Genomic DNA, 115,343 nt, shown 5'->3' with positions numbered 1-115,343 from the left:
GCGTTGCCCGCCGTCACCGTGCCGCCGAGCTTGAACGCCGGCTTCAGCTTGCCGAGCGTCTCAAGCGTCGTATCGGCGCGGACGCCTTCGTCTTCCTCGAAGACGAACGTCCGGCTTCTCACCCTGCCGCCGTCGTCGACCTGTTGGAACTTGACCTGCACAGGCACGATCTCGTCGCGAAACTTGCCTTCGCGCAGCGCAGCCGCGGCCTTCGCATGAGAACGGGCGGCGAAGCGGTCCTGATCCTCGCGGCTCACGCCGAAGCGGTCGGCGACATGCTCGGCCGTATGGCCCATGCCGATGTACACCTGCGGCATTTGCTCCACGATCTTAGGGTTCGGCGACACCTTGAACCCGGTCATCGGCACGTGGCTCATGCTCTCCACGCCTCCGGCGATCAGCACATCCGCAGCGCCTACCATGATGCGCTCCGCCGCGAACGCGATCGACTGCAAGCCGGACGAGCAAAACCGGTTGACCGTCAACGCCGGCACCGTCGCCGGGAACCCGGCGTACAGCGACATGATGCGGGCGAAGTTGAGCCCCTGCTCGCCTTCCGGCATGGCGCAGCCGATGATGATGTCCTCGACGTCCTCCTTCTTCAGCCCGGGGGTCCGCTCCACGACGGCTTGCAGCACCGCCTTGCCCATATCTTCCGCGCGCGTCTGGGCGAAGCTGCCTTTCTTCGCCTTGCCGATCGCGGTTCGGGCGATCGATACGATTACCGCTTCTTTCATTCGCCTTCCCTCCTCTGTCGAATAGTCAGTTCCGCAGCGCTTTGCCCTTGGCCAGCATGTGCTGCATCCGGGCTTGCGTCTTCGGCTCGCCGCACAAGCTCAAGAACGCTTCGCGCTCCAGATCGAGCATGTATTGCTCCGTGACGAGCGAACCGGCCGGCACATCGCCGCCGGCAAGCACGTGAGCGAGCTTGTTCGCAATCTTCAAGTCGTGATCGCTGATGTAGCCTCCCTGCTTCATCCCGTAAGCGCCGAGCTGGAGAACGGCTTTGCCCTCTGCGCCGACGACGCGGATTTTCTCCTCCCGGATCGGCTCATAGCCGCCGCGCGCGAGGCCCAGCACGGACCGCTTCGCTTCGTAAATCAGATGCTCCTGATTCACGACGATACGGTCGGTCGGCTTGAACAAGCCGAGCTTCAACGCGTCATGGCCGCTCGTCGATACTTTCGCCATGCCGATCGTTTCGAACGCCTGGTTGATATACGGCTGCATATCCGCATCGGGATGCGTAACACGCTGGCTCGTGCGCAGCGCCAGCTCCTTGCAGCCGCCGCCGGCCGGAATCAGGCCCACGCCCGCCTCCACGAGGCCGAAATACGTCTCGGCCGCAGCCACGATCCGGTCCGCCGGCATGCAGGCTTCGACCCCGCCGCCGAGCGTCATCCGGTGCGGCGCCGCGACGACCGGCTTTTCGAACCGTTTCACCTTATACATCGTGTTCTGGAACAGGCGGATGATACCGTCGATTTCGTCCCATTCCTCGTCCTGGGCTTCCATGAGCAGAATCATAATATTCGCGCCTACGCAAAAGTTCCGTCCCTGATTGGCGATGACGAGGCCGTCGTAATTGCGTCGAACCTCCTCCAAACTCTGCTGGATCATCACCAAAATATCCGCGCCGATCGCATTGTTCGGCGAATGGAACTCCAGGCACGCCACCCCGTCGCCAAGATCGATCAGGCTTGCGCCGCTGTTCGACTTCACGACTTTGTTATGCTCCTTCAGCCGCTTCAACGAAATCTCTTCCGCAGGCGTTTCCAGCTGCTTATATTCGCCCCGGCTCACATAGAACGTCGCGCCTTCCTGCTTGCGGTAAAACGACGTGTGGCCTGCCGCCACCCAGTCCTTCACCCAAGCGGGCACCGCCGTTCCTTCCGCTTCCATGCGCTGCACCGACTTCGGCAATCCGATGGCATCCCACGTCTCAAACGGCCCAAGCTCCCAATTGAAGCCCCACTTCATCGCCTCGTCGATTTCCCGGACGGTATCCGCAATTTCGCCGAGCTTCTCGGCCGAATACACGAGCACCTTCTTGAGAATGTTCCACGCCAGCTCTGAGTAGCGATCGCCTGCGCCGATCAGCGCCTTCGTCTTCTCCTTCGCGCCTTTAGCGAGCTTCGCCGCTTCGAGCGAAGCGGAGGACGGCTTCTTCTGCGGCTCGTATTCCATCGCAGCTACGTTCAAAGAGAGAATTTCACTGCCGTTCGGACCCTTCTGCTTCAAATAAAAGCCTTGACCCGACTTCTCCCCGAGCCATCCCTTCTCCACCATGCCGCGCAGCGCCGCCGGGACGGCAAATACAGCTTTCTCCGCTTCGTCCTGCGTCGATTCGTATACGTTGTTCGCGACATGCACGAACGTATCGATTCCGACCAGATCGAGCGTGCGGAAGGTGGCGCTTTTCGGCCGGCCCATCGCAGGCCCGGTGACGGCATCCACCTCTTCGACGGCGAAGCCTTTGTCCAGCATTTCCTGCAGCGTCACGAGCAGCCCGTAGGTGCCGATCCGGTTGGCGATGAAATTCGGCGTATCCTTCGCCAATACGACGCCTTTGCCAAGGCGCTTTTCGCAAAATTCCCGCATCCCGCTGACGATGTCAGGTTCCGTGAGCTCGCCCGGAATCAGTTCAAGCAGCTTCATATACCGCGGCGGGTTGAAAAAGTGGGTGCCGAGGAAATGCCGCCTGAAAGATTCGCTGCAATCCGCCGACATGGCCTCGATCGAGATGCCCGACGTGTTTGAGCTGACAACCGTGCCGGGCTTCCAATGGGCTTCGACCCGGGACAACAGCCGCTGCTTGACCTCCAGATTTTCAACGACGACCTCAATGACCCAATCGACATCGGCGATTAACGCCAGATGATCGTCCAGATTGCCCGGCGTAATGCGGTCTGCGAACGCGTCGTCATACAGCGGCGAAGGCTTCGTCTTGCGAAGCTTCTCCACCGCCTGTGCGGCAAGCCGGCTGCGCACGGCCGCGTGCTCCAGCGTAAGCCCTTTGGCCGTCTCCTCATCCGTCGGCTGCTTCGGCACGATGTCCAGCAGCAAGCAGGGAATACCGGCGTTCGCCAAGTGGGCGGCAATGCCCGAACCCATCACACCGGACCCGATTACCGCCGCTTTACGTATCGATCTCATCATCATGGACCTACCTCCGTCTCAATGCGTAGTGGGAATTTGGGCATTTCCGGAGCCGAATACGGCTTGCTCCAGCAGCTCCGCGATATCTCTGGCTTTCACTCGGGATTCGACCTCCTTCATCTTCGTCCCGTCCTCCATCATCGTTAAGCAGTACGGACACGCGCTGCTGATGACCGTCGGGTTCGTGCGAAGCGCCTGCTCCGTCCGGGCCGCGTTGACACGCTTGCCGGACGTCTCTTCCATCCACATCATCCCGCCGCCGGCGCCGCAGCACATCCCGTTCTCACGGGTGCGCTCCATCTCGACGAGCTCCACCCCGGGAATCGCCCGCAGTACGCTGCGCGGCTGATCGTACACGTTGTTGTAGCGCCCAAGGTAACACGAATCGTGGTAGGTGACGCGCTCCTTCAGCTCATGCTGCGGCTTCAGCCGGCCGGTGCGGACCAGTTCGTCGAGCAGCTCCGAATGATGCTGCACCTCCACGCCCTCCAGGCCGAAGTCCGGATACTCGTGCTTGAGCGTGTTGAACGTATGCGGACAGGCGGTGACGATTCTCTTGACGCCGTATTTCTCGAATGCTGCGATATTTTCAGCGCACAGCTGCTGGAACAACATTTCGTTGCCGAGTCTGCGCGGCGTGTCGCCGGAGTTTTTCTCTTCATTGCCGAGAATCGCGAAGCTGACGCCAGCCTCATGCAGCAGCCGGACGAAGGCGCGGGAAACTTTACGGCTGCGCAGGTCGTACGAACCCATCGACCCGACGAAGAACAAATAGTCGAAGGCCGGGTTTTCCTTCACCGTCGGCACCGCCAGCCCTTCGATTTCGCCAGTCCATTTGCTCCGGTCGCTGCGGCTGAGACCCCACGGATTGCCTTGGCGTTCAATGTTTTGCATCGCGCGCTGCCCTTCATGCGGCATGCTGCCCTGCATCAGGACCAGGTGCCTGCGCAGGTCGACGATCTTGTCGACATGCTCGTTGCCGACCGGGCATTGGTCCTCGCAGTTGCGGCACGTCGTACAGGACCAAATTTCGTCCTCCGTCATCACATCGCCGATCAGCTCCACTTCCGTCGCCGATTTCCCGGTTTGCGTCTTCCACGAAGCCTGCTGCCACTGCAGTGTAGGGCGAATATCGGTTACAACGTCGTCACCCGCTCTCCAGCCGACGCCTTGATCGTCCATCGCAGTCATCATATGAGCGCCCGCGGACGAGCCAGCTGGCCCGGTAAAGGCGAATTCCGGCACCCAGGGCGACTTGGACGTCACGGCCGCGCCCTTCTCTACGAGATGGTCCCGCAGCTTCACGATCAGATGCATCGGCGACAGCGTCTTGCCGGTGTTCGACGCCGGGCATACGTTCGTACAGCGTCCGCATTCGACGCATGCATAGAAGTCAAGCATCTGCTTCTGCGTGAAATCTTCGATCCTGCCGACGCCGAACGATTCGGCCTCCTCGTTCTCGAGATCCAGCTTCTTCAAGCGGCCGACCGGCTCCTGGCGCCGGAACCAGATGTTGACCGGGGCCGTCATGATATGAAAGTGCTTCGATTGCGGCACATAGACCAGAAAGGCGAGCAGAATGAGCAGGTGAAGCCACCAGCCGGCGTAAAAGGCGGCCTTCGCCGCACCGGCGGACAAGCCGACGAACGATGCGGCGATCGCGGACGAAATCGGAGCGTAGGCGCTTGCCGTATGCCCGAGCCATACGCGTTCGAACGCAAGCGACAGCAGCACCGAGAGCATCAGGCCGAGGATGAAGAAGAGGACGAGGCTCGGCTTCCATCCCTTTTTCAACCGGGGCAGCTTCTCGGCATACCGGCGGAACGCCGCATACCCCATCGCGATCAGGATCGAGAAGACAGTCGCCTCCTGCAGCAGGCTGAACGCGTCGTAGCCCGGGATCGGCAGATTCTTTCCCCCGGTCAGTCCCTTAAAGATCAGATCCAAAGCCCCGAATTGCAGGATGATGAAGCCGTAGAAGATGACGAGATGCATGACGCCGCTTTTCCTGTCTTTCAGCAGCTTGGTTTGCCCGAAAATCTCGGCCATGAACGCCCCGGGCTTCTCGCGGCCCTGCCTTCTGAAATCGGCAGGCTGCCCGAGCTTCATATACAAATAACGGCGGTACACGGCTTTGCCGAACAAAAGGACGCCGTATCCGGTTACGGCCACAAACAACAGCGCGTTCACGATCTGCCACATCATCTCGCCCGACCTTCCTTTCAACTGATTTGGAAGCGGTTACAAACAGGTTTCATAAAAATCTTACGAGTGAAATACGTTGACAATAAGTACCGTTTCTCATAAGATTAGGATAATGAATGAGTATTCATTCAGTTATTTGAATCTTAACATCGGGGTGCCCGAAATGACAAGTAGGAAAAAAGAAAAATATCATTTTATTTTGGACGCCGCCTTGAAAGTGATTGCCGAGAACGGGTACCACAACGCACAAGTATCGCGGATCGCCAAGGAAGCCGGGGTCGCAGACGGGACGATTTATTTGTACTTCAAAAATAAGGAGGACATCCTTATTTCGCTGTTCCGGGACCGGCTCGGAGACCTCGTACAGCTGTTTCACGACAGTATTCAGGAAACCGATTCCGCGGATGAAGCGCTTCGCAAAATATGCGAAATTCACTTCACCCAGCTGGAGACGAACGTCAACCTGGCCTACGTGACCCAAATCGAGCTCCGGCAAAGTTCGATTGAGCTGCGCAAGGCGATCGGCGAAGTCGTGAAGACGTACATCGAGCTCATTGAGAAGGTGCTGCGGCAGGGCATCGACGCCGGCTTGTTCCGTGCCGATCTGGATGTGAAGCTGACCCGGCTGCTGGTGTTCGGAGCCATGGACGAGGTCGTCACGTCCTGGCTCATCTCCGGCCGCAAATATACGCTCGCGTCGCAGGTCGACAAAACCGTCGATTTTTTCATCAGAGGCTTGAAAGCATAGGTTCTCTATATTGTATGGGGAGGGGCAGTACACATGAACATTTATGTGCTGATGAAGCAGACGTTTGACACGGAGGAAAAGATCGTGATCGCGAACGGCGCCGTATCCGAGGACGGCGCGAAGTTTATCATCAACCCTTACGACGAGTACGCAGTGGAGGAAGCGATCCGCCAGAAGGAACGGCACGGCGGCGTCATTACGGTCGTCTCCGCAGGACCGGAGCGGACCGCCGAAGCGCTGCGGACCGCCTTGGCGATGGGCGCGGACGAAGCCGTGCTCATCACGGACGACCGGCTCTCCGGGGACGAGTATGCCGTATCCAGGGCGCTGGCCGCTTATCTCGGGCAGCAGCCCGCAGACCTCGTGCTCGGCGGCAACTTCTCGGTCGATACGGGCGCCGGTCAAGTCGCGGTTCGCGTCGCCCGGCTGCTGAACCTCGCGCATACGTCCTCGATCACGAAGCTGGACATCGCAGACGGGCGCGCCACCGTACTGCGCGACGCCGAGGGCGATACCGAGACGCTCGAAGTGACCCTCCCCGCCCTGTTTACCGCGCAGCAAGGCTTGAACGAACCGCGGTATCCGTCCCTGCCCGGCATCATGAAGGCAAAGAAGAAGCCGTTCCGGCAGCTGACTCTGGACGATCTCGGTTTGAGCGAGGCGGACATCGCGCCCCGGACGGTGCGCGAGTCGCTCTCGCTGCCGCCGGCGCGCCAGGCGGGTCAGCTGCTGTCCGGCGATCCGCAGCAGCAAGCCGCCCAACTCGTGCATCTGCTTCGTACGGAGGCGAAGGCGCTTTAATCGAAGCGCCCGACATTACGCATACCAAGGAGGGTTCACCCTATGAGCCAAACGTATATGATCGTCGCGGAAGTACGAGGCGGCAAGCTTCGTCAAGTCTCATTGGAAACGCTTCACGCCGCCGCTCTGGCCAAAAGCGAGGGCGACCGCATCACAGCCGTCCTGATCGGCCATCAGCTAGCCGAATTCGCGCAGGAGCTGTCCGGATACGGCGTCGATCAGGTCGTGACCGCGGATCACGCCGGGCTCGCGCACTACAACCCGGACACGTATTTCGCGGCTTTATCGGAGATGATCGACGCCGTTCAGCCGTGCGCCGTCTTCTTCGGGCATACCTCGACAGGCCGGGATTTGGCTCCGCAAGTCGCCGCCCTGCTCGGCGCCGGACAAATATCAGATGTGATCGCCCTGGAGAAGGACAGCTCCGGGCTGGTGTTCACACGGCCCCTGTATGCAGGCAAGGCGTTCGAGAAGAAGCGGTTCACGCAAGGACCGTTCGTCGTCACGATCCGGCCCAACAACATCTCCGCCGCCGCAGCTGTGCCCGGCTCGCAGGCCGAAATCGTGCAGACCGCTTACGTCCCTGCCGCCGATCTTCGCTCCGTCGTGAAGGACGTGGTGCATAAAGCTTCGGGCAAGGTCGATTTGACCGAAGCGAAAATCGTCGTCTCCGGCGGCCGCGGCGTCAAAAGCCAGGACGGCTTCAAGCCGCTCGAGCAGCTGGCTGAAGTGCTGAACGCCGCCGTTGGCGCTTCCCGCGGCGCATGCGACGCGGGATACTGCGACTATGCGCTGCAGATCGGCCAAACCGGCAAAGTGGTGACCCCGGAAATTTACATCGCCTGCGGCATCAGCGGCGCCATCCAGCATTTGGCCGGCATGAGCCAATCGCGCATCATCATTGCCATTAACAAAGATCCCGACGCACCGATCTTCCAAGTGGCCGATTACGGTATCGTCGGCGACCTGTTCGAGGTCGTGCCGCTCCTGACCGAGGAGTTCAAGAAAGCTTTGGCCTGACATCAACAAGAGCACCCTGACCATACGAGGTCAGGGTGCTCCACGAAACTTTCAACTCTTATGCGGTTACCACAACTCCGCCCTGCTGGTGGATACGGCAATCGCGCCGGCCTGGAATAAGGTGGCTACGTCCTCTTTCTTCTCAACGAACCCGCCAAGAATAATATCCACACCCGTTTCTTTCTTTACGGTTTCCAGCTTCGGATAAGAGAAGCTGGGGAGGATTTCAATATAGTCCGGCTTCACTTGCGCCGCAGCATGAATAATCGTTCTTATGGAATGAGAATCGATCAGAAAGCCCCGCTGAATGGCGCTCAACCCGTATTTCTTCGCATGAATCAAGGAAGAGGTTCTCGTACTGATCACGCCATCGATCTTGATCACTTTGGACAGAAAATGAATGGATGCCTCATCTTCCTTGATGCCTTTGACCATATCCAGATGGAGATAAATTTTCTTTTTCGCTCTTTTGACGCTTTCGACGATGCCTTGCAGCTGGATGAGCTCGCCTTCAAGCAGGAAAATCACATCTTGCGGCGCAGCGAGCGCCATTTCCAGCTCTTTAAAATTTCTTACGGCCGGTATAACCATATTTTTGATCATAACGCGTCCTCCACGTCCAGCTTATCTTCCTGACGTATGGATGGTGTCACTCTTCGTCCTTCTCCCATTCCATCGTTCGTTTCACGGCTTTCTTCCAGCCTTTGTACAGTTTCGTGCGGACTTCTTCCTCCATATTCGGCACGAACGTCGCATCCCCGCTCGCACGCTTCGCAATATCTCCTTTGTCCCAGAAGCCGACAGCGATCCCAGCCATATACGCCGCTCCGAGTGCCGTCGTTTCCGTCACCTGAGGCCTTTGTACGTTCACCCCCAGAAGGTCTGCCTGGAACTGCATCAGCAAATTGTTCGCCGTAGCTCCGCCGTCCACCCGCAGGGACTGCAGCTTCAATCCGGAGTCGCTTTCCATCGCGCTCAGGACGTCCTTCGTCTGGTAAGCCAGCGAGTTCAGCGTAGCTCTTATAATATGCTCCTTTTTGGTTCCCCGCGTTAAGCCGAACATGGCGCCTCTCGCGTACATATCCCAGTAGGGTGCGCCTAAACCGGCAAAAGCAGGCACAACGTACACGCCGTCGGTATCTTTGACTTTGCCGGCGTAAAACTCGGAGTCCGCCGCCGAATCGATCATTTTCAACCCGTCGCGAAGCCATTGCAGCGCTGCTCCGGCAATAAATATACTTCCTTCCAGCGCATACTCGACTTTGCCTTCCATGCCCCATGCGATCGTCGTCAACAGCCCGGACTTGGAGGCAACTGCCCGGTTTCCCGTATTCATCAGCATAAAGCAGCCTGTGCCGTACGTATTTTTGGCCATGCCCGATTCGAAGCAGGCTTGCCCGAACAGCGCCGCCTGCTGATCGCCCGCAACCCCGGCGATCGGAATTTCGGAGCCCCCGAATGTTTGCGGATCGGTGACCCCATAGAGGCCCGCGGACGGTTTGACTTCAGGCAGCATCGAGAATGGAATCCCAAGCTCCTTGAGCAGCTTTTCATCCCAGCACAGCTCTTTGATATTATACAGCATCGTACGGGCGGCGTTGGAATAGTCCGTGGCATGTATCTGCCCCCGCGTTAATTTCCAGATCAGCCATGTATCCACGGTGCCGAATAACAAATCGCCCCGCTGCGCTTTTTCCTTGGCTCCCTCGACGTTGTCCAGGATCCATTTGATCTTGGTGCCCGAGAAATAGGCATCGACGACAAGTCCCGTGTTGTCCCGAATGTAAGGCTCCAGACCTCTTTCCTTCAGCTCGTCGCAAATCCCCGCCGTTCTCCGGTCCTGCCATACGATTGCGTTGTATACGGGTTTTCCGTTATGTTTATCCCAGACGACCGTCGTTTCCCTCTGGTTCGTAATCCCGATCGATGCGACCTCCTGCGGGCGTATGCCGACGGTTTCCAGAACTTCCCGTGCTACCCCGCTTTGCGTTCCCCAAATTTCCATCGCATCGTGCTCGACCCAGCCGGCTTTCGGATACAACTGGGTGAACTCCTTTTGAGCCATGCCTACGATCGTTCCCGCTTTATCGAAGAGAATCGCCCGGGAGCTGGTCGTACCTTGGTCAAGGGCGAGTACATATTTCTTGTCCACACAAAAACCTCCTACTTATGTCTTGCTCCTGTCAAAGCACCCGTCATTTGCACGGCGTTGCATCCGGGAACCTGACTCCAGAAGAAATTCTCCGCACCGGCTGGCGCAATCGTCCCTTATCCATTCCGGCTAAATGGCTTTGGAGTAGTTCCGCTTGGTCTCATCGCGAGGCGTGACCGCATCCTGCATCTCTTGTTCCAATTCGCTCGCGTACCTTGCGGCGGTCTCTTCGTCCCACCCGAACATCATCTTCATGCAATGAACGACCTGGTCCTTATATGCCTTGGCCAGACCCATATGAAACAGGACGGCCCCTGACCGCCGAATCAGGAAATCGACCGGTTTTACCGACATTTCCTCCTGTACGGCATACATCAAGCTGAGATACAGGTCGAGAGGCAAACCATACTTCTCCGCCTCGGCCTTGCCATTTCCCGATTTTGCGATCTCCAAAATTTTATCGATATTAGAACCGTATAGCTGCGCCAATTTCCGGCCGCTCTCCAAGCTTAGCCCATATTGAAGCGCAAGTGTAGCCTTTTCTTCAACAAAATGCGCAAAATTCGAAGATCCGCCTACATCGCCGCCGGAGATAGGCAGCGTTTTGGTCCTGCAGGGTTGAAAGGTAAGCTGATATTCGTGATGAAGGTGCTCCGCAACCAGGTCGACGACCATCTCGGCCATCTTCCGGTAGCCGGTCAGCTTGCCGCCGGCGATCGTGATCAGCCCGGAGTCCGATTCCCAAATTTCATCTTTCCGTGAAATTTCAGAAGGGTCCTTGCCTTCCTCATAGATTAAAGGCCTTAAGCCGGCCCAGCTCGATTCAATGTCTTGCTCACGAATGCGCACATCAGGGAACATGTCATTGATGGCCTTGATCAAATAGCTTCGATCTTCCGTGGACATCTTCGGATGTGCGATATCCCCTTCATAAAAAGTATCCGTCGTCCCCACATAGGTTTTGCCGTTCCGGGGAATGGCAAAGACCATCCGCTTATCGGGAGTGTCAAAGTATATAGCCTGCTTCAACGGAAACCGGCTTTGATCAATGACGATATGCACGCCCTTCGTCAAGCGCAGCTGCTTCCCTTTTTTGGAATTGTCCTTCTCGCGCACCGTATCTACCCACGGCCCTGTTGCGTTTACAATCTTTTTGGCAAACAGCTGTATCGTTCTTCCCGACAACCGATCGATAACCTGGGCTCCGATTGCCTTGCCGTCCTCATACAAGAACTGCTCGACTTTCGCATAGTTCACAGCGAAAGCGCCAAAATCTACCGCGCGTTTAAGGACTTCGATCGTCAGTCTGGCATCGTCCGTCCGATACTCGACATAATAGCCGCTGCCTTTCAAGCCTTTCTTCTGGAGCAAGGGCTCCCTTTGGAGCGTCTCGCTGACATTCAGCATCTTGCGCCGCTCGTTCGGCTTCACGGCGGCTAAGTAATCATAAACCATTAAACCGATCGAGGTTGAAAAAGTGCCGAACGTTCCGCCTTTGTAGATCGGCAGCAGCATCCACTCCGGCTTCGTCACGTGCGGTCCGTTCTCGTACACGACGGCCCGTTCCTTGCCCACTTCCGCCACCATTTTGACTTCGAAGTTTTTCAAATAACGCAGTCCGCCATGAACCAGCTTCGTGGAGCGGCTGGATGTTCCCGCGGCGTAATCCTGCATCTCTACCAATGCGACCTTCATCCCCCGGTTAGCGGCGTCTAAGGCAATACCGCTGCCTGTAATTCCGCCGCCTATCACTAATAAATCCACATGCATACCGTTTATTTGGTCTAATAAGGCGTCACGATCGAGCCCTGAAAATTTGGATGGCATCTGCTAAAACTCCCTCGCCGTTTGATTTACATGGTTGACGGAAACACAAAAATCCACACCCATTCGTATCCTTATTATGCCTAAGGATACCAAAAAGTGTGGATCTCAACATTCTCCGTCACATTGTATTTACTTGATACTAATCATAGTATTAGATGCAGCCGCTGTCAAGGGAAATGATCAGGGGCGTGCCTGGATTCGCCTTTCGTCAAGCGGGCGCTACGGCTTGCTCAACCTGCGGACCCATTCCGACAAGCGCTCTTTGCCGTTCACATAAATACGCTTCAGCTCCAGAGGCGGCTGCGCCGAAGTGGTCCAGCCTTGCCGGATTGTAAAGGCGTAACGGAACCCGGCTTCCTCCAGCACGGACAACGTGGTCTTGTTGAATTCGCCGTACGGGTAACAGAAGACGTCGGCCTTCGTCCCGAGCTTCTCCTCAATGAGCCGGCGCGCTTCCGTAATTTCCTCCTTCTGCTTCTCGGGAGAAAGCTTGGGCAGATGCGGGTGCGTCATGCCGTGCGGCTGAATATCCCAGCCCGACTCGTGCATTTGCTTCACCTGCTCCCAGTTCAGGTAACCGTCCTGACCTGCGACGCCGGGGGACATGAACAGCGTTGCGGGAAATTGATGCTTCTGCAGCACAGGCATCGCGTGCTCGAAGTTGTCTTCGTAACCGTCATCGAACGTCAGCAGCACGGGCTTCGGGGGAGCCGGCTTCTTTTTCTCAAGGATCAGGATAAATTCGGTTAAGGAGAGCGGCGTAAATCCGTGCTCGGCCAAATACGACATTTGAGCGGCGAACTTGTCCGGAGCAAGCACCAGCGAATTGCCCGGATCGTGACCGATGCTGTGGTAGTTGAGCACGGGCATGGATACCGTCTTCTTGTCTAGCGCAGCGGGGAAGGCTTCCGCCTCCGCGTTCGCGGAGGACCCGGCGTACACGACGGCCGTTACAGCCTCACGGCCTTCCGCAGCCGCTTCCGCCGGGGCTTGGGAGGCCGCCGCGGACGCAGCCGTCTCGTTGACGCCGGGCGATGGCGCCGGGGCTTCGGGCGGCGACGTTGCCGCAGGCGGCGCATCGCCGGCAGCGCCAGCGTCTGCGGCGTCCGTGTCCGCCGCGGACGCAAGCGCCGCTGCTGCAGAAGGCGGCACAGCCGCATCCGGTTCCGCAGGCGGCAACGTCTCCTGCCGGGCACCGCCGCAGTGAGGGGCGCTTCCCGCCCCGGCGGCGAGCCGGCTGAGGAAGTGCAGCCGGCGGCCCATAAACCGACGCCGGCCAGGACAGATAGCGATAGAGCGGAAGCCAGCTTACTTTTCATACGAATCCTCCCGCGCAAGAGTAATAAGCGAAGCCGGCAGCCTGTTTGCATGCTGGACATTCATGTCATTTTGATCCTCTTAGGTAAGGCTATACGACTCATTCTTACAATATGTATGCGGGCTGTCCGTGTTATTATTTCTCCATCGTCGAATAAATTCCTTTGCCCGCTTCGAAATCATGAGCTGCTCGGATGACGAACGGCAGCACTTGCGCGCTCACGGCCAAAAAGCGGAACGCCGTGCGCCGCAGCGCCCGAACATTCCGCTTCTGACCAGCCTGCCGCATCTAGTTCGCATGAGCTCTGCCCGTCACCCAGTTCCCTTGCCGGAACAACGGCTCTCGCTTGCCGTCCGGCAGCTCTCCGTCAATATCGAGCTCGGCCGATCCGACCATAAAGTCGACATGCGTCAGACTGACATTCGCGCCCTTCGCCAGCAGCTCCTCCTGCGTCATTCGCGTACCGCCCTCCAGCGTAAAAGGATACGCGCTGCCGATGGCAAAATGGCACGAGGCGTTCTCGTCGATCCCGGTGTTGTAAAACACCCGGTTCAAATTCGATATCGGCGAGTCGTGCGGAACAAGCGCGACTTCCCCCAGATAACGGGCTCCCTCGTCGGTTTCCAGCAGTGCGGTTAAATAGTCCAAACCCGCTTCCGCCGAATAATCGACGATCCGGCCGTTCTCAAAGGTGAGCGAAAAGCCTTCCACCAGCCGGCCATTCAAATTGAGCGGCTTCGTACTCGTCACCGTCCCGTGGACTCCCAGGCGATGAGGCAGCGTATACACTTCTTCGGTAGGCAGATTGGCTACGAAATAAACGCCCTGATCGTCGGTTGTGCCGCCGCCATGCCAAATATGGCCCTCCGGCAGCTCTACGGACAAGTCGGTGCCCGGTGCCCGGTAATGCAGCTTTTTATATTTCTTCGCATTCAAATCGTCTTTCGCCGTCTTCAGCCGGTCGATATGCTCTTGCCACGCCGCGATCGGATCCTCCCGATCCACCCGGTTCATCTTGAAAATGGTGTCCCACATCGCCTGAATCCGCTCATCCTCCGGCAGATCGGCAAATACTTTGGCCGCCCATGCGCGGGTCGGAGCTTTCACCAAGCACCAGCTGAACTTTTTATTGCGTACATAGCCTTGAAACTTTTGGCGCGCCACAGCGGCCGCTTTCGTGGCAGCCGTTACTTTATGCGAGTCAACGCCCTTGTATAATTCGGGGTCGGGCACTTTGATGTTCAGCAGCGCTCCCCCGCCTTCTGCGAGCTGTTCCATCATTTGCGCAGTCCACGCCGGGTAATAAGAAAACGACTCGTCCGGCGCATAAGCGAAACGGGTTTTCGTCACTTCCTCGTCGTCCCACTGCACCTGAACATATTTGGCTCCCGCTTGATACGCTTTTTGCACCACCTTGCGGGTAAACCCGGCGGCTTCGAGCGGCGATTCCACCAGCAGCACCTGACCCGGTTGAATGTTGACGCCGACGCGTACGACGAGCTCCGCATATTTTTCCAGATGTTGTTCAAATTCGTTGCTAGCCATCTGCCTTACCTCCTCGTCCGAAAGTTCAAAATGTATATCCGTTAGTATACGCCAAAATGATGAATGAGCCCAAAGTCAGTTCAATATACGGAGCAGCACGCGCTCGTACAAGTTCCATGGCAGCAGCGCTTTCGCCCGCAGCGCGATTTTGGCGCCCCTGCCAAGCGGGTACCGCAAACTCGGGTTGGACAAAGCAACCACCCCGGCGATCCGATCGGCCACTTCCCGGGGGTCGGGCGCCGCTTGCGCGGCCTGCCGCGAATAACGCAGGACGCGCGCGAGCGGCTCGCGGTAGGGAGACGTGGCTGACGTGCAGATCGTATCAAAGCCTTTCTGCCAAATCGCAGTGCGGTAAGCGCCCGGCTCGATCAGGACGACGCGTACGCCGTACGGTCTCATCTCCAATCGCAGCGATTCGCTGAACCCTTCGACCGCGAACTTGGACGCGGCATAAGCCGAGTATCCCGGGAAAGCCGAACGGCCGCTGATGCTGCTTACATTGACGATACAGCCGGAACGGCGCTCTCGCATATGCGGCAGCACCGCTTTCGTGACGGCGACCAAACCGAAGAAGTTCGTCTCCAGCTGCTCGCGGAACCGCTCCATCGGCACATCCTCGACGAACCCGCCGACGGCCATGCCGGCGTTGTTCACCAGCGCGTCGATCCGCCCGTACCGCTCCGTTACGGCAGCGACGGCCAGCTCAATCGATTCCGGCTTGGTCACGTCAAGCGGCATCGTTTCGATCAGCTCCCCTACGCCGTCCCGCACCGCCCGTTCCAGCAGATGTTCGCGGGCTGCCACGTTACGCATCGTGGCGACGACCCGATATCCCCGGCGCGCCAGCGTCACCGAAACGAGCAGGCCGAACCCGCTGGAAGCCCCTGTGACGAGCGCTACGGGCCGTTTGGCATCAAGGTTCTCCTTGCCCATCTTCATGACCTCCTCCGTTTCAACCAGCAGATGTTCATTAACGGCATCCCGTCTGCTCTCATCATACTTGGGATGGGCTGAGGGGACAAGCGAGGGGACAAGCGCAGCCCCCTGCCGATCCGCATTTTCCCGGGCCAACCGCCTGCGGGCGGGTGTCCTTCCCGCTGCTTTCAAGCGCGTATTCGTCGGACTTCACATCCAAACAATATTTATCGATACGACATTAACTGACATATTTTTCAACTATCTCGATATATAATATAACAGGTAACCCATATTATGGAATAAATGAACAGGAGTAAAGACAAGAATGAGTAACAATGTGATGGACGCCATACTGGAATCTCAAGAACGCTGTAAACAAATCGGATTAAATCCTGCTCTTATTCCATCCCCTTCCAAGAAACTGTCAGCTCGTGAACTATATAACCGACGCATGAAATATGACGAGCTGCTGTCCGTCATGAGCCTCTTTGCCGGGCGGGTCATCCACTTGTTGTCGCACACCCCGATCCTTCTCGTTCTAACCGACGAGCAAGGATTTATTCTTGAAATGTACGGCGACCAGTTAATTAAGAAAACCGTCATGGATCTCGGCATCATCAAGGGCATTCAATACAGCGAAGAAGATATGGGCACGAATTCGGTACATCTTGCCTTACAGGTCGACGCGCCGGTGGCCATTATCGGGGAAGAGCACTACCATCAGGCGCTTCATCAATCGGCTTGTTACAGCGTCCCGTTTCATTTCTGCAGCATATTCCCGCTTTCGGGAACGATTTCGTTATTGACTACTCTGGAGCAGAACAACCCGATTTATTTGACGCTGCTCAGCAACATTGTCGATTCGATCGAACGGGAGATCCTGCTGATCAAAAATAATCGTCAGCTCGACCTGCTCAACCGCATATTAATCGAAAATATGCGCTACGGGATCATCATTACCGACGTTTACGGCCGCATTACGGAATCCAGCCCGTTCATCGAACAAATTACGCAAAGCGCGAAGGCCGATCTGATCGGCTGCTCCGTGTTCGACATCGATCCGTTCGGCCGATATATGTTTGAAGTGCTGCAGCACGGCAAATCCTTTGAAAATGTGGAAATTACGTTCGGCAATCCGCTGAACGGCGGACTCGTCTGCCAATTCGACAGTTATATCATTTATGACGAGCACCGCCGGACCAAAGGCATGTGCGCGCAGTTTCGCGACATTACCGAGCGCCATATGCTCGAGAAGCAAATTATCGCCGCCGAGAAATATTCCGCCATCGGCAAGCTGGCGGCCGGACTCGCCCACGAAATCCGCAATCCGCTCACGTCCATTATCGGATTTATCAAGATGTTCAAATCAGGCGCTGTCCCCCCGGAGAAAGAAAAGCTGTATATCGATATGGTGTACAGCGAGCTGCTCGGATTAAACGACCTCGTTTCGCAATTTGTGCTGATGGCCAAGCCCAGCGTACCCGACCGCAAGCAGATCGATATTCAATCCCTCGTCGAAGATACGCTGCATTTCATGGAAAGCCAGTTTATTATGAAAAACGCTTACGTTCAATACCCCCTAAGCGGTCAACCGATCTACCTGCATGCCGACCCCGCGCAAATCAAACAAGTGCTCATTAATATATTGCAAAATGCCCTGGAAGCTTTACACGAGAAAGGTACGATCCAAGTCAGCATCGAACGCGACGATAAGCATGTGCGGATTCGAATCGAAGATAACGGTATCGGGTTAACCGAGAACGAGCTGAAGCAAATATTGCATCCTTTCTTTTCCACCAAGGAGAACGGGCTTGGGCTCGGGCTGTCCGTCAGCTACCGCATTATCGAAAACCATGGCGGCACGATCGATATCACCTCTACGAAATATGTCGGGACGACGATGACCGTCGTGCTTCCGCTGCCCTCAGCGCAGCCGCCGTACAGCAAGTAAAGCTGCATAGGTTACGCACGCTTGTATACGCCAAGAAGAACCGTCCGCTCTGAACTGGTCAAGTTTTTGTAGACAGAGATATTAAAGCCGCTAAGCGCACTCCTTCCTGTAGGGAATGGGTGCGTTGTTTTTTAATCTAGATTGAGGCCTTTCGTTATTGTGAAAGAGCGCATGAACATACACAGCCTCCCGTAGTTCCTCTGGACTCCCAGGGCGGTAGTCTACGTACAGCTCATTCTTAAACCAACCAAAGAAGCTTTCGACGGGGAGGCGGTTCACTCCATCCGACCAAGCTTTAGCTACAGGCGTGTCACGGATCGACTTCGCAAGGATGGCTGGTGGACAAGTAAATAACGTGTACTCAAGGCCATGCAGCGGCTAGGAATTCAGGCAAGGCTTCGAAAAAAGCAAAACCACAGAGTAGGAACGGAGCATCATTCCGTCGGTAATGTCCTGAATCGGAACTTTACTGCTACACGCCCCATGGAAAAGATCGTTACCGATGTTACATACTTGTATAGTCGCGGTACCGTTCAATACTTGTCTGTCTTCGTTGATCTCTACAACAATGAGATTTTGGAACTTGAAGTCAGCGACAGGAACGATCTTGAGCTTGTCATACGTCCACTCCAAAGACTGCTTTCCACCAAAAAGAGCGATTTTGGAGCTTTTTTAATTGTGCGATCTCCAATTTTAGTTTCGCGTTCTCGTACTGTAATCGTTCCATCTCGGAAGTGAAGGTCGTTTTAGGTCTGCCAATAGCAGGCGTTCCCTTAGGTCTGCCCTTCGCTTTAGGCTGTAAGCCGCTCGCACCATGCTCGATATAGATTGTCCTCCAACTACGGATAAGCCTTGGTTCTAATTGGTGCTGGACAGCCAGTATTTCTATGGATATGCCTTCTTTAAGATGCTGTTCCACAAGCCTTACTTTAAACTCCTGCGAATGTTTACGATGGATGGATCCTTTTTTGGACATGAAAAAACAACCCCCTAGGTAGACTTTTTCGGCTTTTTAATGCCATGTCTACATAGAGGGTAGCAGTTCAAACACGGACGGTTCTTCTTGGCTGCACTCCGCAGGTTACGCGCGCGCTTCCGTTTCCACACTCACGCCCCGCTCTTGATAAATCCTCATGACGACCTGCAGCGCGCCGATCGCTTTCGGGAACCCCACGTAAGCGGAGCAATGCATGAGAAGCTCCACGATGTCCACCGGCCGTACCCCGACGTTCAACGCCGCATGGACATGAAAGTCCAGCTGATCGACCGCGCCTTGCGTAACGAGCGACGATAGCGTAATCAGCTCCCGCTGCTTCTCGTCCAGCGCAGGTCTCGTATAGATGTCGCCGAAACCGTTCATGACAATGAGCTCCTCGAACGCCGGGTAAAAGCCGCGAATCGCTTCAAGCGGCGGAAACTGTTCCAGTCCGGTAAGCTTGGACATGACTTGTTTGCCTTGTAAATAACGATCTTCGCTCATAGACAGCTCCTCCTTGATGGCATGCATTAGTCTAACGTTAACAATCGGGTTAAAATCGGCGGAATTTCCAACGGATCGACCATGATCTCGATAACCGTCGGTCCGTTATGCCGCAAAGCTACGGTAACAGCCGTTCGCACCTGATCGGCGTCGAAGCACCGGTGGCCGGCCGCTCCCAAGGACTGCGCAAACATCACCGCATCAAGCGGCGCCGTATAAATCGCCCCCACGCTGCGACCGGTATTGTAAGACATCCCTTTATCGACCATGTCCAGCCTTCCGTTGTTCAGTACGACGAAGATAACGGGGAGCCGGTGATTGGCTGCCGTAGACACTTCGGTGCCGTGCATCATGATGCAGCCGTCCCCCGTTAAACACACGACGGTGCGGTCCGGAGCAGCCGCTTTCGCGCCGATCGCATAACCGATCGCATGGCCCATCGCGCCGAACACGTCATCGAACACAAAGGTCCCGGCTTGCTCGACAGCGAAATGCTGAAGCGCGTAGAACGTATGGCTGCCGTCGTCGCCAAAAACGATAGCATCGGAGGGCAAAGCGTCGCGCAACGCACGAACGGCGTCAACCGCCGACAACACGCCGGCCTCCGCATCGCTTAGAGGCGTTTCCTCGACCTCTCCGGCCGTTGCCGCGGCTGCCGCTTGCGCCGCCGTATGCTCCAGCTCGATGAATCCGGCGCCTTTCTTCAACCGCGCGTTCATACGCTGCAAGTTTTCCTTGGCGTCACCCAGCACAAGGCACGTCTTGACCGGCAGCGCCTTGCCGACGAAGGTCGCATCGCAATCGAAGTGGATCACCTGCTGCGGCATCATCTCCGGGGTGAACCCGGACAAGGTCATATCGCTCAATTTGCTGCCGACGACGATCATCAGATCCACACCCGATTTCAAATACTGCCGCGCGGCTTCCGTACCGCCTAAACCGAAGTTGCCGAGGCAAAGCGGGTGCGAGGTCGGGAACGCTCCTTTGCCGCCCGGACTTAAGATGACCGGGAGCCGGAAGCTTTCGGCCAGCGTGCGCACCTCCTCATACGCGTTCGCCGCCATGACGCCTTTGCCAAGCAGGAGAACCGGCTTCCGCGCGTTTCCGATGAGCTCGATCGCATCATCGAGATTCGGCGAGATCAGCTTCGGGATGTGCGTCGGCAAGGGAATGGAGAACGGTTCGATGGACGCTGTCAAGATGTCGAAAGGAATGCACAAATGCGCGGGACCTTTTATGCCGGAGCAAGCTTTCTCAATCGCATGCTGCACATACCGCTGCACCAAATCCGCACGCTCCACTCGTGCGCTGAAAAGCGTGACGGGTTCGAACATTTTCACCAGATCCGTACCGAATAGACTCGAGTCTTGTCCCATCGCCTTTCCCGAGTCTTCCGCCGAAGGTTGTCCGGTCAGGATCAACAAGGGGACATGATACGCCTTCGCTTGTCCGGCCGCCGTCAATAAATTCGTTCCGCCCGGCCCTGACGTGCCGACGGCCACACCCAACGTCCGATTCATCATGGCGTAGCCGGATGCCGCGAACCCCGCTCCCGACTCGTGCCGGGTCAAGACGAACTCGATGCCTTCCGCATCAAAATCCAACATAATCGGGGATATGGGTTTACCAGGAATGCCGAAAATATGGTCGACTCCCCATTTTTTAAAATTTGCCGCCAGTACTTGAGTAACTCGCATCGCTCTCTTCTCCTCTGTCTCTATAATGCCTTACTGGGGAAATGCAGGCAGGCTTAAATTCGGAAGCCGGAATAGGCGGGCAGGCGCTCGCTCTGCCTGCATCCATGCGCGACTCATGCTTGTGGTCCGCCGGGCTGAGCGACCCCGGGAGGAACGGATGCATAGCGGCTTACACCGTTTGACATCCTATTCGGTCAAGCTTGATTTCCCTGCGCTTGACCCCAATCGTATGCGACCCAAGTAGGAAAGCCTATGCGATTGGCAGCTTTGATTAGCATTTAATTCCACATTTAGGATAAAAATCCCTTCTTTTTTTCGATAATTTTCCAAATTTTATGCATGTTTCCACATTTATCATGTAGAAATCCGATTTTTCGCCAAATCATGAGCTCCATCGTGAATGGAAAAGCCGGAAGGGCCCCCGCTTCGTTTCGACATATAAAAATACCCTTCGCCGCCTTAGATGAAGGCGCGAAGGGCACTGTTTACTTCTTCCATTCGTTATATGCGCCGGCGGACGGCAAAAGGATTTGACTTTCGGACACCGGCTAGTCATCTTCGTTCGGACACCCCGCGCCGCTTCTCCAATGGCCGGAACGCGCCACTTTGGTTTGCAAATATTTTTCGTTATACGGCGAAATGTCACCCCACAACGGAATTCGGTCTTCGACGTTCATGCCCGAAGCCTTGAGCGCTTCCAGCTTCTTCGGGTTGTTCGTGATCAATGTCACCGGCTTTTGCCGCAAAAATCGAAGGATGCTGATCGCGTCGTCATAATTGCGCGCATCGTCCTTGAAGCCGAGCTCCAGGTTGGCTTCCACGGTATCAAGTCCTTTCTCCTGCAAAATGTAGGCCATCGCCTTGCTGAATAAGCCGATGCCCCGCCCCTCATGATTAGCCAAGTAACATAGCGCGCCCGTTCCGTGCCGTACGATCATCTTCATCGATTCATGCAATTGAAACCCGCAATCGCAGCGCTTGCTGCCAAAAATGTCACCGGTGTGACAAATGCTGTGCATGCGGATGAGCGCCCGCTCGGCGCCGGCAAAATCACCGTACACCAGCACGCTGGACTGCTGCTTCTCCGCCAAGTTAAAGGAAGAGAGACGTCCGATCAATTGCTCCGTATCCGCCTGTTCCCGGCATATTCGGGCTGCCGCCGGATCATGAACCGGAAGCCAGCAGTACCACTGAAACAGGACCGTTTCCCCGTCCAACTCGACCGGCAGCCGTATCGGTCCGACCAAAATATTCGTCGTATTCGAGCCTGCCACCGTTTGAATACTATCGTCCAGCATGGCGGCGATATCGTGAGCGATCAATCGTATTCCACCTTCCTCGGACCGGGTCCGAACATGTTATACTAACAATTTGTCCCTGGGCTTGAAAAATATGCGCGCCGCGTTGAAGCCCCGCCCGAACGCAGCCGCACGGCGAGCCCCCCGCCAGCGCCCCCACTCACAAAATCTTCTCCCCGAACAACGCGCCGATGAGCTCAACCGCGGCCAGAGCCGTCCGGTTCTGCCGATCGAGCAGCGGGTTCACCTCGACGAACTCGGCGCTTCGGAGCACGCCCGCGTCGGCCAGCAGTTCCATCGCAAGCAAACTCTCGCGCAAGCGGATTCCGCCGGGGACAGGCGTACCGACACCCGGAGCTTCGCACGGGTCGAGCCCGTCGAGGTCAAGGCTCAGATGAAGGCCGTCCGTACCGTCCGCTGCCCGGTCCATCGCCCGCTTCATGACCTCTTCAATGCCGAGCCGCTCGATATCGCGCATCGTAAACACAAGGATGCCCCGCTTCTTGAGAAATTCACGTTCGCCGGGGTCGAGCGATCGCGCGCCGACCAGCACCGTATGCTCCGGCTGCACCTTCTCCGTCTTGCCGCCAATCCCGGTTAATCGGGGATGCCCGCAGCCGAGCGCAACCGCCAGGGACATCCCGTGGATGTTGCCGGAGGGCGTAGTCTCGGCGGTATTCACGTCGCCATGGGCGTCGAACCAGATGAGACCCAGCTTGTCGACGCGGCTGGACATCCCGGCCACCGTGCCGATGGCGATGCTGTGATCGCCGCCGAGCACAAGCGGCAGGCGGCCGTCTCCCGCCGCCTTCGCCACCGCCTCGCACAGACGTTCGTTGACTGCCGCGATTTCGTCCAGATGGCGCAGGGAGCTTGCCGTCCCCGGGACGGATAAGGAGCTGCACCGTTTCACGACCAAGTCTCCTTCATCCTTAACGCTGTGCCCAAGCTGCTCCAATCGGCTGACCAGACCGGCGTTGCGAATCGCGGTCGGTCCCATGTCCGCGCCGCACCGGCTTGCTCCCAAGTCCATAGGCACCCCGATAATGGACAGCGTCCTGCCCGTTAGCTTCGTCATGCTGCTCACCTCTGTCCTGCATAATCGGATGAAGACCGGAACAAATGCTTGGCCACGAACCAGAAATTCGCCGGCCGCTCGGCGATGCGCCGCGTAAAGTAAGGGTACCAATGACGGCCGAACGGCGTGTAAACCCGCACGGCATAACCGGCATCCGCCAGGCTCCGCTGCAAATCGACGGCAATCCCGTATAGCATCTGAAATTCGAACCGATGCCGGGGAACGGCCAGTCGTTCGGTCAGCTCAAGCACGCTGCCGATCATCCGCGGGTCATGCGTCGCCACCGCCGCGTACCCGCCCTGCTCCAGGTGGGCGCGAACGAGACGGACGTAGGCCGCATCCACCTCCCGCTTACGGCGATACGCGACATCGGGCGGTTCGCGGTAAGCGCCTTTGACAATGCGCAGGTTCGTCCCTTGCGTTCCGATCTCCCGGACGTCCTGCTCGCTCCGGAACAGGTACGATTGCAGAACGAGTCCGATCCGTTCCGGACCGAAACCGCTGCGCAGCTGGCGAAACAAATCCACCGTCGCCTGCGTGACCGAAGAGTCCTCCATATCGATCCGCACGAAATTCCGGCAAGCGGCCGCCTCGCTTGCGATGCGTTCCATGAGCTTCAAGCATAGTCGAGGATCCGTCTTCAACCCGAGCTGCGTCAGTTTGACGGATACGTTCGCGCGCAGCCCATGCCGTTCGATGACCGGGAACAGCTCCGCAATGGCGGCGGCGGTTTGCTCGGCCTGACGAGCATCCGATACGTTCTCGCCCAGCAGATCGAGCGTAGCCAGCAGTCCGCGCTCGTTCAGCCTTTTCACTTGGGCGAGCGCCTCGGGCAGCGATTCTCCGGCAATGAATCGATCGACGCCGAACTTCATGCCGTGTTTCTCAAAGAGCCACCGGACCGGAGCAAGCTCCGCCACGGTCAGTACGCTTCGTCGAAGCATCGGATCCAGCATACGGGCGCCTCCCTTACCAGCATTCGGAAATGAGCTTAAGCGGCGTCAACCTTGACAAGCCCTTACGGGAGTAAGGATTCACGCCGTCAGCTCCTTTCCGTCAATACGTCTTCTACGCAATCTGCCGCCCAATCAAGCTCATCCTCCCGAATCGTCAGCGGCGGGGCTATCCGGATGACGCGATCGTGCGTTTCTTTACAGAGCAATCCGGCTTCCATCAAGCGCTCGCAGTACGGTCTGGCCGGCCCCTGAAGCTCTATCCCGATCAGCAGTCCTTGACCGCGGACGTCCCGAATCAGGGGCGAGCGGATCTGCTTGAGCCGTTCCAGCAGCCAAACGCCTGACGTCCGGGCGCGTTCGGCCAGATTCTCGTCCTCCAGCACCTGCAGCGCGGCCAGCGAAACGGCGCAGGCCAGCGGATTGCCGCCGAATGTCGAGCCGTGCGAGCCCGGATTGAAGACGCCGAGCACTTCACGGTCCCCGGCAACGGCGGATACCGGGAGCACGCCGCCGCCAAGCGCTTTACCGAGCACGTAAACGTCAGGCTGCACGTCTTCCCAGTCGCAGGCGAACTTCTTCCCTGTCCGGCCGAGCCCCGTCTGAATTTCGTCCGCGATCGTCAACACCCCGTGACTGCGGCATAAAGCGGCGGCCTCGCGCAAATAACCGGCAGGCGGAATGATGATCCCGGCTTCGCCTTGTATCGGCTCGAACAGGAAAGCAGCCGTTCGCTCGTTTATCGCTTGCCGCAGCGCTTCGGCGTCGCCGAACGGCACCGTGACGAAGCCTGGCGTGAACGGACCGAAGCCCGCCCGGTATGCGGGCTCGGTGGAGGCGGAGGTCACGGCAATCGTGCGCCCGTGGAAGTTGTTCCGGCACACGATGATTTCCGCCTGCGAATCAGGAATGCCTTTGACCTCGTACGCCCAACGCCGTGCCGCCTTGATCGCCGTTTCGACCGCCTCCGCCCCGGTGTTCATCGGAAGCACGGTCGTTTTGCCCGTCCAGCGGCATACCGCTTCGTACCAGTCTCCGGCCAGGTCGTGGTGAAACGCCCGCGACGTTAACGTGACCCGTCCGGCCTGCTCCGTCAACGCCTGAATAATTTTCGGATGCCGGTGCCCCTGATTCACAGCCGAGTAGGCGCTCAGCATATCCAAGTAACGCCTGCCGTCCGCATCCTCCAGCCAAACGCCTTCGGCGCGTGTGATGACGATCGGCAGCGGATGGTAATTGGCGGCTCCGTACAGCTCCGCCTTGCGAATGAACGGTTCGGAACGGTTCATGCCGTCCCCTCCTCTCTTCCTCTTGGCTTTAGAGCATCAATTCGTCCGCCGCCTCCTCCAGCTTCAGGAAGCCCAAATAAACGGAGCGGAACAACCTCGATACATCCGCGTCGCTTAACAGCTCAGGCTTGAGATCGTCCATGTACGCTTGACCCTTCCAACGTCTCAACCATTCCAACTGCTCCTGCCGCGAACGGGGAAAAGACAGCGGCACCGACAAGTCAGCCATCACGTTCACCTACTCCTTCAGGATGATGGAATACCGTTTTTCGCGATTAATGAAATGTTGGAATTTTCAGACTTTATTACATCATATGATCGACATTTCCGCTTCGTGATGTTTTTATGCTCGTGCCCCTGAAGTGCCAAGCCTGTTCCAGCACAGGTATGTAGCGACAGAAAAAAGGCGCAGCCGCCTGACGTATCGATGTTTTGTTTGGCCACAAACAAACACGATATCCCAGGAAGTACCCCTCTATCAGGTATTGTATTCACTAGGCCGAGCTGTCTTTCCTCCCCCGGTCTCCCCGGCTTAATACGGCACACGGACCGGGACGCAGCCCCTTGCATACGAATAGCCCGCTTCCCCGGCAGGAAAGCAGGCGGTTCGACAGTACGTATTCGCGGCTGGTCCGGCGTCCGCCCATTTGCATGTCGCTCTTCAACCGAAGTATAATGAGAACACACGTTCCTTGAGGAAAAACATACCTATTTACGCACATTATAAGGACAACAGGTGATCGAATACGATGGATCCGAACCGCTTTTATGAGGAAATCCGAATCAAGTACCAAGGCGAAGATCGCGCCAAGTTGGTCATGCAGCAGCTCAGAACGTATCAAGAAAGCAAAAAGCACCGCAAATGGTGGCAGAAGCTGCGCATCCTCAGGAAAACAAAAACGCAGCCCAAACCTTGGGATTGAAGCCGTTCATGGATGCCGCGGGATCACTGGCCATGGCATCCGGGCGATCGTACACCCGGATTCGCAATTCCAGCCAGGCGGCCCAGGTTGACCGCCGCCTGGCTACACGCCTCCAAGCATCCGCAGCACGTCCTCGTTCCCCGGCAGCGAAGATACGGCGCCTTTACGCGTCGTTGCGATCGCGCCCGCCGCATTCGCGTAAGCCAGCATCTCATGGATGACGCCCGGTTCGAGACCGTTCACCGGTAATTCGCGCGTATGCAATTGATACAGCAGCGCCCCGATGAAGGCGTCTCCCGCGCCGGTCGTGTCCGCCACGGTAACGGAGTGCCCCGGGACGGCGACCCGTTCGTCCGCCGTATACCAGACGGCGCCGGCTGCGCCTTTCGTATACACCACGTGCCGGACGTCGCCCGTGAACAACGAGGCGATCGCTTGTTCCTCGTCCTCCAGCCCGGTGACGAAGGCTAGCTCCTCATCGCTGATCTTCACGATGTGCGCTTTCGGAAGAAACGCCAGAATCGTCCGCCGGCACGCCTCCGGACTGCTCCACAACGGCAGCCGCACATTCGGATCGAAGCTGACGATGCCGCCCATGGCTTTCACCGCTTCAATCGCTTGAAGGTGCGCATATTTCACCGGCGCTTCGATCAAATCGACCGAGCAAAAATGCAGAATGTCGCCGTTCCCGAACGGAATCCCTCCGATCTCGTCCGCGGCGAGCAGCATGTCCGCGCTCGGATTGCGGTAGAAGGAGAAATCCCGGTTCCCGTCGCTGCTCAAGCTGACGAAGGCAAGTCCCGTCTTGGCTTCGCCGGTTCGAAGCACATGACGCACATCCACGCCTATGCCGCTCATCGTCTCGACGAGGAAATCCCCGAACGCGTCGCGGCCCAATTTGCCGATAAACGAGCTTGAGCCGCCGAGCTTCGCAACCGCGCACGCCACATTGAACGGAGCCCCGCCGGCAGCCCGTTCGAACCCGCTCACATCCTTCAGCCCGATGCCCTTTTCCGTTGGAATAAAATCAATCAGCGCTTCCCCAATCGTATACACGATAGACAATGAACGTCCCTCCTAAATATTAACCGATATCCCATTTCGTCAACGAAACGACCCTGCACTCGCCTTCGGAGAATAACGCAATTCCGCGCGCCTGTTCGTTCGGATAAATACGGCCGGTCATCACCTTATGCCCCTTCCCGAGGAACACCTCTACAGAGGAGACGTCGACGAAGATTCGCAAACTAAGCTTGCCGTCCTCCAGCTCGATGGACGTTTTTCTTTCCCCTTTCGGTCCTATCCCTGAACGATCGCGGTTGAAGCGGAACTGCCGCTCCTCCGCATGATAGGACAGCACGGTTTCCTCCCGACCGGACGTACGCAGCTTGATTCCGAACGCCGACGCACCCTTGGCCTCGATCACAACCTTCAGCTCATAACGGTCTCCTTGCGTCTCCAGAACCCGCTCCCCCTTCAGTATAACATCTGAAAGTTCGTAAGGGGCTTGCCGATACGCTTCGATCTCGTCCACCGGCTTGAACACCAGACGGTCGCCGTCCGTCAGCACCTCGCGCGGAACGGTCATCGCCCCCGCCCAGTGATGTCCTTGCTGCGTCGGCATCAACGATTCCCACATATCCATCCAGGCGATCATAACACGGCGGCCTTGTGCGTCAATCGTCGTTTGCGGGGCGTAGAAATCGAAGCCGTAATCGATCGGATAATACGCGTCATAATGAAAGCGGCCATCGTCCGTATCCAAGTGCCCGACCATATACGTCGTGGAATGCAAATTGCAATAATCGTCCCCTTGCGCGGGCACCCGCTGAGGCGACATCATCAGCACGTCCTTCGAGCCGAGCGCGAACACATCCGGACATTCCCAGTTATCGCCCAGCGTTCCATCGCTCTTCGCGATGACGTTCACATACTCCCAGTGTACCAGATCCGCCGATCGATACAGCAAAATCAACCCGTGTCCTGCGCCGTCATTCGATCCGAGCACGGCATAATACGCGTCTCCGCGCTTGAACACCTTCGGATCGCGGAAATCTTGGCGGCTCACGCCCAGCGGAATCGCCCCGGCAGCAATGACAGGATTATCCTTCCATTTCACGAAGGTCACCCCGTCCTCCGACACGGCGATCGCCTGCTCTTGCCGGTAGTCCCGGTCCTTATCCGGTCCGGTCTCGACATGCCCGGTATACATCAAGTACAGACGTCCCTCATGCTCGATCGCGCTGCCGGAGAAGCAGCCTCCCTGATCATAAGCTTCATCGGGCGCGAGAGCGACCGGCAGGTGCTCCCACCGGATCAGATCGCCGCTCACCGCATGGCCCCAATGCATCGGCCCCCATTTGGCCTCGTACGGATGATATTGATAGAACAAATGATACGTTCCGTTATAATGGATAAACCCGTTCGGATCGTTCATCCAGCCGTATTCGCTCATGAAATGGTAATGCAGCCTGAAGTCCGAACGCAGCTGATGTTTGTTTTCCCGAATAAAGCGGTTTGCTTTCTCTACGGTATAGGTCATTATGCATCCTTTCCGATCGCGCTGCGTCTTATATTTATTTAAGGAGCCCTGCACATTGAACAAGGGGAATATAAGGGCCATTATAGATGTCAAAGGTTTGACATGTCAATCGTTTGACATCATACGGTTTACGAAACTGCGAAGCATCAATGCCCCGTAGTCCCGTTCTTAGCGCAGTCGTCTAGTCTTCATTCCGGTTACGTAGACTCCCGTTCGATCAATTCGACCGGAAGAATGTTGTGATAGTCGAATTCGGATTCGTCCAATTGCCGCTGAATAAGGTCAATCGCCAATCGGCTCATCTCTTCAATCGGCTGTCTTATGGTAGATAAGGAGGGGAACATCCAGGAAGCCGCGTTGACGTCGTCATATCCGACGACCCGTACGTCGCGCGGCACGTCTTTCCCGAGACGCCGGCATATTTGCACCACGAAAGCCGCAATGATATCGCTGGTCGCAAACACGCCGTCGATGTCGGGATGCTGCTGCAGCAGCTCTTCAATAATACGCTCGTACTGGCTTTGGTCGAACACGTTCATATCCGTTTGGATCATGACATGATCGGTCCCGCTCTGGTTGACGACGTTCTTAAACGCTTCGCTCCTTTGATTCGCAAGCAAATTAAGCTCTAAATTTCCGCAAATATGCGCGATCTTCTTGCAGCCCTTCCCGACCAACAATTTCGTCGCCAGCTCGCCGCCGCGGTAATTGTCCGAAGCGACAAATGGAATGTTGTCGCCGATCCGCCGATCCATGGTCACGATAGGCCGGTTTATATGCTTGTATTCCCCGACTTCCAACGTATGGCTGCCCATAATGATGCCGTCGACCCGGTTTCGTTTCATCATGTCGATATATTCGCGCTCTTTATTCGGGTCAAGCAAGGAGTTGCACAACAGCAGCTTAAATCCGTATTGATGCGCGTAGTACTCCAGATGCGTCGCCAGCTCACCGAAGAACGGATGGGACACGCTCGGCAGAATCAGCCCGATCAGGTTCGATTGCTTCTTCAATAACGAGCGCGCGATTTCATTGGGGCGATAGCCAAGCTCGTCCATGCATTCGTATACTTTACGCCGCGTCGCTTCGCTAATATAACCCCGATTGTTCAATACGCGCGAAACCGTCGTTACCGAAACCCCTGCCTTTAACGCTACATCATTAATGGTTGCCATACGCCGTACGTGTCTCCTCTTCTCCTCAAAAAATGGCTTATGCCAAACATACCTGAAAATGATCCTTGGGTAAAGGACAAGCTGGCCTCATATGCCGCCGTTATTGGCAAGGCACAGGCTTACGAACCTTCCCTCCCGGCTAGCCGCCCAGGTTATTGACGGCATTCACGGTAACCCCGTTCATAAACGATCGGACGTTGTCGACCGCCGTTGCCATTAATCGGGCTCTCGCTTCTTGAGTGGCCCAGGCAATGTGAGGGGTAATGATGCAGTTCGGCGCGGTAAGCAGCGGGTGTTCGGCCGGCGGCGGCTCGACCGCCAACACATCGAGCGCAGCGCCCGCGATACGTCCGGCGTGCAGAGCCTGAGCCAACGCCTGCTCATCAATAAGCGCGCCGCGCGAAGTATTGATGAGGAAGGCGGAGCGCTTCATTAATTCAATGCGCTCGGCATTGATCATGCGCTCGGTAGCCGGCGTTAACGGGCAGTGCAAGCTGACGACGTCCGATTCGGCCAGCAGCCGCTCCAGCGGCACCCACTCGACGTCTTCATGCGGCGGCGGAGTCGTCCGGCCGCTGCCTGCGGCAAGCACGCGCATGTCCAGCGCCCGGGCGATCCGGGCCGTTTGACCGCCGATCCGGCCCAGCCCGACCAGCCCCATCGTCTTCCCGGACAATTCGACCAGCGTCGACCGGGTGAAACAGAAGTCCTGACTGCGCGACCACTCGCCCTGCTTCACCGCCTCGTCATGCCGCCCCACCTGCGAACTGAGCTCCAGCAGGAGAGCGAATACGAATTGGGCGACCGATTGCGTGCCATACGTCGGCACATTCGTTACGGGAATTCCCCTCTGACGGGCAGCCTCCGTATCGATAACATTGTACCCCGTCGCCAATACGCCGATATACTTAAGCTTGGGAAGGCGGGCCAGGGTATCCGCCGAAAGCGGCGTTTTGTTCGTAATCAAGATCTCCGCTTCATAAGCGCGATCCACAATCTCCTCCGGAGAGGTGCGGTCGTATACAACCAAGCGCCCCAGCTTCTCCCATTCACTCCAACTCAAATCCCCCGGATTTAAGGTATAACCGTCCAGTACCACGATGTTCATCAACGTTTTCTCCTCCCTGAAGCTCCTGTTCTTTCTTGAACTACCATCCCTTATACGGTTTATTTATAAGGCCTGGTTTAACAAATACAAGTCTTCTTCTTGATTCCGGTCTTTCCCAGCGCTTCTACTTTGCGGATGTATGCCGTGGCGAGCGGCACCTTGCAAGCGGTTTCACCTACATCCACATGGACCTTGCCGATTTGTTCCGCCACTTAGCGGCAATCGAGGTGCCTGCCACGATAACGAAGCCGTTCATCGTGTAACGCACGCGGTTACGCTCTTCATGAATCGTCTCCCGCACCCGCTTCAGCAGACCGCGGATTTCCGCGATATCCAGCTGCTCGTCCGGTGTTATCGAGATGTAGTTCGCATACGTGCTCCAGCCGCACGCAGCGATCAGCTCCTGGTCCGAATCGAGCCATTCCCTCGCCAGATCGAGCGCGAACGGACTTTCCGCCGCTACGCCCGCCACCGTATACTCGGCAAGCATATGCCAGTATGCCTGCCTGGCCCAAGTCTGAAGCTGTTCCTTCCCCATCTGTTTCGGATTTACCGACAGCCCGGCCAAATACATCGCGTCATGATTACCGGAATCGTATAACGCCAGCGCTAACGCCTGATCCTTGCGAACCTGCTTCACCAACGTTTTTAAATCTCCGATCTTCACACCGAAGCAAGGTTCTTTGGCCCCGTGACGAAAAAACGTTTTTTTCGTTTGTTCCGTTCCCATGGCTTCAAGCTTGCTCATAACCTCTTCCAAAGTCAACTTAACCACTTCCTTATAAGGCGCAGTTTAGTTATATCCTATCACACTCCCGGCCATCTCCCAAGTATCCAAATCATATAAAAGAGCCACTTTCGTGGCTCCCGCTCCATCGCCTCAGAAGAACAGGCAGCTTGCGAATGAAACCCGGTCTCTCCGCTTGCCGCCCAGCAGCTTGTAGACCGGCACGTTCAGCTTTTGCCCATCCTCTCGAGACAAGCGAATTCAATGCTGGCCAGGAGCTGTTTTCACTCCCCGGCTAAAACCAATACCATAATCCCGCGGGATCAGCACCTTCTACAACCGTCCCTCTCCCTGCCGCCGAAATGAAGGGTCGTTATGCTCCCCGACGGATCGCGTCACCTGATCGAGACAACGGAGAAGCCGTCCCGCCAGTTCACGGGTTAGCTTGCCCGAATCCACCAAATCGCGGATTTCCTCCCGTAGAGCGCGGACCGCTTCCAGCCAATGCTTCGGCTGATACAAGCTGAACAAGCCCGAGATGAACGATCCCATGTCGCGGACGGAGGGCGCGGACGGAAAGGGCGTCCCTGGTGTCAACAGCAATTCCAACTGATTCAGCAGCTCTTCAAACTTATAAGCCGTCTCCCGGGAAATGCGTTCGTTCTGAAATAAGCTGCCCGCCTCCTCGCGCTCTGCCTGAATGCCGATAAGCCGGATTTCCGACTCCCGAAGCACTTTGCGCTCCCGTTCTTCGGAGATGACCGATAGCGCAGCCGCTTCGCTGCAAACCGACAGTTCCTCGCGGATCAGACGGATCGTCGCCTGGAGGATGCGAATGCCGCCCGCTTGTCCGATCTCCTCTTGCTCCGCTTCGGCAGCGTCGTCTTCTGTCTTCATGAGCACCGGCAGCACGAAGCTTGCGGTTACCATCGTGAATACGATAACCCCGGCCGCCATAAAAATAATCAAGTCGCGTTGGGGAAAGGGCGACCCGTCCTGCAGCGTATAAGGAATGGAGAACGCTGCGGCCAGCGTGATCGCGCCCCGGACGCCGGATAAAGCGGTCAGCAGAGCCGGCTTCAGCTGCGGCTTGGTTATCTTATTACGGCTGCCGAGCAGCCAGGCTCCCGTCCAGCCTGCATAAATCCACAGAAACCGGAGCGCAAACAGCCCGGAGGAAAGGACTGCCACATACAAGAGCACCCGACTGATGTCGAAAGCCCCGCTCTCAACAATAACAGCGGTGACGCCGGGGATGTGCAGGCCGAGCATGATGAATACCAGTCCGTTCAGCATCAATAAAATAACCGACCAGGTGCTGGCCGATACGATTTGCAGCTTGAGCATGGAGGATTCGGCGCGTTCCTGCTCGATCGCATGCACGATGCCGCCCGCGACGACAGCCAAAATGCCGGATACGTGCAGTTCCTCTGCGGTCAAGTAAATGAAGAACGGCGTAACGATTTGGAGCAGTGTTTGTAGCGTCGCTTCTTCCACGCCCAGACGCCGGATCAGCACCCGGAGACGAATGATCAGGAACGATAAAGCCGCTCCGCACACCGTTCCTCCGATTGCCATCCACACGAAGCTTAAGCTCGCCGCCGACAGGGAGAACACGCCCGTCAACATGGCGGCTATCGCAAATTTGAAAGCGACCATGCCGGATGCGTCGTTGATCAGCGCCTCCCCTTCGAGCAGACGAAGGATGCTCTTGGGCAGATGAACTCGGCGGGAGATGGCGCCTACGGCCACCGCATCGGTCGGCGAGAGAATGGCCGCCAGCGCAAAGGCAGCGGGCAGCGGAATGGAAGGGATCAAACCATGTATGCCGTACCCGGCAATAAACACCGTCGCGAACACCAAACCCAGCGCCAGCAGCAGAATCGGGGCCTTGAGCTTCCATAGCTCGTCCCTTGGCGTTTTTCTGCCGTCATGGTACAGCAGCGGCGCGACGAACAGCACCAGAAACAGTTCCGGATTCAACGGAACGTGAATGCCGAATGGCGATAACGCGGCCAGACAGCCGAGAACGACTTGAAGGAGAGGAAGCGGCACGGCCGGCAAGAACCGGTGAACGATGACGGAACCCACAATAATAGCGAGCAGGATGAGAATATCGATAAACAGCTCCATCTCGAATCCCCCTTCTTGTGTAAGCTCGAACCCTGCATGGGCACTATCATTTATTTAAACCAAAATAAGAAAAACGTACCGGGACGGGAGCGCGGGGTGCGCGGTTGCCGTGTGTCCGGGACGGGGGCGCGAGGTTGGGCATTTCGGACAAAATGAATTTAAGGGAACATTTGTTCTGTAATCCAACTACATAGTCGGCCGGGCCTACGCAGCGAGCGGACTAAACGGCTCAGCCGCCCGACATATCTTCCACATCTCTAACATGAATTTGATAATCACTGACCCTCTCGCCACATCCCTCGATCAGCGAACACGTAGACGCTTATGCTGCTTGTTATACCGCTTCCGCCGTTTCCTCCGCCATAAAATGCCGGTAACCCCGCGAGAATCCTATTTACTGCCCATAATTTCCCCGGAAATGATTTGCCCGTTCCAGCTCCAGAACGACAATGTTTCGTGCGTCAGCCCCTTCACATGGGCCGCGTCCGCTGCCGTGCCCGTCTGTTCCCAAGTCCAACCGAGCAGGCGGCATGCGATGATAGGGCACAAATATATTGGCCAGGCCGGGAAGTGTTGCTGGTCGAGGATATTTTCCAACCGCCGTCCGGGAACAGGCGGACGCCTTCGACCAGCACGGTTGCGAGGTGCTTGCGCAAAGCTGCGATATAGAAGCCGAATCGGCTGTTCGCGCCGAACAGCTTCTCCAAGGCAAAGTAGGCGGTTCAGCTTTTACCCGCCAAGTCCATGTTGATTCTTGCCAGCCCGACAAAAAAACGTTCGTCAAAAACGTCCAAGCTATCGGCTGTCGTATCTTCCGCACCGACCATCGTGCGGGAGCTGTCGAGCCCCTTTCCCTTGCGGATCAAGTAGCAAACGTGCTTCTGATGTCCGGGATCTTCCTGGGCTACCTGGAATTAAATGGTTAGTTTTTTACGACTTTGGTGATGCCAGCATCCCTTGGAACGGATCGATCGGTTCGGCTGATCATTCAAAAAGTTGCGCGTTCGTATACATTGGTATACAATTTATGTGAACATTATTAACATATAAGAGGTTTATGATGGCGGAAACTTATCGCAAATCCAAAGTCGAGCATTATGTCTCGCGACTCCTGCTTCGAAAGAACGCTTTGAAGCGGCAAGTGGAGCAAGCGGAATTTGTGGAGATGAAAGATTTTTTCAGAGGGCAGCTCGCAGCCATCGATTTGATTATCGATGAGTTGACCGCAGAGTTTGCGCTTGAAGAATCACATACAAAGATCGAGGGGGAATCTTGCTCATGAACACAGGCACGACAGCGGCTAAACAGCAGCCGCAGCACAGCCAAATCAAGAAGTTGAAATTGCTCCGCAGGTCTATTTTCATGACCATAGGGGCTGCAATGGTTTCGGTAGGCTTAGAAATTTTTCTGGTGCCCAACAAAATCATCGACGGCGGGATCGTCGGCATTTCCATCATTTCCTCAGCGTTAAGCGGACTGCCTCTAGGTATTTTTCTGTTACTTCTCAACCTTCCGTTTCTTGTTGTAGGGTATAAGCAAATCGGAAAAACGTTCGCGATTTCCACCCTATACTCCGTCCTGATCATGTCGATCGGCACTACGCTGCTCCATCCGGTCCCGCCCCTTACCATCGATCCGCTGTTAGCTGCGGTATTCGGCGGCATCATTCTGGGCATCGGCGTAGGCCTCGTCATCCGCTCCGGCGGATCGCTCGACGGTACGGAAATCGTGGCGATCTTGTTCAGCAAGAAGTCGGCGTTCTCGGTCGGCGAAATCGTCATGTTCATCAACCTCTTCATCCTCGGAAGCGCCGGCTTCGTGTTCGGTTGGGATCACGCCATGTATTCATTGATTGCTTACTATATTGCCTTCAAGATGATTGACATTACGATCGAAGGGTTCGACGAATCCAAATCCGTCTGGATCATTAGCGACTACAACAAGGAAATCGGCGAAGCGATTCTCCACCGTCTAGGCCGTGGAGTCACGTATTTGAACGGCGAGGGCGCCTTTACCGGAGGCCCGAAGCGAGTCATTTTCTGCGTGATTAACCGCCTTGAAGAGGCAAAGATGAAGACGATCGTAGAGGAAATGGATCCTGCCGCCTTCCTCGCCATCGGCAACATCCACGATGTGAAAGGCGGACGCTTTAAGAAGAAAGATATTCATTGAGTGGAACAAGCAGGCCAAAAACCTCCACCCCCGCCGGATCTGGCGGGGGTGGAGGTTTTTCATGAATCATATCCGTACAGGAGGTCTACTTCCCGTTCAATTGCCACCATTTCAGGTACGTGTAAGGATCAACGGGTTGCCATGGATTAATAGTATAAATGCCGAAGTGCAGATGCGGATCGAATTTTCCTTCCGTGCCGACCGGCCCGTAACCGGTATTTCCTACATAGCCGAGCAATTGGCCTTTCCGAACGGTTGCGCCCTTCTTCATGCCGTCCGCGTAGCCGGACAAGTGGGCATAGTAAAATTGCGTATTGTCATCCACTTTGACCGAAATGCGCCAACCGCCATACTCGTTCCAGCCGATGTTTACGATGGTTCCGTCCATGACGCTGTAAACGGGCGTTCCCTTCTTCGCCATAATATCGACGCCTTCATGTGTTCGAGTTTCCGTCCCGTCCGGAGACCATGTCCGGGAATCGGCGTAATTGTTCGTAAACGGTTCATATGTACCTGCCCGCAGCGGGAAAATGCCTTCCAGATATGCCGCAGGCTTTTGCGGAATATGAATGGCGAGTCCCGGCCATATATTGTTCGGATCGGCGATTTGCGGGTTCGCTTGGATGAGCGTGAGTGTGCTGATTCCGTAACGGGCGGCTATTTTCCAAAAAGTATCGCCGTTTTGGATGATATACGTATTCGGATCGTCAGGGAGCTGTAAGACTTGCCCCGGATAAATCGAGGTCGAGGATAGCCCGTTTGTTTTTACGATTTGATCAACAGTCGTCTTGTTTGCCGCAGCGATTTTCCATAAGGAATCTCCCGGCTTGACCGTGTATGCGGATGCATGGGCCGTCAAGGCGATGGACATACTGGCTACGGTGCTCATGAGCAGGAAAGTAATCTTTTTTCTCAAGCGGTGCCAACTCCTTTGATGTATTATGCTTGCACCGTTGATTATAGACGAGGAAACGTTTGAATTCTAACGTTAAATATTGGGAAGAAGCCCACCGCACAGTCACGCGAACTCTTGAATCTCAGACGCTCACCACGCTTTCGACAACCGTCAGCGTAGATTGGGTCGCGTTCAAATTAACCCTAGCGCCGATCGGAATAGCCGCCTTGTAGATCCCGTGTCCGGACGCCAAATTCGTCAGCAGCGGTTTGCCGAGCGGCACAAGCACCTCATTGATCAAATCGTCGTATGTTTTTCCGTAGGCCACCTGGCAGCCCGTGCATTCACCCATGACGATCCCGATGCAATCCCTGAATTTTCCAGCCAACTTCAACCGGTTGATCATGCGGTATACTTTGTTGATCGGCTCGTGCGTATCTTCCAGCAGCAAAATTTTCCCTCTCGTGTCAATTTCAAAGGGCGTTCCGAGCGTATCCGAGAACGAGGTCAGATTGCCGCCCACGATCGGACCCGTGACGTTGCCGCCCACCCTGCCGATGAGCGGAAAGCCCGGCGGGTTCAAGATAGGCCTTGTTGCGACCGGAGTAGAAGTTGCCTGAAAAAATTGATTGAAACTATAAGCGGGTTCGGAAGTAGTGAAATTGATGAGGAGCAAGCTGTGGAAGGTTATCAGATTGGCGAACTGGTACAGGACGTTAAGCAAAACGGTAATATCGCTGTAGCCCGAAACGATTTTCGGATTGCGGGCAATGACAGGATAATCGAGAAACGGCAAAATACCGGCTACGCCCACGCCTCCTCGCGTAGGGAGAATCATGTTGACGTTCGGATTCTCGATCATGCTCATGAAATCGGCTGCGCGTTGTTGATCCGTGCCGGCGAGATATCCGTCTGCGGCATAGACGTATCTTCCTAAGACAACTTGAAAACCAAGGGCTTGCAATGTCATCACTCGGTTGTTGATGATTTCCGGGCTGAGGGGGCTTCCCAATGCGACAATGCCTATGGTGTCCCCCTGCTGCAAAATCGGCGGTTTAATCGCCATAACTTCCCACCCCTCCACTAGGCATTTGTACCAGCATATGTACGTGGAGCCGGAAAGATGCGGGATGAATGCGATATGCCGTCCGGTAACGAAACGGCCCAGCCTGGGCCCAGGCTCATTTTAACGTTGGAGCGTTTTTTTTAATGACCGACATGATCCAATAGAGGAGCGGCAAACATTCCATGACCAGCGCGAAAGTCGGCCAAGCGTGCAGCAGAAATTGATTGTGCTCGATCGAATTGTCCACGATATGCATGGAAAGTCCCAGCATAATCGCGCCGAACGAGAAAGTAAGCGGCCTCGTATCTTTAAGCCTGAATAGCTGGGCCGTGATGAATACCGGAATATAAAGCAGAATACTAATTTTAACAAATAAGCTGGACAACCAAATGGCAACCACAATAGGGTCCAAATTTTCCAGGAAGCCGCCGATCCGGATAAAACGGATCATTTCCAGCACCGGGTAGGTCAATTGCGCCGACACGTGCGGCCCAAACAACAGCAGACATATCAGGAAACTCATCTCGATAAAGTAAATGCTCGCAGCGGACGACCACAATAAGGAACGAAACGTCTTCCCGGAATTGTGAATATAGGGGAAAATGAAAAGAATCAGCATCATTTCTCCAAACCAGGGGATGAACGGATACGTATCGCTAAATAGACGGCCCGGATTCAAATGCGTAAAGAGCGCAATCGTGCGGTTAAAATTCAAGTCTTTGCCATACATAAAAGGGATGAACGAGGCCGTGCTGAAAATGACGAAAAAAAAGCCGGAGGCACAACGAAAAATCGCTTCGATCCCCGCCCTTACGGCGATTGAAACGACAAAAGCGAACAAGCTGGCGACCATCCACGACGGTGTCGTCGGCAAATACACCTGGATAAGGAAATCCGTGATCTCCCGCAGCACCAGGCCGGCAAGATGAATAAAAAAGAAACCAAATCCGATCATCAGAATGATATGAAGCCAGCGGCCCACCAGCTCCTTGCCGTAGTGAACCAGAAACTCGCTCGGTCTGCGCTTGGCAAGCGCAAAGGAAATATAAGTAATAAGCAGCCCTCCGGCAAAGGCAGTCAAGATGACCAACCAGCCCTGATAATCCGCCGTCGGGAAAATCAGACCCATTAAAAATCCCGTAGCCGTCGAAAAATGGAACAGGACGAACATTAAACCTAGCTGAAGCTGGGTGACCCGCTGCATGAACAGCCGCCTCCTTAGTTTCGAACGATGTGTGCTATAGGGCCAAACATCCATTCAATCAGTTGATTAGGACTTGGGAGGCCCTCGACGGTATAAACCGCGAATATATACCCATAAGCAACAAGCAGCCAGCCGCCTACAATCCAGTAGGTTCTTTTTTGCCGTTGGCGGGCTTTTAGAAAATGCCACTCATAGTACGCTATCCCAAGAAAAATGACGGTCATGACAATCATCGCGATCCACCCTGTTGACGCTGCATCTGACGCACGATTGGATTTTTTTCAACTCCCGTTCTTTTCACGCTTACTTGGGTAACCACGCTAAATTCGCAGTTTTTATACGTGCTGCGCCAATGGTCCTGATTCTCGTACCATACTTTAGGATACCGCCATTCGATATATCTGCCGAATGCGAACACATCGATCCCCATTTGCTGCGTTTTTTGAATGGCACTCATAATTCTTCCCTTCAATTGCTGCGACAGCAAATTTTCGATCTTGCTGATTTGCTCCGGATCGTTCAAATCAATATCCGATTCCGATGACATGACGTCGTCTTCCGCTTCAATCCGGATATCAAATCGGATACGGTCTCCCGAGACAACGGGTTTTATTTGGGATTTCGAGTTCAAGATGAGAAAACTAATCGTTTTTCCATCGGTCGGCGACTTCAACGAAATGACGGAGCTTTTCATTTTTCCATCAATCCAGAGCGCCGCTCTCATCTCCTGAACATTGAAGGTTCCGACCATTTTTCCGTTTTTAAAGAGGGCGGCGCCATCCGTGCCTACCCATGTGCTTAACTTCCCCTTCTCGCTTACCATCTTCACTTTGCCAATCGTTAGCAGCGCGGCAGCCGCATCCCCTCCTCTTGCGGCCGCTTCTAACAAGTCTTTGACACTCGTATCCAAAGTGACTTTTCGTTCGGCAAATTCACGCAGCACCTCGGAAGGAAGCCGCTCAAACACAGGGGTTAACTCGGTGATGTCTTTTCCTTTCCCGGGGGCGACCAAGAAGTAGCTTTTCGTGTGAAAGTTCGGTTCACGGGTCACGAATTCCAGGATCGGATCGACGCCGGACTCCGCCATTTTGGTACCGACGATAATGATCCGGCAGTGTCCCCATGATATTTCCCGGGATAGATCCGAGCGGATTTTCCGGATGGCCTCGGGGATGCTGCCGGCTCTCTTGCTCACAATCGCATAAGGATTTCCGTCGCTGGCCCCTCCCGAAGGCATACTGCCCCCGGACGACAACCGGTTCGACAGGGGAAAGCCTAAGGATACTTCATAGCCGCTCTCCTCGGAAACGTCAACATACATACCGCTCACAAAGGCTCTATCGTTGATTTCGACCCTGGACCAGCATCCGGTCATCCAGAGCAAACAGGCGGCTGGCAGGAGCAAACGCGCGGCTTTCATTGTCACATGCAGGAACATCAGTCACCATCATCCTGAGCTAGTATTGGTCTTCCGCGATACGTCATCCGTTCATCGCTTTTCGTTCCGTACAGCAGCGGTCTTTTCTTCATCAGCCACCAGGGAGCCCGAATCAGTACGTCCTTCCAATCGCTAAACACGATAGGCGCAGTAGGTGAAAGATAGGGTGTGCCGAAGGACCGGAGCGATACCAGGTGAATATAAATCAGCAGAATACTGATGATCACACCGTATAAACCGAAGCTCGCGGCAAGGATCATGACCGGGAAGCGCAGGAGACGAAAGGTCAGCCCGAGATCGAAATGCGGTATGATGAAAGAGGCTATGCCCGTAATGGACACGACAATAACCATCGGAGCGGAAACGATGCCTGCCTGAACGGCCGCCTGCCCGATCACCAAAGCTCCGATAATGGAAACGGTTTGTCCGATCGGCTTCGGAATCCGGAGTCCGGCTTCCCTGAGGCCTTCGAACGTAATTTCCATAATGAACGCCTCGACGATAGCGGGAAAAGGAACATTCTCGCGGGCCGCAGCCACCGTGACCAATAAATTCGGAGGCAGCATCTCCGGATGGAACGTCGTTACCGCGATATAAACCGAGGGCAGCAGAAATGAAACCAGCAAAAAGATGAAACGAATCCACCGGATCCACGTGGCGGCAATGAATCGTTGATAGTAATCCTCGGCCGACTGAAGCAGCATGTACAAGGTGACCGGGACAATAATCGGAATCGGCGTTCCGTCCACCAGTATCGCCACTCGCCCTTCCAGCAGGGCTGCGCTTAGCGTGTCCGGCCGTTCCGTATATTGCACCTGAGGAAACGGGGAGAACGGGTTGTCCTCAATAAATTCCTCAATATAGCTGCTGCCCAGCACGCTGTCTATGTCAATTCGGGACAATCGTTCCTTTACTTCATCGACAAGCGTTTGCTTGCATAAACCCTCCACGTAACAGATGACGACAGCGGTTCTCGTATACTTGCCAAACTCGCAATGCTCCGTTTTTAGAGCCGGATGTTTGATTCTTCTGCGGATCATCGTGATGTTGGTCGCTATATCTTCGACAAAAGCCTCTTTAGGTCCGCGGATAACGTTCTCATTTTCCGCCTGTTGAATGGACCTGATCTCAACGGACTTCATCGGAAACAAGACGAGCTGCGGCTCGCTGTCCATCAGACAAACAATCGTACCTTCAAACAAAGCATACAAAGCCTTGTTTAACTCCGTGCTTGTTTCCAGATACGAGACGGGAAGCCGCTTCAGCTCCACAATTTGATGCAGCAGCTCTTGGGCCGATTGCCCCGTCAATTCAAACTGAAGCGGTGACAGGACTTGCTCCTGCAGCAGCTTCTGATCGATCAGTCCCTCGATATAAATCAATGCGAAAGGGATGTTTCCCGGCAATTGAACCTCATGAAACTTAACGTCTGAACATTTGTTTAACTGCTGCCGAAACCAGCCCAGTCTCGCCGCAAAATCATTCCCTACAGGCGGTTCTGAAGAAACCTGTTGCGGCAAAGCGCCGCTAATTTTGCCTTTTCGCTGCTTGGTAAGCCATTTAAGTAAAAACATTAAACACCTCTATAGGTATTTTCTGTATATCATGTCATCAAATATCGTCATTTATGCAAACGAATGCGTAAAGGGCTGTCCCTCCGTAGTGAACTACGCTTGGGACAGCCCTATGAACGGTAACCTGTCGAAACTTCAATTAGCTCCAGTTAAGCTCGGTCATCTTCTTCCTTACATATTCAATCGAGGTCGCGGCATACCAATCGGGGTCGGCTGCCCGCGTATGAAATCCGACTTCCATTGACAAATAGCCCTGATAATCGATTTCTTTAAGCGCACGCAGCACGGCGTCAAAATTGCAGCTCCCTTGTCCGGGCGGCAGACGGTCGGCATCGGAAATATGAATGTGGTGAAGCTTATCCTTTATGCGGTACACATAATCGCTCGGCACTTCATTACGGTAGATCGCATGATACGTATCAAACATCACCTTCACGTTGTCTTCCCCGGATTGCTCCGCCAGCTGCAGCGCGTCGTCGGCCGTTTCGATCAAGTTGCTGTCCGCCGAAGTAGGCTCTACCACCATCGTTATCCCGAGTTCTTTCGCATATTTGGCGCAATCCGTCAAGCCTTCCAGACTATAATTCCAAGCATCCTTCTGCGGCGTTCCGAAAACAGCCCAGCCCGCTACCCAAATCACGGTCGGGCATTCCCATTCGTGGGCAAGGCGGATCACATCCTTGTAATGCCTGACGGTAAACGCCCTCTCCTCCGCCGTAGGCGAGCTCGGGTTCATCCCCGGACCGCCGCCAGGCGCAGGCAGCATGGCAGAAACGTTCAAGCTATGCGATTTCAACAGCGCCTTAACCTCGCTTCTCCGTTCCTTGGATAAATAATCGGGCCAAGCATGCGGACTGGCGCAGCCGATTTCAATGCCGTCATATCCCATACCGGATAATCGCTTCACGACCTCCTCGAGCGGATACGACGGAAGCCAACTCGGAAAAGAACTGTACACCCACGTATTAAACGATATGCCTTTCATTGCCTGCACCTCCAAGAGTAATCGGAATATTACCAAACAAAGACGGCTTTTTCCGTTTTTCTTTCATCAAACATTTGAAATGCCAGCTCCGCTTGTTCCAGCGGGAATTTATGGGTAACTAATTTTTCGACATCAACGTTCTTTCTGACGATGAACTCGCAAATTTCTTCAAATTCCTGGATCGGGAAATACCACGAGCCCATCACCGTAATTTGCTTGCGAATCAACTGCTCGCTTGGCCGGATGGTGGATTCCCGGCATTCGCCTACGAACGCAACCCGTCCATGAGGTCTCACGCAATCCAAGGCTTGATTCTCGGCGATGGTGCTGCCCGAGCAATCGATAGCGGCATCGGCTCCCCGATTCCCGGTCAATTCCCGGATTCTGCTTACGACATCCTCGGTTTTCCCGTTAATCGTAAAGTCGGCCCCCAATTCCTCTTTAGCCAGCTTCAATCGCTCCTCGATCATATCGACGGCGATCACCGTCGCTCCCAGCGCCTTGGCGACCAGAATGCCCGCCCCGCCCATCGGTCCCAATCCGAATACGACCAGCGTGTCTTTGCCTGATATGTGAAGGCGCTTCTGCGCATGATAGAGCGTTCCGACCGCATCGGTAGATACTGCAGCCGCCACGTAACTCATGGAATCAGGAATTTTCATGCAATTTTTCTCAGGCACCACCATGTACTCGGCATCGCCGCCGTGAACATCGAAACCGACGCATTTCCATGAGGTGCAGAACATCATGTACCCGCTCTTGCAATGCACGCACTCTCCGCAGCCCAGCGCAAGGTAAACGGCAACGCGATCCCCTTCGCGAATCGAAGCGACGCCCTCTCCGGTCTGAACGACCAGACCCGCCGGCTCATGTCCCGGAATGATGGTTCTCGTCGCCGCCGCATCTCCCCCTACCACGGGATTGCCGTAATAGATGCTCATATCGCTGCGACAAATGGCGGAGGCTTTCATCTGGATCAAGACTTCATTCGGACCCGGTATCGGCACGGGAAACTCCTGGATTTGAACTTGCTTCTGGCCTGGGAATACGACACCCTTCATCGTGTTCATCCTATAATCCTCCATTCGAAAAAATAATTATTTAACAGAGCCCATCGTCAATCCTTTGATCATGTGATTTCTCACCAGAATGGCGAAGATGAGCACAGGGGTTGTCATAATGGTGGAGGCTGCCGTCAGCTCGCCCCATTTTACGCCGTACATCGTAATGAACTGATTCGCGATAACCGGCGCGGTCACCACATCGTTCCTGGACAGCACCAGGGCAAACATAAATTCATTCCAGCTGAACATCAGACAGATGATCGCGGTTGCCGCTAAGCCCGGAGCGATCAAAGGCAGAATAATCTTGTAAAAGGCCGTCATTCTCGAGCATCCGTCCACCGTCGCGGCTTCTTCCAAATCGATGGGGATATCGTCGAAAAAGCCTTTGAGCATCCAAACGACGAACGATAAATTAAAAGCGGTGTAAGGAATGATCAAAGCGGCATACGTATCGATCAGATCGAGCCAGCTCATCATCATAAAAACCGGAACAAGTGTGGCGGCCGGAGGAAACATCCGGGTCGACAAAATCCAAATCGCGATGTCCTTCCCTCGCTTCAGCCTGAAACGGGATAAAGAGTAAGAGGCGAGCGCGCCGAATGCGACGGAAAGAACCGTGGACACGATGGAAACGAATGCGCTGTTCCACAGCAAACTTGTAAACTCGCTTGAAGACCCTTTATTCGCGAACAGGGCGGTGTAGTTTTCAAAGGTTGGGACAAACACCCAGATGGGCGGCAGCGCCTGTGCATCCCACGACGTTTTGAGCGAAGTGAGCACCATCCATAACACAGGAAAGATGGAAATCACGAGAATGACGTACGTTAACAGATCGAGAAACCGGTTCAGGACCAACCGTTTCGAATTAGAGGGTGATATTCCCATATGTTTCAACCCCAGTACGTAAATGTTCGGTAATCAATCTTGATCCTCAGCTCATTTCGAAGTTTCTCTATAAAGAAAACGGATAAATTGCGACGTAATAACGATAACAAGAATCAGGAATAACCAGGAGATCGCAGAGGCATAACCCGTTTCCCAAAATTTAAATGCCACCCGGTACACGCGCAAGCTCAGCAGCTCCGTGCTTAAACCGGGGCCTCCGTTCGTAAGCGTCCAAACGACATCGAACGATTTAAAAGCATCGATCATCCGAATCAAGAGAACGACTAAAATAACCGGTCTTAGCTGCGGCAAAGTAACATGCCAAAACAATTGCAGCGGCGAGGCGCCGTCCATCCAAGCGGCTTCCACAGGATCATCGGGCAAGGACTGCAAGCCCGCCAATAAGGAAAGCACCATGAAGGGCGTCCATTGCCAGATGTCGACCAAGACGACAACGGGCATCGCCAGCGCATGGTCGCCGAGCCAATTGGGACCGGTGATCCCGAACCAGGCGGATAAATAATAATTGAAGATCCCGAAATCGGTGTTGAACAACCACCTCCACATCAATCCCACCGCGACCGGCGTAGCCATCATAGGCAGCAGCAGCAGCATGCGGATCACAGAGATGCCTTTCATCTTCCGATTCAGAAGTAAAGCGATCAGAATACCAAGAATAAATTCAAAAAAAACGGCACAGCCCACATAAATGACCGTATTTAGAAAAGAAATTTGGACATCCTTATCCGTTAAGGCCCGAACGAAATTGTCCAATCCGACAAAGCTCCAACGTTCCGGCTCCGTCGCTTTGTAATTGGTCAGACTGGTGAGCAAAGAAAAAATAAAGGGAACGATGGTCATCGAGATGAGAACGAGCATCGTCGGCACAAATAATAAATACTTCAACCTGCCCGATTCCTGATTTTTAATCATGGGGTTCACTCCGTTTAATGCAGGCGCTTGAGCATGAGCTTTCAAGCGCCTGCCTTATTTAGCTCAATATCCCGCTTGCTTCATCAGCGTTTCAACTTGCTTGGCGCCTTCATTCAGCGCGGTCTTCGCGTCTTTCTTGCCCGATAAATAATCGTTCACGACGATTTGAACCGCTTCGGACACTTGATCGTAATTCGTAATCCGCGGTCTGCCTACGCCTACGCTTAAGGAGGACCCGAGAACCTGATAATATTCCTTCAATAAGGGATCGGATAACGATTTGGCTGCATCGTAAGCGGATTTACGAGTCACATGCTGATTAAATTTCAAATATCCTTTTTGCACTTCAGGGCTTGTCAAATATTCGGCGAGCTCATAAGACGCTTGTTTGTTTTTGGAGTATTTGCTGATTCCGACGCCCCAAGAGCCAAAGTGCGGGCCTCTTACCACGTTGCCGCCGTTGTCCACGCCCGGGAACACAAAGTAACCGGTTTCGCCGCCCTTGACCTTCGGATCGAGCTTCATATCGTGGTAGTTCATCCCCATGGCAACCTGTCCGGAACCGAACACCGTAGCGACTTCGTCCCATGTGTAGGTGAGCACGCCGGGAGGCGTTACTTTATGCTGATTGATCCAGCTTCCGTAGGTCTCGAGTGCTTTCACGCCTTTTTCGTCATTAAAGACGGGCTTCAGGTTCGCATCAAAGATGCTTCCGCCGAAATCGCTCAGGAACGACTTGAAATCCACAAAATTCGCTTCGTGCTTTTTCCCCATCAACGTCGTCCCGTACAAATCGATTTTTCCGTCGTTATTCGTGTCCCGTGTGAAAAATTTGGCGATGTCCAGGTACTCGTCCAGCGTTTGCGGAACCGCAAGCTCCCGGTTATACTGCTTTTTGAATGCTTCCATGTTTTTCGGATCTTTGAAGAGATCTTTACGATAGCTTACCGTCAGCACGTTCGATTGGATCGGAAGGCTCCAAATATCGAATCCCGATGAGACGATTTGATCCAGATTGATCTCGTTCATCTGAGGCGGATTCAGCTGAGGGGCATCTTTCTTAAACACGGAGGTATCCATGAACGCCTTGGCAATAAAATCGTTCAGCTGCAAGCTTTCCGGCTTTGCCGCTTTAATATAAGTCGTCATCGGCTCCAAATGCTGAATAATTTTAGGAACCCACGGCGTATCGATGGCAATCAGATCGTAATGGTCGCTTTTTTGAGCCAGCTCGGAGAATACTTTTTCCTGCAGATTGTTATACGGGAACGTATTGACCTCGATCTTGATTCCCGTCTGCTGTGCGTATTTTTTGGCCGCATCGATGATGGCTTCAGACCCGGCTTCAACGGTAGCGTACAGCACTTTAAGCGCTTTCGGTTTTTCATTGGCGGATGTGTTCGTTTCCTGAGCCGTTGGGGAATCATTTTTCGAGCATCCTGTGAAAAGAACAAGTGCCGAAAGTGAAACAAGCATCAAATGTTTTACTTTTTTCATGAACCCTTACCCCTTTTTTTTGAATAGTTAGCGACGCCTTTTATTCAATTATAGGGAGATCGATTTATCGAAAACAGGAGAATAATTTAGCGCAAAGGGGCGAACTTTTTAACCTCCTCAGGAATCCGCCTCATCGCCCGCAGCTCCGATGCCGTTGCGCCTGCGATATTCGGACGGCGTACAGCCGAATTCTTTCTTGAACAAGGTCCGGAAATACCGGTAATCGACATATCCGACTTCTTCGGAAATTTCATTGATCTTTTTGTCGGTTTTGAGCAATAGGGATTGGGCATGCTGCAGCCGGCTTCGTACCAGGTACCGGACGAAATTCATACCGGTCTGCTGCTTGAATATACGGCTTAACGTAACCGGATGCACCCCAACGACGTCGGCGATGGACTCCAGACTCAAGTTCGGGTCTCTTGACGTATCTACCATATGCAGCGCTTGGTCAAACCAGCTTAACCCGGATTGATGCTCCAGATGCATCAGCGCGCGAACGCCATCCAAAACAAACTTCCGGATCCTGCTTTTCAGCTCGTCCCACGTTTTGTGTTTGGCTACCCATTGTGACCAATAGTGCAGCTTCTCGTCTTCAATCACGATCATATCGCTCTTGCTGAGACCTTCGTCGAGCAGCGCCATCAGATTAACGCATTCTTTCTTGAGCTGATTTAAATCCAAATCAAGCAATGTATTCAGCCAAGCCTCCAGCGCCGTTTCTAAATTCGGGTAATGGCCTTCCTTGGCAAACGATAATATTTTTTGCCGGAGCCCGGCAGCTTGTTTGCCCGCATCCTTCCGGTCCTTTCTCCGGCTCTCCGGCGACGGCTGCGAAGCACCAAAAAACCTGCGGCTTTCCCAGGCTTCGATGGCGTTTTGCACGACCGGCAAAAAGTCGCGCTTGGCTTGAAACCGGTGCTCTCCCGGAACGGAGGAAGCGCTCACGACGATTCCGCCGTAATCGTGATTGACGGAAAAGGCGATCAGGATACGCTCCGGCGATCGTTCCCAGCGCTTTAACAGCTCCCCGGTATCCCCGAGATGAATGTCCTTGGCCTCCCGTTCGTCAAACCATAGGCTCGTGTTCAAGCAGCGCAAATCATGAATAAAGAGATAAAGGCTGGATAAGTGACCCAGGTATAGGTCAAACTCCTTCAGAAACGCCGCTTCCATCTCCTGCTTCACCTTGGTCACGACTTCGCGGAGCTGGTCGCGGTCCGCCGGCTTCAGCAAATAATCCGTAGCCCCCAGCTGAAGCGCCCTCCGGGCATAGTCAAAATCGTCATATCCCGATAAAATAACTACTCGAATGTGCGCTTTCTCTTGTTTCAACGCACGCAAAATGTCCAAACCGTCCATCTCCGGCATCCGAATATCCAAAAAGACGAGATCCGGTTGTACGACAAGAATTTGTTCCAACGCTTGCCGCCCGAACTCTACGTCAAAGATTTGAGCAGCCGGGTAAACCGTTTTCAACTTATGTATGATGCTTAATCGCACTTCCTTCTCATCATCGGCCACGCAGATCTTCATACCGGCTCATCTCCTTGCAAGGAATCACAACATTCACGCAGAATAATAGTATAACGAATCGTTTCAAAGGGGAAGATGACCATGCCGCCGTTTTTCCAGTCCCTTAAACATAAGGTGGACCATCTATCGCTGAAATACAAACTTTTTTTACTGTTAGTGGCGTTATCCGTTATCCCGATTATTCTGGTCAGCTACAGCTCCCAATACTTCATGTTTCGTTCCAGCACCAAATATTCGGCGTCTATCTCTTCCCAGTACGTGGAGTTTGTGTCCAAGGATATTACGAACTATTTGCAGGATCTGAACCAATCGTTCGATACGCTGTTTACGAATTTCCAATTTCAAAAATTTTTGACGACGCCGGATGACGATCTGGCTGCTCAAGCCAACCTCATCATCGACTTTCGGCCGATTCTGAAAAACTCCCTGCAATTTCGCAATGAAATTGTCGGCGTTCTATATCTCGATCAGCTTGGCAAAGTCTACTTCGATTCTTATCAAAAAGCTCTGAACTACAGGTACTCCTTCCGGGACGACCCGATCTACGGCACGGTTTTCAGCACGACCAAGCCGGAGCTTACCCTGCCTCATGCCATGGATTATATTCTTCTCGGCACGCACGAGAACGTCTTTTCTTTTGTCAGACCGATCATCAACCTGAATACGGGGGATATTCGATCCTGGTTCATCGTGGAGCTCAGGGAAGACAAAATCAAAAGCATGCTGACCGATGCCAGCCCCGAACAGGAAGGACAGCTTCTGTTGTATCACGCCGGGAGCAGTACGCCCGTTTCCAACACCCCCATTGATGCAGCCTTGCTTCAAGACTTCCGTAAGGCGCTGGAGAAGGACGCGCGGACAAGCAAAGAATTTCTGTTCACCTCGGACGGTGTGACGTATGAAGCGACCTATGCGAACATTCCCTACGGGGATTGGAAGCTGGTATGGATGGCTCCGTTAAGCGGGATCACCAAAGGCGTCCAGCAATCGTTTGTTCTGACGTTAATCATTGCTTTCGTCAGTCTCGCGATTGCGATCGTGATCGCGTTTCCTGTCATGAATATGGTGCTTTGGCCTTTATACAAGCTCAAGCAAGGGATGCAGAGTTTGGGACGGGGTACGTATGTCCCGATCAAGATGCAGACCGTTAACGACGAGATCGGTTTTTTGGTGCGAAGCTATAACCGCATGCTGGATGAATTGCAGCAGATGGAGCAGGAGGTGTTTCAGTCCAAATTAAAGGAAAAGGAACGGGAACTCCTGCAGCTTCAAGCCCAAATTAACCCTCACTTTCTATTCAATACACTCGAAACGATCGAATCCTACGCAGTCCGAAATCATGGCGACGCGGTCGGCGAGATGGTTCAATCCGTTTCCAAGATGATGAGGTTTTCCGTACGAAACGATGGCGGCTGGGCTCCCTTGAAAGAAGAGATGGCCTATATCCGAAATTTTATGAGAATTCATTACTATCGCAACGGGCTGGACGTCAATGCACATTTCGAGCTGGACCCGGAAGCCTTGGAAATCCCCATTATGAAGCTAAGCATACAGCCCTTTGTCGAAAACGCTATCAAATACGGGTGGAGCCCTTCCATGAACGCGGAAGAGTTCTTATTGACCGTGGAGGCGAAGGTGGAGAAGGAACATCTGCGTATTTCGATCCGCAACACGGGCGCGGGCATACCTGCGGATATCATGTCCAAGCTATCGGAGCTTATGGCCTCCAAAGGGGAACGGATCGATCCTTATTTCCAAAGGCATACGGGCATTTATAATGTTTATCGCCGTTTCCTGCTGGCTTACGGGGACTCGATCCCCTTTCATATCGAATCCACCCCGGGGCTGGGAACACTGGTTGAGATTGCGGTTCCATGCAACACGCCTCGAACCGGAAAATAGAAGTCTTTGTGACAGAACGGCCAAATCATTGAAGCCCGCTTCATATGGATCATATAATAGGGAGAGGTTGCCCGGCGAGGCAATCCTGATAAATTTCGCATAAATGGGTGATACTAACATTGTGGAAACCTGACCGTAGGAGCAAAAAACCTCTCTACCAGCAAATTGCCGATGATATGGAACGAAGAATCCTATACGGCGAATACCCGCCGGGGAGCTTTCTTCCGTCAGAGCGAAAGCTTGCGGAGCAAATAGAAGTAAACAGAAGCACTGTCGTACAGGCGTACGAAGAGCTGCGTGCCAAAGGGATTGTCGAGAGCAGTTCGGGAAGCGGCACCAGGGTGAGCAAGCGGCTGTTGGGGGTAACGCCGAGTTTAACCCCGAATTGGAGAGCGTACGCCCGGGGCGGGACGTTCGCGCCCAACCTGCCTATGATTCGTCGGATCCGGGAAGTTTTGCGGGAGCGGGGATCGATCATCGACTTTGCAAGCGGAGAGCTGTCGCCCGATTTATATCCCAATCAGGCCATCCAGCAGCTGTTAAGAGAAGCTCCGTTCGAGGCGCCTTTAGGTTACGACGACCCTCAAGGCTTTCTCCCGTTGCGGGAAACGCTGGTCTCTTTTCTTGACAAACAATTGAATATTCGTACCACAGAGTCTTCGATTCTGATTACTTCCGGATCGCAGCAGTCCCTTTATTTGATTACACAGTGTTTATTAGCCCCCGGTGACGCTGTCGCGATCGAGGATCCTTCTTACAGCTATTCCCTTCCGATGTTTCAATCCGCGGGACTCCGGCTGTTCCGTTTACCTGTGCATGAGAACGGGATTGATCCTGAGGAAATCGAAAGTCTGTTCCGGCAGCATCGTATCCGCATGATCTTTCTGAATCCGAATTATCAGAACCCGACCGGCAGCATTCTGGCCGCCTCCAAACGTCCGCGATTATTGAAGCTCGCCGCAGAGCTCGGCATTCCTATCGTGGAGGACGACCCGTTCAGCTTGACATCATTCGATAACCGTCCGCCGGCTAATTTGAAATCCATCGATGCGCATGGTTCCGTGCTGTATGTCGGATCTCTTTCCAAAATTGCCGCATCCGGACTTCGAGTCGGTTGGCTGATCGCGCCGCAAACCGTCGTCAAGCGTCTGGCCGATGCAAGACAGCAGATGGACTTCGGACTTAGCGTCGTTCCGCAATGGCTGGCCAATGAGTTTCTAAGATCGGGTCTATTCGACCGTCACATCCGGTTCTTGCGGGATGCGTTATCCCGGAAGCAGCTGCACCTGATGACGGCCCTGAACCGAATGCTAGCCGGCAAGTTTAGCTGTATCCCGGCTCAAGGCGGTTTGAATTCATGGCTGAAACTCAATCAGCCTGTCGATGATTCCAAGCTTCTGGAAGAGTCCTTGAAAAGAGGCGTCGTGTTCATGCCGGGAACGGTATTCGGTTCTGAACCGGGATACGTTCGATTCAGCTTTGCAAGGCCTGCCGATCATGAATTGGAGTCCGGCATTCAGAAATTCGCCCAAGCATTGCATGCGCTGAACGATTAAGGGGAAACCGGCTGGATTGGATGGGTTAAAAGACGACAAAATGGATGGTTACTTGCCGACAAAATGTTGATATATTGTCTACTTGAAGAAGATCATCAGATGAGGTGACCCTAATGCCGCTGATTGCTTACTATATTATTTTTGCTACGATCATGTTGGTTGCTGTAATCTCAACCATTCTCGTCGGCATTTCCAAAAAAAACAAAGAGGGCAACCCCCAATACGATACCAAAACGAAAGGCAACTGGTCCCGACTATCCTGGATCTACATTTTTTTTATCGTCTTAGGTTACGTTGCCTTGATTCTGTATATCGTTAACACAAATTCGTAATAAGGCGCTGCACCTCAGGTACCGCCGTACTCCGCTTCCCAGGCGCGGTCAGCTTCTAACTGCCCCCGGTATACCCAGCCGGATAAGAATACGCTGATTTCGTAAAGCAGCAGCAGCGGAATCGCGACCAGAATGTCGGAAATAAAGTCCGGGGGCGTGACCACGGTTGCCGTGACAATGAGCACAAAGTAGGCGAGTTTGCGGATTTTCCTTATACTTGATGCAGAAGCACCGGAAGGGTCATGATGAAGGCGATCATTTTAAGCTTTTACAATATTGCGGGGAAGCACAACGTTTTTGGGATTCCCGTCCACAAACGCCTGTATATTGTCAACGGCCAAATCCAAAAGACGGCTGCGCGCTTCCTTGGTAGCCCAGGCAATATGAGGCGTGATGATACAATTTTTGGCCTGCAGCAGCGGATTCGGATCCTCAGCGTATAGCCATCCAACACACATATGTTCACGGATTTCCGCTCCATTATCCTATTTCATTTCTATTTGCGGATAAGCTTGCTTACCGCAGCGAAATCTTGGTCTCCGTCCGTTAAAGCCGCCATTTCGTAGAGCTGGTAAGCCAGGGTGGAAATCGGCAATGAGATTCCTTCGCCTTCCTTGATCGCAATACCGACGTCTTTTTTCATTAGATTTAACCGAAATCCCGGATCAAACTGGCCGTCCGCCACGGCTTTCAGTTTGTTGGCAAAAATCCAGGAGCCGCCGGAGCTCTTTCCGACAACCTCGTTCAGCATATTCAAATCCACTTCCAAACTTTCGGCAATTGCAAGCGCTTCCGAAGAAGCAAGCATATGAACAGCTGCCAGCAGTTGATTGATGGCTTTAACCGCTTTTCCCGCACCGTAAGAGCCGACGAGGAAAAAGTTTTTGCCCATCGCTTCCATGACCGGCTTCGCTTCCTCGACATCTTCTTGCTTACCGCCGATCATGAGGGTAAGCGTCCCTTGCTCGGCGCCGGTCGTCCCTCCGCTGACCGGAGCGTCCAGAACGCGAATTCCTTTGTCCATATAGGCTTTTGCAACTTTTTTCATCATTTGGGGAGAGCCGGATGTCATTTCCAGCAGCAAAGCTCCGGGCTTCGCCGATTCAAGAACCGATTCCTCCAGCAAAACGGATTCCATTTCTTTATCTGAAGGCAGTATACTGATGATCATATCGCAAGCTTGAACGGCATCCGCCGCATGCTCATGCACCGTCGCGCCCATACCGGCAAGCTCCTCCACCGGCAGCGGGTTTCTATGCTTGATAATATGCAGCCCGTGTTCAGCCTTAATCAGACGTTTGGCCATCGGCAGCCCCATAGCGCCTAACCCGATAAAAGCGATTTCCATTCGTATCTCCTCCTACAGAACGGTGTGATCGAGTTCCCAACCCAATTGCTCATACAGTTTTCGGCGTTCGAAAATCGTGCTGCACCGTGCCTTAATGATGCATCATGTTCCCATCCATCCCGTCGCGAGCATCTGCCACCCGCAAATCCTTACACAATTCCAAGATCTTCTCTCTGTCGTCCATGTGTAAACATCCCTTCAATTTTAGTGGTTGTAGATTCAGGATATGTAAATGACCATGGGGCCGAGTTACCTGACATTGTCCGCAGCTTCTTGTTTATCGTTTTAGTAAATCGTTTTCCTCACTTTATTCTATATGCTCCGGCGGCATGTGTCAACCAAAAGTCCGTTCATTTCTATCCGGGCTGCGGTCTCCGACTCGCCTCTTGTTAAGCGCTTACATTTTACTCGAAAACATTCGCCCGGACACTAGTTCTCCGCTAAGCCTTAATATTTTGACCCTTTCCGGGGAAGCTCCTTTTTGCGGCCCAAACACGCAGGAAACACCGTTCGGGCCAATTAAAGGATTAATGCGAGCCGCAGGAATGTCTTACAATCAATTCAGGCTCCAATACAACGGTTTTTGGCTTTTTTTGGTTTTGGAAGTTATTTTCTTAATCATATTTTTCGCTGCGATAGCTCCCATTTCATAAGCCGGCTGTTTGATCGTCGTAAGCGGAGGGTTGAGGTGCTTCGCCCAGACCGTTTCATCGTAGCCAATGAGCGCAACATCGTCGGGCACCTTGATATTCAGCTCCTTGAACCCTTCCAATATTTCCAGAGTCATCATGCTGCTTGTGGAAAAAACAGCATCCGCGGCCGATGAGGATTTATAATACTCGATGACCGCTTCCTTCACCCGGCCGACTTCATTCTTCACTTCAATCACTCGATCATGCACGGCGATCCCATGCGCGGACAAGGCTTCCTTAAAGCCTGTAACCCGATCCTGCCATGTACTGACGCCATGCGGCTGATAGACGAAAGTGACGATGTTTCTTTTGCCCAATTGAACAAAATGATCTACAGCCATTCTTGCTCCGTTAATGTTGTTGACGACAACGCTATCTACGACGTCAATACCTTCGATTCTGCGGTTTATAAAAGTAAGAGGATATTTGTTGTTGGCCATTTCCTCAAATAAAGCCTTGTTATTGGCTGTCGGGTTGACGATAATCCCGTCAACCTGCCGCATCCGAAAGCCTTCGATCAATTCCGCTTCTCTATATGAATCTTCATTTGAATTGCATATCATGAGACTGTATCCGGACAAACGACAGGTATCCTCTACCCCTTCCAATACCTTGGACCAGAAAGGGTTGTTCAAATTCGACAATACAATGCCAATGATGTTCGTCCTCATTTGCTTCAATCCCCGGGCCATCGGATTCGGATGATAGTTCAGCTCACGAATGATTTTTTGAACTCTTTCTTTAGTTTCTTCCGTAGTCTGGGAGTAATTGCCGTTCAGTATCCGGGATACAGTCGTTTTGGAAACACCGGCCTGCTTGGCCACATCATCAATAGTGATTCTCAACGTGCACTCCTCATTTCGAGCCAATAGTAAAGAAAACGATTTAGTGTATCGTTTCCTAAACCTAATATATCAGAATTCCGAATAACCAGTCAATTAATCAGTGAATTATATTATATTTGCTATATTATATATATTTTACTTCTTGTTTCTTTCTATTACTCCATAATTCTGGTCAATTTGATGCGCGAAATCATGAAATTCTACCCGCTTCAGCGACGGCAACGGGCAACATCCACCGCAATGACGGCAATCCTTTTACAATTTCCTGTACAAAAGGATGCACACCGACCATATTCATCCCGTTGGACAATACTGTAGTTAACAGGACCCTGTCTTTCCTATCATGATTTCCTTTAGTTAATTATGATAAAGAAGTGCGGGAAGAGAGAAAAATCAGAGCGCTGATGGAAAAAGATACTATCAAATTATTCCCTCAATGTGGAATGAAAGTGTTTACACCCCCGTCGTTCGTATGTCATAATAGAAGGTAAAGAGCATACATTTCAGGCGGTAAAATACTTCAAGGTGGTGTTTTCGTTGGCACAGCAAGTACCCCTGTCTTCCGTTTACAATGCGATTCGTATCTTGCGTGAATTTACTCTAGAAGATGAGGAACTTGGCATAACGGAATTAAGTCAACGGTTAGGACTTGCCAAAAGTACAATTTTCCGTTTGGTTAACACACTGTATGGGAATAACCTTGTGGAGAAAAATATGCACACCCACAAATATCATTTGGGGATCGGTGCATTTGAGCTTGGCTTCGCCGCTTATCATCGCAACGAATTGCGGCTCATCGCGTATCCGCTGTTAAACAAGCTGATGTCGACCGTTCGCGAGGCGGTTCACCTGGCTGTTTACGATCATGGGGAAATCGTGTTCTTGAGTAAAATGGTTCCCGACTATCACCAGGGAACGGTATCGAAAATAGGCAAGCGCATACCCAGCTACTGCAGCGCCTCGGGCAAGGTGCTTCTAGCCAACCAATCCGAGCAGGAGATCGACCGGGTCATTCAACAAGGCCTGTACCGGCACACGCCCAAGACGATTACGGACGGCCAGACGCTCACCGAGCATCTGCGCGACGTACTCAAAAACGGATACGCGATCGGCCTCTCGGAATATAACGAAAGCGTATGCTCCATAGCGGTTCCGGTGTACAACGATACCGGGCAAGTGATCGCAGCCATCAGCCTGGCCATGATCAAATCGTATTTGTATCCGGCGCAAATCCAAAATTATGTCAAAGAATTGAAAACGTACAGCCGGCTTATCACGGAGCGGCTAAGTTAAGTTAACGGGATGGTTCCGCCGTCCCGTTTTTTTATTGTTCCCTATCTCGGACGGGGCAGGAACGTCGATATCTGAATTGAGCCCTTATCGCTCCAGAGTGCCCGAACTACGGGATGTTCATTTCCGCATAACAGAACAGCCGGATTGTTTCCCTCTGCCTGATGACGATAAGATAAGAGTACTACTCTTTAGATACCGAGGTGAAGGCCGTGTCTTCTTCCGCTCCCGTTGTTATCCGGCATCACCGGTCATGAACGGCAAATTCCAGTTTTATCTGATGCTGGCGACGTTTTTCTTGTCGAACTTAGCAGTTAGCGGCACAAGGCCGATTGTGTCCATTCATGCCCACAGTCTGGGAGCTTCCACATTTTTTATCGGGCTGCTCGTTTCCGCCTTCGCCGCATTCCCGCTGATTCTGGCTATCCGCATCGGCAAGTGGACCGATCGCTTCGGCACGAAAGCATTGACGCTATGGGGAGGGACAGGCGTCCTTGCGGCGTTGGCGGTACCTTTGTGGCAGCCTACCCTCGCCGGATTGCTATTTTCGCAAATTTGCATGGGGCTCTCGAACAACTGTATCGTCACAGCGACGCAAAAGCGCGTCTCCATCGTTGGCGGCAACCGGGATAAGGCCGTTACCGGCATGACCACGACTGCGGCGGCGGCTGACTTTGTCTCCCCCTTGACGGGAGGCTTTCTGTATGAGCACGGAGGCATTCGGATCACCTTCCTCGTCCTGCTGGTCATTCAAATCATGATGCTGGCCTTGGTCCGCATGATGGATTCCGAGCCTCGGAGGGACGCGGCATCCACCCGTACGGAAGAAAAGAAAAACACGTTGATTCTCCTGAAGGATCCCCATATCCGCAAGGGCGTGCTGGTCAGCGGAATTGTCGTCTACTCCAAAGACATCTTCACCGCATACTTCCCCGTGCTTGCCGCCGGTTACGGCTTCTCTCCCAGTCAGACAGGCACCGTGCTCGCCTGCGTAGCCGCCGCTTCCGTTGCGGTACGTCTACTGCAATTCAAGCTGGTGGAATGGGTGGACAGGGATAAACTGATGGCGGCGGCGCTGCTCGCCGGTGCAGCGGCCTTCACAGCGACTTCGATGCTTGAGCATCCGTGGCTGCTTAGCGCGACTGCGGTCTTGCTCGGCGCCGGCCTGGGGCTCGTTCAGCCCTTGAGCTGGGTATATTTGATCCAATATACCCCCAAGGGCAGGGAAGGCGAAGTGCTCGGACTGCGAAGCATGCTGAACCGCTCGTGGCAATTGTCCGGCCCGTTGATGCTCGGTGTCGTCGGCCATACGTTCGGCCTGCTGCCGGTGTTTTGGGTGTGCGGACTGACGCTTCTATGCGGGTCCTGGTATTCTCATCCGGTGTCGCTGCTTCCGCTCCGCAGGGCGCCCGGGACCCCGGAACAGGCCGAACCAAACAAAGAGGCATGAGCCCATGCCTCAGGGCGGTTGTTCCTTCGCGTTATGACGATGGTAAATGGATAAAGCCCGCCGCTCCGGACTTGGAGCAGCGGGCTTTATTCGTTTACATCAGTTTGTTATGGCGGGCCGAACGCAGGAGTAACGCCGCCGCCCTTCAAGAAGTTCAGCTTCGGAACGTTACCTGGCTTTACCGGGCGATACCGTGACGAGGAGCGGATTCGGCTCCCCTTCCCCGCCCGCCGTTCTCAGCGCCATGTCTGTCTCCTCTAAAGGATAGTCATGGGAATTCATGATGCTGAGCGGAAATTTCCCCGAAGCGATAAAATCGACGGCCATTTTCACCGATTGGTAGCTGTGGCCTCTCACGCCTATAAGCTTCAGCGTCTTGGTGACGATCATGTCGATGTCGAATTCGGGAACCTTCCTATACTTGTAAGCTCCGAACAAGACCGTACTGCCCCGGCCGGCTATAGCTATGGACGAAGTGATCGGCTCCGTGCCTCCGGATGTGACGTCGATGACGACATCGGCCATTTTACCGCCTGTAATTTCGCGGACGCGGGTTTCCAAATCCTCGGTTTGAATATTAACGATATGATCCGCGCCCAAACGCTTGGATAACTCAAGCCGCTTCATGCTCGTTGTTCGTCCAGTGACGATGACACAATCGGCCCCCGCAGCCTTCGCCGCAAGCGTACAGGCAAGCCCCTGTTGGCCCGGCCCTTGAATGACGACCGTTTTCCCCGGGCCTACGCCGCCTTGCAGCGACATCCACTCGAATCCGTTGGCCAACGGCAGCGTCAACGCCGCCTCCTCCGGAGGAACGTGCGCAGGCATCGGGTGCAGCACCGAGTTCGGGTGCAGGTACATATATTCGCTGAAGCCGCCCCATAGAGAGGGACTCAAGTCTGCCGGGGTGGCGCCGTAACGAATACCCCCCGCCCTCGGGTCCGTCGTTTTGCAGGAACGGTACATGCCTGTGCGGCAAAAGGTACATTGCCCGCATGGAATGTATTCCTCCAGCGCGACCCGGTCCCCTGCCTTCACGCCCCAACGCGCAGCTGCCGTTTCGCCGATCTGTTCAATAAACCCGACGATGTGATGGCCCAGAATACGGGGGGATTGCAATTTTTTGTAGTAGGACACGTCGCTGCCGCATACGCCTACGGTTTCAATGCGGAGCAAGCCGGAATCGTCGGCAAGCGGAGGCAGGCTGAATTCCTGCAGCTCCGTCGTTTGTACGCCCGTAGCGACTGCCGCTAATGATGTTCGTTTCATGAGATCAACCTCATTTCTGCATCTTCATGAGGATCCGGCTGCGGCTCGAAGCCATGCCGATCAAGCCGGCAGCCATCACGCATTCCTTCTTCTAAATGGTATACTGCTCCAGGGCGGATTTCACGAATAGCTCTTCGACCGAAAGCTTGTTCTTGATAAGCCCCTGCTCATAGGAATAGCTGACGAGCGCTTCCAAAGTGGCGCGATTGTTCTGTAATCCGTAAGGCCAGAAATCCTCGCCCATCAGCTTCTTCGTTTGCTCGATTTCCGATACGAGCCAAGGCAGCGTCACCTTCAAGGCTGCGGTTTGATTGAAGCCCTCGTACACTTTATTTTTCGCCTCGACAAAAGCCTGATACAGGTTTTGCGCGACCCACGGATGCCGCTCCAATATTTCGTCGCGAATCGCTATGACGTGCATGATCGGGAAAATGCCTGTTTTCTGGAAATAGGCCTTCTCCACGGAGACGTAGTCTTCAAACAGTCTGTTCACACGCGGCGATCCGTTCAAGAAACAAGACGGGGCGCGGGGTGCAATGAACGCGTCCAGTTCGCCGTTCTCCAGCATCTGGTTCAGCGTCTGCTCCGGACCGATCGGCTGAAGTCTAACGTCGGCCGGCAGCTCCAGCTTGATCTTCTCGACGCGGCCCGGTGTCTCCTGACCGCCGAAGAACCATTCCACCTCGGACGGATGTACGCCGTATTCATGCTGCAGAAATCCCCGGATCCATACACAAGCGGTCAATTGATATTCGGGAATACCGATCCGCATGCCCTTTAAATCCTCCGGGCGGCGAATCCCCGAATCCACGTTCACATAAATGCCCGAATGCCGGAAAAACCGCGACGGGAACACCGGAATCGCTGTAAAATTCGGAAAGCCCCGGTCCCTTGCGATTAAATAGGACGACGCCGACAGCTCGGATACATCGAATTCCTGGTGGCGCATCATACGGAAAAAGGTTTCTTCCACCGGCATTTTGAGAAAGTTCAGTTCAATGCCGTTGGGACGGACGGAACCGTCGATTAACGCCTGGACGCGGTCGTAATCCCAGCAGGCGAAGCTTAAGTTCAGTTTATTCATGTGGAAATCCTCCTTATTGATTTGCGTATAGGTCAGTGTCTTGTAAACGCTCTCGAATCTAGGCGGAGATCGACTCGTTGCCGTCTAGCGATCGTTCCTGCCTGGGCATAAACACAATGAGCAGATTCGCGATGACGATCGTGCCCGCCACGAAATAGAAAGCGGCGAACAAACCGTACTTGTCGGAAATCATGCCGCCAAGCAAAGGGGAGATCGATTGGCCGACCGACTGCATGCCGAACAGGATGCCTACGCTGGTGCCGGCCATATGCTTGGGTGACGATTCCATCAGCCAAGCCTGGATCACGGGACGGACCGCGTACATAAAGAAACCGAGAACCGCGATTAAACCGATGAACAGCGGGGATTTCCCCATAGCCGTCATCAGGATCAGAATGACTGCCGTCATCGCCATGCTGGCCGTCAGTACTTTTTTGCGTCCCCACTTGTCGGACAAATGGCCCGAAATCGGAGCGGCGATAAAGCCTCCCATCTGCAGCAGAAACAAGCCTGCGCCGACCCACAACGGCGGGTAATTCAATTCATGCGCCAAATATAGCGGGAGAAACGTCAGCAGCGCGTTTTGCGTCATCGAGCGAAAGGCCGAGCTGGTTGAAATGAGCGCCAGGCTGCGGTTTCGAAACAATCCCTTCAGCCCGCTCACATATTCCTTAAGCGTCTGCCCTTCCTTCTCTTCTCCGGCCGCTTCCTGATTCTTTCTGGAGCCCGACTGCAAATTCCGCAGCAGGATGACAATGAGCAGCGCCATCGTAATGCCGGGAACGATATTGATGACCACGATCTGCCTCCACGTAAACACGGCCAGCAGAGCGCCTATCGCAAGCGGCGCGAGCGCGTCGCCCACATTGGCCGCCATGCCGTGAACCGAAAGCACGAAGCCCCTCCGTTCCGGGTACCGCTGCGCGAGCGTAGGGATCGCGGTCGGGTGCCAAAGGTTGTTGCCGATGCCGACCAGCGTAACGCAAAGAAGCAGCATCCAATACGTGGTCGTAAAATTCATAAACAAGTAGGGAATGCCGACCCAGAAGAGCGACAATGCCATCAGAAGACCTTTCTTGCCGATCGTATCGACCAGCATGCCTCCCGGCACGTTGGCGATCGTGCTTGCCAAATATTGAAACGTAATGATCATGCCGGTTTCGGTATAGCTGAGCCCCAGTTCTTTCCCAATGATGGGGAGCAGTAAATAAAAGGTGGCCGGATACCAATGGGTTAATCCGTGGCCGATTGTGATCAGCCACATCTCTTTCATGGATCTCGGCGACGATGAGTCAACCGCTTCACGCAAGGCCAACCCCTCCCTAATGTCACCAAACTTGAATAATGTCGGAAGCTCCCACCGCATTCCAGAGATTCATCACGCGGAACCCGTCCCGTTCGGCCTGAGGCCACATCGTATCCACCTCGCGCAAGCCAATGACGACTTTCACGCCTTGTTCCCTCAGATGCTTCGCATAATCAGCCCCGTCTTCGCTGTAGCCGAGCACGGCCACCGTTTTGCCCCGTAGTTCTTTTTGAATCGCCATCATGGCTTCTCCTCTCTTCCGATAACTGAAGTTTGTATCAGGATTGTTCTATGCCTTAACATTACCGCATGAGCTGCATATTTAGATACGGGATGTTCCCGTAGACGGAACAAATGAACGATTTACATCCGCAACCTGGCCTGATAATAATCCCAAACTTTGCGGTACAGGCCGGGCCTCGCCAAATTGCGGACACAGTCCTCGATTTCCTGCTCATTTAACACATAAGGCATGCCCAAAGCTTGAGCCCTGTACTGTCGTTTGGCGTTCTCCTCCAAATAAATGCACAGCGCGAACGTTTCCTCAAGCGTTGAACCGGCGATGACGCTGCCATGGGACTTCAGCAGAACGGCCCGGCTTTCCCCAAGCTCGTGGGCCAAACGACTTCCCAGCTCCGGCGTATTCACGGAATCGATGCAATCAAATACCGGTATTGAACCTAACAGCGCCGCCTGAGGGAACACGGGTCTGATCGGGACCCCGGTCATGCTGAAATAGGTCGACCAATTCGGATGAGCATGAATAACCGCCTGCACGTCGGGTCTTCGTTTATAAATTTCCAGATGAATGTGCATTTCCATCGGAGGAGCATCATGCCCATCCAGCTGTCTGCCGCCGCTATCGATCGTGACGATGTCCCGGGCCGTCAGAGCGTTCCGCGCACACGGGCCCGAATTGATAAGGATGTGATCGGTGCCGGGAATGCGTACGCTGCCATGTCCGTTGTAATCGATAATCTCGGCTCGTTCAAGCATTCGGATACCTAGCGCCAAATTTTGCTTTAACGTTTCAGAATCGGGTGCTACCATAGTCTCTCCTCCAGTATGCGAAATGAAAGGCGCCGAACCTCAAGCGCGCTGAGATTCGGCGTGAAACGGACGAGTTACGGTTTAAAACTTGGCTGTCATGTCCTCAAGCAGCCCTTCCTTCCAATCCACGCCTTTAGGCAAAAACTTGTCGCAGCCTCTGACCATGTTGTACGTGCTTGGATCTACGCCACGCGGTACTTTGCCCGCCTCGATGTCTTTCATCGCCTCGAGCAGCAGCTGGCGCGCCACGATGATCGCGGTGTCGGCGGTGCCCAGCTTTTCCCTGGTGCGGTCGCAGAACGGCAGCTCCATCGTTTCCTGCAGGGCGTAGTCCTGAGTGTTGATTCCGGCGATGCCGGTGAACGTTTTGGTTCTTTGCACCTCGCGGTCAATGAGGAAATCGTTGGAAGGATTGCGTACCAATTTGTAGCCCGGCAGCATATCTGCTTTGCCGCGCCCGAAATCCGTTTCATGCTTCTCCACAAATTCGGGAGTAAACGGAATGTTAACGTCCGACGAATAAATAAAGTTGTACACCCATACGTTGGAGTCGTCGATCGGCACCCAAATATGTCCCGCGATGGACGGGAATTTCTCCATTTGGCCGTCGGTCCAGCGCACCATGGCCCCCCTCATCTGCTGTGCGGGCATAATGAACTGGTAAGCCCTTACATAGTTTCCGTCCTCTTTCAAATCGCGGATGCCGGCATATTTAAAGCCGTAGTCGGTTTTGACCACTTCAAGCTTCGGCGCGGTAGCTCTGGACCGGAGCGCGTTCTTATCGGCAATGTTATTGTTGTGGGCGAACGAGGAGTGGGACGTATCGATGCCTCCCTCAAGCGCCTGAAGCCAGTTACAAGCTTCGAATGTTTTCGAGACGTTGCGGAAATTTTCCGGCGCCCGCATCCATTCGTAATCCGGGTAGCCCGGCTGCAACTCCTTCGGTCCCATGTAGGTCCAAACAATGCCGGCCTTCTCATAGGTAGGATAAGACTTCAATTTGACGCTATGTTTAAAATCACTAGTCGGCGGCTCGTTCGGCGTATCCGTGCATTGACCGTTCGTATCGAACTTCCAGCCGTGGTATACGCAGCGAAGCCCGCATTCCTCATTGCGTCCCCAGAACAGATGCGCCCGGCGGTGAGGACAGTAGGCATCGAGCAGCCCGATCGTACCGTTCGTATCGCGGAATGCGACCAAATCCTCGCCCAACAACCGGACGCGAACCGGCGGACAATCCGGGCCCGGCAGCTCTTCGCTTAAGACGGCAGGAATCCAATAACGCCGGAACAGCTCGTTCATCGGCGTCCCCGGACTCACCCGGCACAGCTTCTCGTTATCTTCTCTTTTTAACATGTCCATCTCTCCCTTGAGTTCATAGATGAGGTTACCCGTTAACTTAAGTATAAATGCTGGCTTTTCCGCCTAAAATCTTGAGTTCTTCTATGATGAACAAGCGCCAAAAAAGTTTGCGTTTTCACATGCCGCTCCCACTAAAAAAAGGCGTCCGTTCAGCACGGACGCCCTTCGCCATTATTTGGCATAAAACCGTTCATCCACTACTTTATCGAGGCTCACATCTTTGGAAAGCGCCCCGGTTGCCTTGACGGTATCGATCGCCCATTTCATGCCTTCGATATTCATCTTGCCCTTGTCCGCGAGGCCCGGCAGCACGAAATCGAGCGATTTCTCCGCTTCGGCCTTGCTCATGCCCAGCTCCGCCATGGCGATCGCCAGCACCTCTTCGCGGTTGGCGCTATCCTTGATATACTTGACGGCCTCGGCCTGACCCGCCATGAAAGCGTAGACGACTTCCGGTTTGTCTTTAATCAGGTCTCCGTTTGCTGCCAGCATGTTGTGATTATAGGTGGTCAGTTCATCCCGCATTAAGGACAATCGGACAAAGCCTAATTCATCGGCCTTCAAATCGGTCGGCTGGCTCAGAATGGTTACAGACGCTTGCCCGGTTTGCAGCGCTTGCAAACGGCCCGCATTTTCACCGGAGTTAATGAGGCGTACGTCCTTATTCGGCTCGAGCCCGTTTTTCTTCAGCCAATACTGGAGTTGAATGTCGGTTCCGTTACCCGGCACGTTGCTGGCCGCCGACTTCCCTTTCAAATCCTCAGGCTTTTTGATGTCTTTAGCCACAAAAATCGAATACATCGACTTGTCGTCCAGCGTGCCGATCAGCTTGACGTTCGCGCCTTCCGCCACTCCGGTAATGATCGACTCCGGCAGCGAAGAGATGATCGGATATTCCCCGGTTTGAAGCCCCCTTAGCGCGAGTACGCCGCCCTTCACATATTCGAGGTTGATCTCCAAATTGTTTTTCTTATAGAATTCTTTCTTCTGAGCCACGTAAATCGGGAGGTAGCTCATGTTCTTCGAAGGCAGCGCCATCTTGATCGTGGTCAGCTGATCCGGCTTCATCTTCACAGCCGCAGGAGCGCCTTGGCCACCGGCATTCCCTTCAGCCGCCGGCACATTGGCCGCCTTACCCCCGCATCCGACAACGGCCAGTAACAGTGAAGTACAGGCAATAAGCTTCAGCGAGTGCTTCGCTGCCCCTTTTAATGAACTTTTCAAATCATTTGGTGTCAGGCTCTTCATTTCTTTCGTTCCCCCTATAATATATTAATGGTTTCGCCATGGGGCGATCCATCGTTCTACATATTTCAACAGCTGCGTCAATAAAACGGACAAGACCATCAATACGCCGACATACCCTAAATATTCGGAAGTCCGGAACAGCTCGGAGGCATGCCGGATGGCGTAGCCGATGCCTTTGTTGGCGGCAAGCATTTCCGCCACAACGACCGCGATCAAGGCGCGACCGATAGCCAGACGAATACCGGTGACGATATAAGATAAGGTCGAAGGAAATATGACCTCGCGAAACATTTGGTACGAGTTGGCCCCATAGGAGCGTGCGGCCTTGATCAGCGACGGATCCGTCGTTTTCACCCCGGCCATCGTATTGATCAGGATCGGGAAGATCGCCATCGTAAACACCATCATAATTTTCGAAAGCGTCTCCAATCCGAACCATAAAACAAACAGCGGCGTCAGCGCCACAACGGGCGTCGTGTAAAGCGCGGTGATGATCGGATCGAATGCATACTCGATTTTACGCCAGTAGCCGAGGATCAACCCGATGGGAATACCGATGAGCGCCATCCCAAATCCGATGCCAACCTCGACGGCGCTGATTGCCAAATGCCCGAACACCGAGCCGTTAGCGATGAACGCCCATGTTTGCTCCAAAATTTTGCTCGGCCAGCTGAACATGAAGGGATCGATGCCTCCCAGCTGCCCGACGATCTCCCAGATCACGAAGATGATGCCAATCGTGACGACCGGATAGGTGACGGACGGGGGCAGCTTTGCCTTTTTCCGAGGGGCAGAGGTCAGGGATGGTTGAATGGTTGCTGTTTTTGCCATGTTATGCTTCTCCTTTCTGGTACTGACGGGTAACTTCGCCTTTGAGATGATTCCATATGATCGATTTATATTCCTGGTACTCCGGCAGAAGCTTCGTTTCGAGCGTCCTTGGGTACGGAATGTCGATGGTCAGGTCATCGATGATCCGACCCGGCCGCACCGACATCAGAAACACGCGGTTGGATAAGAATACGGCCTCGTCAATCGAGTGGGTGATGAAAATAACCGTTTTCTTCTCATGCTGCAGCATCTTGAGCACTTCTTCCTGCATGATCTCCCGGGTTTGCTCGTCGATGGCGGAGAACGGCTCATCCATCAGCAAAATTTTCGGTTCCACCGCGAACGCCCTGGCGATGCCCACCCTCTGCTTCATGCCCCCGGACAGCTGGTGCGGATATTTATGCTCGAAGCCGTCGAGTCCGACCATGCGAATATAGTGCATCACGTGATCTTTCACGTCTTTATTGTTTTTTCCGGCTAAACGCAAGCCGAAGGCCACATTCTGAAATACCGTATGCCAGGGCATCAGCGCGAAATCCTGAAACACCATCGCCTTCTCTCCGCCCGGACTTTCAATCGGCCGACCGTTAATGGATACGCTTCCGGAAACAGGACGAATCAAGCCGTCCAACGTATGCAGCAGGGTCGATTTTCCGCACCCGCTCGGGCCGATGATCGAAATGAATTCCCCTTCCCGGATTGTACCCGACACATCTTTCAGCGCATGAACCTGATTCGGCTGTCCTTGATTATAAATCACATTTATTTCGTTAAAACTCATCAACGGCACTGTGGTGGCGGTCGTCATTGTCATGGATCATTCCCCTTCGTCGATATGGTTAGCCATTTCTTTGAAAACATGAAAGCGTCATCATTAGTATAAACCATGGAGGCGACTTTATTATGCTTTCATCATTAAAAATACTATTTTTGTGCCGGGTAACAAAACTGGCCGTTCTTCTATGCGGCACATGCAAAAAAAATATAATTTGGATCTCGGAACGATTACAAATTGCGAGACACCTAAAGCCGCCGGTCGCCCATATAATACAGGGAATCCAAAATGCATATCAGAACCATTTGCAGGGCGAACAAGGTTTAAAGGAGCGATAAACAAATGAAAAGCATGACGCTCGAGACTGCGAAACATGTGATAAAAGCTGCGGAACAGAAAGCAAAAGAGCTTCGAATTTCGCAAGTGATCGCGATCGTCGATGAAGGCGGCAATTTCACCGCTTGTCACCGGATGGACGATGCCTGGCTGGCCAGTATCGACATCGCGCAAAATAAGGCATGGACCGCCGTTGCGCTGCGAATGCCTACTTCACATCTGGCCCATTTGGCAGCCCCTCATGCGGAACTGTACGGGATCAATACGACTAATCATGGCCGGGTGGTTGTGTTCGGAGGTGGAATTCCGCTTGTAAGAGAAGGAAGGATCGTCGGCGCCGTCGGTGTCAGCGGCAGTACGGTCGCTAATGATGTGGAGGTTGCCAAAGCGGCTGTTCATGCCTTTGAGTCGTATGCATCGCACATGCCTCAGGCACGCAGACTTGACTGGGCCTGGATTCCGTAAGAGTCAGGCTGGAGAGAAGCCATAAAGACGAATGACATTCCGCCTATTGCGTACAAATAGGTAAAAGCCGCTTGAAAATTCAAGTCGGCTTTACCTTTACCCCGTCTGTCTGCGTGAGCAAAACCGTTCGGGATCAGCGATTCGATTCAGATTGAATGAAACGGGATATTTCACGATGATAGCGCATCAAGCACCAGACATACATACCTACGGACCAAGCCTGCAGAAAGCAACCGTTAAGCGGCTCCGGCCTGTTCGCGCGATACAGCTCGGCAGCCATGCCCATTTCATCCAGAATCCGCGATGCGATCATCCGCAGGAAGGCGACGCCTTGCTCCGGGCGTCCCGCGTTAAATTCGGCCAAGGCTACCCAGCCGGTCGTCAAATTCCAGACAGCGCCTTCCTGATAGCTGGACGGATCGTACCCGTTTCCTTCATCAGCCGCACTTCTTGTCCGGACGCCGAACGGCGTCGTCACCTCCGCCGCTTCGAGCTTCTCCAATGACGCCTTCACCCGATCGGGATCGGCTAACGTGGAGAACATCAAGTTGACGGCATAATTGGGGCGCAGCGTAGGGTCGGGCGTGCCGTCTTCCAACAGCCGGTCGTAGTAATACGCTCCGTCTTCGTACCAGAACGCATCCTCGTACTGCTGCTCCACCTGATCCGCCAGGGTGCGCCACTTGAGGGCAAACTCCGTCTCCCCGATCAAATGGGCGACGTCCGAAGCGGAACGGAGCGCATGCCAATACAAACCTTGCACATCGTTGCCGCTCTTTCTCCGGTCGATATGGTCCATCCATTGCGTATCCGGAATCGTGAACGCTTGCGAGGTGGATACGTCGCCGACGATGCCGTGCTCCAGAAATCCGTCCCCGTCACGGTCGCAGCGCAGAGCCCAGTTCACCGATTCAAGCAAGCTTGGAAAATAAGCGCGCGCAAATTCCGTATCCTTCGCGGCTTGAACATATTCGCGGAATAATATCGCCTGCAGCAGGACGCCTTCCGCCGAGCCTCCCCAGGAGGTTTGATGCATGAAGCCCGGTCCGCTGATCACGGTAGGCATATCCCCTGCCATCGCGCCGGGGCGATCCTCTTTCAGCTGCAGGGAGATGAAGTTTAATAAAACCTCTTTAACAAACTCGACATCCCCGATAGCCAAATAAGCGAACGCCGTCCACGCCGAATCCCTGCTCCAGTAGTTCGGGAAACGGGGAAAGCCCGCACAAATGCCGATCCCGATTTCCGGATGATTGAATTTCAACAGCTTCAGGGCAAGCTTGGCAAAATCAAAGGCCCTGTCCAGCTCATCGTCTCCCGTATAAGCCGCGGCGGTTTCCTGCAGGTAGTCCCGATAAGACCCGGCCGTCTGAACGAACAGCTCTCCGGCCTGAGTTAAGCATCGCGTTGCGGTTTCTACGGCTGCCGCTTCATGCTCCGGGTCGCCGGTCAGCACAACCGTTACCGTCAGCGACGAATGGGGCGCGATTTCGCATGGAATCCGGAGCTGAACGCGAGGGTCCGCGCCTTGATATTCGCTGCCGAACGATGCTGTGCAGCCGGCATCGCAGGCAATAACGGCAACATACGGCAGCTGCGGGTTTTCCATGATTAATTTTCCTTCGGTTTGACGAAACTTAAACTGTTTCGCCTTCACGCCGAGCAGTCCGTACGGCACCAGCATCGCTTCCACATCGGCGATGAGCTCGAACGTCTCGGTCCCGTCCCCGTGGTTCGTTAAAGTGAACCGGGTAAGCACCGCCGCGTCCGCGGGCGACATGAACACCTTGCGGTCCACAGTCAACCGGTCGAATCGGCTGAACGCCTCGAGTCTGCCGGGCAGATGGTTCGCGCGCTCCGTGAAGCGGACCAACGGATAAGCTTCCTGCCCCTCCCCTTTACGCAGCTGCCACTTCAAATGACGGATGTACCTCGCCGGAGGACTGTACAAGCCGCCGTTATCCGTGACGAGTCCCCACCAGTTCCAATCGGCCGACAGATCGCCTGCCCAGTTCAAGACCGTAAACGAAGTATCGTTGGATAACGCGAGCGGACGGTCAAACGGACCCGTTTTGGTCAGACAAGGCTCTTGGATATCCGCGACTTGATCCTTAATCGTAAACCGGGAATAAATTTTCCCGAACGCGTACTGCTCGGTCACGATAACGAGCGTATGCTCGCCCGGCGTCAGACCGCCGGGATACAGCACCGACCACTCCGTAGCCGCCCCGACCTCGAACGTGAACGGCTCCGCTTCGGATATCGTTCCCGCATTGCGGCCGTGCTGATCTTGCATAATCCAGACTTTGTCCGGACTCATTTCGTTCCCGTCCAGCAGCAGCTTGAAGTCGATAGCCATGCCGCCAAGGGCGAGCGGAGGATTGTCCAGATTAAATCTGAATCCGATACACACCCCGCCCGAATAATCGTTGCGCAAGCTCCCTTTGACATACGTCATTTCGTAAAAGATGTCTCCGAGCTGCTTGGCTTGAATTTTACGCATTGGAATTCTCCCTTCATTAGCCTTTCACGGCTCCGGCCATCAGGCCTTTGACAAATTGCTTCTGTACGCTGAGGAATAAAATCAGCACCGGAATCAGCGAAAGTACGTTCGCGGCCAAAATCCGCGACCATGGAATCGCGATGCTCTCCTGCGCCAATAGGGCGAGCCGCAGCGGAATCGTGAATTTGTCTTCGGATTGAAGCAGCACGAGAGGCATTGTAAAGGAATTCCAGTTATGCACAAACTCGACAATGATCAAAGTAATGATCGCCGGTTTAATAAGAGGAAGCACGATCTGATAAAACAGGCGGAACTCCCCGCTGCCGTCGATTCTCGCGGCTTCCAGCATTTCCGTAGGCACATCGTCAATGTACTGCTTCGTGAAAAAGATCCCGAACACCGTTACGCTGAAAGGCACGATCAAGCTGATCAGACTGTCGTATATCCCCATCTTCGTAATGATGAAATAGAGCGGCAGCAGCAGCACCGTCGGTGGAACGGTCATGGTGGCGATCAAGGCGATGAACAGCACATTTTTGCCGAAAAATTGCTTCTTGGCAAAAGCGTAGCCGGCCATACTGGTAAATATCACGATGAGTGCGGTCGTGGAAATGGTCACGATCATCGAGTTCATGAACGTCGTGCCGAATTTCAGCGCTTCCCAGATTTCAGGGTAATTGCTCCATTCGAGATGTTCCGGCCAAAATGTCGGAGGAAACCGCGTAATTTCCGAGTCGCTTTTCAAACTGGACACGAACAACCAGTAAAGCGGCAGAAAAAAGATCAGGCCTAAAGCCCAAAGCACGATCGAAGACAGCCAATTTTTTTTCATCGTTTCCCCCTCCTATCCTAACCGTTTGTCGACTATTTTTTTCTGAACGATCGTGATGATGAGCACCAGGAAGAACAAAATATAGGACATCGCTGCGGAAGATCCGATCCTGTAATATTTGAACGCCTCATTATAAATGAGGAACGGTACAGTCGTCGTCGAATCGGCAGGTCCTCCGCCGGTCATGATGTAGATTTCCTGAAACACATTGAGCGAATCGATCAGCAACAGGATGAACACGACTAACGAGATGCGGCCGAGAAGAGGCCATGTGATTAAACGCAGCCGTTGAAAAGGCGTGACCCCGTCAACATCGGCCGCTTCATACAAATCTTTCGGAATATTTTGCAGACCGGCCAAATAAATCAGCATGAAATAGCCGATTTTTTTCCAGCAGGTCATGATGGCAATGACCGGCATGGCCCAAACCGTGCTGGCCAGCCAATTCGGACCCGAGATGCCGAACAAGTTCAACAGCGCATTGATTAAACCGCGGTCCCCGTTAAAGAGAAACATGAAAATCAAGCTGGCGCTGACTACCGATAAAATATAAGGAATAAAGAAAACGGTGCGGACCAGATTGACCCCTTTTAATTTCTGGTTAAGAAGAAGTGCCAGGCACGCCGAGGCGAACATCGTAACCGGAATGAAAATAATGCTGAAATAAACGGTATTTACAAGCGCTTTAATAAACAGCTCATTCTGCAAAACCCTTGCATACTGATCGAATCCGACAAAGGCGCCGGGAATTTCGAAAAGCCCTGAATTTTTCAGCGTAATGGGCTTAATATCCTTAAAGCTGGCGATAAAGGACCAGATGATCGGATAGATCAAAAAAAGTCCGAGAATGATGACCGAAGGCAAAATAAACACATAGCTGGTCCAGTCTCCGATCCTGCTGCGGATTCTTTTTTTCATGTTTTGCCTCCTTAGGCAAGCAGAGCACCTAGCTGGTTAGGTGCTCTGTCCTGACTTGATTACTGGATGGACTTACTTCGCTTTTAAAATGGCGTTGCCTTTTTCTTCGAGCGTTTTCAAGCCTTGTTCGGCCGTGATGGCGCCGGAAACAACCTGGTTCAGTACGCTTTGATAGACTTCCGCCTCCACTTGAGACCACTGTGGAACCGGCGTCGATATGCTCGGGTATTCCAGGCCTTTGATAAAGACGAGGAATTCCGGATGCTCTTTAAAATAAGGCAAGTCGTAAAGGTCTTTGCGAATCGGCACGCGGAACGGGTAGAAGTTGCCGTCGTCGGCTTTTTCCCCCTTCATTACCAGCTCCTGTCCTTCTTTAGAGCCCAGGAACTTGATCAGCTTCACGGAAGCGGACAGCTTGTCGCCTTTCACGCCCGTCGGCACGGAAAGCATGTAAGGTCCGATATCGGCTGCTTTGCCTGCAGGTCCGGCCGGCACTTCGGCCGTTCCGACTTCAAATTTGTTAGCCGCCTTCCAAGCATCGGGAACCCCCCATGGTCCTTGGAATTGCATAGCCACCACCTGGTTGCGGAAATCGGCCATAACAGCCCCGCCGTCTTTATTCACTGTATCCGGAGGCGATACTTCTTTGACGAGCTTCGTATAAAATTCCAATGCCTTCTTGCCCTCAGGAGAGTTCAAGCCGACCTGATAATTGCCCTTGCCGTCATCTTTGACAATGTTCGCTCCGGCTTGATTCATGAACATATTGACCATCCAGGTAATATCGTAAACTTGCTTCCCGACGAGTCCTATGCCATATTGATCCGGTTTGCCGTCACCGTTCGTATCGACGGTCAATTTCTTGGCGGCGTCATAAAGCTCATCCCACGTTTTCGGCGGATTTTTAATACCGGCTTTGTCGAACAACGTCTTATTATAAATTAACTGAACGGAATGTCCGAGCCATGGAAAGCCGTAAAGCTTGCCGTCCCAAGTCCCCAAATCCCAAAGCTGCTGATAGTAGTTGTCCTTCTCCGCATTCAAATCCTTCGACAGATCGAGGTACGCTCCTTGCGGCGCAAGACCTCGAACGTCGCGGTAAGCGATCTGCATGACTTCCGGAGCATCTCCGCTCAAAATTTGAGTCAACAGCTTTTGACCGTTTTGGGCGCTGCCGAGCAGTTCAACTTTAACATCCTGGTTTTTCTTCTCGAACTCGTCCAGGATGACGCGAATCGCTTTGCCGCGCGGCGAATCGCTTGCCCATGCGATCTGCATGCGGATTTGGGTCGTTTTACCCGGCTCCGCTTGCGCTTGCTCTCCTGCGGTATTAGCCGATTCCGGTTTGGCGGACCCGCAAGCGGTCAGTGAAATAGCGAGCGTGCCAGCGACTACAACTTTTGGCCATTTGTTCATATGAGGTAACTCTCCCCTTTTTAGGTACTTTTATATAAAAATCCAATCATCAGCACCTTTGCCAACGTTGGCATTTTTATCTAAAAAAATTTAGGTCGACTGTCTTTCGCAAATCATCGGTGAGATCAGCACACGCGTGCCGTTTTTTTCAGCCCCGTCAAGCTGCTTGACCAGGAGCTGCATGACCGTCTGAGCCATGGATGTAATCGACTGGTCGATGGTCGTGATCGGAGGATGATAAAATTCCCCCATCTCGGTCTTATCGATGCCGAGTACGGCAACCTGCTCCGGAATGCGCAGTCCTTGCTCGTAAACCGCGCGGTATACGCCGATAGCCCTTTCATCGCCGGAGATAAAAATGGCGTCCGGATGCTGCGGCAAGGCCAGCGCCTCCTTCGTCCGCAGATAAGCCGATTCAATGCTCGACACATCGTACAGAATGTTCCACTCGATCGCCTGTTCTTGATGTGCGGAGAAATAGCGGCTGATTCCTTGCGCCCGTTCCTGATTCACGATGTAATCCGCATGGCCCAGCAAGAACAGGATGTTCCTGCGGCCCTTCGAGGCCAAATATTGGGCGGCCAGGTAACCGGCGGACACATTGTCCAAATCCACATAGGAGGTGTCGAAATGATCCATGTCTTTTCCCAGAATAACGAATGGGATTTGTCGTTCCCGCAAATACTCCACCCGTTTATCTTTTTCTTTGGTGTCGAACATGACCGCACCGTCAGCCATGCCGTGCTTCAATAGATAAAATCCGTCGTTCTCGTTCTCCTCATAGCTCTCGGCCGATGAAGAGGAAATAATCAGACGGTAATCCATCCGGTGCGCTTCCTTCATCATCTTCTGCAGAATTTCATTATGAAAAGCGCCCCAAAACCGTCCGCTATGCTGATCTACGAAAGCAATCAAGGTGTTTGTCTTCTTCTCCCTCAGGCTTTTGGCCAGCATGTTGGCTTTAAAGCCGGTTTCTGCGACCACCTTGAGGATTTTCTCTCTCGTTTCCGCCTTCACATGGGGATCTTCGTTAATGACGCGGGAAACGGTTCGAATAGACACGCCTGCCAGCTTTGCCACATCTTTGATTGTTTGCGTTTTCATTTAGGGTCCCTTACTCGAATCTAGTTTATGCCATCGTTGGCATTTATAATTGTAACCGTTCTCGCTCGGGGTGTCAATATCTAGCTTTTTGAAACCGGCGTTTTAAAAAGTCCGGCCAAAATTTGCTTCAGCGCATCGTAGGAATAACGCTCTTCCCCTAATCGAAAGTTATGTTCCATGCGGGCACTGCGGAATTCGCCATCCTGTAAATAACGGAGCACTTCCCGGCCGGCCGCCTCCATCACTTTGCTTTCCACATGGACCAATCCTTCTTCGTCTACCGTATGCTCGCTGCCCAAGGAAACGATGTGAAACCCGCATGGCTTAATGTCTGTTCCATATACCGGATATTCGTATACGGCCATCGGCTTCTTCGCATACAGGCCTTCGAGGAACTGGTTGCCCCAGCCTTCCAAAACACTCGGGTACGTGATAAAGTCCGCATGCACGTAAGCGTCCCACAACGAGTAAAGCTTCTTGCCGTTTCTGGTAACGCGGGTCGCTTCGATCCATTCGTTAATATACAGCAGCTTCACCTTCTGCCTCTCGGCTCTTCGGTTCAAGCCTTCCACGTACGCTGCCGAGGCTTCCTGAAGACCTGCGAGCACAAGCACGATTTCCCCGTCATCCCCGAGCATTCTCCCGTCATAAAGCGGGCTTTCTTTCAACAGCTTCATATTGTCCGGCTTACCGACCTCTGCCGCCAAATCAATCGCAAGCTCAATCGCTTTCCGTTCGGCGATCCGGGTTGCCTGCAGGAAAAGGATGTCGTTCTCTTTCACGCCGATCACCTTGCGAAAATCGCCGTTGTAATCGTCGAGCGTCCAGGCAGGAGCGGTAAAGTCGAATACGTTAGGCACGACGGTCGACGGTTGTCCGGTGCGCTTCAGCAGCTCCTCTTGAGCGATTTTATTAATCACGACTTGCTTGACATTCGGAAGCTTCGGCGGAAAATATTGCTCCAGCCAGTCTGAGATGCAGGCATCGGTCGGATTGCTGTACCTTGTCCGCTCCCAATGGAAATCATGATTGTGCGCGATGCAGGCGATGTTCCTCTTGCGCGCGACTTCCGCGAAAGCAATCCCTGCAGGCAGCCCCCAGCCTAACGACCAAATATTGTTGGGCACCAGCATATCCAGCTTGTATTCGTCAATCGCACGGCACAGCGCTTCCTCGATCCGGGCCGCAAACGCCAGTACATCCTCCCGGAATGCCTCGGCATCGGGATAATCCGAGAGCCGGTCGTAGGCGTTGGCGACGAATTTGTTGTTGACCGGGTGCTGATAGTGCAGCTCTTCGAGCACAATCCCTTCTTCTTCTCCCAAACTTCCGGCTAACAGATACACCCGATGACCCAATTCCTTGAGAACCTTCTTCCATTTTTCCATTTCCAAGGAAACGCCGTCGGTCTCCCCGACACGAAAGTGACATAATGCAATATTCATGCTGTGGGTTCCTCCTAAAACATAAAGTTTTCATGATGCAAGCTGGCGGCTTGCATTTTTGCCAACGTTGGCAAAAATAATGATAACCTGATTCTAAACGAATTTATCCGAAAAAACAATTCATTATTTCATACAAAAGCCCGAAATGCCTGCTCTGAGGCATTTCGGGCTTGTTAGCCGAATCCGGCCATTGGGTAACGGCCGAAAGCAGGGCGATCAGGAAGCGGCCGATGTAGCGTTCCCTTCGCCATCTTCTTTTTTCTTGCCGAGCAGTTTGCCGGCAACCACAACGACAATAGCCAGCACGATAGGAATGATGTAATGTCCAGCATGGAAATACGTTTCGAACCAGTGTCCCACCGCTTTATCCGTCAGCATCATTTCCCCTGCCGTATAACCGAGCAGGCCGGCTCCAAACCAGACAATAATCGGGAAACGGGTCATCAGCGTCATGAGAAGCTGACTGCCCCAAATAATCAACGGGATACTGATGGTAAGCCCCAGCGCGATCAGGAGCACGTTGCCTCCCGCCGCTCCCGCGACAGCAAGCACATTATCCAGGCTCATAACCAGATCGGCGATCATAATCGTCTTAATCGCTTCGGCTATGGTATTTCCCGATTTCAGATGCTCTTCTTCTCCTTCGCCTTTCACCAGCTTGACCGCAATGTAGAGCAGCAAAAGTCCCCCAAGCACTTGCACATAAGGAATGGCAAGCAGCCACACCGCCACAAACGTCAGGATGATCCGCAAACCGATCGCACCGAAGCTTCCCCAGAAGATCGCACGTTTCTGTTGGTGCGCAGGCAACGCACGGCAGGCAAGCGCAATCACTACCGCATTATCACCGCTCAATACGATGTTGATGAGGATCAATTTTAATAAGCCTACCAATAAATCGCCTTCCATACTTCGACTCTCCTTTAGTAGTTACTCATTTATGTCTATTACATTATAGTGCAGACCTGTCTGTTGTAAAAGAAAAAAAATAGAAAGCTGAACAAGTCCAACCGCTCCAAAAATAAGAACCCCTCACCCCGGGCTATCGGTTTGGGGTGAAGGGTTTATTCAGCGCCGTTACTTCGTTACAACGGCCTTGATGTTGATTTTGCGCCAATCCTGCTTCTCCAGGATGAACGAGAACACGATTCCGCCGGCCAATCCCCAGAACGGCGCTCCGATCCTGAATAACGTGATATCCGATAACGTAATCATGAAGGCAAACAGAGCGCCCAGCTTATGACCGGCCGAGAAACTCATTTGCAGGGAATTCACGAGCACTCCGATCATGGCCAATCCCCCGAGCAGCTTAATCAAGGAGGCGGGGATCGAATCCGTCAAGAGCACAGCCATCGGCGCCAATAAACCGAATAAGACCCACAATGCCCCCATCACGATCGACCCCAGGTAACGGTGTTCCTTGGGTCCGTTCTTCTCATCGGTCAGAATCGCCGTCATCGGACCGGCAATACAGGCTGAATGTGCGCCCATCAACGCATTCGCCAAAGAACCGATTCCGCTCCATCGGGTCATCGCATTCACCGGCGGCTCGTACCCGTCTCCTCTGAGAACCCCGATGCCTTGCGCGTTCTGGACGGCGATAACGGTCATCGCCAGCGGAATGACAAGCTCGCCGACGGTGCTCCAATCGAACGCGGGACTATACACATGCGGCTTCGCTATCCGGAATACGATCTCTCCTGCGGGACTCCCCCCGAAAAAAATGAGCCAGACGGCGGAAACGGCGATGGCCCCCAGAATGGGAGGAATCCGTTTGGCCCACCGGGTGAAATAGGACAAAACCAGAAACGTAAGCAGCGTCAAGCCGTTCAGCAACGGAGCGTCTTTCAGCGAGGTCACGACATTGGACCCGAAGGGGAGTAAGACACCCGAAACCATCCCCATCATGATCGGCAGCGGAATCGATTTCATCAGCTTCTCCACCAGGCCGACCATGCCAAGCAGGAGAATCAGCAGCCCCGTCAGCACATAAGCCCCGATGACGACGTTGAAGGGATGGTTGGAAAGCGACGTACCTACAAGGACAGCGCCCGGGATGGAGAAAGCTACCGCAATAGGCTGCTTGTACAAGACGGACAGCATGATCGTCAGCGCCCCGCCGGTCGCATAGACGGCGAACACCCAGGAGGAAGTCGCTTCCGGCTGGAGCTGTCCCTGTGCGGCCGATTGCAGAATGATCAGAAACGGCCCGGTGACGCCAAACAACCAAGCGATAAAGCCGCTCGTACAATGATTCATGGAAAACGGGTTCAAGCTTGTAAATCGGAACCGGCCTTTCATGCGCTATGAGCGCCTCCGAGATACGCTTGCAGGATCATGTCGTTATGCAGCAAGGCATTCGCCCGGTCGGCCAGCTTGATGCCTCCGTTTTCAATGACGTACCCGCGGTCGGCAATGCGCAGCGCCTGGCGGGCATTTTGTTCCACGAGCAGGATGGTCATGCCGCTGGCTTTCAACGTCTGAATCAACCCGAAAATTTCTTTAATCACGAGGGGAGCGAGACCCAGGGAAGGCTCATCGAGCATCAGCAACTTGGGTTGCGCCATCAATCCGCGCGCGATCGCAAGCATCTGCTGCTGTCCTCCGGAAAGCGTCCCTGCCGGATGCTGCCTGCGGTCTCTCAGCAGAGGAAAAATGTCATAGACATGTGCCAATAAATGCGGCGTATCGTGCTTGCTTGCATACATGCCGCCGGTGAGCAGATTGTCTTCGATCGTCATCCTTTTCAGAATCGCCCGGCCTTCCGGAACATGGACCAGCCCCGACTTTACGATCACATGCGTCTGTTCTTGATGGATGGGCGCGCCGTTGAAACGGATTTCCCCGTTCGTAGGCCGGATGATTCCGGAAATCGTCTTGAGCAGCGTGCTCTTCCCCGCTCCGTTCGACCCGATGAGAGCGACAACCTCTCCTTCGTATACGTCCAGATTTACGTCCCGAAGCGCTTGAATTTGCCCATATGCGGCAGAAGCTGCCTTCACTTCAAGAATCGCGGTCATACGGCCTCCTCCTCCTCGCTTCCCAAATAAGCTTCAAGCACAGCCGGATGATGCCTGATGTCCTGCGGCGTTCCCTCCGCGATTTTTTGGCCGAAATTAATGACGGTGACGATGTCGGAAATCTTCATCACCACGGACATGTCATGCTCGATAAGCAGAACCGTCACTCCATGATCGCGTATCGTCAAGATGAACTCGTTCAATTGCGCGCTCTCTTCCGGATTAAGCCCGGCCGCCGGCTCATCCAGCAAAATTAACTTGGCCCCGGAGCAAACCGCCCTGCCGATTTCCAAACGTTTCTGCTCCCCGTACGAGAGCTGGCTCGCCGGCAAATCTCGCTTACGCTCAAAGCACAGCAAGTCAAGCACTCTTTCCAATTCGCCCTCAAGGCTCTGACGCTTGTTCCCATGCAGGTAAGGAATCAGGCTGGACAGGCCGAAGGAGATTTGTGTGCCTTGACCCATCCGCAAGTTTTCCTCTACCGTCATATGCGAGAACAGCCGGATGTTTTGAAAGTTCCGGCTGATCCCGAGCTTGGCGATCCGATGCGGCTTTAACGGATTCAACAACGTTTGTTCGAAGCGAATGTCGCCGGAATCCGGTTTGTATAAGCCGGTGATCAGGTTGAACAGCGTCGTCTTCCCCGCACCGTTCGGGCCGATAATGCTGTGAATCCGCCCGGCCTTCACGTGCAGATTCAGGCCGGATATGACATCCATTCCACCGAAGCGTTTAGACAAATTTTGAATGTTCAGCATGGACGGGTAAATCCCTCCTTTAGCGAAGTGAGGATATGGATGAAGGCGACTGCCGCTGTTTGCGCGCGAACCGGCTGCGGATCGTTTTCACCGTCTTCTCCGAAATGAGACCCTGAGGCCGTACCGCCATCATGACGACGATGATGATCCCGTACACAACCAGCCTCCATTCCTCGAGCCCCCGGAAAATTTCAGGAATCAGCGTGAGAAGGAACGCGCCCGTCACCGCTCCCCAAGGGGTCTGGTACCCGCCGATCAGCACGTAGAACAAGATGAGCAGCGACGTATGAAAACCGAAGCTTTGCGGATCGATGAAAAACATGTAGTGGGCGTAATAGGCGCCGGCGATACCGGCAATGCCCGCACTGATCGTAAACGCGCATATTTTGAAAAACGTGACGTTCAATCCCATCGATTGGGCAGCGACTTCATCCTGCTCCACGGCCTTGAACGCCCAGCCTAACCGCGTGCGGTTCATATATAAGACGGCGGCAAGCACGACGACCGTGCCGACGGCCACATTCGCAAGTGTCGTTCCCGACATCCCGCTCAGCCCGGAGGCGCCTCCGATATAGTCCACATTGCGCAGCACGACCTCGATCATTTCATTAAATCCGAGCGTTCCCACGGCCAGGTAAATGCCTTTAATCCGCAGCGCCGGAAAGCCGATCGCAAACCCGACGAGTGCCGCAGCCGCAGCCCCTGCCAGAAACGATAGAACAAGCGGAATGGAGAAATGGACCGTCAGGATGGAAGAGACATAGGCGCCTAGTGCCATAAATGCTCCATGCCCCAAGGAAAGCTGCCCGGTCGCCATCGTCACGTACAAGCTTAACGCGAGGATAATGTTGATTCCTGCAAATATAAAAATCGATTGCTCCATCGGCTACACCCTTTCCGTCTGCACGCTTGAACCCATTAATCCGGTTGGGCGGAACAATAAGATAAGAATGAGCATCCCCCAAACGACGGCATCGGCGTACTCGGTCAGACCGAGCGGAAGCGCGATAGCCATGACCTCAAGCAGTCCCATCAAAATACCGCCGATCATCGCGCCCCTGATGTTCCCTAAGCCGCCGATGATCATGACCGCCAAGCCCTTCAGTCCGACCATCGTTCCCATAAACGGGGACACCGTTTCGAAACGGATCGCGTACAGCATGCCGGCGACTGCCGCCAGCAGTGAGGCCAAGACGAAGGTCGAAACGACGACGAAGCGTACATGGACGCCCAGCAGCTTCGCCGCCGTTTCGCTTTCCGAGAGCGCTCTCATCGAACGCCCCAGTTTGGTGCTTTTCATAATATAGCTTAGGCCCAGCATGGAGACGAGCGATACGAGCAGCAGGATCATTTGCGGACTGCTGATCAGCACTTCGCCGATTTGCAAATTCGACAGGTGGATGACAGAAGGAACGGACTTGGCGTCGGAACCGGACAAATTGACGACCAGCTCGGAAATGACGATGCCAAGCGCAATTGTGCTTGCCAGCGGTGCGTAATGATAATCCCGCCGAATCGGCCGGAAACTGACGAGCTCGATCACCATGCCGAGCGCAATGGAGCCAGCCAGAACGATCGGAACGGCGGCGTACAGCGGGAGGTGAACTTTATCGATCAGGATATAGACCATAATGCCCGATGTCATGAAAACTTCGCTGTGAGCCAAATTCATCATGCTGAGTACCCCGAATATCAGGGTGAACCCGATCGCCAGTAGCGAGTACAAGCTTCCCTGCAGCAGGCCGTTAATCAACTGCTGGATCAACTCCATGGTGGCGCCTCCCTTACTTTAACGGAGCGTAGTTCCCGTCTTTTATCGTAACCGTATGCACTTCCTTGACGCCGTCGCCTTCCGCATCGATCGTCATTTTGCCTTGCGTGCCTTCATAGTCCTTCAGCTTTTCCCAGCCGGATCTCACCGTTTCGCGCAGCTTCTTCACATCGCTGTCTCCATTCAAGCCGGCGTCTTTAAGCTGTTTGGCAATAATTTGGATATTGTCGTACGCATTCACCGCATACGGATCCGGCTTTGAAGCATCCGGTGTCAGCTTTACCGCTTCCGGCTCGAACTTTTTCAGAAACTCCTGGGCTTGCGCCCGGTCGATTTCCGGATACCAGTAAGTGCCTACCACGATATCTTTAGCCGCCTCGCCGGCTAATTTCGGGAAAGCCGACGCATAGATGCCAACCGTACCGATGATCGGAACGTTCACGCCCTGCCTTCTCAGCTCTTTCACCAACCCGGCCCCTTCTTGATACAAGACGCTGACGGCGATAGCCTCCGGCTTCATGCCTTTGACCTTGGTGACGATCGCGCTATAATCGGTATCTCCTGTCTTAATAGCCAAAGGATTGCTCTTGTTGACCCATTCAAAGCCGTTCTTCTCTATCGCGACAGGCAGCACATCCACACCCGCCGATTTGGAGACGGCGTCCTTCTCGTCATAAATAACGGCAAATTTCTTGACGTTGTAATGCTTGGCGAATACCGGAAGCGCCGTATTCAGCAGCTTGTCGTCCGTCATGGAGTTCCGGAACGCCCATGGACGGTTGGCTGCGGAAATACCCGGCTTGGCGGAAGCGTAAGAGATGATCGGAATCTTCAGCTCGTTGGCGATCGGAAACGTCACCTCGGCTTCACCGCTGAAGTGGGGGCCGGAAATCGCAACGACGTTTTCCTTTTCAAGCTTCCGCGTCAACAGCACCGCCTGCTTGTTGTCGCCGGCCGTATCCTCAGTCACCAATTCAAGCTTGCTGCCGTTAATGCCGCCTGCGGCGTTGATTTCATCGACTGCGATTTTAGTGGCGATTTCCTCTTTTTCTCCGTAATCTTTCCCTTTTCCCGTTTTCGGCACAAGAAAGCCGATTTTGATCGGTTTCGCTGTCGCCGTCTTCTCCTGATTTGCGCTTGGCGCGCTCGCCGGTTTCGTATCTGCCGAGCCACAGGCGCTCAACACGGAAATGAACAAACTTGCGATTGCCGCCAGACGAACCCCTTTTTTCCCAAAACTCATTTTGTTTGCCCCCTCAAGAGTATTTGGTACCGCTTTCACTAAGAAGTATACGTCACACCTGTGTACCCATGATGAAACACGACATGATCACAAGCGTTTTATGAACTTTCGTAAAATAAACATATCATATCAGGATGTGGCAAACACGGCAGTCTTCCAGGATCATGCTTTGAAAATACGGAGCGATGGCAATGAAGTGATCCAAGATCACTTGAAGCCCTCCTTTATCGGTTGCCGGATCGGAAGCGGTTTCAAAAACCGGGCGGGGGACACCTCCATATATCATTATGTTTTTATAACTTTCGTGTTATATACATAATATAATATGATCCCCGTCACACCGTCAATGCCCAAGTTTAAATCTTTTTCACGGCGGGTGCCGCATCTACGCAAACAGGCGCACAGCAAGGCAATCTGCCTCCGGTCTTGTCCGAAGTCCGATCGCCGCGTGCCGGCTGCCGCTAATAGTGCAATAATGCGGAGCCCCAGCCTAAGCCTCCGCCGAATGCCGCTAAAGCCACGACATCTCCTCGCTTGATTTTGTTTGCCTTCACCGACCGGTCCATGGCCAAAGGGATGGTTGCGGCCGAATTGTTGCCGAAATACCGGATTGTGCTGATCATTTTATGCTCCGGGACTTCGAGCGTTCTTCCTACGGCATCAATGATTCTTTGATTCGCCTGATGCGGAATCACCCAATCGACCTGCTCCAGCGTATACCGGCAATGCTCCAGCGTTTCCATGATGCTCTGGCTCATCAGGTTGACCGCCAGTCTGAAGATGCGGTTGCCGTTCATGTGAATTTTATTTTTGTTGCTTTCATCGCCGGCCCCCGGGTACCTGCTGCCGCCTCCGGGAACGATCGCAGCGTCGAAATATTCGCCGTTGGCATGAACCGCCGTATGCAGCAGTCCGAGCGTGCCGCCGCCTTCTTCACGCGATAATACGAAGGCGCCCGCTCCATCGGCAAAAATGATGCAGGTCGAGCGGTCCGTATAGTCCGTAATCCGCGATAACGTATCCGCGCCAACGACGAGTACGTGCCGGTGCGGACCGGCTTTGACAAACTTCTCGGCGACGTGCAGCGACGCGATAAAGCCCGTGCACGCTAAATGGACGTCAAATGCGGTGACTTGCCGGCAGCCGAGCCGCTGCTGCAGCTGACAGGCTACGGGCGGAAACGGATGGTCCGGCGTTTCGGTGGCCACGATAATCATATCGATATCGGCGGCGGTAATTCCCGCGCTTTGAATCGCTTCCAGTGCGGCAAAATAGGCCAAATCGGAAGTGGCCTGATCATCCGTAACGATTCTGCGTTCGGCTATACCCGTTCTTTCGAGGATCCATTGGTCCGAGGTATCCACCAGCTTCTCCAGATCGTGATTGGTTACTATATGCTCAGGGACATAAGAGCCGGTCCCGCTGACAATCGCCTTGTACATGCGCACACCCCGCTTTGCTATTCGCCTGTAAACACAGGCTTTCTTTTCTCTTGAAAGGCAGCCAGAGCCTCCACCCGATCCTTGGTCGGAATGATGACCTCATAGGCTTTGGATTCAAAATCCAGCCCCGTCTGCAGATCGCCTCCCGCTCCCACATCGATCGCGCGCTTGGCTTGATAGACCGCAAGCGGAGCATTGTTCAATATTTCGCCCGCCAGCTTCCCGCACAGCTCGGCCAGGTGTGCCTGATCGTCGGCCACCGCGTTCACGAACCCGATGGCGTGCGCCTCGTCGGCCGTTATTTTGCGGGCGGTAAGAATCAGCTCCTTCGCTTTGGAAGGGCCGATTAACCGGGGTAGCCGCTGCGTGCCGCCCGCGCCCGGAATAATCCCCAGACTGACCTCCGTAAGCCCCATCAATGCTCCGCGGATCGCATAGCGGAAGTCGCATGCCAGCGCCAGCTCGAACCCGCCGCCGAAGGCATAGCCGCTTATTGCGGCAATCGAAGGCTGCGGCAGCCGTTCCAAGGCGCTGAATACATCGCGGATTTTCCAGACGTTGCGGCGAACCTGCTGTTCATTTAACGATTTCCGTTCCTTCAGATCGGCGCCCGCGGAGAAAGCGCGCCCCTCGGCTTCCACAATGACGACGCGGATCGCTTTCGGATCGTTGGCAATTTCGTCCAAAATATTATCCAAACAAACGAGCGTTTCATAATTAAACGTGTTCAGTTCCTCCGGACGGTTCAATCGGATGCAGCCGACATGACCCCGTCTTTCCAATAGGACAGGCTGATCTCCCACCTTCGTTCCCTCCCTACGCTTCATAGTGCCAGACGCCGCTGCGCATAGCCTTCCCGATTGACGCTTTGGACTCCGCATAATCCAACAAACCGATAATCTCCGACATGACCGCCGAGAATTCAGAATCATATTTATGCGGATATAAAACTTGCGCCAATTGAAAGGCCGTCGTGCTTCCGCTGCGAATGTAAGCTTTCAATTTCTCCGCCTTTTCCTCAATGCGCGCCAACCGCTTGCCGATAAGCTCATGAGGCCGGTCCACCGGCTCGCCATGACCGGTATAGACGATGTCCGCCTTCAGCTCCAGGCACTTCGTCAAGGACCGGGCGTAAGCAACCAGCGTCGGTATCCGATTCCCTTCCCGGTCCGGTTCGACAAAGGCGTTGCTGGAAATATGCCTGATTAGATGATCGCCGGCAAACAGCCTCTTTTCCCGCTCATCCCAGAAGGCAAGATGATCCGGCGAATGGCCGGGAACCTCGATGACCCGGTAAGCTCCGATCCGGTCCGATTCCCGGAGCGTCCGGATGGGGGCCTTTATTTTACTTGGATCGTTGTCCCTGATCGCGCGTTGAAGGCGTGCGGCATGTCGTTCTCCCGCTTCCCCGCAGCCCATTTCCCGGTATAACCGCTTGTAGAAGCTTGCGCGCATGGACAAAAAATCGGGTTCTCTCGTTAATCGCGGAACCGCCTCCGGATGTGCATAAACGGGGACATCCGTGAGCGCCGTAATCCGATTGACCAACCCGGTATGGTCCGGATGGCTGTGCGTAATTAAAATTTGCGACAAATCGCGCAAAGCGAACCCGGCTCTCTCCAGAGCGCCATGGAGCGCATCCCAGCAAGCCTCGGAGTCGTCCCCGGCGTCGATTAACGTAAGCGTACGCTCATCGGACACCAGAAACATATTGACGTCGCCCACGTCGTAAGGCGTCGGCGCAACGACCGGAATGACACGGCGGGAAGCCGTAACTTCACCGTTCATCAGATATTCACTTCCCTACGTTTGTGCTTTGAACGTCCCGATAGCCTCTCAAGCGTTCAACCATGGATTAATTTGAACCGTCTCGGCGGCCGTATCCTCTTCCAGCAGCGCGCGGGCTTCGTCCGGAATCGGCACGGCAAAGATGCGATCCCCCTCCTGCTTGACCCAGCCCCGCAATTCGTAGCCGTGCCCCGTTCTCGCTTCTCCCCGGAATACCTCATGATTCAGCTTCACCGTTCTGCGGTTGACCTCCGTTACCTCGGTGGCAATGGTGATGATATCGTCATAATACAGCGGTTTCTCGAAGGTGCAGCGCACATCGAGCAATGGGAGAATGATGCCGTGCTTCTCGCCAAGCTCGGCAGGCGGGAGACCGATGCTCCGGAAAAATTGATGGCCGGCGATATCGAACCATTTGAAATAGTTCGGATAATAAACGATCCCCGCCTTGTCCGTATCCCCGAAATTGACCCTGATTTGAAACCGGTTGCGTCTCATTCGCACGTCTCCTTATTGCCGGTTACCCAACGTTTCAAAAAAACGATATGGATTATGAACATTCATAATCCATACCGCATTCCGGCGCTTATTCAGATCGTACCGGCGGTTCCTGTTATTGGCCTTGCCAGTTCGGCTGGCGCTTCTCCAGGAAGGCCGCCAAGCCTTCCTTCGCATCGGCGGAACGGAACAAGAGGTTTTGCAGCTCGCCCTCGTAACGGATGGCAACGTTGAGCGGCATTTCGATCCCGTTCTGGATCGACAGCTTGATGTTCGAAACGGCGTACGTGGCGCTGTTTGCAATTTTACGCGCATACTCCAGCGTCTTCTCTCTCGTCTGTTCTTGCGGGAACACTTTATTGACAAGTCCGATATGAAGGGCTTCCTCCGGCGTCAACAGGTCGGCCGAAACGTTCAGATCAAGCGCGCGCGACGGCCCGATCAGGCGGGCAAGGCGCTGAGTGCCGCCCGTTCCGGCAAGCACGCCGAGCGTCACTTCCGGCAAACCGATCTTGCCGGCTTTGTCGCCCATGAAGCGCAGGTCGCAGCCGAGCGCCATCTCCAGACCTCCGCCAACCGTATGCCCTTCGAGGCAGGCGATGAACACTTGCGGCGAGCGCGCGATTTTATCGAGCGTTTCGTTGCAGAACAAGCAAAATTGCGTTTTGAACTTCGGATCGGCCGCTTTCAGGAAGTTGATGTCCGCGCCGGCCGAGAAGAAATTCGGCGTATCGCTCAGCAGGACCGCGACTTTAATGGAAGGATCGAAGCGGATATCGTCGATCGCGGCATTTAATTCTCTGTAGAAGTCCAGACTGTAAGAGTTCGTTTTGTTGATATGAAGGTGAATTTCGGCAATTCCGCTTTCTTTCGTCAACGTTAAATTTTGTCCCATGATCAGTTCCTCTTTTCTTATATGGATTAGAGTCCGAATAAATTAAGCGGCTTCGGCCCGACGTAAGAAACGACGCTTTTCGTTTCGGTATACAAGTTGAGCGTTTCAAGAGCCAGCTCGCGCCCGAAGCCGGACTGCTTATAGCCCCCGAACGGAGTGCCGGGAAATGCCGAAATCGGTGAGTTGACCATCACGATACCCGCCTTGATCGCGCTTGCCACGCGATGGGCTTTGCCGTGGTCCTTCGTCCATATCGCCGAACCGAGGCCGAAGATCGTATCGTTGGCCTGACGGATGACGTCCTGCTCATCGTGAAACTTCATGACGACGACGACCGGTCCGAAAATTTCCTCCTGCGCGACGCGCATATCGTTGCGGACGTTGCCGATGACGGTCGGCATGTACCAGTGGCCCTTCTCGAATTCCGGCCCTTCCGGACGTTTGCCGCCGAGCAGCACTTCCGCCCCTTCTTCGACCGCAAGTTTTACATACCCGTCAATGACCCGCTCATGGCTAGCCGAGATGACCGCTCCCATATGCACGCCTTCGGCGAACGGATCGCCGACGCGCAGGCGCTTCGCCTTCTCGATGAACTTCTCCATGAACCGGTCATAAATGTTCGCGTGTACAAACAAGCGGGACCGCGCTTCACAGGATTGGCCTGTATTATAGAAGATTCCGTATAAGGAGCCGTCTACCGCACCGTCGATATCGCAATCGTCGAACACGATGTTCGGCGATTTCCCGCCGAGCTCCAGCGTGATCCGTTTTATCGTTTTCGAAGCGCGCGCCATAATGTCTTTACCCGTTTCCGTTTCGCCGGTAAACGCAATCTTGTCGATGCCCGGGTGCTCCGTCATATAGGGTCCGATTTCCGAACCGCTGCCTGTAATAACGTTGACCACACCCGCAGGAACGCCGGCCTCCTGGCAAATCTCCGCAAGCATGTAAGCGGTAATCGGGGTAGGGCTGGCCGGTTTCAGAACGACCGTACAACCGGTAGCCAGCGCAGGCGCAATTTTCCAGGCGGCCATCATCAAAGGATAGTTCCAGGGAATGATTTGTCCGCATACGCCGACCGGTTCCTTCACGGTATAGTTAAAAAATCCGTTCGGCACTTGATTGACGTCTCCGCTTTGCGTCATGGCTGCAGCCGCGTAAAACTCGAAGTCCTCTATCGCTTGACCGATCTGCCCCTTGGCGGCGCTGACCGTTTTACCGCTGTTCAGCACTTCCGCTTTAATTAATTCCGGCAGGCGCTCGGTCATGATGCTCGCGATTTTAATCATGATCTTGGCTCGGCGAGCCGCATTCATTTTCGGCCATTTGCCTTGCTCGAACGCCGCTCTCGCGGCGGCAACCGCCTTATCCACGTCTTCCCGGTTCGCTTTGGCGACCGTGCCGATCACCTCGCCGGTGGCAGGGTTGAACGTTTCAATGACTTCCCCGCTGCTGCTTTCCACAAATTCACCGTTGATGAATAAAGGATAATGCTGCTTCATCGAACCTACCCCCTCAGTCCCATTTTTCCACAATTGTGGCGATTCCCTGGCCGACGCCGATACACATGGAAGCCAAGGCATACCGGCAATCCCGCCGTTTCATTTCGTGCACCAGCGTCGTCATGATCCGGGCGCCGCTGCATCCCAGAGGATGCCCGAGCGCGATAGCCCCGCCGTTCACATTGACCCGCTCCGCATCAAGCCCGAGCTCCTTCACGCAAGCTAAAGACTGCGAGGCGAAAGCTTCGTTCAATTCGACCAGATCGATCTGGTTCGCGGTGAGTCCCGCCTTCTGCAGCGCTTTGCGGACGGCGGGTATAGGTCCCACCCCCATGTAATCGGGATGGACGCCTGCCGTCGCCGAAGTCACGATCCGGGCTATCGGCCGCAAGCCCAGCCGTTCCGCCGTCTGTCTCTCCATCACGAGAAGCGCGCTCGCTCCGTCGTTGATGCCGGAGGAATTGCCGGCCGTTACGGTGCCGTTCTTGCGGAACGCGGGCTTTAATTCCGCCAGCTTCTCCAGCGTCGCATCCGCCCGCGGATGCTCGTCGGTATCGAACAGAACCGTGTCGCCCTTGCGCTTGATCGGGAACGGAACGATCTCATCCTTGAACTTTCCTTCGCGGATTGCCTGCTGGGCGCGCTGCTGGCTGGTCAAGGCGAATGCGTCCTGTTCCTCGCGGCTGATCCCGTATTTGCTTGCGACATTCTCCGCCGTCTCTCCGAGCGTGATCGGCGGGTATTTCTCTTCCATGACCGGATTTACAATCCGCCAGCCCAGCATCGTATCATAGAGCGTCTGGTTGCCTCGGGCCCCGGAATGCTCCGGCTTGAGCATGACATAAGGCGCTCGGGTCATACTCTCCGTGCCGCCGGCAATAAACACGTCCCCGATATCGGCTTTGATCGCGTTCGCCGCCTGATTGACGGCCTCCAGCCCCGATCCGCACAGTCTGTTCACGGTAACCCCGGGTATCGATAAGGGGAGACCGGCCAGCAGCACCGCCATGCGGGCCACGTTCCGGTTATCTTCACCCGCCTGATTCGCGCAGCCGAAGAACACGTCTTCAATCCGTTCCGGCTCCACCCGGCTGCGGTTCAGCAGCTCGCGAATCACGTGAGCCGCCAGATCGTCCGGCCGCGTATCCTTCAACGTTCCGTTGTATTTGCCGATCGGCGTTCGAACGGCATCCACAATGACAGCTTCCCTCATGATGGAAACTTCCTCTCTTCCGGGTAAGTGTAAAATCCGCGGCCGCTTTGAAGGCCGAGCCGGTTCGCGTACAGAAGCTTCCGCAGCAGCGGCGCGGGACGATAGCGGTCTTCGCCGATTTCGCGGTGAAGGCCGTTCAGGACGGCGACAATATCATCCACGCCGACCGTATCCGCCCATTCCAACGGCCCCATCGGATAGTTCGTTCCTTGTCGCATCGCCGTGTCGATGTCCTGCGGCGATGCGATGCCTTCCATCAGCCCGAAGGCCGCTTCATTGATGATCAGGGACAAGATCCGCGCATAAACCAGGCCGACCTCATCCTGCACCGTCTCGGTTTGTTTCCCCAAGGCTTCAAAAAAACGGGCGGCCTGGCGTAATTTCGATTCCTCCGTCTGCAAGGCGGGAGCGATTTCAACCAGCTCCGACTTCTCGATCGTAGCGAACGCCGAGAAGCCGACTAACCGCGTGGAATCTTGAAGCCAAGATGCGCTTTCGGTCGCGCTGATCCCGAGCACGGTGGAAAGAATCAGCGTATCCCCGCCTGCGGCATAGGTTTCCGCCGATGCGAGATTTGCTCTCTTTTGCGCCAAATCGGCATTCGTCGTCTCCACGATGACGTCCATCTCCCGTTCAAGGCGGCTGCCGTCCGACAGCTGCACGCGTCCCGAATCGGAGCAAAGCTTGCGTAATGCCGCTGCCAGGGAGTTATTCCCCAGAATAAGAACGTTAGGGAGTTCCCTCATACGAATAATACCCCTCTCCGGTTTTTCTCCCCAGCCGGCCCGATTGCGCCATGCGCTGCTGATAGTAATGGGGACGGAAGCGCGGATCCCCGTAAAAGGCTTCATACACCGACACGGTCGTGGAGAAGTTGATATCGATCCCAATTAAGTCCTGCAGTTCAAAAGGCCCCATCCGGAACTGCCCGCTCCGCTTCATAATGCGGTCAATTTGCTCCGCCGTGGCAATGCGGTCCCCGAGAATGCGAAGCGCTTCGTTGTAGAAGGGGCGCGCCACCCGATTGACGATGAAGCCGGGCGTGTCCGCGCAAGATACCGCAGACTTCCCGATCGACGCGGCGAACTCAAGCAGCGCCCGTATCGTTTCCTCGCTCGTTCGAATGCCCTTCACCACCTCGACCAGCGGCATGAGCGGGGCCGGATTGAAGAAATGCAAGCCGGCCACCCGAGCCGGAAGACTCGTTTCGGCTGCGATCGCCGTGATCGAGAACGAGGACGTATTCGACGCCAATATCGTTTCCCCGGGACAGCTTTCGTCGAGCTTCCGGAACACATCCCGCTTGATGTCCATCGATTCGGGCACCGCTTCGATCACGAGCTGGCATTCCTGCATATCCGAGAGCCGCACCGTTGTCCGGATGGCGCCCTTCACATCTGCGGCCGCTTCGGCCGACAATTTGCCCTTCTCCGCCAATCGGTCGATTTGCCTGTCTATGGCTGCCTTGGACTTGTTGACGATTTCTTCGCTTCGATCGAAAAGAACGACCTGATAACCGTGCTGAGCCGTCGTCTGCGCGATACCGGCCCCCATCGTGCCGGAACCGATGACCCCAACCGATCGTATAACCATGTCCCTCACTCCTTATGATTCGTCCGGGTGCTCCTCTTGCCAACGAACGAATTCAAAGACGCTTTTACATGCGTTGCAATAATATTGGCGGACGAGCTGGGCCGTGCCGAACGGCGCGATCAGCGTGACGTCCTTGGATTCGCAGAAGCAGCAGAACGGTTCGGCGCATCTCTCTTCCCGGTCAACCATGGGCCGCCGTCCTATGCGCCACGTCCGCCTCGATCATTTGATCGAACCGGGCGGTCAACGCCGTGCCCGCTTTCATGTAACCGCTTGCATAAAGCTCTTGATCCGCCTCCAGCTTGACCAGCCATGCGCGCGCTTCGGCCACTCTTTCCTGCAGCGCTTCACGAAACTTGCGCGGTACCGCCCCTGTATCGTTCGCCAGCTGAACCGCCCAGCCTCTACAGTAGGCGACATGATCGCCCTGCTCTCTCAGCAGCTTATGAATGCGCATGACGATATCCGGGTGACCGGCTTCAAACATCGCCTGAAGGACCAAATTAAAGCTCACGTTGATCGTGTAAGCGGATGCAATTAATCCGATCCAATCGGTCGTGTTCCCGGCGAAACGGAACGCTTTACCCGTCTGGTCGCGAACGTCCTGCTTCTTTCCGGTTAAGCCTTTCAGATCGAAGGCCCAATTATATAACAACCTCGCATGACCGAGTTCACCTTGCGCCATCGCAATCGATGACAGGCTTGCTTCCAAATTCGGCCCGCCGACCCCGATTTCCACCAATCGGTCGCCCAGTACAAACTTATTGTCCGCGATCGTCTCCACGATGTGAATAAAAGAGTCTCTGCCTTTCGTCATCGCCCGTCACCCCATTTTTCGAAAAGCCCTTCAGGCTGTCGGATCCAAGTCATTTCCTCTCTCGGAACGACGCACATTTCCACCCAATCTTCCTCGTCATACACGAAGGTCGCGTATACCTTCGCAAGCTGGTCCGTCTCGGCCGCAACGGTGCCGACCATGACCAAGTCGTCGCCGCGTTTAATCCTGGTAAACACGTTGTATTCCTTCTTCTGCTTGCTGCTGCTGTTCATCGCGCGCTAACCCCCCACGTTTTTAATTTCTCGCGAGCAGCCGCCGAAAGGCGATCTACGGTCCAAGGAGGGCTCCAAACGACATTCATGCGCACTTGTTCAACTCCGGGTTCCTTCAACAAACGTTTTTGAATATCGCCCTCAATCCATTCCATACAAGCACAGGAGGCGGCGGTATAGGTCATCGTCACTTCCGCTTCGCCGTCTTGAACCGAAATCCCGTAGATTAATCCCATATCGACGACACTGACCGGGAATTCCGGATCCATCACTTCATATAGAGCATTCCAGCAGCGTTTCTCGATCAGGCTAATCTCGCTCATCTCAGACCACCTCTTGGCGAAGCGCTTCCAGTTCGTGGGCCCCCCGTTGAATGCGGTTTACAAATTCCTGATTGCGCGGGCCTCTGTTCTTAAAGCGCTGAATCACGTTATCCCAGGTATCCGGCTGATCGTACAGCCATTTCTTCTGGTCAGCATCGAATTTGCACGGGAACGGTACGTCCAGCACGTATTTCTGCTGCGCTTCGTCGTAATGCGCCGGCGGCTTCAATCCGATTGACTCCAGGAACGGAACGGCCGTCGACAACCATTTTTGGCGAAGCCCGTCGTTCGTCTTGCCTTTGAGCTTATAGTCAAGCTGCGCGGAGCGGCTCTTCAATTCGTCGGAAACGCCGAAGAACTCCAGCGCCATCAGGAACATCCAATCCATCGCTCTGCGAACCTGGTCCGCCGTCTCCGGATGGTCCATGGCCGCCTTCAGAATGATTTCGCCATTGCGCAGATGGAACAATTCCTCTTTATCCACTTTCACAAGCGCCCGCTTCCACGGTCCGTACGAGGTATGCTCGAAAGCGTCGCCGAGGAGCGTATAGCCTGCGCGGTCAAACAAAGCGTTGAACATGCCGAGCTCCACCCAATTTTCCAGCTCGAAATCGAAGGCGTACGGATTTTTCCACTTGTTGGCCGGCCGGTCGTACACGATGGAATCGACATTTTCCCCAAGATCTTTCAACAGGCGGTACGCGATATGCGCGTGTCCGATTTCATCCTGCATGATCGCCAGCGCCGTAATTTTGTGGTTCAGCGTAGGAGCTTGATCATACACGGTCAACAAGGGCGGTACGCTTAACAGCTCCGTATCGCCGACAATAAGCAGTGTTTGTTTTAAGGCTTGCAAATACGCCTCATCCATATCCTCCATACGTTCAACAAAAAAACCGGCATTCACTTTTTCTTTGAGTAAAGCGGAACGATCCATAACATTCACCCCATTACGTTTATTTCACTTTCGTTTCATATACATAATATATCAACGATCCAGTTTGTAGTCAATACGTTTATTTTACGTTCGTGATAAAAATGTAATAAAAGATCCCCGTTCGTCAGAAACGGGGATCTTTGGGGAAGCGCCAAGATCATGCTATAATATAGGTTCATTCAAAACCCGGAAGGAGTCCATCACGTACATGGCATCCCCACACGATTTTGTCGTATCGGACGAATTATTGCAAAAATACGAAATGACCCGAACGGAATTGGCGAATCGGCTGAACGCTCATCTGCAGCATACTTTATTGGGAGCTCTGGACATGCGTTACGCCGAACTAAGCACGGATCGGGTCGTCATGCGTATGCCCGTCAGTGCAAAAACAAGGCAGCTGTTCGGATTTTTGCACGGCGGAGCCTCGGTCGCGCTGGCCGAAACGGCCGCCTCGGTCGCTGCCTTGCTCAATATCGACTCGCGTACGCACGCCGCCTTCGGAATGGAAATCAACGCCAACCACATCCGCAGCAAAAAAGACGGCACGGTAACTGCCACAGCGGTTCCTTTGCACAAAGGACGCACCTCGATGGTATGGGATGTCCGGATTACCGACGAGCAGGAGAACCTGATTTGCGTATCGCGGTGTACGGTTGCCGTCGTCCCTATTCGCGAAGCCGATCAGGAAAGCTGGCCCGCATTTCCGTAGTAATAATGCCTGCCCTCCCGGATCTCGCTGGACAAGCGTCCCGCATCCTCCAGATACACCAAATGCGCCAACGTTTCCGCGAGCGCAAACCGCCATTGGTGCGCGTTTAATTCCCTGTGCCCGAACAAAACCAGGGCCGTTTCGTATGCGGTTCGGCCGCCGGAAGCGAGCTGAAGCACACGTTCAAGACGGCCTTCATGATGCGCCAATATTTCATCGATCCGCTGCCGCGTATCTGGAATGACGTCCGCATGAGACGTTAAAGCCAGCTGAATGTCCAGCGATTTCAGCCGGTTTAACGATTCGATGTACAGCTTCAGCGGATTGGGCGAGGCGTTCGGCCATCGGCTGATATTCGGAGTAATTTTGTGCAAAACGTGGTCGCCGGCAAACAGCAGCTTATGTTCGGGCTGGTACAAGCATACATGCCCGTCGCTATGCCCGGGGGTAATGAGGATGTCCCAGTCCATGTCGGCCAGCCGCACCGTTTGCTGCGCGAGCGGCGTAATGACGGGGAGCCGCACCCCGCCGGACAATACTTTCATTTGCGCCTTAACCTGCTCCGCCAGCTCATCCGGCATGCCGTGCGAAAGGCACATCTGCCTGACCTCCTCGGCTTGGGTGCTCCCGGGTGACCATACCTGCTTCGCCATGGTCATTTCCTGGGGGCTCATGTAGACGGGAGCTCCCGTCCAATCTTGAAGCAGCCCCGCTAAACCGAGATGATCCGGGTGAAAATGCGTCACGTACAGGCTGTGCACCGCTTTCGGGTCGATCCGCAGCCGGTCGAATACCGATTTCCAGGCTCGAACGGCCTCCTCATGCTGCATCCCCGCATCGACAATGCTCCACCCCCTGCGGTCTCGAAACAAATAGCAGTACACAAACTTCATCGGGAACGGCACCGGTATAGGAAGGCGGAATAATCCCTCCCGAATCTCACGGATCTCCATCAGGTTCTCTCCCTCTTATTCATTCGTCCTTAACCTTGGAGCGGAACGGGCGGCCGAAGTACAGAATGGCTTTTCACATCGTAAACCCCCAAAGGAACAATACGCAGACCGGGTAAAAAATCACAGGTCAAAAACAAGAGCGTGTATAAAATGTCATGAAACGGATAGCCTAGCCTCTTCAAAGCGGCCAGCAATTCATTCTGGTAGTTGACGGCTTGAGCAAAGGACGTATGATCCGTCATCATGCCGCCGACCGGCAGCGGAATCTCAAGCGCGAGCTTGCCGTCCTGTACAATGGCGATGCCGCCGCCCATCTCATGAACGCTTGCCGCGGCGCGAGCCATGGCTTCCGGGTTTTTGCCGATCGCGAGCAAATCCGTCGGGGTGTTGTACGTGGAAGCCATCCCCTCCAGCTTGTCGGCAAATCCTTCGATCAGTCCGTTCGTTCTCCACTTGCCGAAACGATCGATCAACGCCACATGCAGCAGCCCGTCTTTGCCGGCAATGTCGGCATACCCGTCCTTGGACGGAAGCGTCGTCTCCATCCCCTTCGTAATGACGGTGCTCCGGAAGCCGATGACGGGAACAGGCACATCCGGGTTCGGATGAGGGAAGCTGTATATATCCGGATTCGCCAGAACGGACTTCTCCACCTCCAGGCATCGGCCGATCCTATACCGGCTCCAGTCGATGTGCGGCAGCTCCTTCTGCAAACTTCCTCCCTCGAACACCGTCTCGCCGCCGGAAATGACGAGGCTCGGCTCGAATTGCTCCAAATCCGGCAAAATGATAATGTCCGCTCGCCGCGAAGGCGCAATGCCCCCGATTTCTTCATCCAGCCGCAGGAAGGTAGCTGCATTGACCGTTACCAATTGTATCGCTTGGACAGGCGGCAGTCCGAGCCGGACCGCTTTGCGCACCAGGCCGTTGACGAAGCCTTCTTCCAGGATAAATGCGGGATGCGGGCCGTCCGTCGTCATCAGCAGCCGGTGCGTGTCGACCTTCCCCTCCGTAATCGCCTTAATCAGCTCTTCCAAATCGGGACGAAGCGAGCTGTTTCTCAGGTTGGTCCATAACCCGAGTCTTAACCGGTCCAGCGTTTCCTGCGCGGTGATCGCCTCGTGGCAGGCACTGATGCCGGAAGCTGCAATCGCATTCAACTTCTCATAGGAGCAGCCTGCCGTATGTCCATCCGACAATTTCCCACGCTTCTTCGCGTATTCAATCGTTTCAATCAGAAAGGGGTCGCCCTCATACAGCAGAGGCCATCTCGTGACTTCCGCGGTCCCGACGACCTCCTCCATATCCAGCAGCATCCGCAGGTCAGCGTGGTTAAACCAGTCCCGCTCCCCGATGAATTCCGCCTGCGAAACCAGACGCGCAAGCCAGAGCTGGTTGCCCGGCAATTCGCGCAAATCTTCCACCATCCGTTTAAAGCCCTGTGCACCCATATGCAAATAGAAAAAGAGATTGTCGTTCACTATCGTCGTCGTTCCGGTCGAGACGCTTTGAGCGGCCAGACTGACCGGATTATAGATGACCCATGGATGGGCATGCACTTCGATAAAACCCGGGCAAACGAATTGGCCTGCGGCATCGATCACGCGCGTGTTCTCGCCGACCATCGCGCAGCTCTCCCCGACATAGGCGATCCGGTCCTTATACACGGCAACGTTCTGCGGCAGCAGCTCGCCCGAATACACATTGACGACTGTGCCGCCCTGGATAAAGAGATCGGCCGGCCGCTGGCCTTTCGACACTTCGATGAGTTCATAACGATTGGCTCTCCATTTCAACGTGACAACCTCCTCCTATATGGCAAAGTCCCCCTATCCAAGCGAGAGGGGGACTTTGCCCATATCCGAACAGCCTTGTTCGGCTATCCGGAGCCTTACATTTCCACAAAAGGATTAATCGCGTGTTCGCGGTCGCCGACAACTTCATGCCCCGGGGCCTGCTCGATGACGGATTCAAAATATCGAACCGCCCCGACCGATACGATTTGGTGAACGCTTCGAAACAATTCCCGTGCCGTATTTCCCGTCCAATCGCCCGGCAGCAGCTCGGAAGGAAAGAGCGGATCCAGGAAAAGGAACTTCCGGTATTCATGAACAAGCTCCGTCCGCTCAATAAAGCAATCCCGGTCCGTCAAGGAATTGTCCCATATCCGGGCCTGAAGCTCGGCGAATTTCTCCCGGTATTTCTGGATGAAAGGAACATACTCGTTCGCAATCGCTTCAAAATCCCAGCCGCGCTTCACCACTTCGCTGTCGCTGTGAGACATGACGGTGCTTGCGCTAAACAGCATCGTGTAGGCTTCCAATTGATACGTCTTGATCATTTCGAGCGTCTGCCGCTCGAGCGGGTTCGGGCTTACCCAGGTGCTGTTGGATATCATGCCGAACCCGGTCCAGACCAATTCCTTGCGGACTTGATTTCTCAGCTCCCGCTTCTCCTCCGGCATGGAATACGTAAGAATGCGCCAATAGCCGTCCCACTTGTGAGGCGTTATCGTATACACCTTCTTAACCCCGTCTTCGATTCTTCGCTTGCCCTTGTCCGTTAACCGGTAATAGCTGTTCAGCCCCATTTTGCGAACTTGAAAAAGCTCCTGCTGAACCATGCGAAGCGTCGCGCCGCGGACGGAAGACTCGGAAATGCCAAATTCACCCATCAGCTTAATCAGGCTTCCAATCCAAATTTCCCCTCCGTAATATTGAACATAATCGCCGAACAACGTAAACATCAGTGATCTGGGCTTCATGCTGGGTTCTCCTTATATACGACCATTTTTCGAATTACAATCACTGATACTAGATTATGCCAGTTCGTTTACGAATTCAAGGCGTTTCCGGCGAGAAATGGACGAAGGCCCTCTTCAGAATGATTAAGATCCGGTCCGTAATTTAAAACGCTGAATTTTACCCGACTGTGTCTTCGGAAGCTCATTCACAAACTCGATCAGCTTCGGGGATTTATAGGAGGCAAGCTCGTTCTTGACGAAAGCTTGCAGCTCGGACTTCAAACTTTCGTGAGCAACGATCCCCTCCTTCAGTACGACATAAGCTTTCGAGACCGTAAGATCATCCTCCAGCTTCACTCCTACGACGGCAACCTCGAAAACGGTTTCATGTTTGATTAAAGCGTTTTCAATTTCAATGGGGGAGACCCAGATGCCATTCACCTTGATCATGTCGTCCGACCGTCCGCAGTACCAGAAATAGCCATCCTCATCCATATAATATTTATCGCCGGTATGCAGCCATTCTCCGATAAACTTACGTTTGTTCTCCTCATGCAGGTTCCAATACCCGTGGGCGATGCTGTCCCCCTTCACGAGCAGGTCGCCGACCTCCATAGCCGATGCGGGCATCCCGAGTTCGTTCACGACTTTCGCATCGTATCCGGGAACGATCTTGCCGGTGCTGCCTGGCCGAATATCCCCGATACCATTGGACAAAAAGATATGCAGCACTTCCGAAGAACCGATGCCGTCCAAAATATCAAGGCCGTACAGCTGCTTCCATTTCTTCATGAACTGCGCAGGCAGCGCTTCTCCGGCCGATATGCAGATTCGCACCGAGGAGAGATCGTATTTGCGCTGCGAACGTTCTGTCAGATCGATCATCGATCCGTATAAGGTAGGAACGCCAAAAAACACGGTCGGCCTGTATTTCTCGATCGTTTCGAGCACAACATCGGGCTTCGGACGTCCCTTAAGCAGAACGGTCGAAGCGCCTGCGCCGAACGGGAAATACATGCCGTTGCCTAACCCGTAAGCAAAATATAGTTTGGAAGCCGAGAACGTGATATCGCTTTCGTTCAATTGGAGCACATTTCGGGCGTAAGCGTTAAAGGCATACTCCATATCATGCTGCAAATGAATGATCCCTTTCGGATTGCCTGTGCTTCCGGAGCTGTACAACCAGAAGGCGGAATCGCTGTGCGTCGTATGCGCCCCTTCCAAGTTCGTCGATTCTCCGTTCGTCAATTGACGGTAATCCATCACGTCGGCTTCATGGTTAGCGCTTTCATGAATGACGATTACATGCTTGACATAACGCAACCGATCCCGGATGTCGCGGATTCGATACCATAAGCTTTGATGGGCCACAATGACCTTGGCTCTGCTGTTATTCAGAAAATACTCGTAATCTGCCGGAGCCATCGCCGTGTTGACCGGAATAGGAACGGCGCCGACCTTCACGGCCCCGAAGAAGCTTTCCACGAATTCCGGCGCATCGTCGCATAAGAGCAGCACACGGTCTTCCATCGTAATGCCCAATCGGAGCAGCGCATTGCCGAACCGGTGAACCGCCTGCTGCAGCTCGTCGTAGGTGATGGAGATATCCTGGAAGTAGATGGCGACTTTATGTCCTAGCCCGTTTTCCACATTTCGGTCTATAAAACGAGAAGCGGCATTATAAGGCAAACCCATTCCTTTCAACGTATCCATTGCATCCTCACCTTCAATCTGAAGTTGAGCGGCAATATTCTTTTTTTAGTCTGTCATCTAAAAATATTGCCGCGCAAGTACGCTCTCCACCATACTTTTCGCAAGATAGGCTCTGTTATTGTCCCTTCCAGTTCGGTTGACGCTTCTCAAGGAATGCGCTCAAGCCTTCTTTGGCGTCTTCCGAACGGAACAGCAGGTTTTGCAGCTCGCCCTCGTAACGAATGGCAACGTTCAGCGGCATTTCGATGCCGTTCTGAATCGACAGCTTAATATTGGATACGGCATAGGAGGCGCTGTTCGCCAGCTTCCGGGCGTATTCCAGCGTCAGCTCCCTTGCTTGCTCCTGAGGGAACACTTTGTTAACCAAGCCGATCTCAAGCGCCTCCTGCGGCGTCAGCAGATCGGCGGATATATTCAAATCAAGCGCGCGGGAAGGACCGATCAGACGGGCCAAACGTTGGGTGCCGCCCGTGCCGGCAAGAACGCCCAGCGTAACTTCAGGCAATCCGATTTTACCCGATTTGTCGCCCATAAACCGGAGGTCGCAGCCGAGAGCCATCTCCAATCCGCCGCCAACGGTATGCCCTTCCAGACAAGCGATGAACACTTGCGGCGAGCGCGCGATTTTATCCAATGTTTCGTTGCAGAACAAACAGAATTGCGTTTTGAATTTCGGGTCCGCCGCCTTCAGGAAGTTAATGTCCGCACCCGCAGAGAAAAAATTCGGCACGTCGCTCATCAAGACGGCAACCTTGATGCTCGGATCGAAACGGATATCGTCGATAGCCGCGTTAAGCGCTTTGTAAAACTCAAGGCTGTAGGAGTTCGTTTTGTTGATATGAAGATGAATTTCGGCGATGCCGTCTTCCTTCTTTAGCGTCAGCAAGCTTTCTTGTTTCGTTTCAGTTGCCATAGGGTATAGCCTCCTCTTAATATTATGTTTTTATTTCAACCGTCTACAATACATAATATACACAATTAACCGTTTACATTCAACAACTGAAAATCAACCAAACCACGCGTATATATGCGGAAAATAGGAGTAAATCTTGGATATGCTCCCTTATTCTCATATATTACGTTTTTTAGACGAATGTTTAATAAACATTTCACGCTCTCTTTTCGGTCGAATGCCAAATGGGAACGATCCCCTCACTCGCATAATTATTCCATGTCCGTATGGCAATTCCCTGCTGAACGGTCTTCCAACTTTCCCGCATTCCGGTTGGGTAGGCGCGCAATCTACAAAAAAAAGCCTGAATCATAAGATTCAGGCCTGCTGTTGAAACACCCGTATGTTTTTTATCCCAACCATCAGCTCACTTCTACTGCACCATATCCCACTCGTGAACTTCATAGGAGCGTGCGCCGGAACGCACATAGGGATCGTTCTCGGCCCACGTCCGCACGTCTTCTATCGCCTCGGCTTTATAAATGACCATACCTCCCCAGCCATCGGCAAACCGGCCATTGGCGAATATGTGCCCCTGTGCACGCTGCTCTGCAAGGTAGGCCAAATGCTCATTTCTATGCATCTGGCTTTTTTCTGCATCAAGCATCGGCAAAAAAACGACGAACATTTTCATGACGGAAACCTCTTTCTATACGTTATCTTTCAAGCAACCTCGTACGAAAATGGAAGCTGCATACTTTTCTCGTTATACATATGCCGTCAAAAATTTTCGGACGATCTCTAGGACGTCAGGCGTCCAGAAGCGGATGCCGTGCCCGGCGCCTTTCACTTTGTAGAACGTGACGTCTTGTCCCGCTTCTTTCAACGCTTCGTACAGCAATACGCTTTGATTAAACGGAACCAGCTCATCCTGGTCTCCGTGCATGATCAGGAACGGCGGCAACGCTTTTTCCCTGGAAATATAGGTGATCGGATTCGCTCTCGAAACTTTGTCCGGATGCTCCTGAATAGGACCGCCGATAAGCAAGGATTCAGGCGAGTCCCCGGCATCATGGTCCACTTTGGAAGGATACTTGTTCATTTGCAGCAAATCCGTAGGGCCGTAGAAATCGACGACGGCTTTCACTCCGCTGGACTGCTCCGTATACCGGTCCGATTCGAACTCCGCAAAACCTTCGCTTACGCCGACTAAAGCGGATAGATGTCCGCCCGACGAATCTCCCCATACGGCAACCCGTGCAGGGTCAATCTGATACTTGTCGGCATTGGCCCTCAAATAGCGGATGGCTGTCTTAACGTCTTGAATTTGTGCAGGAAACGTTGCTTCGAGGGAATGCCGGTATTCGACACTCGCCACAACATACCCGTGATGGGCGAAGTCGGACAATTGAGGAATAGCCATATACAGACTTTGAGGAAGCCAGCCCGATCCTTGTACATACACCAGTAACGGATAAGGCCCCTTTGCTCGGGAAGGCATGACGATATTTATCTTTAAGGAGCGGTCTTCGTATTGAGCATACTCGATATCGGGCAAATATACACACGCATAGCCGTCATTTTGATCGCCATATACGATCTGCATGCCCTCCGGACTTTCTTGATCTGCAGGAACATGCATATCCCTGAATTTTATTTTCGGTGCAGACATCGGCCGGAGCTCCTTTATTCTGTATTGGGTAACGTCCACAAACTAAAGCAGCCTTGATCTTGTAGACCAGATCAAGGACGCTCAAGCGACTCCCGTTAAAACTCCATAGGCAGTCCGATATAATTTTCCGCGAGACTGGTCGATGCGGCACGCGAAGACGTGACGTAATCCAGCTCGGCCAATTGAATACCGCGTTCGAATGGTGTATGTCCCATGTCCCGGTGCAGCATCGTGGTCATGAACCAAGAGAAGCGCTCCGCCTTCCAGATGCGCCGCAAGCAAATTTCCGTATACCGATTGAGGATATCCGTCTTTCCAGCCTTGTAAAACGCTTCAAGCCCCCGCGCCAGCACTTGCACGTCTGCCGCTGCGAGATTCAGCCCCTTAGCCCCTGTCGGCGGCACGATATGAGCGGCATCGCCGGCCAAGAACAGTCTTCCGTACTGCATCGGGTCGCAAACGAAGCTGCGCATCGAAACGATGCCTTTTTGAAAAATCGGACCTTCGATGAGCTTAAACCCGTCCTTCGTCTCAAGCCTTGTGTGCAGCTCGGACCAAATCCGGTCGTCGGACCAGTTGTCGATATGGTCTTTGGCGTCGACTTGAAGATACAGCCGCTGAATTTGCGGGGAACGGGTGCTGACCAGCGCAAAGCCCTGTTCATGGTTCGCATAGATGAGCTCATGCGATGATGGAGGCGCTTCCACAAGGACGCCCAACCAACTGAACGGATAGATCTTCTGATATTCCTTGCGGACCGATTGCGGGATCGCCGGACGGCTCGGGCCGTGAAACCCGTCGCAGCCGGCAATATAATCGCATGCGATCTCTTGCAGTTCGCCGTCCTTATTCGGGCGGAATCGTATTTTGGGCGCGCTTGTATCCACATCGTGAAGACTTACGTCTCCGACATTGAAGTAAATTTGGCCCCCTGCTTGAAGCCGTGCCGCAACCAAATCTTTAATGACCTCGTGCTGCGCATAAACCGTGACATACTTGCCCCCGGTGAGCTCGTGAACATTGACCCGATGCCCGGTTCCGTTGAACCGCAGCTCAAATCCTTCGTGAAAATGCCCTTCTTTCATCATTCTTACGCCTACGCCCATCTGATTCATCAGATCCACTGTACCTTGTTCGAGCACGCCTGCACGGATCGTTCCCTCGATCTCCTCGCGGGTCCGGCTCTCGATAATAACGGACTCGATGCCTTGCAAATACAGCAGATGGGAGAGCAACAGCCCGGCAGGACCGGCTCCGATAATGCCAACCTGAGTACGCATAAATACCTCCTGTTGCTCCTTGATAGCGGTTATTATTTGTTCATCAGGGATTGAAAACCTTTCGCTCCGTTGATTGCCGGAGGCCACTCACATAAGTCGAACGGATAATCCGTGCCCGGCACAACCCGATCCTCTCCGACCAATTCCACCAAGTAGTTCAATCCATCGGGATTCCAGAGCACCGTATCATACCAGAATCGCCGGATCTGCTCCTGCGGCGATTGCTGCAGGTGGGCGAATGCCCCGCCCCACTTCTCATACCCTTTGGCCAGCCTTCCGATTTGGTAAGGAAGAAAGCCTCCGCCGTGCGCAAGCAGTACTTTTGCGTCCGGGTAACGTTCAAGCGTCCCGCTCAGCAGCAGGTCCGTGGCGCTAACGGTCGTTTCCCACGGTACGCCGATCAGGTTGGGCATCATCCGTTTGCTTAATCGCGGATCGGTGCACAACAAGGGATGAACGAATACGACGGCTTTCCGCCGGTTGGCCGCTTCCCAGAAAGGAGTGAAGCGCTCTTCGCTTAACAGGTGGCCGGACCAGGAGGAGGCCAGGATGGCTCCCTGAAGTCCGCCGTCCATGGCCCGCTCCAATTCCCGGGCAGCCGCCTCCGGATCGTTCATCGGCAGCGTAGCCAGTCCAGATAGTCGGCCCGGATGGCTCCGCGCCCACTCCGCCAAGCTATCGTTATAAACGGCAGCCAGCTCCTTGGTGATGTCCGCTGGGAAATCATACAGAAACAGCTGGGGGATCGGGGAAACCAAGGAGTGGACAACCCCTTGCTTCCCCTGCTCTTCCAAATATAGAAGCGGATTCACGAACGCTTCCTTCAGCTCGAATTCCCAGTTTCCGTTGACGCTCAGGAACTCGGCTTTGTTCGGGTCCTTCTTGACCCAGCTGGCGTTAACCGAAGCCTTGTTCTCTTGCAGCCACCGCAGCACGTCGGGAGGGATAAAATGCGTATGAATATCGTACATCTTCAAGACCTCCAGGTAAGCTGATGGATACGTTTTACTTCCGTCTCTCCGATACCGGAACCCCGGCGATACCCCAGTGCGTCTTCGGAACTTCCGTGACGAGCACCCGGATATTTTCTTTCGGGGCATCCAGCTCTTCGGAAACCGTATCGGTCACGCGGGCAATCAGGCTTTTCACTTTTTCAGGCGGACGGCCTTCCAGAATCTGAATGTTAATAATCGGCATATCTGATCATTCCTTTGCTATTCTTTTACAATAAAATCGACGGTACCCAGTCCATCGAACTTGGCCGAAACGGAATCGCCCACATTCAGCATGACGGCGCCCGTTATTCCGCCGCTCAAAATAATTTGTCCGGCTTTCAGCTTCAGCCCTTTTCTTGCGAGCATATTGGCCAGCATCGCGACGGAGTTCGCCGGATGCCCGACGACAGCGGCTCCTGCGCCAAGATCCTTGATTTGTCCGTTAATGCTCAACGTAACACCGAGTAAGTCCAGCTCCAGATTGTGGGGACGCTTAATCGTGCTGCCAAAGAAAACTCTGGACGAAGAAGCGTTGTCTGCAATGACATCGGGAAGCGTAAACTGGAAGTTTTGGTAACGGCTGTCGATGATCTCGAGCGCAGGCAGCACGTAGTCCGTAGCCGCGAGCACTTGAGCTCCCGTAATGCCGGGGCCCTCGATATCTTTGCCCAGTACGAAAGCAATCTCCGCCTCCACCTTCGGGTGAATGAGATCGCTTATGGCAAGCTCCTGACCGTTCACTACCATATAATCGAAAATATATCCGTAAATAGGCTCGTTCACATTCATTTGCTTCATCTTCGCTTGGCTGGTTAACCCCATCTTCGGACCTACGATGCGGTAGCCTTCTTCCAGCTTCATATGCACCAATTGCTCTTGAATGGCATAACCGGCTTCAACGGTCAAATCGGGATGCTCGTTCGTTAGCTTGAGCACCTCTTTTTTCTCCACTTCCGCATTAATCAGGAAGCGGGCGAGGTCTTTGATAACAGTCTTATCCATCTTCGTCCTCCCGAATTTGTTTAGTTGCGTTGTTTGGCCAGCTCTGCGGCCACATCCACGATCATATCTTCTTGACCGCCAACGACTTTACGCTTGCCCAATTCAATTAACACATCCCGCGAGTCGATGTTGAACCGTTTAGCCGCGCGCTGTGCGTGAAGCAGGAAGCTCGAGTATACACCCGCGTAGCCAAGCACCAGATTATCGCGGGTAATTTCTTGAGGAACCTGCAAAATCGGCGCAATCACTTCTTCTGCGACGTCCATAATTTTATAGAGATCGATCCCGGTCCGGATGCCCATATGCTCAAGCACGGCAATCAGCACTTCCGTTTGCGTATTGCCTGCGCCGGCTCCCAGGCAGCGGATGCTGCCGTCGATGCGTTTGGCCCCTTCTTCGATCGCAGCCAGCGTGTTGGCCATGGCCAGAGACAAATTGTTATGGCCGTGAAAGCCGACGTCCACCTGCAGGCTTTGACGAAGCGCGCGAACTCTTTCCTTGACCTGATGCGGGAGCAAGGCCCCTGCGGAATCGAACATGTATACCGCATCCGCACCGTAGCTTTCCATTAATTTGGCTTGCTCGACAAGCTTGTCGACCGGCGCCATATGCGACATCATCAGGAAGCCAACCGTTTCCAGTCCCAGCTCTTTAGCCTTGGACAGATGCTGCGCCGCAACGTCCGCTTCCGTCACATGCGTTCCGATCCGGGCCATCTTGACTCCAAGCTTGGCCGCTTCCTTCAATTCATGGACCGTACCGATGCCCGGTAATACAAGCACCGCGATTTTGGAGTCGCCGCTGACGGAGACGGCCGCTTCAATTAGCTCCATTTCATTCGTATGGGACAAGCCGTATTGCAGGGAAGAGCCGCCCAAGCCGTCGCCGTGGGACACTTCGATATAGGGGACGCCCGCTTCGCCGAGCGCCTTGGCCACCTTCGCGACTTGCTCAACCGTATATTGATGGGCGATGGCATGGCTGCCGTCGCGGAGGGCCACTTCCGTAATCAGTAGATCGCGTTCTGTCGTCATCTTCGAGCTCGCCTCCTTACTTAGTCGTTTGGGCCAGACGGTGGCGTGCGATTTCTTCCGCCACTTTGACCGCAGCTGCCGTCATAATATCGAGATTGCCGGAATAGGTAGGCAGGTAGTCGCCCGCCCCTTCCACCTCGAGAAACACCGTTACTTTGTTGCCGTCAAAAATCGGAGCCGTCCGAAGCCGGTACCCCGGTACGTACGATTGAATGGAGGCTACCATCTCTTCGATCGAGCGGCTAATCGCCTCTTCGTCCATCTTGTCGGGGTCGACTAAGGCATAAACGGTATCGCGCATCAGAATCGGCGGTTCGGCGGGGTTCAGAATGATGATCGCCTTGCCCTTCTTCGCTCCACCGATGCTTTCGATGCCGTGGGCCGTCGTTTCCGTAAACTCGTCGATGTTGGCACGGGTGCCGGGACCCGCGCTCTTGCTGGAAATGGTCGCGACAATTTCCGCATATTCCACCGGACACACCCGGTTCACAGCATGAACGATCGGGATCGTCGCTTGACCGCCGCAGGTGACCAAATTGACGTTATCCGCTTCGATATGCTCCTTGAGGTTGACCGTCGGTACGACCAGCGCGCCTACAGCGGCCGGCGTCAAATCCATGGCCAGCTTCCCTGCGTTTCGCAGCGCCTTCGCATGACGAATGTGGGCTTTAGCCGAAGTGGCGTCGAATACGATATCCGCCAGCTCCGGTCTTTCCAGAAAGCCCGGCAGACCGTTCTCAATGGCAACGTATCCCCGTTCTTTCGCACGAGCCAATCCATCCGACGCCGGATCAATCCCGATCATCGTCGTCATTTCCAATACTTCGGACCGCTCAAGCTTATACATTAAATCCGTGCCGATGTTGCCTGAACCAAGCACGGCGACTTTTATCTTGGACATGACATGCACCATCCCTTCATTATGTGTCCTGAAACCAAATGGCTTTAACCTTCGAAGCTTACGCTGACCTCGCCCAAGTGGGCAAGCCGCGCGCGGAAATGATCTCCCGGCTTGGCATGAACAGCTGCGGACAACGCGCCCGACAAAATCACTTCGCCGGCTTTCAGCGTAATGCCGAACTCGAACAATTTGTTGGCGAGCCACGCCACGCACGCTGCAGGATCTCCGAGAGCCGCGGCGCCTACGCCGGTATTCATAATCTCGCCGTTCTTATACAGCACCGAACCTACGAGAGTCAGATCGACGGCATCCGGCTTGACCGGTTTGCCCCCAAGGACATAAAGTCCGGAGGATGCGTTATCCGCAACCGTATCCTGGAGCTTGATCTTCCAATCGGCCACCCGGCTGTCGACAATTTCAAGCGCAGGCAGCACGTAATCGGTTGCGAGCAGCACATCCAGCGCCGTTACGTGCGGGCCGATCAAATCTTTCTTCAGCACAAACGCAATTTCCGCCTCGACTCTCGGCTGGAGCAAGCGGGAGAACGGAATGACTCCGCCGTTCTCCACAACCATATCGTCCAGCAGATGTCCGTAATCGGGCTGATCCACCTTCAGCAGCTGTTGCATCGCCAAGGAAGTCAGACCGATCTTCTTCCCTACGATGACGCTGCCTGCCTTCACTTTCTTATCGATATTGATAAGCTGCACCTGGTAAGCGTCTTGTATGGTCAGATCGGGGTCTAATGAAGTAAGCGGATCTACGCCCTTGCCTTGCCGGACCGCCTGCTCCAAATGATCTGCATAGTTGATCCATTTGCCATCCATTCGATTGTACCACCTGTCTGATTAGAGTTTGATGCAAATATTGGTTAACTCGGAGTAGAACTCGAAGCTGTGTACGCCTCCCTCGCGCCCGATGCCGCTTTGCTTCATACCGCCGAACGGCGTGCGAAGATCGCGGAGGAACCACGTGTTCACCCAGACGATACCGGCTTCGATCTGACCGGCCACCCGGTGCGCCCGGCGCAAATCGTTCGTCCATACGGAGGCGCTGAGCCCGTAATGCGTATCGTTAATTTGCTCGAGCACTTCTTCTTCCGTATCAAACGGAATGACCGTAACGACCGGTCCGAAAATTTCTTCTTTGACGACGCGGCAGTCGCGAGTGAGCCCGGTAATGATCGTCGGCTCCAGGTAGTAGCCTTTCTCCAAGCCTGCCGGACGTTTGCCGCCGTGCAGGATCGTGCCGCCTTCTTCGACGGCCAGTTTAATATAGCCGGTCACGCGCTCATAGTGCTCTTCGCTGATCAAGGCGCCGACTTTCGTCTTCGCGTCGAACGGATCGCCGACGACCAGCTCCTTCGTTTTGGCAACGAATTTATCCAGGAACGCTTCATAGGCGGAACGTTCAACATAAATTCTGGAGCCGCACAAACATACCTCGCCTTGGTTGATAAAGCTCGATTTGAGCGTCGTCTCGATCACTTCATCCAGATTGGAATCGGCGAAGATGACATTCGGATTTTTGCCTCCGAGCTCGTAGGACAACCGTTTCAACGATTTGGCTGCGGCAGCCATGATGATTTTCCCTGTCGTCGTTTCTCCGGTAAAGCTGATTGCATTCACATCCGGATGCTCGGTCAAGGCCGCGCCCGCCGAATTCGGGCCGAAGCCATGCACCAGATTCACGACGCCGTCCGGCACGCCCGCATCGCGGCATATTTCGGCCATTACCGTCGCCGTCATCGGCGTAAGCTCCGCCGGCTTCATGACGACCGTGTTACCGGCAGCAAGCGCAGGGGCCAGCTTCCAAGTCATCAAGAGAAGAGGCAGGTTCCACGGGTTAATGAGCCCGATAACCCCGACCGGACGGCGGATGGCATAGTTGATCGCCACATCGTCCATTTGGGTCGCTTCGTTCGTAATCGTGCGGATATAATCCGAGAAGAAGTGGAAGTTATACGCTGCCCGCGGAATGTCGATGCTGCCGGACAACCAGGTCGGTTTGCCGGTATCCAGCGATTCCAGTACGGAAAGCTCCTCTTTCCGCTCCAGAATCAGATCGCCTACCTTGCGCAGGATGGCGATGCGTTCATTCGCGGTCATCTTCTTCCAAGGACCGTTCAGCGCCTTACGGGCGGCTTGGACCGCCAGTTCGATTTCGGCCGCTCCACCTTCCGCAACGGTCCCCAGCTTCTCTTCCGTCGCCGGATTGATATTGTCGAACGTTTTCCCGTCAAGCGAAGGTACAAATTGGCCGTTAATAAAATGTAAACAATCGATTGGTTTCACCTTGGTTTGCTGCATGTCGAATTCTCCTCATCTATCTATATAATTTAAGATACGAACGAAATAATGGCGTTGGCGCTGCCGGAAGATTGGCCGTAGCCCCAGAACTCCGCGCGCTGCTTATCATCCAGCACACCCAGCAAAGCGGCCAAATGGCGGCCTCCCGATTCAACACCAGCGATTCGCGCGTATTGGGTCAACATTTCGCGGGCAGCGGTGTAATCTCCATTCATTAAATAGCCGATGAATTGGTTATCCATCGCCTGTTCCGACCGGGTCGGCATATGCTCACGGCCCCGGACCAGGTTGTGGGACAAGGCGCCGCTGCTGACGAACACCGCCCGTTTCTCGCTTTCCCTCAGCACTTTGCCGATTTGAAGGCCCCATTGATACGATTCTTCCAGGCTGGAAGCCAAGCACACCGATAAACTGATGACGGAGATGTCCTGGTTCGGAACCATGTAACGAAGCGGAACAACCGTACCATAATCCCAAACATAAGTCGGATCGTTGATCTCCAGAATGGGAATACCGGCCGCTTTGCCCGCAGCCACCAGCTTGCGAGCCAACTCCTCATCGCCTGGATAGTCATACGGCACATCCGAGATAAGATCCGGGCACTCCATCGCCGTCAAGATTCCGGAATGCCTCGGGGTTGCATCCACGTAGTGATGAAAGGTTGCCGGAAAGTGACAAGACATCAGCACAACTACATCCGTCTTAAGCTCCTTGATGCGGTCCCGCATCTGCTTGAGTCCCTTAACCAAATCCTGTTGGAAGTCAGGCGTATTGGGTTCATGACAAATGCTTGGAACGTGCGCGGCTAACATAGCCATTTCCAAAGACATATGATCCCTCCCTAAATTTACCTTGATGAAAGCACTTACAATGGTTATGATTCAATATTACTCACTTCCGGTTCTGCAATCAACATCGCCGTTCCTCTATATGCAACGAGCTTGATTATTTTTTTCTCCTTCCTTTCGCCGTTCCGCTCATGCTATACTTGTTTTCAAAAAAATTCGTGCCGTATTCTTGTATAGGCAACAACAAACGAATGAGGCCATGTGGGGGATTTGTATGCCTGACAAACCAGCAGGGGAATCTACGCTTTCATCCGTCAAAAATTCGCTGCGGATCTTGAATAGCTTTACGAACGAGGAGCCTGAAAAACGGGTGATCGATTTAGCGAATGAGCTTCAGCTTGGAAAAAGCACCGTTAGCCGATTGTTAAGCACGCTGGCGAGCGAGGGCTTCGTCACCAAAGACCCCGAAACCCAGAAATACAGGCTGGGCTTACGGATCCTTACGCTAAACAGCATTGTCATTGCAAACCTGGAGGTTAATAAGGAAGCCCGTCCGATTCTCCGCAATCTGGTGAATGAAACCGGAGAAGCGGCCCATATTGCCGTATTGGAAAACCAGGAGGTCGTCTATACCGAGCAAATCGAGTGCTCCCATCCGGTACGTATCCTGTCTTATGTCGGACGCCGCAACCCGGTTCATTGCACCAGCTCCGGTAAACTTTTGTACGCTTTTTTAGACCGCGTGGCTATCGTGAAGCTGCTGCAGCAAGAACTGAAGGCGTATACGCCTAATACGATCACCGATCCTGATATCTTGAAAAAGGAACTGATGGAAATCAAACAGGCGGAATTTTGCTACAGCGATTGCGAGTTTTTACAGGACGTCGTCTCCTTTGCGGCTCCGATCCGCGATTATACGGGAAAGGTGATCGCCGCGATCTCTTTGGTAGGCCCGAAGCACCGGATTCTAAAGCATCAGCATTCAACCATCAAAAACAAGGTGATCAAGGCGGCCAAAGAAATTTCCAGAAATCTCGGGTATATGGCGTAAGGAAAGAGGGGCGGCTCGTGTGACAAAATTTCATTACGCGTGGATCATTCTTTTCATGTCGTTCGCAGGCGTATTGGGAGCCCAGGGAGTCCGTTTATCATTCGGTGCCTTTGTCGAGCCCTGGCAGCAGGCATTTGGCGTAGGCCGCGATTCGATCTCTCTCGTTTCCGCCGTCAGCTTTATCGTTTACGGGGTGACCGTCCCCATCTTCGGCAAACTGACGGACCGCTTCGGGGTTACGCGCGTGTTTGCATTCAGCGTGTTATTTACCGGCCTATGCACGATCGCCGTCGGCTTTACAAGCGACTTGTGGGAGCTTGCCCTCGTATACGGCGTTGCCGCGTCCATCGGATTCGGCGGCGCGTCCGGCGTCGTTGCGACCGTTGCGGTTACGCGATGGTTTGCCGCCAAGCGCGGCCTCGCTTACGGCATATTAGAGGCGGGCTTCGGTGCCGGACAGATGATCATCGCACCCGCTTCCCTGCTTCTGATCCATTCGATCGGATGGGAGCGCACCTCCGTCTATATGGGCTTGATGCTGATCGTCCTGTGTCCCGTATTGCTCGCTTTCTATCGTTCCAAACCGTCGGAGAAAGGCATGCTTCCCTTGGGGGGCGTGCAGGCTGAAGAGCCAGCGCCAAGTAGGCTTGAGCCTGCCAAGAAAGCTTCGACCCTGCACATCTTGAAGCTGCGTTCCTTTTGGCTGCTGTTCATTCCCTTCTTCATTTGCGGATACACCACAACCGGGCTGATGGATACGCACCTGATCGCTTACTGCAGGGGCGCCGGATACTCCACGGCTTTAACGGGAACCGCGGTCAGCGTGCTGGCGGCTTTCAATATCGTCGGATGTCTGCTATCGGGTAAAATAGCCGACCGCTGGAACCCTGCGATGATTTTAACCGTGTTATATCTCATTCGCGCCGCCACGCTGCCGATTCTCTTCCTGACATTCGATCCAGTTTGGCTGCTGGTGTTTTCCATTCTGTTCGGACTTGTCGATTTCGCCACGGTTGCTCCAACGACACTTTTGACCGCGGACCTGTTTCAAACGAACTCGCTTGGGCTCGTCCTCGGTCTTCTCACCTTGGGCCATCAGTTCGGTTCGGCCCTCGGAGCTTATTTCCCGGGCTGGCTGTATACGCAAACCGGCAATTACACGCTGCCTTTTCTTACGGCGGCGATTCTGCTCGTCTTCGCTTCCCTGTTAAACCTGATGTTTCCGCAAGCCGTAACGAAAAAAAGCGACCTTCCCTGCTGAAGGTCGCTTTCTTGTTAACGTATATTCGCCCGTACGGCGCGATGTTTATCTTATGCTTACCGGAGCGTGGTTATGGCTGGCTATAGAGGCGAGACAAGCATCGATCACTTTCATGTTACGGATGCTGCCTTCCGTGCCGTATCTTGGTTTGGTCCGGTCCAGAAGGCAGCTGGAAAGATGCTCCACGCCGAGCTTATAGTAGTTGCCGTAATGTCTTTCCTCCTGCATGTTCCCTTGCTGATCCGTCAGTTGGATAAGGCCTTCGCCGTCCGTTTGCGGGATGAAAGCTTTCGGAACGCGAATCGTCCCCCGGGTCCCTACAATTTCATACTCATGGCGCGTGGACATATTCATTCCGCAGTCAAAATAGGATTTCGTGCCGTTCGCAAAGTCAAGTATGGCAATAGCTGACAAATCAACCTGGTGGGACGCTGAAATACGGCCCCAGCTGGAGACACTTTCAGGCTCGCCCATGATTTCCCTAATCGCGTGGATACAATAGCAGCCGATATCGTATATACTTCCGCCGCCATTCTGAGGATGGAGACGGAAGTTGCCTTCGAGCTTTTTCAGCATAAAGGTAAAGGAGGAACGCATCAAGACGACCTCGCCGATGGCGCCGGATCGAACCATCTCTTTGACCCTCTGGTGCTGCGGGTGGAATTGATACATCAAGGCTTCCATAAAAAGAACATGATGCCGCTCGCATACGTCGATCATTTCGCTTGTTTCCCCAGCGGTCAATGCCGCCGGTTTCTCGCACAATACATGTTTGCCGCGAATCGCGGCAGCTTTCACCCATTTCGAATGCAGTCCGTTCGGCAGAGGAATATAAACCATGTCGATGTCCGGGTCATCCAACAGCTCCTCGTAAGTTCCATAAGCTTTAGGAATCCGGTACTTTGCGGCAAACTCCCGCTCCTTCCCGCTCCCGCTCGCAATGGCTGCAAGGGTGGCGTTGGAAGCCGATTGGATCGCAGGTATGACTTGAGTCTCGGCAATTTCCGCCGTACCCAAAATTCCCCAATTTATTTTATCGCTCATCATATTCCCCTCTCCTCGTATAGTATTTCTTGAAGGCAGTTACTTGGCCGATTTCCAGTCCCCTAGGGGACTGGAGGACGCCTTCAAAATTTCCAGCTTGCTCTTTGAAAATTGAATTGGGACTGGACTTTTCGAGATGCTTCCAGATAATAATTCTTAGGGTTATTCGGGGAAATCCTTCTCTCTCCTGTAGCATCGACTACTCTTAAAGTCTGCTTCCTCGGCTCTCGCTTGAACTTCTAACCCGCTGGCTGTCCCCTTCGGCAACCCATGCTCGAAGATAGCAGCTTCGAGGCAGCTCATAG

General features: G+C 54.0%; 108 protein-coding genes and 2 pseudogenes (1 of these 110 running past the window's edge). 16 read left to right on the top strand and 94 right to left on the bottom strand.

All coding sequences use genetic code 11. The annotated features are described in order from the left end of the window. The 3 genes in view from JMF85_RS12865 to JMF85_RS12855 are tightly spaced (at most 25 nt apart) and all read right to left on the bottom strand, a layout consistent with a single transcriptional unit that may run on beyond the window. A protein-coding gene (locus JMF85_RS12865) for an acetyl-CoA C-acyltransferase (protein WP_127607426.1) crosses the window boundary here: on the bottom strand, positions 1-737 show its 5' portion. The gene continues 445 nt to the left of window position 1, outside the view; 737 of the gene's 1,182 nt are visible here — the first part of the coding sequence; it begins with the start codon at positions 735-737; its stop codon lies off the left edge, out of view. 25 nt (positions 738-762) lie between these two features. Continuing rightward, on the bottom strand, positions 763-3,159 hold the full coding sequence (locus tag JMF85_RS12860; protein ID WP_201318374.1) for a 3-hydroxyacyl-CoA dehydrogenase/enoyl-CoA hydratase family protein: 2,397 nt from the start codon (positions 3,157-3,159) through the stop codon (positions 763-765). A gap of 18 nt (positions 3,160-3,177) precedes the next feature. Then, positions 3,178-5,364, bottom strand: a complete 2,187-nt coding sequence (locus JMF85_RS12855) for a (Fe-S)-binding protein (protein WP_201318332.1) — start codon at positions 5,362-5,364, stop codon at positions 3,178-3,180. Positions 5,365-5,527: 163 nt separating this feature from the next. Here JMF85_RS12855 and JMF85_RS12850 point away from each other — a divergent pair, with 163 nt between their 5' ends. Genes JMF85_RS12850 through JMF85_RS12840 form a run of 3 tightly spaced genes read left to right on the top strand, consistent with a single transcriptional unit; the run spans position 5,528 to position 7,933 of the window. Next, positions 5,528-6,112: a fatty acid metabolism transcriptional regulator FadR gene (locus tag JMF85_RS12850; RefSeq protein WP_054798451.1), complete on the top strand. Its 585-nt coding sequence runs from the start codon at positions 5,528-5,530 to the stop codon at positions 6,110-6,112. Between the two features lie 33 nt (positions 6,113-6,145). Further along, positions 6,146-6,913, top strand: coding sequence for an electron transfer flavoprotein subunit beta/FixA family protein (locus JMF85_RS12845; protein WP_054798450.1), 768 nt, complete (start codon positions 6,146-6,148; stop codon positions 6,911-6,913). Positions 6,914-6,955: 42 nt separating this feature from the next. Continuing rightward, positions 6,956-7,933, top strand: coding sequence for an electron transfer flavoprotein subunit alpha/FixB family protein (locus tag JMF85_RS12840; RefSeq protein ID WP_201318331.1), 978 nt, complete (start codon positions 6,956-6,958; stop codon positions 7,931-7,933). A gap of 66 nt (positions 7,934-7,999) precedes the next feature. Here JMF85_RS12840 and JMF85_RS12835 read toward each other — a convergent pair whose 3' ends face one another. From JMF85_RS12835 to JMF85_RS12805, 7 genes are all read right to left on the bottom strand, one after another. Continuing rightward, positions 8,000-8,536, bottom strand: coding sequence for a glycerol-3-phosphate responsive antiterminator (locus tag JMF85_RS12835; protein ID WP_054798448.1), 537 nt, complete (start codon positions 8,534-8,536; stop codon positions 8,000-8,002). 46 nt (positions 8,537-8,582) lie between these two features. Beyond that, entirely contained in the window at positions 8,583-10,085 is a 1,503-nt protein-coding gene (glpK, locus tag JMF85_RS12830; protein WP_054798447.1) for a glycerol kinase GlpK, read from the bottom strand. A gap of 129 nt (positions 10,086-10,214) precedes the next feature. Further along, the gene (locus JMF85_RS12825; protein WP_201318330.1) at positions 10,215-11,912 is read right to left on the bottom strand and encodes a glycerol-3-phosphate dehydrogenase/oxidase; all 1,698 of its coding nucleotides are present in this window, start codon (positions 11,910-11,912) and stop codon (positions 10,215-10,217) included. Between the two features lie 219 nt (positions 11,913-12,131). Next, positions 12,132-13,175, bottom strand: a complete 1,044-nt coding sequence (locus tag JMF85_RS28065) for a polysaccharide deacetylase family protein (RefSeq protein WP_236595844.1) — start codon at positions 13,173-13,175, stop codon at positions 12,132-12,134. Positions 13,176-13,365: 190 nt separating this feature from the next. Then, positions 13,366-13,518 (bottom strand): hypothetical protein, encoded by a 153-nt coding sequence (locus tag JMF85_RS12815; protein WP_155613859.1) that lies wholly within the window; start codon positions 13,516-13,518, stop codon positions 13,366-13,368. Next, positions 13,519-14,775 carry an aminopeptidase gene (locus JMF85_RS12810; RefSeq protein ID WP_201318329.1) on the bottom strand — a complete coding sequence of 419 codons (1,257 nt, stop codon included), beginning with the start codon at positions 14,773-14,775 and terminating at the stop codon, positions 13,519-13,521. Between the two features lie 75 nt (positions 14,776-14,850). Continuing rightward, positions 14,851-15,708 carry an SDR family oxidoreductase gene (locus JMF85_RS12805; protein ID WP_397375990.1) on the bottom strand — a complete coding sequence of 286 codons (858 nt, stop codon included), beginning with the start codon at positions 15,706-15,708 and terminating at the stop codon, positions 14,851-14,853. 310 nt (positions 15,709-16,018) lie between these two features. Between JMF85_RS12805 and JMF85_RS12800 the strand changes: the two genes are divergently transcribed. After that, positions 16,019-17,644 carry an ATP-binding protein gene (locus tag JMF85_RS12800; protein WP_127607434.1) on the top strand — a complete coding sequence of 542 codons (1,626 nt, stop codon included), beginning with the start codon at positions 16,019-16,021 and terminating at the stop codon, positions 17,642-17,644. 90 nt (positions 17,645-17,734) lie between these two features. Here the strand turns inward: JMF85_RS12800 and JMF85_RS28650 are convergent, their stop codons facing one another. The 9 genes from JMF85_RS28650 to JMF85_RS12755 all read right to left on the bottom strand — a co-directional run bounded on the left by JMF85_RS28650 (position 17,735) and on the right by JMF85_RS12755 (position 25,671). Continuing rightward, positions 17,735-17,923: an IS3 family transposase gene (locus JMF85_RS28650; RefSeq protein ID WP_201318328.1), complete on the bottom strand. Its 189-nt coding sequence runs from the start codon at positions 17,921-17,923 to the stop codon at positions 17,735-17,737. A 337-nt stretch (positions 17,924-18,260) separates the two neighbouring features. After that, the gene (locus JMF85_RS12790) at positions 18,261-18,620 is read right to left on the bottom strand and encodes a transposase (protein WP_127607436.1); all 360 of its coding nucleotides are present in this window, start codon (positions 18,618-18,620) and stop codon (positions 18,261-18,263) included. A 105-nt stretch (positions 18,621-18,725) separates the two neighbouring features. After that, positions 18,726-19,124, bottom strand: a complete 399-nt coding sequence (locus JMF85_RS12785; protein ID WP_054797939.1) for a carboxymuconolactone decarboxylase family protein — start codon at positions 19,122-19,124, stop codon at positions 18,726-18,728. Positions 19,125-19,150: 26 nt separating this feature from the next. Beyond that, positions 19,151-20,821: a thiamine pyrophosphate-binding protein gene (locus tag JMF85_RS12780; RefSeq protein WP_127607438.1), complete on the bottom strand. Its 1,671-nt coding sequence runs from the start codon at positions 20,819-20,821 to the stop codon at positions 19,151-19,153. Positions 20,822-21,369: 548 nt separating this feature from the next. Beyond that, positions 21,370-22,119 carry a GTP cyclohydrolase II gene (locus JMF85_RS12775; RefSeq protein ID WP_372813497.1) on the bottom strand — a complete coding sequence of 250 codons (750 nt, stop codon included), beginning with the start codon at positions 22,117-22,119 and terminating at the stop codon, positions 21,370-21,372. A 160-nt stretch (positions 22,120-22,279) separates the two neighbouring features. After that, on the bottom strand, positions 22,280-23,197 hold the full coding sequence (gene rocF, locus JMF85_RS12770; protein WP_054797955.1) for an arginase: 918 nt from the start codon (positions 23,195-23,197) through the stop codon (positions 22,280-22,282). A gap of 5 nt (positions 23,198-23,202) precedes the next feature. Further along, complete coding sequence (locus JMF85_RS12765; RefSeq protein WP_230875907.1) at positions 23,203-24,153, bottom strand: proline dehydrogenase family protein; 951 nt, start codon at positions 24,151-24,153, stop codon at positions 23,203-23,205. An 86-nt stretch (positions 24,154-24,239) separates the two neighbouring features. Beyond that, entirely contained in the window at positions 24,240-25,439 is a 1,200-nt protein-coding gene (locus JMF85_RS12760) for an ornithine--oxo-acid transaminase (RefSeq protein ID WP_054800353.1), read from the bottom strand. 28 nt (positions 25,440-25,467) lie between these two features. Beyond that, positions 25,468-25,671: a hypothetical protein gene (locus JMF85_RS12755; RefSeq protein WP_141334428.1), complete on the bottom strand. Its 204-nt coding sequence runs from the start codon at positions 25,669-25,671 to the stop codon at positions 25,468-25,470. A 517-nt stretch (positions 25,672-26,188) separates the two neighbouring features. Between JMF85_RS12755 and JMF85_RS12750 the strand changes: the two genes are divergently transcribed. Next, positions 26,189-26,362: a hypothetical protein gene (locus JMF85_RS12750; protein WP_155613858.1), complete on the top strand. Its 174-nt coding sequence runs from the start codon at positions 26,189-26,191 to the stop codon at positions 26,360-26,362. 102 nt (positions 26,363-26,464) lie between these two features. Here the strand turns inward: JMF85_RS12750 and JMF85_RS12745 are convergent, their stop codons facing one another. The 7 genes and pseudogenes from JMF85_RS12745 to JMF85_RS28060 form a co-directional block, all read right to left on the bottom strand. Next, positions 26,465-27,427 carry a carbohydrate kinase family protein gene (locus JMF85_RS12745; RefSeq protein WP_155613857.1) on the bottom strand — a complete coding sequence of 321 codons (963 nt, stop codon included), beginning with the start codon at positions 27,425-27,427 and terminating at the stop codon, positions 26,465-26,467. Positions 27,428-27,446: 19 nt separating this feature from the next. Continuing rightward, positions 27,447-28,904, bottom strand: coding sequence for a glycoside hydrolase family 32 protein (locus tag JMF85_RS12740; RefSeq protein WP_201318327.1), 1,458 nt, complete (start codon positions 28,902-28,904; stop codon positions 27,447-27,449). Positions 28,905-29,101: 197 nt separating this feature from the next. Next, on the bottom strand, positions 29,102-30,079 hold the full coding sequence (locus tag JMF85_RS12735) for a LacI family DNA-binding transcriptional regulator (protein ID WP_201318326.1): 978 nt from the start codon (positions 30,077-30,079) through the stop codon (positions 29,102-29,104). Positions 30,080-30,218: 139 nt separating this feature from the next. Continuing rightward, positions 30,219-31,187 carry a D-2-hydroxyacid dehydrogenase gene (locus JMF85_RS12730; RefSeq protein ID WP_054797943.1) on the bottom strand — a complete coding sequence of 323 codons (969 nt, stop codon included), beginning with the start codon at positions 31,185-31,187 and terminating at the stop codon, positions 30,219-30,221. A 77-nt stretch (positions 31,188-31,264) separates the two neighbouring features. Next, positions 31,265-31,953, bottom strand: a pseudogene (locus tag JMF85_RS12725) (DNA alkylation repair protein). 294 nt (positions 31,954-32,247) lie between these two features. Continuing rightward, on the bottom strand, positions 32,248-34,047 hold the full coding sequence (locus JMF85_RS12720) for a Na+/H+ antiporter (protein ID WP_201318325.1): 1,800 nt from the start codon (positions 34,045-34,047) through the stop codon (positions 32,248-32,250). Between the two features lie 390 nt (positions 34,048-34,437). After that, positions 34,438-34,895, bottom strand: a pseudogene (locus tag JMF85_RS28060) (glycoside hydrolase family 52 protein); the annotation flags it as partial. A 212-nt stretch (positions 34,896-35,107) separates the two neighbouring features. On the opposite strand from JMF85_RS28060, the gene JMF85_RS12710 reads away from it, so the two are divergent. After that, positions 35,108-35,329: a hypothetical protein gene (locus JMF85_RS12710; RefSeq protein WP_127607457.1), complete on the top strand. Its 222-nt coding sequence runs from the start codon at positions 35,108-35,110 to the stop codon at positions 35,327-35,329. Then, positions 35,326-36,219, top strand: a complete 894-nt coding sequence (locus JMF85_RS12705) for a YitT family protein (protein ID WP_201318323.1) — start codon at positions 35,326-35,328, stop codon at positions 36,217-36,219. The genes JMF85_RS12710 and JMF85_RS12705 overlap by 4 nt, the downstream gene beginning before the upstream one ends. A gap of 85 nt (positions 36,220-36,304) precedes the next feature. Here JMF85_RS12705 and JMF85_RS12700 read toward each other — a convergent pair whose 3' ends face one another. The 11 genes from JMF85_RS12700 to JMF85_RS12650 form a co-directional block, all read right to left on the bottom strand. After that, positions 36,305-37,135: a M23 family metallopeptidase gene (locus tag JMF85_RS12700; RefSeq protein WP_127607461.1), complete on the bottom strand. Its 831-nt coding sequence runs from the start codon at positions 37,133-37,135 to the stop codon at positions 36,305-36,307. Between the two features lie 121 nt (positions 37,136-37,256). After that, a complete protein-coding gene (locus JMF85_RS12695; RefSeq protein WP_155613851.1) occupies positions 37,257-38,180 on the bottom strand; it encodes a S66 peptidase family protein in 924 nt (307 codons plus the stop codon). Positions 38,181-38,295: 115 nt separating this feature from the next. Then, positions 38,296-39,384 carry a GerAB/ArcD/ProY family transporter gene (locus JMF85_RS12690; protein WP_201318322.1) on the bottom strand — a complete coding sequence of 363 codons (1,089 nt, stop codon included), beginning with the start codon at positions 39,382-39,384 and terminating at the stop codon, positions 38,296-38,298. Positions 39,385-39,613: 229 nt separating this feature from the next. Continuing rightward, positions 39,614-40,822 carry a Ger(x)C family spore germination protein gene (locus JMF85_RS12685; protein ID WP_201318321.1) on the bottom strand — a complete coding sequence of 403 codons (1,209 nt, stop codon included), beginning with the start codon at positions 40,820-40,822 and terminating at the stop codon, positions 39,614-39,616. Then, positions 40,822-42,396: a spore germination protein gene (locus JMF85_RS12680; RefSeq protein ID WP_201318320.1), complete on the bottom strand. Its 1,575-nt coding sequence runs from the start codon at positions 42,394-42,396 to the stop codon at positions 40,822-40,824. Before JMF85_RS12680 ends, JMF85_RS12685 begins: the two co-directional genes overlap by 1 nt. A gap of 139 nt (positions 42,397-42,535) precedes the next feature. Then, the gene (locus JMF85_RS12675; RefSeq protein WP_201318319.1) at positions 42,536-43,381 is read right to left on the bottom strand and encodes a sugar phosphate isomerase/epimerase family protein; all 846 of its coding nucleotides are present in this window, start codon (positions 43,379-43,381) and stop codon (positions 42,536-42,538) included. Positions 43,382-43,410: 29 nt separating this feature from the next. Beyond that, entirely contained in the window at positions 43,411-44,451 is a 1,041-nt protein-coding gene (locus JMF85_RS12670) for a zinc-dependent alcohol dehydrogenase family protein (RefSeq protein WP_230875906.1), read from the bottom strand. A 27-nt stretch (positions 44,452-44,478) separates the two neighbouring features. Continuing rightward, a complete protein-coding gene (locus JMF85_RS12665; RefSeq protein ID WP_127607472.1) occupies positions 44,479-45,330 on the bottom strand; it encodes a carbohydrate ABC transporter permease in 852 nt (283 codons plus the stop codon). A gap of 51 nt (positions 45,331-45,381) precedes the next feature. Beyond that, on the bottom strand, positions 45,382-46,263 hold the full coding sequence (locus tag JMF85_RS12660) for a carbohydrate ABC transporter permease (RefSeq protein ID WP_141334438.1): 882 nt from the start codon (positions 46,261-46,263) through the stop codon (positions 45,382-45,384). A gap of 63 nt (positions 46,264-46,326) precedes the next feature. Beyond that, positions 46,327-47,760 carry an ABC transporter substrate-binding protein gene (locus JMF85_RS12655; protein WP_236595843.1) on the bottom strand — a complete coding sequence of 478 codons (1,434 nt, stop codon included), beginning with the start codon at positions 47,758-47,760 and terminating at the stop codon, positions 46,327-46,329. Positions 47,761-47,877: 117 nt separating this feature from the next. Further along, a complete protein-coding gene (locus tag JMF85_RS12650; RefSeq protein ID WP_201318318.1) occupies positions 47,878-49,296 on the bottom strand; it encodes a response regulator transcription factor in 1,419 nt (472 codons plus the stop codon). 81 nt (positions 49,297-49,377) lie between these two features. Between JMF85_RS12650 and JMF85_RS12645 the strand changes: the two genes are divergently transcribed. The 3 genes from JMF85_RS12645 to JMF85_RS12635 all read left to right on the top strand — a co-directional run bounded on the left by JMF85_RS12645 (position 49,378) and on the right by JMF85_RS12635 (position 53,086). Then, positions 49,378-51,198 carry a cache domain-containing sensor histidine kinase gene (locus JMF85_RS12645; RefSeq protein WP_201318317.1) on the top strand — a complete coding sequence of 607 codons (1,821 nt, stop codon included), beginning with the start codon at positions 49,378-49,380 and terminating at the stop codon, positions 51,196-51,198. A gap of 119 nt (positions 51,199-51,317) precedes the next feature. Beyond that, positions 51,318-52,754 carry a MocR-like pyridoxine biosynthesis transcription factor PdxR gene (pdxR, locus tag JMF85_RS12640; RefSeq protein ID WP_201318316.1) on the top strand — a complete coding sequence of 479 codons (1,437 nt, stop codon included), beginning with the start codon at positions 51,318-51,320 and terminating at the stop codon, positions 52,752-52,754. Between the two features lie 113 nt (positions 52,755-52,867). Continuing rightward, positions 52,868-53,086: a hypothetical protein gene (locus JMF85_RS12635; RefSeq protein WP_127607484.1), complete on the top strand. Its 219-nt coding sequence runs from the start codon at positions 52,868-52,870 to the stop codon at positions 53,084-53,086. 14 nt (positions 53,087-53,100) lie between these two features. Here JMF85_RS12635 and JMF85_RS12630 read toward each other — a convergent pair whose 3' ends face one another. The 4 genes from JMF85_RS12630 to JMF85_RS12610 all read right to left on the bottom strand — a co-directional run bounded on the left by JMF85_RS12630 (position 53,101) and on the right by JMF85_RS12610 (position 55,971). Next, positions 53,101-53,301, bottom strand: a complete 201-nt coding sequence (locus tag JMF85_RS12630; RefSeq protein WP_141334441.1) for a twin-arginine translocase subunit TatC — start codon at positions 53,299-53,301, stop codon at positions 53,101-53,103. Positions 53,302-53,582: 281 nt separating this feature from the next. Next, entirely contained in the window at positions 53,583-54,434 is an 852-nt protein-coding gene (locus tag JMF85_RS12620; protein WP_201318315.1) for an NAD(P)-dependent oxidoreductase, read from the bottom strand. A 397-nt stretch (positions 54,435-54,831) separates the two neighbouring features. Next, positions 54,832-54,954: a glycerate kinase gene (locus JMF85_RS28050; RefSeq protein WP_269103333.1), complete on the bottom strand. Its 123-nt coding sequence runs from the start codon at positions 54,952-54,954 to the stop codon at positions 54,832-54,834. A gap of 36 nt (positions 54,955-54,990) precedes the next feature. Then, the gene (locus JMF85_RS12610) at positions 54,991-55,971 is read right to left on the bottom strand and encodes a LacI family DNA-binding transcriptional regulator (RefSeq protein ID WP_201318314.1); all 981 of its coding nucleotides are present in this window, start codon (positions 55,969-55,971) and stop codon (positions 54,991-54,993) included. Positions 55,972-56,508: 537 nt separating this feature from the next. Between JMF85_RS12610 and JMF85_RS12605 the strand changes: the two genes are divergently transcribed. Further along, positions 56,509-57,264, top strand: coding sequence for an IclR family transcriptional regulator (locus JMF85_RS12605; protein WP_127607492.1), 756 nt, complete (start codon positions 56,509-56,511; stop codon positions 57,262-57,264). A 250-nt stretch (positions 57,265-57,514) separates the two neighbouring features. Then, complete coding sequence (locus JMF85_RS12600; RefSeq protein WP_127607494.1) at positions 57,515-58,711, top strand: MFS transporter; 1,197 nt, start codon at positions 57,515-57,517, stop codon at positions 58,709-58,711. A 168-nt stretch (positions 58,712-58,879) separates the two neighbouring features. Here the strand turns inward: JMF85_RS12600 and JMF85_RS12595 are convergent, their stop codons facing one another. The 9 genes from JMF85_RS12595 to JMF85_RS12555 all read right to left on the bottom strand — a co-directional run bounded on the left by JMF85_RS12595 (position 58,880) and on the right by JMF85_RS12555 (position 67,675). Then, positions 58,880-59,980 carry a zinc-dependent alcohol dehydrogenase gene (locus tag JMF85_RS12595; protein ID WP_141334444.1) on the bottom strand — a complete coding sequence of 367 codons (1,101 nt, stop codon included), beginning with the start codon at positions 59,978-59,980 and terminating at the stop codon, positions 58,880-58,882. Positions 59,981-60,071: 91 nt separating this feature from the next. Next, on the bottom strand, positions 60,072-61,064 hold the full coding sequence (locus JMF85_RS12590; RefSeq protein ID WP_054795698.1) for an ABC transporter substrate-binding protein: 993 nt from the start codon (positions 61,062-61,064) through the stop codon (positions 60,072-60,074). A 58-nt stretch (positions 61,065-61,122) separates the two neighbouring features. Continuing rightward, complete coding sequence (locus JMF85_RS12585) at positions 61,123-62,373, bottom strand: MFS transporter (RefSeq protein ID WP_196426804.1); 1,251 nt, start codon at positions 62,371-62,373, stop codon at positions 61,123-61,125. Positions 62,374-62,392: 19 nt separating this feature from the next. Next, positions 62,393-62,611 (bottom strand): hypothetical protein, encoded by a 219-nt coding sequence (locus JMF85_RS12580; RefSeq protein ID WP_164751796.1) that lies wholly within the window; start codon positions 62,609-62,611, stop codon positions 62,393-62,395. A 122-nt stretch (positions 62,612-62,733) separates the two neighbouring features. After that, positions 62,734-63,420, bottom strand: coding sequence for a class II aldolase/adducin family protein (locus tag JMF85_RS12575; protein ID WP_127607502.1), 687 nt, complete (start codon positions 63,418-63,420; stop codon positions 62,734-62,736). Positions 63,421-63,501: 81 nt separating this feature from the next. Next, complete coding sequence (locus JMF85_RS12570) at positions 63,502-64,776, bottom strand: Rieske 2Fe-2S domain-containing protein (protein ID WP_054795696.1); 1,275 nt, start codon at positions 64,774-64,776, stop codon at positions 63,502-63,504. A 177-nt stretch (positions 64,777-64,953) separates the two neighbouring features. Next, positions 64,954-66,030 carry an ABC transporter substrate-binding protein gene (locus JMF85_RS12565; protein WP_201318313.1) on the bottom strand — a complete coding sequence of 359 codons (1,077 nt, stop codon included), beginning with the start codon at positions 66,028-66,030 and terminating at the stop codon, positions 64,954-64,956. A gap of 24 nt (positions 66,031-66,054) precedes the next feature. Further along, positions 66,055-66,861 carry an ABC transporter permease gene (locus JMF85_RS12560; RefSeq protein WP_127607508.1) on the bottom strand — a complete coding sequence of 269 codons (807 nt, stop codon included), beginning with the start codon at positions 66,859-66,861 and terminating at the stop codon, positions 66,055-66,057. A gap of 1 nt (position 66,862) precedes the next feature. Beyond that, the gene (locus JMF85_RS12555; protein WP_230875904.1) at positions 66,863-67,675 is read right to left on the bottom strand and encodes an ABC transporter ATP-binding protein; all 813 of its coding nucleotides are present in this window, start codon (positions 67,673-67,675) and stop codon (positions 66,863-66,865) included. A gap of 303 nt (positions 67,676-67,978) precedes the next feature. Between JMF85_RS12555 and JMF85_RS12550 the strand changes: the two genes are divergently transcribed. Further along, the gene (locus JMF85_RS12550) at positions 67,979-68,437 is read left to right on the top strand and encodes a GlcG/HbpS family heme-binding protein (RefSeq protein ID WP_054795691.1); all 459 of its coding nucleotides are present in this window, start codon (positions 67,979-67,981) and stop codon (positions 68,435-68,437) included. 133 nt (positions 68,438-68,570) lie between these two features. On the opposite strand, the gene JMF85_RS12545 is transcribed toward JMF85_RS12550, so the two are convergent. From JMF85_RS12545 to JMF85_RS12415, 27 genes are all read right to left on the bottom strand, one after another. Continuing rightward, positions 68,571-70,940 carry an amylo-alpha-1,6-glucosidase gene (locus tag JMF85_RS12545; protein ID WP_127607512.1) on the bottom strand — a complete coding sequence of 790 codons (2,370 nt, stop codon included), beginning with the start codon at positions 70,938-70,940 and terminating at the stop codon, positions 68,571-68,573. A gap of 16 nt (positions 70,941-70,956) precedes the next feature. Then, positions 70,957-71,772, bottom strand: coding sequence for a carbohydrate ABC transporter permease (locus JMF85_RS12540; protein ID WP_127607514.1), 816 nt, complete (start codon positions 71,770-71,772; stop codon positions 70,957-70,959). A gap of 12 nt (positions 71,773-71,784) precedes the next feature. Then, positions 71,785-72,690 carry a carbohydrate ABC transporter permease gene (locus tag JMF85_RS12535; RefSeq protein ID WP_127607516.1) on the bottom strand — a complete coding sequence of 302 codons (906 nt, stop codon included), beginning with the start codon at positions 72,688-72,690 and terminating at the stop codon, positions 71,785-71,787. Between the two features lie 72 nt (positions 72,691-72,762). Further along, on the bottom strand, positions 72,763-74,106 hold the full coding sequence (locus JMF85_RS12530) for an ABC transporter substrate-binding protein (RefSeq protein ID WP_201318312.1): 1,344 nt from the start codon (positions 74,104-74,106) through the stop codon (positions 72,763-72,765). Positions 74,107-74,196: 90 nt separating this feature from the next. Then, positions 74,197-75,210, bottom strand: coding sequence for a LacI family DNA-binding transcriptional regulator (locus tag JMF85_RS12525; RefSeq protein ID WP_127607518.1), 1,014 nt, complete (start codon positions 75,208-75,210; stop codon positions 74,197-74,199). An 80-nt stretch (positions 75,211-75,290) separates the two neighbouring features. Beyond that, positions 75,291-76,655 (bottom strand): glycosyltransferase family 4 protein, encoded by a 1,365-nt coding sequence (locus tag JMF85_RS12520; protein WP_201318311.1) that lies wholly within the window; start codon positions 76,653-76,655, stop codon positions 75,291-75,293. 216 nt (positions 76,656-76,871) lie between these two features. After that, complete coding sequence (locus tag JMF85_RS12515) at positions 76,872-77,564, bottom strand: TerC family protein (RefSeq protein WP_201318310.1); 693 nt, start codon at positions 77,562-77,564, stop codon at positions 76,872-76,874. A gap of 168 nt (positions 77,565-77,732) precedes the next feature. Next, positions 77,733-78,956: a benzoate/H(+) symporter BenE family transporter gene (locus tag JMF85_RS12510; RefSeq protein ID WP_141334452.1), complete on the bottom strand. Its 1,224-nt coding sequence runs from the start codon at positions 78,954-78,956 to the stop codon at positions 77,733-77,735. Further along, positions 78,953-79,666 (bottom strand): ABC transporter ATP-binding protein, encoded by a 714-nt coding sequence (locus tag JMF85_RS12505; RefSeq protein WP_461752136.1) that lies wholly within the window; start codon positions 79,664-79,666, stop codon positions 78,953-78,955. Before JMF85_RS12505 ends, JMF85_RS12510 begins: the two co-directional genes overlap by 4 nt. Positions 79,667-79,671: 5 nt before the next feature. Next, positions 79,672-80,433, bottom strand: coding sequence for an ABC transporter ATP-binding protein (locus JMF85_RS12500; protein WP_127607527.1), 762 nt, complete (start codon positions 80,431-80,433; stop codon positions 79,672-79,674). Between the two features lie 19 nt (positions 80,434-80,452). After that, the gene (locus JMF85_RS12495) at positions 80,453-81,316 is read right to left on the bottom strand and encodes a branched-chain amino acid ABC transporter permease (RefSeq protein WP_127607529.1); all 864 of its coding nucleotides are present in this window, start codon (positions 81,314-81,316) and stop codon (positions 80,453-80,455) included. A gap of 3 nt (positions 81,317-81,319) precedes the next feature. Then, positions 81,320-82,204: a branched-chain amino acid ABC transporter permease gene (locus JMF85_RS12490; protein WP_054795676.1), complete on the bottom strand. Its 885-nt coding sequence runs from the start codon at positions 82,202-82,204 to the stop codon at positions 81,320-81,322. 13 nt (positions 82,205-82,217) lie between these two features. Beyond that, on the bottom strand, positions 82,218-83,447 hold the full coding sequence (locus JMF85_RS12485; RefSeq protein WP_201318309.1) for an ABC transporter substrate-binding protein: 1,230 nt from the start codon (positions 83,445-83,447) through the stop codon (positions 82,218-82,220). Positions 83,448-83,908: 461 nt separating this feature from the next. Then, the gene (locus JMF85_RS12480; protein ID WP_054795673.1) at positions 83,909-84,889 is read right to left on the bottom strand and encodes a beta-ketoacyl-ACP synthase III; all 981 of its coding nucleotides are present in this window, start codon (positions 84,887-84,889) and stop codon (positions 83,909-83,911) included. Positions 84,890-84,906: 17 nt separating this feature from the next. Beyond that, entirely contained in the window at positions 84,907-85,716 is an 810-nt protein-coding gene (locus JMF85_RS12475; protein ID WP_201318308.1) for an enoyl-CoA hydratase-related protein, read from the bottom strand. Continuing rightward, positions 85,706-86,677 carry an MBL fold metallo-hydrolase gene (locus JMF85_RS12470; RefSeq protein WP_201318307.1) on the bottom strand — a complete coding sequence of 324 codons (972 nt, stop codon included), beginning with the start codon at positions 86,675-86,677 and terminating at the stop codon, positions 85,706-85,708. The genes JMF85_RS12475 and JMF85_RS12470 overlap by 11 nt, the downstream gene beginning before the upstream one ends. Before the next feature lie 48 nt (positions 86,678-86,725). Then, positions 86,726-87,175 (bottom strand): acyl-CoA thioesterase, encoded by a 450-nt coding sequence (locus JMF85_RS12465; RefSeq protein ID WP_054795670.1) that lies wholly within the window; start codon positions 87,173-87,175, stop codon positions 86,726-86,728. Between the two features lie 115 nt (positions 87,176-87,290). Then, positions 87,291-88,070: an enoyl-CoA hydratase/isomerase family protein gene (locus JMF85_RS12460; protein WP_054795669.1), complete on the bottom strand. Its 780-nt coding sequence runs from the start codon at positions 88,068-88,070 to the stop codon at positions 87,291-87,293. A gap of 26 nt (positions 88,071-88,096) precedes the next feature. Beyond that, positions 88,097-89,572: an aldehyde dehydrogenase family protein gene (locus JMF85_RS12455; protein WP_127607537.1), complete on the bottom strand. Its 1,476-nt coding sequence runs from the start codon at positions 89,570-89,572 to the stop codon at positions 88,097-88,099. A gap of 13 nt (positions 89,573-89,585) precedes the next feature. Further along, on the bottom strand, positions 89,586-90,785 hold the full coding sequence (locus JMF85_RS12450) for a thiolase family protein (protein ID WP_054799013.1): 1,200 nt from the start codon (positions 90,783-90,785) through the stop codon (positions 89,586-89,588). Next, positions 90,782-91,531, bottom strand: a complete 750-nt coding sequence (locus tag JMF85_RS12445; protein ID WP_127607539.1) for a 3-hydroxyacyl-CoA dehydrogenase family protein — start codon at positions 91,529-91,531, stop codon at positions 90,782-90,784. Before JMF85_RS12445 ends, JMF85_RS12450 begins: the two co-directional genes overlap by 4 nt. Beyond that, positions 91,515-92,378, bottom strand: a complete 864-nt coding sequence (locus JMF85_RS12440; protein WP_054795668.1) for a 3-hydroxyacyl-CoA dehydrogenase NAD-binding domain-containing protein — start codon at positions 92,376-92,378, stop codon at positions 91,515-91,517. Before JMF85_RS12440 ends, JMF85_RS12445 begins: the two co-directional genes overlap by 17 nt. 12 nt (positions 92,379-92,390) lie before the next feature. Then, positions 92,391-92,567 (bottom strand): PaaD-like zinc ribbon domain-containing protein, encoded by a 177-nt coding sequence (locus JMF85_RS12435; protein ID WP_164751797.1) that lies wholly within the window; start codon positions 92,565-92,567, stop codon positions 92,391-92,393. Further along, complete coding sequence (locus JMF85_RS12430) at positions 92,560-93,195, bottom strand: Phenylacetic acid catabolic protein (protein ID WP_141334458.1); 636 nt, start codon at positions 93,193-93,195, stop codon at positions 92,560-92,562. Before JMF85_RS12430 ends, JMF85_RS12435 begins: the two co-directional genes overlap by 8 nt. Then, the gene (locus tag JMF85_RS12425; RefSeq protein ID WP_054795666.1) at positions 93,192-93,428 is read right to left on the bottom strand and encodes a hypothetical protein; all 237 of its coding nucleotides are present in this window, start codon (positions 93,426-93,428) and stop codon (positions 93,192-93,194) included. The genes JMF85_RS12430 and JMF85_RS12425 overlap by 4 nt, the downstream gene beginning before the upstream one ends. Beyond that, positions 93,425-93,751: a metal-sulfur cluster assembly factor gene (locus JMF85_RS12420; RefSeq protein WP_127607543.1), complete on the bottom strand. Its 327-nt coding sequence runs from the start codon at positions 93,749-93,751 to the stop codon at positions 93,425-93,427. Before JMF85_RS12420 ends, JMF85_RS12425 begins: the two co-directional genes overlap by 4 nt. A gap of 1 nt (position 93,752) precedes the next feature. Beyond that, positions 93,753-94,688: a Phenylacetic acid catabolic protein gene (locus JMF85_RS12415; RefSeq protein WP_201318306.1), complete on the bottom strand. Its 936-nt coding sequence runs from the start codon at positions 94,686-94,688 to the stop codon at positions 93,753-93,755. Positions 94,689-94,950: 262 nt separating this feature from the next. Between JMF85_RS12415 and JMF85_RS12410 the strand changes: the two genes are divergently transcribed. Further along, a complete protein-coding gene (locus tag JMF85_RS12410; RefSeq protein ID WP_201318372.1) occupies positions 94,951-95,400 on the top strand; it encodes a hotdog fold thioesterase in 450 nt (149 codons plus the stop codon). On the opposite strand, the gene JMF85_RS12405 is transcribed toward JMF85_RS12410, so the two are convergent. The 16 genes from JMF85_RS12405 to JMF85_RS12330 form a co-directional block, all read right to left on the bottom strand. Continuing rightward, positions 95,373-96,353 (bottom strand): MBL fold metallo-hydrolase, encoded by a 981-nt coding sequence (locus JMF85_RS12405; protein ID WP_141334461.1) that lies wholly within the window; start codon positions 96,351-96,353, stop codon positions 95,373-95,375. The two genes, JMF85_RS12410 and JMF85_RS12405, sit on opposite strands and share 28 nt — an antisense overlap. Before the next feature lie 29 nt (positions 96,354-96,382). Then, entirely contained in the window at positions 96,383-98,149 is a 1,767-nt protein-coding gene (locus JMF85_RS12400; protein WP_155613835.1) for an adenine deaminase C-terminal domain-containing protein, read from the bottom strand. A 95-nt stretch (positions 98,150-98,244) separates the two neighbouring features. Beyond that, positions 98,245-99,117, bottom strand: coding sequence for a PaaX family transcriptional regulator (locus JMF85_RS12395; RefSeq protein ID WP_054799011.1), 873 nt, complete (start codon positions 99,115-99,117; stop codon positions 98,245-98,247). A 123-nt stretch (positions 99,118-99,240) separates the two neighbouring features. Further along, positions 99,241-100,809 carry a benzoate-CoA ligase family protein gene (locus JMF85_RS12390; RefSeq protein ID WP_201318305.1) on the bottom strand — a complete coding sequence of 523 codons (1,569 nt, stop codon included), beginning with the start codon at positions 100,807-100,809 and terminating at the stop codon, positions 99,241-99,243. 115 nt (positions 100,810-100,924) lie between these two features. Beyond that, the gene (locus tag JMF85_RS12385) at positions 100,925-101,722 is read right to left on the bottom strand and encodes an enoyl-CoA hydratase/isomerase family protein (protein ID WP_127607555.1); all 798 of its coding nucleotides are present in this window, start codon (positions 101,720-101,722) and stop codon (positions 100,925-100,927) included. A gap of 412 nt (positions 101,723-102,134) precedes the next feature. Further along, complete coding sequence (locus JMF85_RS12380) at positions 102,135-102,395, bottom strand: YciI family protein (RefSeq protein WP_201318304.1); 261 nt, start codon at positions 102,393-102,395, stop codon at positions 102,135-102,137. Positions 102,396-102,467: 72 nt separating this feature from the next. Next, positions 102,468-103,373, bottom strand: coding sequence for an alpha/beta hydrolase (locus JMF85_RS12375; RefSeq protein ID WP_201318303.1), 906 nt, complete (start codon positions 103,371-103,373; stop codon positions 102,468-102,470). A 95-nt stretch (positions 103,374-103,468) separates the two neighbouring features. Further along, on the bottom strand, positions 103,469-104,653 hold the full coding sequence (pobA, locus tag JMF85_RS12370; RefSeq protein WP_054799010.1) for a 4-hydroxybenzoate 3-monooxygenase: 1,185 nt from the start codon (positions 104,651-104,653) through the stop codon (positions 103,469-103,471). A 32-nt stretch (positions 104,654-104,685) separates the two neighbouring features. Further along, the gene (locus tag JMF85_RS12365; RefSeq protein ID WP_201318302.1) at positions 104,686-105,624 is read right to left on the bottom strand and encodes an amidohydrolase family protein; all 939 of its coding nucleotides are present in this window, start codon (positions 105,622-105,624) and stop codon (positions 104,686-104,688) included. A 34-nt stretch (positions 105,625-105,658) separates the two neighbouring features. Then, positions 105,659-105,850: a 4-oxalocrotonate tautomerase gene (locus tag JMF85_RS12360; RefSeq protein WP_127607562.1), complete on the bottom strand. Its 192-nt coding sequence runs from the start codon at positions 105,848-105,850 to the stop codon at positions 105,659-105,661. A gap of 17 nt (positions 105,851-105,867) precedes the next feature. Further along, positions 105,868-106,650 (bottom strand): 2-keto-4-pentenoate hydratase, encoded by a 783-nt coding sequence (locus JMF85_RS12355; protein WP_201318301.1) that lies wholly within the window; start codon positions 106,648-106,650, stop codon positions 105,868-105,870. 20 nt (positions 106,651-106,670) lie between these two features. Then, entirely contained in the window at positions 106,671-107,684 is a 1,014-nt protein-coding gene (dmpG, locus tag JMF85_RS12350; protein ID WP_201318300.1) for a 4-hydroxy-2-oxovalerate aldolase, read from the bottom strand. Positions 107,685-107,700: 16 nt separating this feature from the next. After that, a complete protein-coding gene (locus JMF85_RS12345; protein ID WP_054799046.1) occupies positions 107,701-108,585 on the bottom strand; it encodes an acetaldehyde dehydrogenase (acetylating) in 885 nt (294 codons plus the stop codon). Positions 108,586-108,629: 44 nt separating this feature from the next. Continuing rightward, positions 108,630-109,412 carry a 2-keto-4-pentenoate hydratase gene (locus JMF85_RS12340; protein ID WP_054795662.1) on the bottom strand — a complete coding sequence of 261 codons (783 nt, stop codon included), beginning with the start codon at positions 109,410-109,412 and terminating at the stop codon, positions 108,630-108,632. A 21-nt stretch (positions 109,413-109,433) separates the two neighbouring features. Further along, positions 109,434-110,894 (bottom strand): aldehyde dehydrogenase, encoded by a 1,461-nt coding sequence (locus JMF85_RS12335; protein ID WP_054795661.1) that lies wholly within the window; start codon positions 110,892-110,894, stop codon positions 109,434-109,436. Between the two features lie 29 nt (positions 110,895-110,923). Continuing rightward, on the bottom strand, positions 110,924-111,724 hold the full coding sequence (locus tag JMF85_RS12330) for a DODA-type extradiol aromatic ring-opening family dioxygenase (protein ID WP_054795660.1): 801 nt from the start codon (positions 111,722-111,724) through the stop codon (positions 110,924-110,926). Between the two features lie 232 nt (positions 111,725-111,956). Here JMF85_RS12330 and JMF85_RS12325 point away from each other — a divergent pair, with 232 nt between their 5' ends. Both JMF85_RS12325 and JMF85_RS12320 read left to right on the top strand, forming a co-directional pair. Next, positions 111,957-112,733, top strand: a complete 777-nt coding sequence (locus tag JMF85_RS12325; RefSeq protein WP_127607568.1) for an IclR family transcriptional regulator — start codon at positions 111,957-111,959, stop codon at positions 112,731-112,733. Positions 112,734-112,752: 19 nt separating this feature from the next. Continuing rightward, entirely contained in the window at positions 112,753-113,994 is a 1,242-nt protein-coding gene (locus JMF85_RS12320; RefSeq protein WP_236595839.1) for an MFS transporter, read from the top strand. Positions 113,995-114,039: 45 nt separating this feature from the next. On the opposite strand, the gene JMF85_RS12315 is transcribed toward JMF85_RS12320, so the two are convergent. After that, positions 114,040-115,041 (bottom strand): Gfo/Idh/MocA family protein, encoded by a 1,002-nt coding sequence (locus JMF85_RS12315; RefSeq protein WP_236595838.1) that lies wholly within the window; start codon positions 115,039-115,041, stop codon positions 114,040-114,042. Between the last annotated feature and the right edge of the window lie 302 nt (positions 115,042-115,343).

It is taken from the genome of Paenibacillus sp. EPM92, assembly GCF_016586185.1.
Classification (GTDB): domain Bacteria; phylum Bacillota; class Bacilli; order Paenibacillales; family NBRC-103111; genus Paenibacillus_G; species Paenibacillus_G validus.
The sequence above is the reverse complement of the archived record's forward strand: the minus strand, read 5'-3'. Positions and strand labels throughout refer to the sequence as shown.

Bases quoted from the DNA above. Each gene is read 5' to 3' on its own strand.
- JMF85_RS12410 (WP_201318372.1), top strand. From the start codon at position 94,951: ATGACCCGAACGGAATTGGCGAATCGGCTGAACGCTCATCTGCAGCAT.
- JMF85_RS12365 (WP_201318302.1), bottom strand. From the start codon at position 105,624: ATGTACGATATTCATACGCATTTTATCCCTCCCGACGTGCTGCGGTGG.
- JMF85_RS12455 (WP_127607537.1), bottom strand. From the start codon at position 89,572: ATGAAGCAGCATTATCCTTTATTCATCAACGGTGAATTTGTGGAAAGC.
- JMF85_RS12780 (WP_127607438.1), bottom strand. From the start codon at position 20,821: ATGCGAGTTACTCAAGTACTGGCGGCAAATTTTAAAAAATGGGGAGTC.
- JMF85_RS12670 (WP_230875906.1), bottom strand. From the start codon at position 44,451: ATGAACACGATGAAGGGTGTCGTATTCCCAGGCCAGAAGCAAGTTCAA.
- JMF85_RS12485 (WP_201318309.1), bottom strand. From the start codon at position 83,447: ATGAGTTTTGGGAAAAAAGGGGTTCGTCTGGCGGCAATCGCAAGTTTG.
- JMF85_RS12430 (WP_141334458.1), bottom strand. From the start codon at position 93,195: ATGACGAAAGGCAGAGACTCTTTTATTCACATCGTGGAGACGATCGCG.
- JMF85_RS12590 (WP_054795698.1), bottom strand. From the start codon at position 61,064: ATGAATAAACTGAACTTAAGCTTCGCCTGCTGGGATTACGACCGCGTC.
- JMF85_RS12850 (WP_054798451.1), top strand. From the start codon at position 5,528: ATGACAAGTAGGAAAAAAGAAAAATATCATTTTATTTTGGACGCCGCC.
- JMF85_RS12635 (WP_127607484.1), top strand. From the start codon at position 52,868: ATGCCGCTGATTGCTTACTATATTATTTTTGCTACGATCATGTTGGTT.
- JMF85_RS12805 (WP_397375990.1), bottom strand. From the start codon at position 15,708: ATGGGCAAGGAGAACCTTGATGCCAAACGGCCCGTAGCGCTCGTCACA.
- JMF85_RS12475 (WP_201318308.1), bottom strand. From the start codon at position 85,716: ATGAAGCGTAGGGAGGGAACGAAGGTGGGAGATCAGCCTGTCCTATTG.
- JMF85_RS12425 (WP_054795666.1), bottom strand. From the start codon at position 93,428: ATGAACAGCAGCAGCAAGCAGAAGAAGGAATACAACGTGTTTACCAGG.
- JMF85_RS12510 (WP_141334452.1), bottom strand. From the start codon at position 78,956: ATGAAAGGCCGGTTCCGATTTACAAGCTTGAACCCGTTTTCCATGAAT.
- JMF85_RS12840 (WP_201318331.1), top strand. From the start codon at position 6,956: ATGAGCCAAACGTATATGATCGTCGCGGAAGTACGAGGCGGCAAGCTT.
- JMF85_RS12490 (WP_054795676.1), bottom strand. From the start codon at position 82,204: ATGGAGTTGATCCAGCAGTTGATTAACGGCCTGCTGCAGGGAAGCTTG.
- JMF85_RS12845 (WP_054798450.1), top strand. From the start codon at position 6,146: ATGAACATTTATGTGCTGATGAAGCAGACGTTTGACACGGAGGAAAAG.
- pobA (WP_054799010.1), bottom strand. From the start codon at position 104,653: ATGCGTACTCAGGTTGGCATTATCGGAGCCGGTCCTGCCGGGCTGTTG.
- JMF85_RS12645 (WP_201318317.1), top strand. From the start codon at position 49,378: ATGCCGCCGTTTTTCCAGTCCCTTAAACATAAGGTGGACCATCTATCG.
- JMF85_RS12815 (WP_155613859.1), bottom strand. From the start codon at position 13,518: ATGCGGCAGGCTGGTCAGAAGCGGAATGTTCGGGCGCTGCGGCGCACG.
- JMF85_RS12595 (WP_141334444.1), bottom strand. From the start codon at position 59,980: ATGAAACGAACATCATTAGCGGCAGTCGCTACGGGCGTACAAACGACG.
- JMF85_RS12380 (WP_201318304.1), bottom strand. From the start codon at position 102,395: ATGAAAATGTTCGTCGTTTTTTTGCCGATGCTTGATGCAGAAAAAAGC.
- JMF85_RS12655 (WP_236595843.1), bottom strand. From the start codon at position 47,760: ATGAAAAAAGTAAAACATTTGATGCTTGTTTCACTTTCGGCACTTGTT.
- JMF85_RS12740 (WP_201318327.1), bottom strand. From the start codon at position 28,904: ATGACCTATACCGTAGAGAAAGCAAACCGCTTTATTCGGGAAAACAAA.
- JMF85_RS12810 (WP_201318329.1), bottom strand. From the start codon at position 14,775: ATGGCTAGCAACGAATTTGAACAACATCTGGAAAAATATGCGGAGCTC.
- JMF85_RS12750 (WP_155613858.1), top strand. From the start codon at position 26,189: ATGGATCCGAACCGCTTTTATGAGGAAATCCGAATCAAGTACCAAGGC.
- JMF85_RS12575 (WP_127607502.1), bottom strand. From the start codon at position 63,420: ATGGTAGCACCCGATTCTGAAACGTTAAAGCAAAATTTGGCGCTAGGT.
- JMF85_RS12550 (WP_054795691.1), top strand. From the start codon at position 67,979: ATGAAAAGCATGACGCTCGAGACTGCGAAACATGTGATAAAAGCTGCG.
- JMF85_RS12855 (WP_201318332.1), bottom strand. From the start codon at position 5,364: ATGATGTGGCAGATCGTGAACGCGCTGTTGTTTGTGGCCGTAACCGGA.
- JMF85_RS12375 (WP_201318303.1), bottom strand. From the start codon at position 103,373: ATGTCTGCACCGAAAATAAAATTCAGGGATATGCATGTTCCTGCAGAT.
- JMF85_RS12535 (WP_127607516.1), bottom strand. From the start codon at position 72,690: ATGAAAAAAAGAATCCGCAGCAGGATCGGAGACTGGACCAGCTATGTG.
- JMF85_RS12445 (WP_127607539.1), bottom strand. From the start codon at position 91,531: ATGAGGGAACTCCCTAACGTTCTTATTCTGGGGAATAACTCCCTGGCA.
- JMF85_RS12690 (WP_201318322.1), bottom strand. From the start codon at position 39,384: ATGCAGCGGGTCACCCAGCTTCAGCTAGGTTTAATGTTCGTCCTGTTC.
- JMF85_RS12325 (WP_127607568.1), top strand. From the start codon at position 111,957: ATGCCTGACAAACCAGCAGGGGAATCTACGCTTTCATCCGTCAAAAAT.
- JMF85_RS12415 (WP_201318306.1), bottom strand. From the start codon at position 94,688: ATGGATCGTTCCGCTTTACTCAAAGAAAAAGTGAATGCCGGTTTTTTT.
- JMF85_RS12665 (WP_127607472.1), bottom strand. From the start codon at position 45,330: ATGGGAATATCACCCTCTAATTCGAAACGGTTGGTCCTGAACCGGTTT.
- JMF85_RS12570 (WP_054795696.1), bottom strand. From the start codon at position 64,776: ATGTTAAAAAGAGAAGATAACGAGAAGCTGTGCCGGGTGAGTCCGGGG.
- JMF85_RS12860 (WP_201318374.1), bottom strand. From the start codon at position 3,159: ATGATGAGATCGATACGTAAAGCGGCGGTAATCGGGTCCGGTGTGATG.
- JMF85_RS12705 (WP_201318323.1), top strand. From the start codon at position 35,326: ATGAACACAGGCACGACAGCGGCTAAACAGCAGCCGCAGCACAGCCAA.
- JMF85_RS12560 (WP_127607508.1), bottom strand. From the start codon at position 66,861: ATGGCAAAAACAGCAACCATTCAACCATCCCTGACCTCTGCCCCTCGG.
- JMF85_RS12395 (WP_054799011.1), bottom strand. From the start codon at position 99,117: ATGAAGCCCAGATCACTGATGTTTACGTTGTTCGGCGATTATGTTCAA.
- JMF85_RS12600 (WP_127607494.1), top strand. From the start codon at position 57,515: ATGAACGGCAAATTCCAGTTTTATCTGATGCTGGCGACGTTTTTCTTG.
- JMF85_RS12650 (WP_201318318.1), bottom strand. From the start codon at position 49,296: ATGAAGATCTGCGTGGCCGATGATGAGAAGGAAGTGCGATTAAGCATC.
- JMF85_RS12345 (WP_054799046.1), bottom strand. From the start codon at position 108,585: ATGTCCAAGATAAAAGTCGCCGTGCTTGGTTCAGGCAACATCGGCACG.
- JMF85_RS12785 (WP_054797939.1), bottom strand. From the start codon at position 19,124: ATGAGCGAAGATCGTTATTTACAAGGCAAACAAGTCATGTCCAAGCTT.
- JMF85_RS12515 (WP_201318310.1), bottom strand. From the start codon at position 77,564: ATGGAAGGCGATTTATTGGTAGGCTTATTAAAATTGATCCTCATCAAC.
- JMF85_RS12360 (WP_127607562.1), bottom strand. From the start codon at position 105,850: ATGCCGATTATTAACATTCAGATTCTGGAAGGCCGTCCGCCTGAAAAA.
- JMF85_RS12500 (WP_127607527.1), bottom strand. From the start codon at position 80,433: ATGCTGAACATTCAAAATTTGTCTAAACGCTTCGGTGGAATGGATGTC.
- JMF85_RS12435 (WP_164751797.1), bottom strand. From the start codon at position 92,567: ATGGTTGACCGGGAAGAGAGATGCGCCGAACCGTTCTGCTGCTTCTGC.
- JMF85_RS12480 (WP_054795673.1), bottom strand. From the start codon at position 84,889: ATGTACAAGGCGATTGTCAGCGGGACCGGCTCTTATGTCCCTGAGCAT.
- JMF85_RS12695 (WP_155613851.1), bottom strand. From the start codon at position 38,180: ATGGCGATTAAACCGCCGATTTTGCAGCAGGGGGACACCATAGGCATT.
- JMF85_RS12540 (WP_127607514.1), bottom strand. From the start codon at position 71,772: ATGAAAAAAAATTGGCTGTCTTCGATCGTGCTTTGGGCTTTAGGCCTG.
- JMF85_RS12790 (WP_127607436.1), bottom strand. From the start codon at position 18,620: ATGTCCAAAAAAGGATCCATCCATCGTAAACATTCGCAGGAGTTTAAA.
- JMF85_RS12835 (WP_054798448.1), bottom strand. From the start codon at position 8,536: ATGATCAAAAATATGGTTATACCGGCCGTAAGAAATTTTAAAGAGCTG.
- JMF85_RS12685 (WP_201318321.1), bottom strand. From the start codon at position 40,822: ATGTTCCTGCATGTGACAATGAAAGCCGCGCGTTTGCTCCTGCCAGCC.
- dmpG (WP_201318300.1), bottom strand. From the start codon at position 107,684: ATGACGACAGAACGCGATCTACTGATTACGGAAGTGGCCCTCCGCGAC.
- JMF85_RS12315 (WP_236595838.1), bottom strand. From the start codon at position 115,041: ATGATGAGCGATAAAATAAATTGGGGAATTTTGGGTACGGCGGAAATT.
- JMF85_RS12330 (WP_054795660.1), bottom strand. From the start codon at position 111,724: ATGTCTTTGGAAATGGCTATGTTAGCCGCGCACGTTCCAAGCATTTGT.
- JMF85_RS12420 (WP_127607543.1), bottom strand. From the start codon at position 93,751: ATGAGCGAGATTAGCCTGATCGAGAAACGCTGCTGGAATGCTCTATAT.
- JMF85_RS12470 (WP_201318307.1), bottom strand. From the start codon at position 86,677: ATGAACGGTGAAGTTACGGCTTCCCGCCGTGTCATTCCGGTCGTTGCG.
- JMF85_RS12335 (WP_054795661.1), bottom strand. From the start codon at position 110,894: ATGCAGCAAACCAAGGTGAAACCAATCGATTGTTTACATTTTATTAAC.
- JMF85_RS12680 (WP_201318320.1), bottom strand. From the start codon at position 42,396: ATGTTTTTACTTAAATGGCTTACCAAGCAGCGAAAAGGCAAAATTAGC.
- JMF85_RS12405 (WP_141334461.1), bottom strand. From the start codon at position 96,353: ATGGAGATCCGTGAGATTCGGGAGGGATTATTCCGCCTTCCTATACCG.
- JMF85_RS12720 (WP_201318325.1), bottom strand. From the start codon at position 34,047: ATGGAGCTGTTTATCGATATTCTCATCCTGCTCGCTATTATTGTGGGT.
- JMF85_RS12520 (WP_201318311.1), bottom strand. From the start codon at position 76,655: ATGAATATTGCATTATGTCACTTTCGTGTCGGGGAGACCGACGGCGTT.
- JMF85_RS12440 (WP_054795668.1), bottom strand. From the start codon at position 92,378: ATGGTTATACGATCGGTTGGGGTCATCGGTTCCGGCACGATGGGGGCC.
- JMF85_RS12660 (WP_141334438.1), bottom strand. From the start codon at position 46,263: ATGATTAAAAATCAGGAATCGGGCAGGTTGAAGTATTTATTATTTGTG.
- JMF85_RS12460 (WP_054795669.1), bottom strand. From the start codon at position 88,070: ATGGGACAAAATTTAACGTTGACGAAAGAAAGCGGAATTGCCGAAATT.
- JMF85_RS12465 (WP_054795670.1), bottom strand. From the start codon at position 87,175: ATGAGACGCAACCGGTTTCAAATCAGGGTCAATTTCGGGGATACGGAC.
- JMF85_RS12565 (WP_201318313.1), bottom strand. From the start codon at position 66,030: ATGAAGAGCCTGACACCAAATGATTTGAAAAGTTCATTAAAAGGGGCA.
- JMF85_RS12530 (WP_201318312.1), bottom strand. From the start codon at position 74,106: ATGAACAAATGGCCAAAAGTTGTAGTCGCTGGCACGCTCGCTATTTCA.
- JMF85_RS12775 (WP_372813497.1), bottom strand. From the start codon at position 22,119: ATGCTGGACGATAGTATTCAAACGGTGGCAGGCTCGAATACGACGAAT.
- JMF85_RS12340 (WP_054795662.1), bottom strand. From the start codon at position 109,412: ATGGATGGCAAATGGATCAACTATGCAGATCATTTGGAGCAGGCGGTC.
- JMF85_RS12735 (WP_201318326.1), bottom strand. From the start codon at position 30,079: ATGGCAACCATTAATGATGTAGCGTTAAAGGCAGGGGTTTCGGTAACG.
- JMF85_RS12525 (WP_127607518.1), bottom strand. From the start codon at position 75,210: ATGAAAACGCAAACAATCAAAGATGTGGCAAAGCTGGCAGGCGTGTCT.
- JMF85_RS12545 (WP_127607512.1), bottom strand. From the start codon at position 70,940: ATGCGTAAAATTCAAGCCAAGCAGCTCGGAGACATCTTTTACGAAATG.
- JMF85_RS12495 (WP_127607529.1), bottom strand. From the start codon at position 81,316: ATGGAGCAATCGATTTTTATATTTGCAGGAATCAACATTATCCTCGCG.
- JMF85_RS12620 (WP_201318315.1), bottom strand. From the start codon at position 54,434: ATGGAAATCGCTTTTATCGGGTTAGGCGCTATGGGGCTGCCGATGGCC.
- JMF85_RS28065 (WP_236595844.1), bottom strand. From the start codon at position 13,175: ATGGGCCGCCGGCTGCACTTCCTCAGCCGGCTCGCCGCCGGGGCGGGA.
- JMF85_RS12450 (WP_054799013.1), bottom strand. From the start codon at position 90,785: ATGAGGGAAGCTGTCATTGTGGATGCCGTTCGAACGCCGATCGGCAAA.
- JMF85_RS12710 (WP_127607457.1), top strand. From the start codon at position 35,108: ATGGCGGAAACTTATCGCAAATCCAAAGTCGAGCATTATGTCTCGCGA.
- JMF85_RS12730 (WP_054797943.1), bottom strand. From the start codon at position 31,187: ATGAACATCGTGGTACTGGACGGTTATACCTTAAATCCGGGGGATTTG.
- rocF (WP_054797955.1), bottom strand. From the start codon at position 23,197: ATGACGAAGCTAACGGGCAGGACGCTGTCCATTATCGGGGTGCCTATG.
- JMF85_RS12800 (WP_127607434.1), top strand. From the start codon at position 16,019: ATGAGTAACAATGTGATGGACGCCATACTGGAATCTCAAGAACGCTGT.
- JMF85_RS12675 (WP_201318319.1), bottom strand. From the start codon at position 43,381: ATGAAAGGCATATCGTTTAATACGTGGGTGTACAGTTCTTTTCCGAGT.
- JMF85_RS12390 (WP_201318305.1), bottom strand. From the start codon at position 100,809: ATGGATACGTTGAAAGGAATGGGTTTGCCTTATAATGCCGCTTCTCGT.
- JMF85_RS12760 (WP_054800353.1), bottom strand. From the start codon at position 25,439: ATGAACCGTTCCGAACCGTTCATTCGCAAGGCGGAGCTGTACGGAGCC.
- JMF85_RS12580 (WP_164751796.1), bottom strand. From the start codon at position 62,611: ATGGCGATTCAAAAAGAACTACGGGGCAAAACGGTGGCCGTGCTCGGC.
- JMF85_RS12555 (WP_230875904.1), bottom strand. From the start codon at position 67,675: ATGACAATGACGACCGCCACCACAGTGCCGTTGATGAGTTTTAACGAA.
- JMF85_RS12385 (WP_127607555.1), bottom strand. From the start codon at position 101,722: ATGGCAACTGAAACGAAACAAGAAAGCTTGCTGACGCTAAAGAAGGAA.
- JMF85_RS12355 (WP_201318301.1), bottom strand. From the start codon at position 106,650: ATGGATAAGACTGTTATCAAAGACCTCGCCCGCTTCCTGATTAATGCG.
- JMF85_RS12765 (WP_230875907.1), bottom strand. From the start codon at position 24,153: ATGCTGGATCCGATGCTTCGACGAAGCGTACTGACCGTGGCGGAGCTT.
- JMF85_RS12825 (WP_201318330.1), bottom strand. From the start codon at position 11,912: ATGCCATCCAAATTTTCAGGGCTCGATCGTGACGCCTTATTAGACCAA.